100 protein-coding genes, 4 tRNA genes, 1 other RNA gene and 1 pseudogene (2 of these 106 cut by a window edge) are annotated in these 115343 nt (G+C 64.9%); 78 read left to right on the top strand and 28 right to left on the bottom strand.

Going from position 1 to position 115343, the window contains the following annotated elements; genetic code table 11:
- The 3 genes from AC1C2N_RS11500 to rnpB all read left to right on the top strand — a co-directional run.
- Positions 1-305: the end of a Nif3-like dinuclear metal center hexameric protein gene (locus AC1C2N_RS11500; RefSeq protein WP_495434042.1), read on the top strand. Its footprint begins 514 nt before the window's first position; the window shows 305 of its 819 coding nt (coding positions 515-819); the start codon falls outside the window, past its left edge; it ends in the stop codon at positions 303-305.
- Between the two features lie 47 nt (positions 306-352).
- On the top strand, positions 353-1090 hold the full coding sequence (locus AC1C2N_RS11495; RefSeq protein ID WP_495434041.1) for a zinc ribbon domain-containing protein: 738 nt from the start codon (positions 353-355) through the stop codon (positions 1088-1090).
- A gap of 40 nt (positions 1091-1130) precedes the next feature.
- Positions 1131-1494, top strand: an RNA gene (gene rnpB / locus AC1C2N_RS11490) — RNase P RNA component class A.
- A gap of 46 nt (positions 1495-1540) precedes the next feature.
- Here rnpB and ppgK read toward each other — a convergent pair.
- Both ppgK and map read right to left on the bottom strand, forming a co-directional pair.
- On the bottom strand, positions 1541-2311 hold the full coding sequence (gene ppgK / locus AC1C2N_RS11485; protein WP_495434040.1) for a polyphosphate--glucose phosphotransferase: 771 nt from the start codon (positions 2309-2311) through the stop codon (positions 1541-1543).
- Positions 2308-3189: a type I methionyl aminopeptidase gene (map, locus tag AC1C2N_RS11480; RefSeq protein ID WP_495434039.1), complete on the bottom strand. Its 882-nt coding sequence runs from the start codon at positions 3187-3189 to the stop codon at positions 2308-2310. The genes ppgK and map overlap by 4 nt, the downstream gene beginning before the upstream one ends.
- A gap of 35 nt (positions 3190-3224) precedes the next feature.
- Here map and AC1C2N_RS11475 point away from each other — a divergent pair, with 35 nt between their 5' ends.
- On the top strand, positions 3225-3413 hold the full coding sequence (locus tag AC1C2N_RS11475) for an SPOR domain-containing protein (protein ID WP_483404240.1): 189 nt from the start codon (positions 3225-3227) through the stop codon (positions 3411-3413).
- A 35-nt stretch (positions 3414-3448) separates the two neighbouring features.
- Here the strand turns inward: AC1C2N_RS11475 and panB are convergent, their stop codons facing one another.
- Positions 3449-4282 (bottom strand): 3-methyl-2-oxobutanoate hydroxymethyltransferase, encoded by an 834-nt coding sequence (gene panB, locus AC1C2N_RS11470; protein ID WP_483404239.1) that lies wholly within the window; start codon positions 4280-4282, stop codon positions 3449-3451.
- Between the two features lie 112 nt (positions 4283-4394).
- Between panB and AC1C2N_RS11465 the strand changes: the two genes are divergently transcribed.
- The 3 genes from AC1C2N_RS11465 (at position 4395) to AC1C2N_RS11455 (ending at position 10389) form a co-directional block, all read left to right on the top strand.
- Entirely contained in the window at positions 4395-5750 is a 1356-nt protein-coding gene (locus tag AC1C2N_RS11465) for a glutamine synthetase family protein (protein WP_108391109.1), read from the top strand.
- Between the two features lie 24 nt (positions 5751-5774).
- The gene (locus tag AC1C2N_RS11460; protein ID WP_495434038.1) at positions 5775-8768 is read left to right on the top strand and encodes a bifunctional [glutamine synthetase] adenylyltransferase/[glutamine synthetase]-adenylyl-L-tyrosine phosphorylase; all 2994 of its coding nucleotides are present in this window, start codon (positions 5775-5777) and stop codon (positions 8766-8768) included.
- Between the two features lie 256 nt (positions 8769-9024).
- Positions 9025-10389, top strand: coding sequence for an excalibur calcium-binding domain-containing protein (locus AC1C2N_RS11455; protein WP_495434037.1), 1365 nt, complete (start codon positions 9025-9027; stop codon positions 10387-10389).
- Between the two features lie 743 nt (positions 10390-11132).
- Here AC1C2N_RS11455 and glnA read toward each other — a convergent pair.
- Positions 11133-12557 (bottom strand): type I glutamate--ammonia ligase, encoded by a 1425-nt coding sequence (gene glnA / locus AC1C2N_RS11450; protein WP_108391105.1) that lies wholly within the window; start codon positions 12555-12557, stop codon positions 11133-11135.
- A 138-nt stretch (positions 12558-12695) separates the two neighbouring features.
- Here glnA and AC1C2N_RS11445 point away from each other — a divergent pair, with 138 nt between their 5' ends.
- Positions 12696-13124, top strand: coding sequence for an RDD family protein (locus AC1C2N_RS11445; RefSeq protein WP_483404236.1), 429 nt, complete (start codon positions 12696-12698; stop codon positions 13122-13124).
- 21 nt (positions 13125-13145) lie between these two features.
- Here AC1C2N_RS11445 and AC1C2N_RS11440 read toward each other — a convergent pair whose 3' ends face one another.
- Positions 13146-13856: a DUF4191 domain-containing protein gene (locus AC1C2N_RS11440; protein ID WP_483404235.1), complete on the bottom strand. Its 711-nt coding sequence runs from the start codon at positions 13854-13856 to the stop codon at positions 13146-13148.
- Between the two features lie 184 nt (positions 13857-14040).
- Here AC1C2N_RS11440 and AC1C2N_RS11435 point away from each other — a divergent pair, with 184 nt between their 5' ends.
- Positions 14041-15612: a protein kinase family protein gene (locus AC1C2N_RS11435; protein ID WP_495434036.1), complete on the top strand. Its 1572-nt coding sequence runs from the start codon at positions 14041-14043 to the stop codon at positions 15610-15612.
- On the opposite strand, the gene sucB is transcribed toward AC1C2N_RS11435, so the two are convergent.
- From sucB to AC1C2N_RS11420, 3 genes are all read right to left on the bottom strand, one after another.
- Positions 15613-17109, bottom strand: coding sequence for a 2-oxoglutarate dehydrogenase, E2 component, dihydrolipoamide succinyltransferase (sucB, locus tag AC1C2N_RS11430; protein WP_483404233.1), 1497 nt, complete (start codon positions 17107-17109; stop codon positions 15613-15615). It abuts the gene before it with no gap.
- 71 nt (positions 17110-17180) lie between these two features.
- Positions 17181-18554: a dihydrolipoyl dehydrogenase gene (gene lpdA, locus AC1C2N_RS11425; RefSeq protein WP_483404232.1), complete on the bottom strand. Its 1374-nt coding sequence runs from the start codon at positions 18552-18554 to the stop codon at positions 17181-17183.
- Between the two features lie 96 nt (positions 18555-18650).
- Complete coding sequence (locus AC1C2N_RS11420) at positions 18651-20150, bottom strand: leucyl aminopeptidase (RefSeq protein WP_495434035.1); 1500 nt, start codon at positions 20148-20150, stop codon at positions 18651-18653.
- Between the two features lie 115 nt (positions 20151-20265).
- On the opposite strand from AC1C2N_RS11420, the gene AC1C2N_RS11415 reads away from it, so the two are divergent.
- The 5 genes from AC1C2N_RS11415 to AC1C2N_RS11395 all read left to right on the top strand — a co-directional run bounded on the left by AC1C2N_RS11415 (position 20266) and on the right by AC1C2N_RS11395 (position 26070).
- Positions 20266-21207 (top strand): proteasome assembly chaperone family protein, encoded by a 942-nt coding sequence (locus AC1C2N_RS11415; protein ID WP_483404230.1) that lies wholly within the window; start codon positions 20266-20268, stop codon positions 21205-21207.
- A 25-nt stretch (positions 21208-21232) separates the two neighbouring features.
- Entirely contained in the window at positions 21233-22549 is a 1317-nt protein-coding gene (locus AC1C2N_RS11410; protein WP_495434034.1) for an MFS transporter, read from the top strand.
- A 224-nt stretch (positions 22550-22773) separates the two neighbouring features.
- On the top strand, positions 22774-24045 hold the full coding sequence (locus tag AC1C2N_RS11405; RefSeq protein ID WP_495434033.1) for an RNA polymerase sigma factor: 1272 nt from the start codon (positions 22774-22776) through the stop codon (positions 24043-24045).
- A complete protein-coding gene (locus tag AC1C2N_RS11400; RefSeq protein ID WP_495434032.1) occupies positions 24029-25333 on the top strand; it encodes a Mur ligase family protein in 1305 nt (434 codons plus the stop codon). Before AC1C2N_RS11405 ends, AC1C2N_RS11400 begins: the two co-directional genes overlap by 17 nt.
- On the top strand, positions 25330-26070 hold the full coding sequence (locus tag AC1C2N_RS11395; protein ID WP_495434031.1) for a type 1 glutamine amidotransferase: 741 nt from the start codon (positions 25330-25332) through the stop codon (positions 26068-26070). Before AC1C2N_RS11400 ends, AC1C2N_RS11395 begins: the two co-directional genes overlap by 4 nt.
- Positions 26071-26168: 98 nt before the next feature.
- Here the strand turns inward: AC1C2N_RS11395 and AC1C2N_RS11390 are convergent, their stop codons facing one another.
- On the bottom strand, positions 26169-26414 hold the full coding sequence (locus AC1C2N_RS11390) for a DUF7455 domain-containing protein (protein WP_108961943.1): 246 nt from the start codon (positions 26412-26414) through the stop codon (positions 26169-26171).
- A gap of 179 nt (positions 26415-26593) precedes the next feature.
- On the opposite strand from AC1C2N_RS11390, the gene AC1C2N_RS11385 reads away from it, so the two are divergent.
- Positions 26594-28675, top strand: a complete 2082-nt coding sequence (locus AC1C2N_RS11385) for a DNA gyrase/topoisomerase IV subunit B (protein ID WP_495434030.1) — start codon at positions 26594-26596, stop codon at positions 28673-28675.
- A gap of 111 nt (positions 28676-28786) precedes the next feature.
- Here AC1C2N_RS11385 and AC1C2N_RS11380 read toward each other — a convergent pair whose 3' ends face one another.
- Positions 28787-31264: a DNA gyrase/topoisomerase IV subunit A gene (locus tag AC1C2N_RS11380; protein ID WP_495434029.1), complete on the bottom strand. Its 2478-nt coding sequence runs from the start codon at positions 31262-31264 to the stop codon at positions 28787-28789.
- A gap of 89 nt (positions 31265-31353) precedes the next feature.
- Here AC1C2N_RS11380 and AC1C2N_RS11375 point away from each other — a divergent pair, with 89 nt between their 5' ends.
- Positions 31354-32493: an alkaline phosphatase family protein gene (locus AC1C2N_RS11375; protein ID WP_495434028.1), complete on the top strand. Its 1140-nt coding sequence runs from the start codon at positions 31354-31356 to the stop codon at positions 32491-32493.
- Between the two features lie 17 nt (positions 32494-32510).
- On the opposite strand, the gene sepH is transcribed toward AC1C2N_RS11375, so the two are convergent.
- Positions 32511-33545 (bottom strand): septation protein SepH, encoded by a 1035-nt coding sequence (gene sepH / locus AC1C2N_RS11370; protein ID WP_495434027.1) that lies wholly within the window; start codon positions 33543-33545, stop codon positions 32511-32513.
- Positions 33546-33743: 198 nt separating this feature from the next.
- On the opposite strand from sepH, the gene AC1C2N_RS11365 reads away from it, so the two are divergent.
- Positions 33744-34037, top strand: a complete 294-nt coding sequence (locus tag AC1C2N_RS11365; protein WP_121658897.1) for a DUF4193 domain-containing protein — start codon at positions 33744-33746, stop codon at positions 34035-34037.
- On the opposite strand, the gene AC1C2N_RS11360 is transcribed toward AC1C2N_RS11365, so the two are convergent.
- Positions 34034-34495 carry a DUF3093 domain-containing protein gene (locus tag AC1C2N_RS11360; protein WP_495434026.1) on the bottom strand — a complete coding sequence of 154 codons (462 nt, stop codon included), beginning with the start codon at positions 34493-34495 and terminating at the stop codon, positions 34034-34036. The genes AC1C2N_RS11365 and AC1C2N_RS11360 overlap by 4 nt on opposite strands.
- Before the next feature lie 38 nt (positions 34496-34533).
- On the opposite strand from AC1C2N_RS11360, the gene dut reads away from it, so the two are divergent.
- The 5 genes from dut (at position 34534) to dxs (ending at position 41545) form a co-directional block, all read left to right on the top strand.
- Positions 34534-34992, top strand: coding sequence for a dUTP diphosphatase (dut, locus tag AC1C2N_RS11355; protein WP_483404220.1), 459 nt, complete (start codon positions 34534-34536; stop codon positions 34990-34992).
- A complete protein-coding gene (locus AC1C2N_RS11350) occupies positions 34989-35726 on the top strand; it encodes a DUF3710 domain-containing protein (protein WP_483404219.1) in 738 nt (245 codons plus the stop codon). Before dut ends, AC1C2N_RS11350 begins: the two co-directional genes overlap by 4 nt.
- Positions 35726-36502: a DUF3159 domain-containing protein gene (locus AC1C2N_RS11345; RefSeq protein WP_495434025.1), complete on the top strand. Its 777-nt coding sequence runs from the start codon at positions 35726-35728 to the stop codon at positions 36500-36502. The genes AC1C2N_RS11350 and AC1C2N_RS11345 overlap by 1 nt, the downstream gene beginning before the upstream one ends.
- Before the next feature lie 159 nt (positions 36503-36661).
- Complete coding sequence (gene acnA, locus AC1C2N_RS11340) at positions 36662-39472, top strand: aconitate hydratase AcnA (RefSeq protein ID WP_483404217.1); 2811 nt, start codon at positions 36662-36664, stop codon at positions 39470-39472.
- Positions 39473-39598: 126 nt separating this feature from the next.
- Entirely contained in the window at positions 39599-41545 is a 1947-nt protein-coding gene (gene dxs / locus AC1C2N_RS11335) for a 1-deoxy-D-xylulose-5-phosphate synthase (protein ID WP_483404216.1), read from the top strand.
- Positions 41546-41809: 264 nt separating this feature from the next.
- On the opposite strand, the gene AC1C2N_RS11330 is transcribed toward dxs, so the two are convergent.
- From AC1C2N_RS11330 to AC1C2N_RS11315, 4 genes are all read right to left on the bottom strand, one after another.
- Positions 41810-43945: a 3-hydroxyacyl-CoA dehydrogenase NAD-binding domain-containing protein gene (locus tag AC1C2N_RS11330; RefSeq protein WP_495434024.1), complete on the bottom strand. Its 2136-nt coding sequence runs from the start codon at positions 43943-43945 to the stop codon at positions 41810-41812.
- Positions 43946-43950: 5 nt separating this feature from the next.
- Positions 43951-45147, bottom strand: a complete 1197-nt coding sequence (locus AC1C2N_RS11325; RefSeq protein ID WP_108391082.1) for a thiolase family protein — start codon at positions 45145-45147, stop codon at positions 43951-43953.
- 74 nt (positions 45148-45221) lie between these two features.
- Positions 45222-46421, bottom strand: coding sequence for a ribonuclease D (locus AC1C2N_RS11320; protein WP_495434023.1), 1200 nt, complete (start codon positions 46419-46421; stop codon positions 45222-45224).
- Positions 46414-47010 carry a DUF3000 domain-containing protein gene (locus AC1C2N_RS11315; RefSeq protein ID WP_495434022.1) on the bottom strand — a complete coding sequence of 199 codons (597 nt, stop codon included), beginning with the start codon at positions 47008-47010 and terminating at the stop codon, positions 46414-46416. The genes AC1C2N_RS11320 and AC1C2N_RS11315 overlap by 8 nt, the downstream gene beginning before the upstream one ends.
- 25 nt (positions 47011-47035) lie before the next feature.
- On the opposite strand from AC1C2N_RS11315, the gene AC1C2N_RS11310 reads away from it, so the two are divergent.
- Positions 47036-48229, top strand: a complete 1194-nt coding sequence (locus AC1C2N_RS11310; protein ID WP_495434021.1) for an alpha/beta hydrolase family protein — start codon at positions 47036-47038, stop codon at positions 48227-48229.
- Between the two features lie 45 nt (positions 48230-48274).
- On the opposite strand, the gene AC1C2N_RS11305 is transcribed toward AC1C2N_RS11310, so the two are convergent.
- Both AC1C2N_RS11305 and AC1C2N_RS11300 read right to left on the bottom strand, forming a co-directional pair.
- The gene (locus tag AC1C2N_RS11305; protein ID WP_483404211.1) at positions 48275-48712 is read right to left on the bottom strand and encodes a SufE family protein; all 438 of its coding nucleotides are present in this window, start codon (positions 48710-48712) and stop codon (positions 48275-48277) included.
- A 16-nt stretch (positions 48713-48728) separates the two neighbouring features.
- A complete protein-coding gene (locus tag AC1C2N_RS11300; RefSeq protein WP_495434020.1) occupies positions 48729-49625 on the bottom strand; it encodes a sulfurtransferase in 897 nt (298 codons plus the stop codon).
- A 150-nt stretch (positions 49626-49775) separates the two neighbouring features.
- Here AC1C2N_RS11300 and zapE point away from each other — a divergent pair, with 150 nt between their 5' ends.
- The 6 genes from zapE to AC1C2N_RS11270 all read left to right on the top strand — a co-directional run bounded on the left by zapE (position 49776) and on the right by AC1C2N_RS11270 (position 55577).
- On the top strand, positions 49776-50816 hold the full coding sequence (gene zapE / locus AC1C2N_RS11295) for a cell division protein ZapE (RefSeq protein WP_495434019.1): 1041 nt from the start codon (positions 49776-49778) through the stop codon (positions 50814-50816).
- Positions 50817-50982: 166 nt separating this feature from the next.
- Positions 50983-52215, top strand: coding sequence for an ammonium transporter (locus AC1C2N_RS11290; protein ID WP_483404208.1), 1233 nt, complete (start codon positions 50983-50985; stop codon positions 52213-52215).
- Positions 52216-52436: 221 nt separating this feature from the next.
- On the top strand, positions 52437-52979 hold the full coding sequence (locus AC1C2N_RS11285; protein WP_495434018.1) for a type II toxin-antitoxin system PemK/MazF family toxin: 543 nt from the start codon (positions 52437-52439) through the stop codon (positions 52977-52979).
- 62 nt (positions 52980-53041) lie between these two features.
- Complete coding sequence (locus tag AC1C2N_RS11280) at positions 53042-53746, top strand: endonuclease/exonuclease/phosphatase family protein (RefSeq protein WP_483404961.1); 705 nt, start codon at positions 53042-53044, stop codon at positions 53744-53746.
- Between the two features lie 172 nt (positions 53747-53918).
- On the top strand, positions 53919-55061 hold the full coding sequence (locus tag AC1C2N_RS11275) for a ScyD/ScyE family protein (protein ID WP_495434017.1): 1143 nt from the start codon (positions 53919-53921) through the stop codon (positions 55059-55061).
- A gap of 84 nt (positions 55062-55145) precedes the next feature.
- Positions 55146-55577 carry a PPOX class F420-dependent oxidoreductase gene (locus tag AC1C2N_RS11270; protein WP_495434016.1) on the top strand — a complete coding sequence of 144 codons (432 nt, stop codon included), beginning with the start codon at positions 55146-55148 and terminating at the stop codon, positions 55575-55577.
- An 82-nt stretch (positions 55578-55659) separates the two neighbouring features.
- Here the strand turns inward: AC1C2N_RS11270 and AC1C2N_RS11265 are convergent.
- Positions 55660-56103, bottom strand: a pseudogene (locus AC1C2N_RS11265) (phosphotransferase); the annotation flags it as partial.
- Between the two features lie 213 nt (positions 56104-56316).
- A tRNA-Val gene (locus AC1C2N_RS11260) sits at positions 56317-56392 on the bottom strand.
- A 204-nt stretch (positions 56393-56596) separates the two neighbouring features.
- Between AC1C2N_RS11260 and AC1C2N_RS11255 the strand changes: the two genes are divergently transcribed.
- The 3 genes from AC1C2N_RS11255 (at position 56597) to AC1C2N_RS11245 (ending at position 56900) form a co-directional block, all read left to right on the top strand.
- Positions 56597-56668 (top strand) — tRNA-Gly (locus AC1C2N_RS11255).
- A gap of 56 nt (positions 56669-56724) precedes the next feature.
- Positions 56725-56795, top strand: a tRNA-Cys gene (locus tag AC1C2N_RS11250).
- A 33-nt stretch (positions 56796-56828) separates the two neighbouring features.
- Positions 56829-56900, top strand: a tRNA-Val gene (locus AC1C2N_RS11245).
- Positions 56901-57067: 167 nt separating this feature from the next.
- Here AC1C2N_RS11245 and AC1C2N_RS11240 read toward each other — a convergent pair.
- On the bottom strand, positions 57068-58132 hold the full coding sequence (locus tag AC1C2N_RS11240; protein ID WP_495434015.1) for a helix-turn-helix transcriptional regulator: 1065 nt from the start codon (positions 58130-58132) through the stop codon (positions 57068-57070).
- A gap of 86 nt (positions 58133-58218) precedes the next feature.
- On the opposite strand from AC1C2N_RS11240, the gene AC1C2N_RS11235 reads away from it, so the two are divergent.
- Entirely contained in the window at positions 58219-58704 is a 486-nt protein-coding gene (locus AC1C2N_RS11235) for a cupin domain-containing protein (protein WP_495434014.1), read from the top strand.
- A complete protein-coding gene (locus tag AC1C2N_RS11230) occupies positions 58701-59102 on the top strand; it encodes a DUF1304 family protein (RefSeq protein WP_495434013.1) in 402 nt (133 codons plus the stop codon). Before AC1C2N_RS11235 ends, AC1C2N_RS11230 begins: the two co-directional genes overlap by 4 nt.
- 183 nt (positions 59103-59285) lie before the next feature.
- On the opposite strand, the gene AC1C2N_RS11225 is transcribed toward AC1C2N_RS11230, so the two are convergent.
- Positions 59286-60461 (bottom strand): zinc-dependent alcohol dehydrogenase, encoded by a 1176-nt coding sequence (locus AC1C2N_RS11225; protein ID WP_495434012.1) that lies wholly within the window; start codon positions 60459-60461, stop codon positions 59286-59288.
- A 101-nt stretch (positions 60462-60562) separates the two neighbouring features.
- Here AC1C2N_RS11225 and AC1C2N_RS11220 point away from each other — a divergent pair, with 101 nt between their 5' ends.
- Positions 60563-61702, top strand: coding sequence for an AI-2E family transporter (locus tag AC1C2N_RS11220; protein ID WP_483404200.1), 1140 nt, complete (start codon positions 60563-60565; stop codon positions 61700-61702).
- On the opposite strand, the gene AC1C2N_RS11215 is transcribed toward AC1C2N_RS11220, so the two are convergent.
- Both AC1C2N_RS11215 and AC1C2N_RS11210 read right to left on the bottom strand, forming a co-directional pair.
- Positions 61638-62465, bottom strand: a complete 828-nt coding sequence (locus tag AC1C2N_RS11215; RefSeq protein ID WP_495434011.1) for an alpha/beta fold hydrolase — start codon at positions 62463-62465, stop codon at positions 61638-61640. The two genes, AC1C2N_RS11220 and AC1C2N_RS11215, sit on opposite strands and share 65 nt — an antisense overlap.
- On the bottom strand, positions 62462-63166 hold the full coding sequence (locus AC1C2N_RS11210) for a lysoplasmalogenase (protein ID WP_495434010.1): 705 nt from the start codon (positions 63164-63166) through the stop codon (positions 62462-62464). Before AC1C2N_RS11210 ends, AC1C2N_RS11215 begins: the two co-directional genes overlap by 4 nt.
- 166 nt (positions 63167-63332) lie before the next feature.
- Here AC1C2N_RS11210 and thrS point away from each other — a divergent pair, with 166 nt between their 5' ends.
- The 12 genes from thrS (at position 63333) to AC1C2N_RS11150 (ending at position 76126) form a co-directional block, all read left to right on the top strand.
- Positions 63333-65255, top strand: coding sequence for a threonine--tRNA ligase (thrS, locus tag AC1C2N_RS11205; RefSeq protein ID WP_495434224.1), 1923 nt, complete (start codon positions 63333-63335; stop codon positions 65253-65255).
- Positions 65243-65857, top strand: coding sequence for an HIT family protein (locus AC1C2N_RS11200; RefSeq protein ID WP_483404197.1), 615 nt, complete (start codon positions 65243-65245; stop codon positions 65855-65857). Before thrS ends, AC1C2N_RS11200 begins: the two co-directional genes overlap by 13 nt.
- Positions 65858-65915: 58 nt before the next feature.
- Positions 65916-66818 carry a pyridoxal 5'-phosphate synthase lyase subunit PdxS gene (gene pdxS / locus AC1C2N_RS11195; RefSeq protein ID WP_495434009.1) on the top strand — a complete coding sequence of 301 codons (903 nt, stop codon included), beginning with the start codon at positions 65916-65918 and terminating at the stop codon, positions 66816-66818.
- Positions 66808-67407 (top strand): pyridoxal 5'-phosphate synthase glutaminase subunit PdxT, encoded by a 600-nt coding sequence (pdxT, locus tag AC1C2N_RS11190; RefSeq protein WP_483404195.1) that lies wholly within the window; start codon positions 66808-66810, stop codon positions 67405-67407. The genes pdxS and pdxT overlap by 11 nt, the downstream gene beginning before the upstream one ends.
- Before the next feature lie 67 nt (positions 67408-67474).
- Positions 67475-68236, top strand: coding sequence for a YebC/PmpR family DNA-binding transcriptional regulator (locus tag AC1C2N_RS11185; RefSeq protein WP_483404194.1), 762 nt, complete (start codon positions 67475-67477; stop codon positions 68234-68236).
- A gap of 5 nt (positions 68237-68241) precedes the next feature.
- Positions 68242-68823 carry a crossover junction endodeoxyribonuclease RuvC gene (gene ruvC / locus AC1C2N_RS11180; protein WP_483404193.1) on the top strand — a complete coding sequence of 194 codons (582 nt, stop codon included), beginning with the start codon at positions 68242-68244 and terminating at the stop codon, positions 68821-68823.
- A 57-nt stretch (positions 68824-68880) separates the two neighbouring features.
- On the top strand, positions 68881-69513 hold the full coding sequence (gene ruvA / locus AC1C2N_RS11175; protein ID WP_495434008.1) for a Holliday junction branch migration protein RuvA: 633 nt from the start codon (positions 68881-68883) through the stop codon (positions 69511-69513).
- Positions 69510-70535 carry a Holliday junction branch migration DNA helicase RuvB gene (ruvB, locus tag AC1C2N_RS11170; protein WP_495434007.1) on the top strand — a complete coding sequence of 342 codons (1026 nt, stop codon included), beginning with the start codon at positions 69510-69512 and terminating at the stop codon, positions 70533-70535. Before ruvA ends, ruvB begins: the two co-directional genes overlap by 4 nt.
- Before the next feature lie 69 nt (positions 70536-70604).
- Positions 70605-71009, top strand: a complete 405-nt coding sequence (gene yajC, locus AC1C2N_RS11165) for a preprotein translocase subunit YajC (RefSeq protein ID WP_495434006.1) — start codon at positions 70605-70607, stop codon at positions 71007-71009.
- 97 nt (positions 71010-71106) lie between these two features.
- The gene (secD, locus tag AC1C2N_RS11160; RefSeq protein WP_483404189.1) at positions 71107-72828 is read left to right on the top strand and encodes a protein translocase subunit SecD; all 1722 of its coding nucleotides are present in this window, start codon (positions 71107-71109) and stop codon (positions 72826-72828) included.
- Positions 72828-73838, top strand: coding sequence for a protein translocase subunit SecF (secF, locus tag AC1C2N_RS11155; protein ID WP_495434005.1), 1011 nt, complete (start codon positions 72828-72830; stop codon positions 73836-73838). Before secD ends, secF begins: the two co-directional genes overlap by 1 nt.
- A 41-nt stretch (positions 73839-73879) precedes the next feature.
- Positions 73880-76126: a RelA/SpoT family protein gene (locus AC1C2N_RS11150; protein WP_483404187.1), complete on the top strand. Its 2247-nt coding sequence runs from the start codon at positions 73880-73882 to the stop codon at positions 76124-76126.
- On the opposite strand, the gene AC1C2N_RS11145 is transcribed toward AC1C2N_RS11150, so the two are convergent.
- From AC1C2N_RS11145 to AC1C2N_RS11135, 3 genes are all read right to left on the bottom strand, one after another.
- Complete coding sequence (locus AC1C2N_RS11145) at positions 76105-76608, bottom strand: type IV toxin-antitoxin system AbiEi family antitoxin (protein ID WP_495434004.1); 504 nt, start codon at positions 76606-76608, stop codon at positions 76105-76107. The genes AC1C2N_RS11150 and AC1C2N_RS11145 overlap by 22 nt on opposite strands.
- 93 nt (positions 76609-76701) lie before the next feature.
- Positions 76702-77934 carry a DUF349 domain-containing protein gene (locus AC1C2N_RS11140; protein WP_483404185.1) on the bottom strand — a complete coding sequence of 411 codons (1233 nt, stop codon included), beginning with the start codon at positions 77932-77934 and terminating at the stop codon, positions 76702-76704.
- Between the two features lie 101 nt (positions 77935-78035).
- A complete protein-coding gene (locus AC1C2N_RS11135; RefSeq protein ID WP_495434003.1) occupies positions 78036-78839 on the bottom strand; it encodes a peptidylprolyl isomerase in 804 nt (267 codons plus the stop codon).
- Between the two features lie 226 nt (positions 78840-79065).
- Between AC1C2N_RS11135 and AC1C2N_RS11130 the strand changes: the two genes are divergently transcribed.
- The 17 genes from AC1C2N_RS11130 to AC1C2N_RS11050 all read left to right on the top strand — a co-directional run bounded on the left by AC1C2N_RS11130 (position 79066) and on the right by AC1C2N_RS11050 (position 96820).
- On the top strand, positions 79066-80073 hold the full coding sequence (locus AC1C2N_RS11130; RefSeq protein WP_495434002.1) for a FecCD family ABC transporter permease: 1008 nt from the start codon (positions 79066-79068) through the stop codon (positions 80071-80073).
- A 59-nt stretch (positions 80074-80132) separates the two neighbouring features.
- On the top strand, positions 80133-81107 hold the full coding sequence (locus AC1C2N_RS11125) for a FecCD family ABC transporter permease (RefSeq protein ID WP_495434001.1): 975 nt from the start codon (positions 80133-80135) through the stop codon (positions 81105-81107).
- Positions 81108-81180: 73 nt separating this feature from the next.
- A complete protein-coding gene (locus tag AC1C2N_RS11120; protein WP_495434000.1) occupies positions 81181-82200 on the top strand; it encodes an iron-siderophore ABC transporter substrate-binding protein in 1020 nt (339 codons plus the stop codon).
- Between the two features lie 56 nt (positions 82201-82256).
- Positions 82257-83759, top strand: coding sequence for a replication-associated recombination protein A (locus tag AC1C2N_RS11115; RefSeq protein WP_495433999.1), 1503 nt, complete (start codon positions 82257-82259; stop codon positions 83757-83759).
- A 177-nt stretch (positions 83760-83936) separates the two neighbouring features.
- Positions 83937-84566 carry a 30S ribosomal protein S4 gene (rpsD, locus tag AC1C2N_RS11110; RefSeq protein ID WP_108391049.1) on the top strand — a complete coding sequence of 210 codons (630 nt, stop codon included), beginning with the start codon at positions 83937-83939 and terminating at the stop codon, positions 84564-84566.
- 142 nt (positions 84567-84708) lie between these two features.
- On the top strand, positions 84709-84954 hold the full coding sequence (locus AC1C2N_RS11105) for a hypothetical protein (RefSeq protein WP_108391048.1): 246 nt from the start codon (positions 84709-84711) through the stop codon (positions 84952-84954).
- A 42-nt stretch (positions 84955-84996) separates the two neighbouring features.
- Positions 84997-87654: an alanine--tRNA ligase gene (alaS, locus tag AC1C2N_RS11100; RefSeq protein ID WP_495433998.1), complete on the top strand. Its 2658-nt coding sequence runs from the start codon at positions 84997-84999 to the stop codon at positions 87652-87654.
- Between the two features lie 15 nt (positions 87655-87669).
- Positions 87670-88140: a Holliday junction resolvase RuvX gene (ruvX, locus tag AC1C2N_RS11095; RefSeq protein ID WP_483404181.1), complete on the top strand. Its 471-nt coding sequence runs from the start codon at positions 87670-87672 to the stop codon at positions 88138-88140.
- A 3-nt stretch (positions 88141-88143) separates the two neighbouring features.
- Positions 88144-89409 (top strand): endolytic transglycosylase MltG, encoded by a 1266-nt coding sequence (gene mltG / locus AC1C2N_RS11090; RefSeq protein ID WP_495433997.1) that lies wholly within the window; start codon positions 88144-88146, stop codon positions 89407-89409.
- On the top strand, positions 89409-90275 hold the full coding sequence (locus AC1C2N_RS11085; protein ID WP_495433996.1) for a shikimate dehydrogenase family protein: 867 nt from the start codon (positions 89409-89411) through the stop codon (positions 90273-90275). The genes mltG and AC1C2N_RS11085 overlap by 1 nt, the downstream gene beginning before the upstream one ends.
- 94 nt (positions 90276-90369) lie before the next feature.
- Positions 90370-91584 (top strand): chorismate synthase, encoded by a 1215-nt coding sequence (gene aroC / locus AC1C2N_RS11080; RefSeq protein ID WP_495433995.1) that lies wholly within the window; start codon positions 90370-90372, stop codon positions 91582-91584.
- Positions 91581-92096 (top strand): shikimate kinase, encoded by a 516-nt coding sequence (locus tag AC1C2N_RS11075; protein ID WP_483404177.1) that lies wholly within the window; start codon positions 91581-91583, stop codon positions 92094-92096. The genes aroC and AC1C2N_RS11075 overlap by 4 nt, the downstream gene beginning before the upstream one ends.
- On the top strand, positions 92093-93217 hold the full coding sequence (gene aroB, locus AC1C2N_RS11070; RefSeq protein WP_495433994.1) for a 3-dehydroquinate synthase: 1125 nt from the start codon (positions 92093-92095) through the stop codon (positions 93215-93217). Before AC1C2N_RS11075 ends, aroB begins: the two co-directional genes overlap by 4 nt.
- 2 nt (positions 93218-93219) lie before the next feature.
- A complete protein-coding gene (locus AC1C2N_RS11065) occupies positions 93220-93672 on the top strand; it encodes a type II 3-dehydroquinate dehydratase (RefSeq protein WP_495433993.1) in 453 nt (150 codons plus the stop codon).
- Positions 93673-93749: 77 nt separating this feature from the next.
- Positions 93750-94313 (top strand): elongation factor P, encoded by a 564-nt coding sequence (gene efp, locus AC1C2N_RS11060; RefSeq protein WP_108391041.1) that lies wholly within the window; start codon positions 93750-93752, stop codon positions 94311-94313.
- Positions 94313-94726 carry a transcription antitermination factor NusB gene (nusB, locus tag AC1C2N_RS11055; protein ID WP_108961906.1) on the top strand — a complete coding sequence of 138 codons (414 nt, stop codon included), beginning with the start codon at positions 94313-94315 and terminating at the stop codon, positions 94724-94726. Before efp ends, nusB begins: the two co-directional genes overlap by 1 nt.
- 573 nt (positions 94727-95299) lie before the next feature.
- Entirely contained in the window at positions 95300-96820 is a 1521-nt protein-coding gene (locus AC1C2N_RS11050) for an HNH endonuclease signature motif containing protein (protein WP_495433992.1), read from the top strand.
- 382 nt (positions 96821-97202) lie between these two features.
- On the opposite strand, the gene AC1C2N_RS11045 is transcribed toward AC1C2N_RS11050, so the two are convergent.
- On the bottom strand, positions 97203-98543 hold the full coding sequence (locus tag AC1C2N_RS11045) for a glycosyltransferase (RefSeq protein WP_495433991.1): 1341 nt from the start codon (positions 98541-98543) through the stop codon (positions 97203-97205).
- A gap of 334 nt (positions 98544-98877) precedes the next feature.
- On the opposite strand from AC1C2N_RS11045, the gene pyrR reads away from it, so the two are divergent.
- The 14 genes from pyrR to AC1C2N_RS10975 form a co-directional block, all read left to right on the top strand.
- Entirely contained in the window at positions 98878-99417 is a 540-nt protein-coding gene (gene pyrR, locus AC1C2N_RS11040; RefSeq protein WP_495433990.1) for a bifunctional pyr operon transcriptional regulator/uracil phosphoribosyltransferase PyrR, read from the top strand.
- Entirely contained in the window at positions 99417-100367 is a 951-nt protein-coding gene (locus AC1C2N_RS11035; protein ID WP_495433989.1) for an aspartate carbamoyltransferase catalytic subunit, read from the top strand. Before pyrR ends, AC1C2N_RS11035 begins: the two co-directional genes overlap by 1 nt.
- A gap of 2 nt (positions 100368-100369) precedes the next feature.
- Positions 100370-101716 carry a dihydroorotase gene (locus AC1C2N_RS11030; RefSeq protein WP_495433988.1) on the top strand — a complete coding sequence of 449 codons (1347 nt, stop codon included), beginning with the start codon at positions 100370-100372 and terminating at the stop codon, positions 101714-101716.
- Positions 101709-102248, top strand: a complete 540-nt coding sequence (locus tag AC1C2N_RS11025) for a PH-like domain-containing protein (protein ID WP_483404169.1) — start codon at positions 101709-101711, stop codon at positions 102246-102248. The genes AC1C2N_RS11030 and AC1C2N_RS11025 overlap by 8 nt, the downstream gene beginning before the upstream one ends.
- Positions 102245-103414 (top strand): glutamine-hydrolyzing carbamoyl-phosphate synthase small subunit, encoded by a 1170-nt coding sequence (carA, locus tag AC1C2N_RS11020; protein ID WP_483404168.1) that lies wholly within the window; start codon positions 102245-102247, stop codon positions 103412-103414. The genes AC1C2N_RS11025 and carA overlap by 4 nt, the downstream gene beginning before the upstream one ends.
- Positions 103414-106707 (top strand): carbamoyl-phosphate synthase large subunit, encoded by a 3294-nt coding sequence (gene carB / locus AC1C2N_RS11015; RefSeq protein ID WP_495433987.1) that lies wholly within the window; start codon positions 103414-103416, stop codon positions 106705-106707. The genes carA and carB overlap by 1 nt, the downstream gene beginning before the upstream one ends.
- Positions 106704-107546, top strand: coding sequence for an orotidine-5'-phosphate decarboxylase (gene pyrF, locus AC1C2N_RS11010; protein WP_495433986.1), 843 nt, complete (start codon positions 106704-106706; stop codon positions 107544-107546). The genes carB and pyrF overlap by 4 nt, the downstream gene beginning before the upstream one ends.
- Positions 107539-108468 (top strand): guanylate kinase, encoded by a 930-nt coding sequence (gene gmk, locus AC1C2N_RS11005; protein ID WP_495433985.1) that lies wholly within the window; start codon positions 107539-107541, stop codon positions 108466-108468. Before pyrF ends, gmk begins: the two co-directional genes overlap by 8 nt.
- 120 nt (positions 108469-108588) lie before the next feature.
- The gene (gene rpoZ / locus AC1C2N_RS11000; RefSeq protein ID WP_108391030.1) at positions 108589-108846 is read left to right on the top strand and encodes a DNA-directed RNA polymerase subunit omega; all 258 of its coding nucleotides are present in this window, start codon (positions 108589-108591) and stop codon (positions 108844-108846) included.
- A 15-nt stretch (positions 108847-108861) separates the two neighbouring features.
- Positions 108862-110055, top strand: coding sequence for a bifunctional phosphopantothenoylcysteine decarboxylase/phosphopantothenate--cysteine ligase CoaBC (gene coaBC / locus AC1C2N_RS10995; RefSeq protein ID WP_495433984.1), 1194 nt, complete (start codon positions 108862-108864; stop codon positions 110053-110055).
- A gap of 33 nt (positions 110056-110088) precedes the next feature.
- Complete coding sequence (gene metK, locus AC1C2N_RS10990; protein ID WP_495433983.1) at positions 110089-111282, top strand: methionine adenosyltransferase; 1194 nt, start codon at positions 110089-110091, stop codon at positions 111280-111282.
- 2 nt (positions 111283-111284) lie between these two features.
- On the top strand, positions 111285-113465 hold the full coding sequence (locus AC1C2N_RS10985; protein ID WP_495433982.1) for a primosomal protein N' family DNA-binding protein: 2181 nt from the start codon (positions 111285-111287) through the stop codon (positions 113463-113465).
- A 43-nt stretch (positions 113466-113508) separates the two neighbouring features.
- Complete coding sequence (fmt, locus tag AC1C2N_RS10980; RefSeq protein ID WP_495433981.1) at positions 113509-114426, top strand: methionyl-tRNA formyltransferase; 918 nt, start codon at positions 113509-113511, stop codon at positions 114424-114426.
- Between the two features lie 9 nt (positions 114427-114435).
- Positions 114436-115343 carry the 5' portion of an RsmB/NOP family class I SAM-dependent RNA methyltransferase gene (locus tag AC1C2N_RS10975; RefSeq protein WP_495433980.1) on the top strand. It continues 490 nt past the right edge of the window, so only the first 908 of its 1398 coding nucleotides appear in the window; the start codon lies at positions 114436-114438; the stop codon falls past the right edge of the window.

Raw genomic sequence — 115343 nt, 5'->3', positions numbered from 1 at the left:
ACTACGACTCGGAAATCCGGACCGTGGCCCTCTGCGGTGGAGCAGGTGACTCGCTGCTTCGCGAGGATGCTGTGACGAGCGCAGACGTGTACATCACGAGCGACCTTCGCCACCATCCGGCATCCGAAGCGCGTGAGCAGGCCATCGTCGGCGGAGGACCAGCACTCATCGATGTCTCACACTGGGCAAGCGAGTGGCTGTGGCTCGACGTCGCTGCCGCACAACTGGCCGAACGCCTGCCTGACCTCTCCATTGCCGTGAGCGACATCCGCACAGACCCATGGGACTTCGTCGTCACGCAGTGACAGCCAGGCTCAAGACAACTCCAAACCAGAATCACAAGGGACCCGACGTGAAATCCAGCCTCGCAGAGCAGAAGAAACTGCTCGAATTGCACACCATCGATTCCGGGCTCGCCCGCATCGCCCACCGGGAGAAGAGCCTGCCCGAGATCGCCGAGTACACGGCAGTGTCCAGGGAGCGGACGGAACTCAGCGGCCGGATCGCCGCAGAACTCGGTGAGCTCGAGGACGCGAAGACTGAGCTCGGTCGGCTGGAGAGCGACGCTGGTGTGGTCGACGCTCGGATCGCCAGGGACACCGAGCGCATGAACTCGACCTCGAGCACCAAAGACGTGGCCGCGTTCGAGTCTGAACTCGAGTCGCTCTACCGGCGCAAGTCAAACCTCGAGGACATGGAACTCGTCGTGATGGAACGCGTCGAGGTCGCCGAGGCGCAGCTCTCCGCTACTCGCGACCTCGACAGCGACCTCGAGGCGAAGCTCCACGAGATCGGAACGAGGCGCCGTGCCGCGCTCGACGAACTCGCTCAGGAACGCGCGACGCTCACCGCGCAGCGCCACCTCCTCGAGGACTCAGTGGCACCCGACCTTCTCGCTCTCTACGAGAAGCTGCGGTCGAAGACCGGCACCGGCGCCGCCCTGTTCCGTGCCGGGACCTGTGGAGCGTGCACGATGTCGCTCACCGGCAACGAACTCGTCAAGGTGCGCGCCGCCGACATCGACGAGGTTCTCGAGTGCCCGGAGTGCGGCGCCATCATGGTGCGCACCGAGGAGTCGGGTCTCTGGTAGCAGCGATGCTCCCCACCGCCCGGTAAGCTCGAAGTGTGAATGGGTCGGCAAGACGGCCGCGTCACCAGTAATGGTGCCGAGGAACGTCCGGGCTCCACAGAGCAGGGCGGTGGGTAACACCCACCCGGGGTAACCCGCGAGACAGTGCAACAGAAAGTAGACCGCCGGGCGCGCAAGCGCCAGGTAAGGGTGAAACGGTGGTGTAAGAGACCACCAGCGACCGGGGTGACCCGGCCGGCTCGGTAAACCTCGCCCGGAGCAAGGTCAGACAGAGGACTATGGGGCTGCTCGTCCCGTCCTCGGGTAGGCCGCTTGAAGGCTGCGGTAACGCAGTCTCTAGAGAGATGGTCGTCCAGGGCGCAACTGCGCCTGAACAGAACCCGGCGTATCAGCCGGCCCATTCACCTTTGTACGACGGATGCCGCGCAGCGCGCTCAGCCCGGTTCCGGCTCAGCTGAGCGGTGGAATCGTGCGGACCGCGAGCGACGCCGCGCCAAGGATCCCCGCGTTGTTGCGGTGGACGGCCGGGACGATCGGCGCCGTCAGGGTGAGTCGGGGCAGGAACAGCTCGTGGTGTTTTGACACGCCACCGCCCACGATGAAGAGGTCGGGGGAGAAGTACGCCTCCAGCCGGGAGTAGTAGGTCTGGAGCCGCTTCGCCCATTCCTTCCAGGACAGGCCTTCCCGCTCGCGCGCCGAGTTCGAGGCACGCGTCTCAGCGTCGACCCCGTCGATCTCGATATGCCCGAACTCCGCGTTGGGGACGAGAACGCCGTTGTGAAGGACCGCGGTGCCGATACCGGTGCCGAGCGTTGTCATGAGCGCGACACCCTCGATGGCCTTCGCGGCGCCGAACCGGGCCTCGGCGTAACCGGCGGCATCCGCGTCATTGACGAACGTGATGTCCCTGCCGAGGGCATCCTCGAAATAATCCTCGGCCTTGAGTCCGATCCACAGCTTCGAAATGTTCGCCGCCGACAGCGTGACGCCGTGCTTGACGACGGCGGGGAAACAGACACCGACCGGTGCGTCCGGGTCGTGCACCTGGAGCTGGTCGACCAGCTTCACCGTCTGCGCGATGATGTCTTCCGGTGTGCCGCCCGCGGGTGTCGGCACCTTGATCCGCTCGCTCAGCAGGGTGCCTGTCGACAGGTCGACGACGGCCCCCTTGATGCCCGTTCCACCGATGTCGATGCCGACCGCGGTCGTCGGGGCGGTCATGCTGCTGCTCCGGATGGCAGTGTCAGGATGTCCGCACCGGTTTCAGTGACGACCAGGGTGTGCTCGAATTGCGCTGTCATGCTCTTGTCCTTTGTTGTCACTGTCCAGTCATCGGCCCACAGGTCCCACTCGTGGCTGCCGAGGGTGAGCATGGGCTCGATGGTAAAAACCATGCCGACTTCCATCACCGTGTCGTACTGGGGTGCTGAGTCGTAGTGGGGGATGATCAGTCCCGAATGGAATGCGCTCCCCACTCCGTGCCCCGTGAAGTCGCGAATCACGCCGTAGCCGAATCGCTTCGCGTACGACTCGATCGCCCGGCCGATCACGTTGACCTGTCGCCCGGGCGCGATTGCCTTGATGCCCCGCCTGAGGGATTCTTCAGTGCGTTCCACCAGCAGACGGACGTCCTCGGCGGCTGTACCGGCGATGAAGGTCCTGTTGCTGTCGCCGTGCATCCCATCGAGGTACGCGGTGATGTCGATGTTGACGATGTCGCCGTCTTCGAGCACTGTGTTGTCGGGGATGCCGTGGCAGACGACCTCGTTGACCGAACTGCACACCGACTTCGGAAAGCCCCGGTAGCCGAGCGTCGATGGGTACGCACCGTGCTCGATGAGGTAGCGGTGCCCGATCGCGTCGAGTTCATCGGTGGTGATGCCAGGCCGGACGTTCTCGCCAACGAGGGCGATCGCATCCGCAGCGATTCGTCCGGCTGTGCGGATTCGCTCGATCTCCGCTGGTGAATACACGTTGGAGCCCGTGTATTTCGCGGGAGATTTCCGGCCGACATACTCGGGCCGGCGGATCGGCGGCGGCACCTGGCGCTCGGGGGATCTCACACCGGCGATCAGGTGGCCGTTCGGGTCCTTAGGCATAGGATCAAGCTTAGCGATCCAGAGAGGGGCCTCCCGTGGCACAAGATCCATCCACGCAGTTCTGGTACAACCTCAAGACCGGTCAGGTCGAACGGGGATACCAGTCGCCGTCTGTCGACCGCGCCGGACCGTTCGCAACGGAGGCCGAAGCGGCACGAGCCCCTGAACGGCTCCGCGAGAACAGCCGCAAGTGGGCCGAAGAAGAGGCAGCGGAAGACCGCTGAACCGGGGCAGGTACCGTCGGGGACACCCGCCGGCGTTAGTGGTAGCTGTACTCGTCGCCGGGGTAGATGCCGTCGGCCACCTCCGTGCGGAAGGCAGAGACCGCATCGGTCAGCGCGCCGCGCACGTCGGCGTATTTCTTGACGAACGACGGGATGCGCCCCGTGGTAAGCCCGGCGAAGTCGGTCCAGACCAGCAGCTGCCCTGAAACGTGGGGTCCGGCGCCGACACCGATCGTCGGAATATCGAGTTCGGCCGTGACGAGTTCCGCGCTCTCAGCCGGCACCATCTCCAGGACGACGGCAAACGCTCCGGCGTCCTGAACCGACCGCGCGTCGCGCAGGAGCTGCTCAACCGCGTCCCCGCGGCCCTGGATGATGTGGCCGCCAAGCCCGTGCTCGCTCTGCGGTGTGAACCCGATGTGGCCCATGACCGGGATGCCAGCGGACACGATGCGACGGATCTGGTCGTGGCTGCGTTCACCGCCTTCGAGCTTGACGGCCTGCGCTCCGGTTTCCTTCATGAACCGCAACGCGGTCTTGAGGGCGTCCTCCGGACCATTTTCATAGGATCCAAAGGGCATGTCGGCGACGACGAGAGCACGCTTGGCGGCGCCGGCGACGGCTCGGGTGAGCGGGATGAGCTCGTCGACGGTGACGGGAAGCGTCGTGTCGTAGCCGAGCACGTTGTTTCCGGCCGAGTCGCCGACGAGGAGAAAGTCGATGCCCGCCTCGTCGAAGATCCGGGCGGTCAGCATGTCGTAGCTGGTGAGCCCGGTGATCTTGATGCCCTGTTCTTTCGCGCGCTGGAAGTGGCGTGTGCGAACTCGGGCGGGGCTGGACGACGGTGCGCTCTTCATTGGCTCGCTCATGCCCGCCAGTCTATCGATCCGTTGCGTCAATTCAGGTGCCGTACCTGCCAGCACACGGCGCAAGGAACGGATAGCCTATGAGCAGGCAACGCACGACACCTAAGGGGAGTGGATGGATAAGCAGCGCGACTTCGTTCTTCGTACTATCGAGGAGCGGGGAGTCAAGTTCGTCCGGCTGTGGTTCACAGACGTCGTCGGCACGCTGAAGTCGGTGGCCATCGCCCCTGCCGAGGTCGAGGGTGCGTTTGCCGAGGGTCTCGGTTTCGACGGGTCAGCCATTGAGGGCCTGAGCCGTTCGTACGAATCTGACCTGCTCGCTGTCCCTGACCCGACAACGTTCCAGCTTCTGCCCTGGCGCGGCGAGATCGACCCGACCGCCCGGATGTTCTGCGACATCACGACGCCTGACGGTCTTCCGGCGGTGTCTGACCCGCGCAACGTCCTCAAGCGGACCCTGGAGAAGGCAGCCGACAGGGGCTTCACCTTCTACACCCACCCCGAGATCGAGTTCTATCTGCTCAAGTCGGCGAAGCTCGGCAAGGAGGGCCCGGTTCCTGTCGACTCGGCGGGCTACTTCGACAACGTCCCCGGTGGCACGGCACACGACTTCCGTCGCCGCAGCGTCCGGATGCTGGAGGACCTCGGCATTTCCGTCGAGTTCAGCCACCACGAGGCCGGACCCGGTCAGAACGAAATCGACCTGCGATACGCAGATGCGCTCACCACAGCGGACAACATCATGACGTTCCGCACGGTGATCAAAGAGGTCGCCATCGAGCAGGGCGTTTACGCGACGTTCATGCCGAAGCCGCTGTCTGACCAGCCGGGCTCAGGCATGCACACGCACATGTCACTGTTCGAGGGCGACAGCAACGCGTTCTACGAGGCGGGTGCCCAGTACCAGCTCTCCAAGGTCGGCCGGCAGTTCATCGCCGGGTTGCTCCGCCACGCGCCGGAGATCACCGCGGTGACCAACCAGTTCGTCAACTCCTACAAGCGTCTCTGGGGCACCGTCGGTCGTAACGGGCTTGCCGAAGCTCCGAGCTTCGTCACCTGGGGGCACAACAACCGGTCGGCTCTCGTTCGCGTGCCGCTGTACAAGCCCAACAAGGGCGGGAGTGCGCGGGTCGAGTACCGTGCGATCGACTCGGCCGCGAACCCGTACCTCGCGTACTCGCTGCTCCTCGCCGCCGGACTCAAGGGCATCGAGGAAGGTTACGACCTCCCACCCGAAGCGGAGGACAACGTCTGGAGCCTGAGCGATTCTGAGCGCAGGGCTCTGGGTTACTCCGCGTTGCCCGCGAGCCTCGACCACGCCATCCAGTTGATGGAGGAGTCGGAACTCGTCGCGGAGACGCTCGGTGAGCAGGTCTTCAACTATGTTCTGGCCAACAAGCGGCAGGAATGGCACGAGTACCGTGCGCAGGTGACCCCGTACGAGCTCGAGAAGAACCTCGAGATTCTCTAAGCGGTTCGGCGACGGGGACACTCGATGCGACGCGAGCAAACAGCGCTGAGCGAACTCGCTCGGCTCGGCTTCGCCGGGCTGAGCGGGGTCAGGGCGCTTCTCGACGAGCTCGACGGTGTCGTTACCGTCGACGTGGCCGGCCTGCTTCCTCAGTTCGGCCTGGCTGCTGACCCCGACCAGGCGCTCAACTGCCTGGTCAGGCTCGGGCGGATGCACCCGACGGAACTCAACGGCGTCTTTGCGAACCCGGGTCGCACGGAGACGCTGATCAGGCTGCTTGGCGCTTCAGCGGGCCTCGCTGAATTCTTCCAGCGGCATCCCGCCGAGCTCGAACGGATCCCTGACCGGCCGCGCCGGCTCCCGACGCGCGCGGAGCTGACCGAGAGCATGCTCGACTCCGTCGGTGCCCATGACGGGTTTGCCGAGGTCACCGACGATGAGGCGTGGACCCGTCTCCGGGTGCGTTACCGGCGCTGGCTTGCACGGATCGCCGCACACGACCTGCGCGCGGATGACCCGGTCTCGGTGTTCGACTCCATCGCCAAAGCGCTGTCTGATGCGGCATCCGCAGCGTTTGAAGCATCCATCGCCGTCGCCAGGACGCAGGTCACCCAGCCGGGGAACGGCCCGATGCTGTTTTCCGTCGATGAGGTGCGCGCAACGCGGTTCGCGGTGATCGGGATGGGCAAGGCAGGAGCAGGCGAACTCAACTACGTCAGCGATGTCGACGTGATCTTCGTGGCGGAAGGCGACGAGTCCGCCGGGCTGTCGAACCAGCGCGCCATCGATGTAGCCACGCGACTCGCGATGCTGACGATGCGCGGGCTCGGCCAGGCCGGGATCGAGCCCGAGCTCTGGGAGGTGGATCCCAACCTGCGGCCCGAGGGCAAGCAGGGAGCGCTCGTGCGCACCCTCGAGTCCCACCTGGCGTACTACGAGCGGTGGGCGAAGAGCTGGGAGTTCCAGGCGCTGCTCAAGGCGCGGGCGTTCGCTGGTGACGCCGAACTGGGCGAGCAGTATGTCGACGCGATCGCGCCGTTCGTCTGGTCAAGCGCGGGCAGGGAGGGCTTCGTCGACTCGGTGCAGCGGATGCGCGAGAGGGTCACCGAGCACATTCCCGCCGATGAGGTGCACTATCAACTCAAGCTGGGGCCTGGCGGGCTCCGGGATATCGAGTTCACCGTGCAGCTCCTCCAGCTGGTGCACGGCGCTGTTGACGCCGACGTGCGGGAACGTTCGACCCTGCTGGCGCTCGACGCGCTGAGCGCCAACAGTTACATTGGGCGCGAGGAGGCCGCGGCCTTCGCCGCCGACTACCGTTTCCTGCGGGTGCTCGAACACCGGTTGCAGCTTGGCGGCCTTCGCCGCACCCACCTGATGCCCCGTGACAAGGAAGAGCTTCGCGTGCTCGCACGCGCGTCGACGCTCGCGCCCAACGCCGATGCACTCGTCACCCGCTGGGAGAGCACCAAGCACGAGGTGAGGAGCCTCCACGAGCGGCTGTTCTACCGTCCGTTGCTCGCCGCCGTTGCCGCCCTTCCCGACGAGGAAGTTGCGCTGAGCCCCGCACAGGCCGAGGCGCGCCTCGCCGCGATCGGTTTCAGGGATCCGAAGGGGGCGCTGTCGCACATCGCGGCGCTCACCGCCGGCGTGTCCAGGCGCGCGACGATCCAACGTCACCTGCTGCCGGTCATGCTCCGCTGGCTCGCCGAGGGCGCAGACCCTGACTACGGACTCATCGCGTTCCGTCGGCTGAGCGAATCGCTCGGCGGAACACACTGGTTCCTCCGCACCCTCCGGGATTCCTCCGGGGTGGCTGAGCGCCTCACGCGGGTGCTCAGCGGCTCCCGTTACATCGGTGAACTCCTCGACCAGATCCCCGAGGCCGCTGCCTGGCTCGCCGACAACAACGACCTTCACGGCAGGTCGCTCGCGGCTATCGAAGACGAGATGTCGGCGATTCTTGCGAGGCACGACACGGATGCCGCGGCCGCGAAGGCGATTCGCCGCGTTCGTCGCAGGGAGATCCTCCGCCTCGCACTCGGCTCCGTGCTCGGTGTCATCGAACTGCCGGAACTCAGCCGCGGGCTCACCGACATCACCACGGGAACCATCAGGGCGCTGGTGCGACTGATCCGACGCACCGATGGACTCGGCGAAGACAGCCTCGAGTTCGCCGTGATCGGGATGGGCAGGTATGGCGGCGCTGAACTCGGGTTCGGATCCGACGCTGACGTCATGTACGTCTACCGGGCGACGGCCATGGACAACGAGCAGTCACACCGGGCAGCAAACCGAATAGTGGCGGAGCTCAACCGGCTGAGCGAGGATCACCGCTTGCCGCTCGACCTCGACGTCGGGCTCCGCCCCGAGGGAAAGAATGGGGCTGTCACCCGCTCCCTCGACTCCTACCGGGCCTACTACGAGCGGTGGTCGCTCACCTGGGAGGCACAGGCTTTGCTCCGCGCGGACGGCGTCGCGGGTGACGAATCACTGATCACCGACTTCGAGTCGCTGGCGGACGCCATCCGTTATCCAGCTGAGATCTCGGATGCCGCGGTGCGGGAGGTCAAACGCATCAAGGCGAGGGTCGAGAATGAGCGACTGCCGCAGGGTGCTGACCCGTCTCGGCACGTCAAACTGGGGCGCGGGTCGTTGAGCGACGTTGAATGGTTCGTACAGCTGCTCCAGCTCGAGCACGGGGCCGCGATCCCAGGCCTGCGGACGACGAGCACCCTGGGGGCGCTGCAGGTGGCCGTGGAGAACGACCTCGTCACGCCGGAGAGCGCCGAACGCCTTCGGGCAGCGTGGATCTTCGCGTCCCGGCTCAGGTCCGCGATGACGCTGTGGCTGAACCGCACGACCGATGTCCTGCCGAGTGACCGGATGCAGTTGAACGGCATCGCACGGATCCTCGGCTACCCGCCGGCGTCTGCGGCCCGGCTCGAGGAGGATTACCTCGCGGTGACCCGCCGCGCACGCAGCGTCTTCGAGAAGCAGTTCTACGGAACGCCGTAGAGTTTCGCTGCGGGATAGCGAGCTACGTGTGACTTGGCGTACAAGGCTCACGTTTTTAGTTCGGATTTCTTCCACACGCCCGGTGCGGCCCAGGCCGGAGGAACCTCGGAAGTTAGAGTTCTCCTCTGTAGTTGATACCCGCAACGCGCATTCTTTGCCTTGTGCATGAACGCTGGCGCACCCCTGGTCTGGGGCCTTCGAGGGCTAACGGTTTCCCATAGGGTGCTCTCAGCGACAGGCGAAGGAGCCACACCCGATGTTCATCCCAAAACGAATGGCCGCTGTCCTCGCGGCGCCCCTGACGATCCTCGCGATGGCAATTGTCCCCGCTACCTCAGCACAAGCCTTCGCCAGCACTGCGGACAACCTTTTTGGGCAGCTGACGGTTACCGCTCCAGTCACGGCTGGGTACGACCGCGCTCTATTCACGCATTGGATCGACGCTGATGGTAACGGGTGCGACACACGCTCCGAAGTTCTCCAAGCCGAGTCAACCGCTCCGGTGACCTTCAGCAGCGGTTGCACCGTCGCGACCGGCTCCTGGACATCGCCATATGACGGCGCGACCTGGACGAATGCCTCAGACGTCGACATCGACCACATGGTGCCCCTCGGAGAAGCGTGGGCATCGGGCGCGGACACCTGGACGGCCGATCAGCGGCAGGCCTACGCGAACGACCTCGATCTTCGTGGTGCGCTCATCGCCGTGACCGACAATGTAAACCAGTCGAAGGGCGACCGCGACCCGGCGGGCTGGCTACCACCGGCGACCTCCGACACGTGCACCTACGTCGTCGACTGGGTGACGATCAAGTACAAGTGGTCCCTCACGATCGACTCCGCCGAGCACGCGAAGCTCTCCAGCGTCCTGAGCACCGACAACTGCGGCGGAACAGCAGTTGACGCCCCGGCGAAGCGGGAAGTCGGTGGTGGGACTGCCGCGCCGGTCGCAGCAGCCGACGGCGCGACCGCGGTTTATCGATTCTGGTCGCCCAAGTTCAACGGGCACTTCTTCACGACGAGCGTCGCCGAGCGCAACGACGTCATCACCAGGTACCCCGAGATCTGGAACTACGAGGGTGTGAAGTATGGCGCCTACACATCTCAGGTCAGTGGAACGGTTCCCCTCTACCGCTTCTGGTCGCCCGTCTACAACGGCCACTTCTTCACCACCGATGCAGCCGAGCGAGACCAAGTCCTCGCCCGCTATCCGAACGTGTGGTCGTACGAAGGTGTCGCCTATTACGTCTACCCGAACGACGCAAACCTCTTGGATGCGAACGCCGTAGACCGATTCTGGTCGCCGGTCTACTCACACCACTTCTACACCGCCAGCGCCGCCGAAGCCGCAAACGTGAAGGCTCTCTACCCAACGATCTGGTCCTACGAAGGCCAGAGCTTCCAAGTGCCGTCCGCCCTGCCCGCTGAAGCACAGCCCGTACCGACGACGTCCGCACCTTCCCCAACCCCTTCCCCAGCCCCTGCTCCTGCACCCCCGGCGAACGTCTATTACGCCAACTGCGACGCTGTCCGCGCCGCAGGACACGCACCCCTCTACCGCGGGCAACTGGGCTATCGACCAGCCCTCGACAGAGACGGCGATGGAGTTGCCTGCGAGTAGGGGGCCCGCCGTACTGCGCTGGCGATGGGCTCCGGTGCGGCGGCGACCGTCCACGCACGCTCACTTGAGGGCGCGACGCTCCAAAACCGGCGCATCTGGTTCGAAGCGTTGGGGGTCATCGAGGAAGACGACGTATCTATCTACTGAGCTTTCCCGGCGAGCCATCTCTGAGCCGGGTGAGACGGCGGTCCAAACTGCTGCGTCTTGGGAGACGGTCGCAGCTTCGGTCCACGGCCGGCGGGGCTGACATCCGCCTGCTCGGGTTACTGAGGCTCTCCCGCCTCGAGCGGGGTGAAGTCCGGTGTGCTGTTTTCTGCCATGACGACGTCGACCCCTGAGGATACGTTGTTTTTGCGCTCCTTCAGGGTTAGCTGCTTCCCATGTGAAAAGCTCCACATCAATCTTTCTCCAGTAGACCCCACGATCCTAGTAACCGGAACATGCTCGTCTACATCGGTGCTTTGATGGCAATGATGGATGGCCGGGTTCGTACAAATAGAGCGGTTCGAGGAGGATTACCCTCGCCGTGATCCGCCGCGCACGCAGCGTCTTCGAGAAGCAGTTCTACGGGACGCCGTAGGGTTCGCTGCTGCGGGAAAGCGGGATATCCGGCGCCCGCTCGGCCCGAAAGGACTGGAGTTTGGCGAATTATGTCGCCGTTTCTGGCCGAGCAGCTGCCAGTGGGTTAACGAGTGCGGGCCGCCCACCCCGAGAGGTGGACGGCCCGCAGGGGCACACGTGGGTTACACGCCGTAGTAGAGCTCGAACTCGAACGGGTGCGGACGCTGAGCGAGAGGCTTGATCTCGTGCTCGCGCTTGAAGTCGATCCAGGTCTCGATCAGTTCACGCGTGAACACGTTGCCCTGAAGGAGGAACTCGTGGTCTGCCTCGAGCGCCTGAAGGGCACCCTCGAGCGAGGACGGAACCTGTGGGATGCTCTTCGCTTCTTCCGGGGGAAGTTCGTAGAGGTCCTTGTCGACCGGCTCGTGCGGCTCGATGCGGTTCTTGATGCCGTCGAGGCCTGCCATCAGCTGCGCGGCGAACGCGAGGTACGGGTTACCCGATGCGTCTGGCGCGCGGAACTCGATGCGCTTGGCCTTCGGGTTCGTTCCCGTGATGGGGATACGAATCGATGCCGAACGGTTTCCCGCCGAGTAGACGAGGTTGACCGGTGCTTCGAAGCCGGGAACGAGGCGGTGGTAGCTGTTGACCGTCGGGTTCGTGAACGCGAGGACGGCCGGCGCGTGCTTGAGCAGTCCACCGATGTACCAGCGTGCGACATCCGAGAGTCCGCCGTAGCCTGCCTCGTCGTAGAACAACGGGGTGTCGCCGTTCCACAGCGACTGGTGGGTGTGCATTCCCGATCCGTTGTCACCGAAGAGTGGCTTGGGCATGAACGTCGCGGTCTTGCCCCACTGCTGTGCCGTGTTCTTGACGATGTACTTGAACTTGAGGATGTCATCCGCCGAGTGCACCATCGTGTCGAACCGGTAGTTGATCTCACCCTGGCCGGCGGTGCCGACCTCGTGGTGGCTGCGCTCGAGGATCAGGCCAGCGTCGATGAGCTTGAGGCAGATGTCGTCGCGCAGGTCAGCGTGCTGGTCAACGGGGCTGACCGGGAAGTAGCCGCCCTTGTACGGGGTCTTGTTGGCGAGGTTTCCGCCGGGCTCCTCGCGGCCCGAGTTCCAGGCGCCTTCGCTGGAGTCGACGGAGTATGAGCTGGAGTGCTGGTTGATCTCGTAGCGCACGTCGTCGAAGATGTAGAACTCCGCCTCCGGGGCGAAGAACGCGGTGTCGGCGATGCCGGTGGACGCGAGGTACTTCTCGGCCTTCTTCGCGACCTGGCGCGGGTCCTTCGAGTAAATCTCGCCGTTGCGCGGGTTGTAGATGTCGAAGACGATGATGAGCGTGCGCTCAATGCGGAACGGGTCGATGTACGCCGTCGTCACGTCGGGGATGAGCTGCATGTCCGACTCGTGAATGCTGGCGAATCCCCGGATCGATGAGCCGTCAAACAGCTGCCCGACAGTGAAGAATTCCTCGTCTACTGTCGACGCCGGGATGTTGAAGTGCTGCTGCACACCAGGGAGGTCGGTAAACCGAATGTCGACGAACTTGACGTCCGTGTCCTTGATGAACTTGAGCACCTCGGAAGAATCGCTGAACATATGGAAAACTCCAAATAGGGTTGGAACCGAGAAGGATGCAACGTGCAACCTCTTGAAGGGTATGCACCCGGGGTTACCCGACAGTGACACCCATGTTTCTGGCATGTTACACGTCCGAAGCCGACGTAGGATTTAACAATGCCTGCAGACAGCCGCCATCCCGCATCATCCGGCGACATCGCCCCGAGTCGATACCCCGGAGAGCGCCTCGGGCTTCCCGAGAGCGGCCCGCACAGCGTGGCACGACTCGGCAGGAGACTCGGCGCACTCACCGTGGACTGGATCATCGCCATGCTCGTGTCGGCGATGTTCTTCAACGCGGACGCGTGGGCAAACCTGCTGGTTTTCGCGGTATTGCAGATCGTTTTTCTGCCAACGATCGGTGCGAGCATCGGACACCGGGTCTTTGGACTCCGGCTGATCCGGGTGACAGGCGGCTGGGCCGGTGTCTGGCGGCCTATCGTTCGAACCGCGCTGCTCGTCATCGTCGTTCCCGCTCTCGTCTGGGACTCAGACCAGCGCGGGTTCCACGACAAGGTTGCTGGAACGGTCCTCATCCGAGCCTGAGGACCGTTCGCGGCGAGGCGATTACCGCGCGCGCTGCGGCTTGACCTTGAACGGGTCGACGCCCTTCGGGATCGGCAGGCCGTTCGAACTGAGCGACGACAGCCGGTTGACGATGGCGAGCACCTCCGGCTTGGTCAGCGTCGACTTGACCTTGCGAACGGTCCTGGGCAGCTTGTGCAGCGGGACCGAATCAGCGTCTGGTCCGACATAGAAAACGGTGACAGGAACGTTGGGAAGCACGCGCTTCACCTTGCGCTTCTCGTCTTCGACAAGGCGTGTGACGCGCGAGCGCGGGCCTTCGCCGACGAGGACGACTCCACCCCGCCCGACGGCGCGGTAGACCGCGTCCTGGGTTTTCGCATTCGCGTTGACGGGCATTTCGCTACCCTGCCAGCCGCGGGGGAGTGAACTGCGGAAGACGGCGCCAACGGCACCGGGCTGGCCGGAGATCTGACCGTACGCCGCTTTTTCGGCTTTACGGCCGAGGACGATCATTGCGGCGAGGATGCCGGCGAGCACGCCGGCGATGATCCAGAGGACAAGACCGAAGACACTGCCGCCCGAGATGAGGATCGCGAGAACGACGGAAACAGCGATGCTCCCGAAGAACGCGAGGAGGATCCACCAGACGGCGGTCTTGTCGTAGCGGCGGGTCATCTGGAACACCTGCCACATTTGCTTCAAACGGCCTGGTTCCTTCGCAGCCTTAGCTGGCTTTTCTTTGCGTGCCATGGGATCAAGGATACCGGCATCCGGGAGGGTCCGATGTGCCCGGTCGCTCCTGATTTTGCGGGGCCGGGCAACGCCTCGTGCGGGGGTGGTGCACCGGCCCCCTCACACCCGCAGGCTGCGGAGATCCGCTCCACCGGTCGGGCCGGCCCAGTCCGGACCGGCTCGCGGCGGGGAGAATCGGCGGATGAGACCAGCCCTGTTCCGGCGCGGGCCTTCACCACGCCGCACCGCCGGTGCAGCGCCGCGTGCTGTCGCCTCCTCCGACAAGGTGGCCGGTGACGCATCGGGTGCGGACGCGGTCGGGTCAGGCCTCGACAGTGTGCTGTGTGGCTATCGCCTCGTTCGCGTCATCGAACACACCCCAGACGCAACGACGTGGCTCGCGGTGCCCGCCCAGGCAGTCGTACCCGCCGCCGAACCGGACGGCGGGTCAGCGTCCAGTGCGATCGAGCTCACGCGACTCGCCGGTCAGGCTCCATCGGCACTCGCAGCAGCGGCCGCCGGACTCTCACCCTACGTTCACGCTGCGCTCGACGTAGCCACCGATGACACAGGTGCCCTCATCCTCATCGCCGAGCGCACGCAGGGCACGCTCGCCGGGCTACTTGCCGAGCGCAGGACACTGCTGCTGGGGGAGGCGGTCACCATCCTCGCGCCGGTGGCTTCCGGCCTCGCCGCCCTGCACACGGCGGGGATTGCGCACGGCGCTCTCACACCAGACGCTGTCGCATTCACCCCGCACGGCCGCCCCCTCATTACCCGGCTCGGCGTCCGGGGTGCCCACGTACCCGACGACGCGACAGCTGCCACCCGGTGGCGTCAGGATCGCCTGTCCCTCGGTGCAATCCTCCGCTGCGTACTCGACAGGTGTGAGGACTCTGTCGGCGATGCCGTGCCATCGCTCCACCGATGGTTCGACCGGACCGTCGGTGACTCTCCCGACGCCGTGTTCTTCAGCCAGCTGGAGCTGCGGCTCTTCGCCCTCGCTGACCCCCTCCCCGTCGACCTCGACCGGGAAAATACGGCAGCGGATGCCCCGGACCTCCCGGCCGGTCCGCTCACAGGGCTCGGCCGCCCCGAGCCACCCGACGTTCCCGGGAGCGGCGGCTGGCTGTCGGGGATACTCACCGGCACCGGGCTCGACCTGGTGGCCGACCTCGCCGATCGCTTCTCGCCGACGACAGCGATCGTGGAAGTGATCACGGAGAGAACCGCCGGATTGGGAGGCTGGGTCCGGCGAGCCCTCAGCGGGAGGGCGGCCCTGGTCGTCGTCGTGACGGTGGTCACGATTGTGACGGTCTGGGGAGGGTTGAGCGTGCTCCCCGATTCGACAGCGGCCCCGAAGCCGACACACACCGCATCATCGCCACCGGCTGTTGCGCTCAGCGGCGCCGAGCGCACCGCCATCGGCGCCGAGGATCCGGACGCGGCGGTCCGAGCGCTTCTCGGGTTCCGTGCGCGATGCCTCGCGAGCGGCAGCGCCGAGTGCGTAGCGGTCGTCGATGAGTCCGGATCTGCCGCGGAGGCCACCGATCTTCACGCGCTGGAGACGAAAGACACCGCCCCGCTGAGCGCCTTGCCCGCAACCGGCGTTGCCGGACTGCAGATCGAGCTCATCCAGCGCACGGGCAACGCCGTGTTGTTTCGCGTCGGCGGGACGCCCGACACAACAAACCAGCCGGTGCTCGTCCTCGTGATGAAGACGAACACCGGCTGGCTGTTGCGGGACCTTGCGGAGCCCGACGGACTTTCCTGACTAGATGCCGAGGTCGGCCTCGAAAGCGCCTGCTTCCAGACGGTTCTTGACGGCGACGAGGTAGCCGGCAGCATCCGCACCGTCAACGATGCGGTGGTCGTACGACAGGGCGAGGTAGACCATAGAGCGGATCGCGATGGCTTCCTGGCCCGCAGCCTTGACGACGACGGGACGCTTCACGACGATGCCGGTTCCGAGGATCGCGGACTGCGGGAGGAACACAACAGGGGTGTCGAAGAGCGCGCCACGCGAACCGGTGTTGGTCACCGTGAACGTACCACCGGAAAGCTCGTCAGGCTTGAGCTTGTTGGCGCGGGTCCGGTCGGCGAGATCAGCGATCTGCGCGGCGGTCTCGGCGATGTTGAGGTCGGTTGCGCTGCGCACCACCGGGGTGAGGAGGCCGCGCTCGGTCTCAACGGCGATCGAGATGTTCTCGTGGTCGGGGTAGACGATCGAGTCACCGTCGATGGTCGCGTTGACGACCGGGTACGCGGTGAGTGCCTCGGCTGCTGCCTTGACGAAGAACGGAAGGAAGGAGAGCTTGTTGCCTGTCTTCGACAGGAACTCGCCCTTCACCTTGTCGCGGAGCGTCGCGATGTTGGTCACGTCGACCTCGATCACCGTGGTGAGCTGGGCTGAGGTCTGCATCGACTGGACGGCGCGCTCGGCGACGACCTTGCGGAGGCGCGACATCGGCTGCGTGGTGCCACGGAGCGGGGAGATCTCGAGCGGCTTGGCCTTCTCGGCGGCCGGAGCCGCGGATGCTGCCTGGCTGGCCTGCAGAACGTCCTCCTTGCGGATGCGACCGCCGACACCGGTACCGGTGATTGTCGACAGGTCGACACCCTGCTGGTTGGCGAGGCGCCGGACCAGGGGAGTGACGTATCCGCTACCGAGCGATTCGCCGCCGACGGGAGCCTTCGCCGGAGCGGGAGCTGCCGGAGCCGGGGCTGCTGCGGGAGCCGCAGGAGCTGCGGGAGCCGCAGGAGCTGCAGCCGCCGGAGCGGGTGCAGCTGGAGCGGGTGCTGCCGCGGCGGGCGCGGGTTCCGGTGCGGCAGGCGCCGGGGGAGCAGGTGCGTCTGCGGGGGCCTCGGCCGGTGCGGCCTGGGCCTCCTCGGGGACCTCGGTCGACGGCTGGACCGACGGCGCCTCGGCTTCGTTGGACTCCGCCTCCGCGGATTCCGCGGGCTGCTCGGCAGCGGGTTCAGCGGCAGGCTCTGCCTCTGCGGCGGGCTCTGCGTCACCTGCCGGTGCGGATGACCCGTCACCGATCTTGACCAGGGCGGTGCCGACCTCAACCGTTTCGTCTTCCTGCACGAGGATCTCTTCGATCACTCCGGCGACGGGCGACGGGATTTCGGTGTCGACCTTATCTGTCGATACCTCGAGCAGCGGTTCGTCGACCTCAACCCGATCCCCGACGTTCTTCAGCCAGCGGGTGACCGTACCCTCGGTGACACTCTCGCCGAGTGCCGGAAGGCTTACGGATTCTGACATGACCTTGTCTCCTTTGAAACCAATTCTTGCTGTATGAGCTTAGTGACGAACGCGCCCGCGGCGGGCGAGAACTAGAGTGCGTGCAGGGGCTTTCCCGCGAGGGCGAGGAAAGCCTCGCCGAGCGCTTCGCTCTGTGTGGGGTGAGCGTGGATCAGAGGAGCGAGGTCCTCCGGGTACGCTTCCCAGTTCACAGCGAGCTGGCCTTCAGTGATGAGTTCGCCAACCCGGGCACCGATCATGTGGACTCCGACAACGGGGCCGTCGATGACACGAACGACCTTGACGTTTCCGGCGGTTCCGATGATCTCGCTCTTGCCGTTGCCGGCGAGGTTGAAGTCGTACGCCTTGATCTTGTCTGCGCCGTACTGCTCAGCAGCCTTCGCTTCGCTGAGACCGACTGATGCGACCTCAGGGTCGCAGTAGGTGACTTTGGGGATGTTGACGTCGGGGATAAGCACCGGCTTGAGTCCGGCGATCTCCTCGACGGCGAAGATGCCCTGCTGGAAACCGCGGTGTGCAAGCTGGAGGCCGGGGACGATGTCGCCGACGGCGTAGAGGCCCGGGATGTTGGTCTCGAGGCGCTCGTTCGTGATGACGAAGCCACGGTCCATCGTGACGCCGACCTCTTCGTAACCGAGGTTGGCCGTCGACGGGCCACGACCGACAGCGACGAGGAGAAGCTCGGCCTCGATGGTCGTTCCGTTCTCGAGCGTGATGACCACGCCGTTCTCGTCCTGGGTCACACCCTGGAAGCGCACGCCGAGCGAGTAGTTGATGCCGCGCTTGCGGAATGCGCGCTCGAGTCCCTTGCTGATGGACTCGTCTTCATTGGGAACGAGGTGCGGGAGAGCCTCGATGATCGTGACATCCGAACCGAACGACTTCCACACGCTCGCGAATTCGACGCCGATGACGCCTCCGCCGAGTACGGCAACCTTCTTGGGCACGAAGTCGAGTTCGAGTGCGTGTTCGCTCGTGATGACGCGTCCGCCGATGTCGAGACCGGGGAGCGAGCGGCTGTACGATCCCGTGGCGAGGATCACGTTCTTGCCCGTAACCGTCGTGTCGCCAACCTGTACCGTCGTCGGCGACGTCAGCCGGCCTTCACCCTCGATGACCGTAATTCCGCGCGCCTTGATCAGGCCCTGGAGTCCCTTGTACTTCTTCGCGACGATTCCTTCGCGGTACGCGGTGACGCCCGAGATGTCGATGCTGTCGAACGTGGCCTTCACGCCGTACTTCTCCGAGTCACGCGACACGTCGGCAACCTCGGCCGAGTGCAGAAGCGCTTTGGTTGGAATGCAGCCGCGGTGGAGACAGGTGCCACCGAGCTTGTCTTTCTCTACAAGTCCGACGGTAAAGCCGAGCTCGCTAGCGCGCAATGCTGCTGCGTAGCCGCCGCTTCCACCACCGAGAATGACGATGTCAAAATTCTGCTCCGACACTGAGTTGCTCCCTCGTGCATCTGGGTTCATGCGTAAGTCACCGTCCCTGGGTCGGGGTGGTAACGCGATAGGCGTTTTACTGCCCATACGACCTTACTACGGGCGGGAAAAGTCTTCGGCCATCCTGAGCAGCGATCGAACGGCCACTCCGGTCGGCCCTGTCCCGGTGAATCCATACGCGGATTCACCGTTGGTGCCGGAACCGGCGATGTCGAGGTGCGCCCACGGAATGGACGGAGCGTCGGGTGCATCGCTCGTCTTTCCGATGAACTCGCGCAGGAACAGGCCGGCGAGGAGCATTCCGCCCGCCCGGTTTCCGACCTTGGCGTTCACGAGGTCAGCCACATCGGAGCGAAGCAGGCCCCTGAGTTCCTCGGCGAACGGCATCGGCCACATGGTTTCACCTGTGGACTTCGCGGCGTCGAGGACCTGCGCGACAAACGCGTCATCTCCCATGACACCCGAGTACCGGTTGCCCAGTGCCACGACGGCGGCGCCGGTCAGCGTGGCGACGTCGACGATGGCATCCGGCATCTCGGCACTCGCGGCAACGAGACCATCCGCCATGACCAGTCGGCCTTCGGCATCCGTGTTTGTGACCTCGACGGTTGTACCGTTCTTGATCCGCAGAACGTCGCCGGGGCGAATTGCTGTCCCTGACGGCATGTTCTCCGCGATGCACAGCCACGCAGTGACCCGCACGTTGAGGTTCAGCTCGGCTGCCGCGCGAACGACGGCGAGGACCGTTGCCGCGCCGGTCATGTCGTCTTTCATGCCGAGCATGGACGCCGCGGGCTTGAGGCTCAGTCCGCCGGTGTCGAAGGTGATGCCCTTGCCGACGAGTGCGAGGTGGCGAGGAGCGCCTTCCGGAGCGTACGCCAGTTTGACGAGACGCGGCCCGCGGCTTGAGCCCTGGCCGACACCGAGGATGCCGCCGAACCCGTCACGCTTCAGGGCGTCTTCGTCCCACACGGTGACGTCGATGGGCAGGTCGCGAACGGATGCCTCCGCCGCCTTGGCGAGCGTCTCCGGGTACAGATCGTTCGCGGGCGTCGCTGCGAGGTCCTTGACCTCGGCGACAGCGCTGGCGATGACGAGCGCCCGCGTGGTGAGAGCGGCGACCTCGTCACTGCCGGCCAGTGCGTCGTCAGCGACCACGGTCACGCGCGCGACGGGGGTCTTCTGGCTGTCGATGGATGTGCCCTTGTACGCGGTAAAGGAGTACGCGCCGAGCGCAGACCCCTCAAGCACGGCGGCCAGGGCAGCTGCATCGCCGAGGGGGAGGGCGATGGCGACCGACGTCGCGCCAGCGAGCTGCCTGACCGCGGAGCCCGCGGCGAGGCGAAGGGCGTCCGGGGAGATGGTTGCCCCAATACCAATGATCGCGATGGTCGGAAACTCAGCGGTCCCTGGCACGCGAACGAGCTGGTCCACCGCGCCTGTGACGCCAACGGCGCCCAGCGATGCGGAAAGGAATTCGAAACCGTCAGGGGCGTGCAGCCGGGGACTCTTCCCCTCGGCAGTTGCGCCGACGACGAGGACGTCGGCATTCAGATCGGAGGCGGAGCGGGAGACGGAGAGTGCGGGAACGGCCATTGCTTCATGCTAGCCCGTGGCGCCCGAGCGGCAGTTGCCGGCCTGTTCGCTCTGGGCGCGCGTCCACGGTCGCGTCGGGGGAGGTTCGCTCCTCTGCGCCGCTTAGAGTGGATGCATGAGCGTTTCCGGCGATCTGTTCGAGCTGACCCCAACGGCATCCGCTGTGCCCCAGGGGCTTGACCTCGTGATCGCGCTGACCGGGTTCTCCGATGCCGGTGGTGCGGCTGGCCAGTTCAACGAGTACTCCCGCGAGGCGGTGTCGAGCGAACCGATCGCCGTCTTTGACAACGATCTACTGCTCGACTACCGCGCACGGCGGCCGATCATCTATTTCAATGAAGACCGCCTCACCGAGTACTCGCCTCCTGCGCTCCAGCTCTCGCTGGCCGAGGACGACATGCACAGGCCCTTCCTCATGCTGACCGGATACGAGCCCGACTTCCTCTGGGAGCGCTTCGTCCGCGAGGTCATCGCGTTGATCGACCGTTTCGGCGTCGCCCGCACGATGTGGGTTCACGCGATCCCGATGCCGGTTCCGCACACCCGCCCGATCGGAGTCACGGTGAGCGGTACGCGCGAAGACCTGATCGACGCGATGAGTGTATGGCGTCCACACACCCAGGTCCCGGCCAACGTTCTTCACCTGCTCGAGTACCGCCTCACCGAACGCGGGTCGGATGTCGCTGGATTCGCGTTGCTGATTCCGCACTACCTCGCAGACACCGAGTTCCCAGCGGCGGCACTCGCGACGATCGACAGCATCAGCGCGGCGACCGGGCTCATCCTCCCGACCGACGAGCTCAGGGAAGAGGGCAGGGACTTCGTCTCTCGCATCGACGAGCAGGTGCAGGGCAACGAGGAGCTTCAGCGCCTCGTCGGTACCCTGGAGCAGCGCTACGACGCCTACATGGAGAACAACTCCCTGAAGTCGCCATTGATGGACTCGGATGGCGAGCTCCCGAGTGCCGACGAGATCGCGGACGAACTGGAGAAATTCCTGGCCGCACGGAAGGGTCACGACGACGGACCGTCCGGTAGCCAGGACTCACGACCCTGATCGCCGGCTGGCATAGGGTTGACGGGTGAATTCCCGCAGATCCTGGTTCGTCTTCTGGGTTGGTGTCATTGCGTACATCGCCGCGGTCATGCAGCGGTCGACGCTCGGCGTAGCGGGAGTGTCCGCAGTCGAGAGGTTCGATGCGACGGCGTCAGCCCTCAGTACGCTCGCGGTCGTCCAGCTCATCGTTTACGCTGCGCTCCAGGTCCCGATCGGTGTTCTCATCGACAGGCTTGGCCCGCGCATTCTCATCATCTGCGGACTGTCGCTCATGGTTGCCGGGCAGGCCGTCCTGGCCTTTGCCCCGTCGATCGGTGTCGCCGTTCTCGGGCGGGTTCTGGTTGGCGCCGGTGACGCGGCAATTTTCGTCTCGGTGATGCGACTGGTGACGTCGTGGTTCTCCGGGCGGACGGTTCCGCAACTGTCACAGTGGATGGGCAACCTCGGTCAGGCCGGGCAGATCCTCTCGGCGATCCCATTCGCATGGGTTCTTCACGAGGCAGGGTGGACGTCCGCGTTTCTCGCCGCCGCGTCCTTCGTCGCGCTTGCCCTCGTCCTCTCCCTCGCGGTGATTCGTGACCGGCCCGCCAGCTCGACAGAGCAGCCGCGGGTGGCGACGCTCGGCGAGGCGCTCAGGGAACTGCGGGCGAGCTTCACCCGTCCCGGCACCCAGCTGGGCTTCTGGGCCCACTATTCGACGCAGTCATCCGGAACCGTGTTCTCGCTGCTGTGGGGCTACCCGTTCATGGTCTACGCGATGGGACTCGACGAGCCGCTCGCCGCCTCAATGCTTCTCGTTGTCGTGGCATCCGGTGTTGTCATCGGTCCCGTTCTCGGCCTGCTCTCGGCGAGGTTCCCGTACAGGCGAAGCAATCTCGTTCTCGCGATCGTGTTCGTGATCGGCGGGGCGTGGGCGCTCTTCCTGAGCTGGCCGGGTGTGCCTCCGCTCTGGCTGCTCATCCTTCTCCTCGTCGTTCTCGGCGCTGGCGGTCCCGGATCCCTGATCGGATTCGACTTTGCCAGGACCTTCAACCCCGTGCGCGTGCTCGGCGCAGCCAACGGGGTCGTCAATGTCGGAGGGTTCCTCGCCAGCTTCGTCATGATGTTCCTGATCGGCGTGATCCTCGATGTCCAGGCCTCTCCGGGGGCGGGTACCGCAGAGCTGTACAGCATCTCTTCGTTCAAGCTCGCGTTCCTCGTGCAGTACCTCGTAATCGGTTTCGGAGTGGTCATGCTGATCGGTGCTCGCAGGCGGACGCGTCGCAGAATTGTCATGGATGAGGGAATTGAAGTGGGGCCATTGTGGGTTGCAGCTATAGAGAGATTCCGACGCCGCCGCTGAGGTCGCCGCAGGGCGGGCGCCGGGAACAGGACCCATGGCGGGGTAGCTGGTGAAAACGTGGCATAATGCTCATAAGGACCCGTTCAGGTTCCCGAGGCATGCACGTCGTGAAGCGAGCAGTGAAGCGCCCGGACTTGACATGGGTCCTCGTAATGTCCGAAAACAATATGGACCCGCGAGCGAGTTCTGGCGACTCCTTCGCTCGGGGACTGAAAGGTGCTCTTATGGCCACCAAGGCCGCACAAACTTCGGCAGAAGAAGAACAGACGACAGCGACAGCCGCAGCCGTGAAGGCTCCGGCAGCGAAGAAGATGACAGCGGCTGCAGCGGCGAAGGCCGCGAAGGCAGCAGCCACAGACGACGCGCCCGCTAAGGCGCCCGTGAAGCGCGGGGCAAAGAAGAAGACGGCCGACGTCGTCGACGAGGCCGCCGCCGCTCCTGACATCGCCGACGACGATCACGACGACGACGACAGCAAGCCGAGCACGATCGCGACGGAAGCTCTTCCGCAGGGTGCGCTCGTTCTGTCCGCCACCGACGACGAAGACGAACTCCCCGTCTACTCCTCGGCCATCACCGGTGCCACAGCCGACCCGGTCAAGGACTACCTGAAGCAGATCGGAAAGGTCGCGCTTCTCAACGCGGCCGAAGAGGTCGAGCTCGCGATGCGCATCGAGGCGGGCCTGTTCGCCGAGGACAAGCTGTCGCAGATGGATGACGCTGCAAAGCGTACCCAGCTCGGCCGCGAACTGACGTGGGTAGCCAAAGATGGCGCACGGGCGAAGAGTCACCTGCTCGGAGCGAACCTCCGCCTCGTGGTGTCTCTCGCGAAGCGGTACACAGGTCGCGGAATGCAGTTCCTCGACCTCATCCAGGAGGGGAACCTCGGCCTCATCCGTGCGGTCGAAAAGTTCGACTACACCAAGGGCTTCAAGTTCTCGACCTACGCCACCTGGTGGATTCGTCAGGCGATCACCCGCGCGATGGCCGACCAGGCGCGCACCATCCGTATTCCGGTGCACATGGTCGAGGTCATCAATAAGCTCGCCCGCGTCCAGCGGCAGATGCTGCAGGACCTCGGTCGCGAGCCGACGCCTGAAGAGCTCAGCCGCGAACTCGACATGACGCCGGAGAAGGTCATCGAGGTGCAGAAGTACGGTCGCGAACCGATCTCGCTTCACACGCCACTCGGTGAAGACGGAGACAGCGAGTTCGGTGACCTCATCGAGGACACCGAGGCTGTCGTTCCCGCCGACGCGGTCGGCTTCACCATGCTGCAGAAGCAGCTCGAAAGCCTGCTCGACTCACTGAGCGAGCGCGAAGCCGGAGTCATCCGGATGCGCTTCGGCCTCGGTGACGGTATGCCCAAGACCCTCGACCAGATCGGCGACACCTTCGGTGTCACGCGTGAGCGGATCCGCCAGATCGAGTCGAAGACGATGGCCAAACTGCGCCACCCGTCCCGGTCGCAGTCGCTTCGTGACTACCTTGAGTAAACCGACAGGCCTGCACTACGTCCTTCCCATCTTCGCCGGTCGCGTGACGCGCTTTGTCACGCGACTGCGCGGAGGCGGAAGCGCGATGCCCGGCGTCGTGGTGCAGAAGCTTGCCCCGCACATCATGCGGGACGTCGCCTCACAACTGCCCTACGGGGTCGTGTTCGTCCTCGGCTCCAATGGCAAGTCGACAACGACCAACCTGCTTTCCGCGATCATGCGCGAGCACGGCCTCCGCGTCTTCACGAATCCCTCCGGCGCAAACATGCCGCAGGGCATCGCATCGGCGATCCTCGCTGAGACGAGCCTCACCGGTCGCATGGATGCCGACATCGCCATCCTCGAGATCGACGAGGGCTACGGCGTCGCCATTGCGAGGCAGCTGAAGCCTGAAACTGCAGTGATCCTCAATCTGCTCGTCGACCAGATCTACCGCTTCGGTGAGCCGGATAAAGTCGCTCAGATGTTCCGCGGTATCGCCGCGGAAATCGGGTCGTCGATCGTGCTCAACCGCGATGACAACTTCCTGGGCAAGCTCGGCAGCGAACTTGAGGCCGAGGGCCGACTGGCCGTCGACTACTTCGGCGCAACGCCGGAGGTACAGGCTGCCGCTCCACACGGCCAGGTTTCAGCCCGAGACTTTACCGACGCCGCAGCAACGCTCACGCGTCCCGCTGTTGCTGAGGTCGTTCGCGCCGACGGTTACGACGCGCAGATCTCGTTCGCGGGGACTGTGCACGACATCCGGATGCCGTCACGCGGCCTGCACTACGCGGTGGACATCGCAGCGGCATTCACCCTTGCCGCACGCAACCTCGGCGACAAGTTCGACATTCACCGGGCAATTACCGCCGTCCAGACCACGAAGACCGTCTACGGTCGTGGGGAGATCCTGCAGGTCAACGGCGTTGAGGTCGAAATCCTCATGCTCAAGAACCTTGCGAGCCTCCAGCTGAACCTGGACTACCTGCAGGAGACGCCGGACTCCGTGCTGTTCGCCTACGACGAGTCGAGCAAGGACCCGTCCTGGCTCTACGCGGCAGACCTGAGCCGGCTCGACCATGTCGATGTCATCTCCGGGCCGAAGGGTGCCTTCGTGGCACTTCGACTGGCCTACGAGGGCAAGGACTACGGGATCATCGAACCCGACATCACGAAGGCAGTGCAGCGGATGCTCGACGGCCCACGGCCGAAGAGCGGGCGTCACACGTTCTTCCTCGACTATGACCAGATGATGGCGACCCGTCGTTACCTCGGCTACAAGGACCTGGAAGCGGGTGCAGCATGACGATCTCGGTTCTGGAACTCTACCCGGCCCACCTCTCGCTGAACGGTGACGTCGGCAACCGCACTGCGCTTGTCCGGCGGATGCGCCTCGCCGGCCTGGACGTCGCTGAACACGCGTACAACCCGGGTGACGAACTGCCGGAAACCCCCGACATTGTCACCATCGGGACGGGGACATCGAGCGCCCAGCGTTCGCTGGCCTCCGACATCGCTCGACTCGCGCCGCGGCTCGCCGAGTGGTCTGCCCACGGCGTTGTGATCTTCGCCGCCGGGGCGGGTTTCCACCTGCTCAGTGGTTCGGTCCGGTTCGGTGCCGACGAAGTCATTCCGGGCGCTGGCGTTTTCGCCGGCTCGGTGGACTCCTCGCGGCCCCGCACGATCACCGAAGCGTTCGCCGTTGAGAGCGAATTCGGTCTGCTGGTCGGAACGGAGAACCACACGTCGGTCTTCGTCGGCCGTCCTGACCAGAAACCACTCGGCCGTGTGCGGAACGGCGTCGGCAACGGCGATGGTACCGACGGCGCTGTCGTCGGTAACAGCTACGGCACGCACCTGCACGGCCCCGCGCTGGTCCTGAACCCTGCGCTGGCTGATCACCTGATCACGCTCGCGGCGTCACGCGCCGGCGAGGATTACGTGAAGAACGACCAGCACGTCGCGCTCGACAAGACCGTCGAGCTGGCGAGGGCAATTCTCATCAATAAGCTGCCTGCGGCTGTGCAGAAGCCCAGGGACTAACCTGTGAGCCCGCCAGCCGGGTGCACGAAAAAACGCCGCCCGGCTCCGGGCGGCGTTTTTTGTGTGGGTGTGTGTTGATGTGTACGAGACGGCGGCAGTCAGGCGCGCTGGTCTTCGAGAAGCCTCGAAGACTCGTCGTGCCAGCTGTGTGCGATCGCACTGAGCTTTTCCTGGTACTTCTTGCCGTGGTGTGCGCAGAACAGCAGTTCGCCGCTCTTGACGACAACACGAATGTAGGCCTGGGCACCGCAGCTGTCGCAGCGGTCAGCCGCCGTCAGCTTTGGCTCAAGCGTGTCAACGGCGCCGGTCTCTTTTCCGACCGTACCGTTTTCTCCCTCTGACATGAGCTCCTCCTGACCTCGCGTTTTGACCTAAATGCCTTGTAACCCAATGAAACCACGCGAACCCGGGAATCGGCCCACTCGCGCGGGTATTTCGCTGTGCGCGTAGACCGGGGCGGGCGGAGGCGAATGCCTCTCGTGTCTTGGGGCGTTTCCCGTCTTACCGTCTATAGGCTTGTGAGGTGAGTTCTGACTATTCCGCCCGCCATCTGTCTGTCCTCGAGGGTCTCGAGGCCGTACGCAAGCGTCCCGGAATGTATATCGGGTCCACTGACTCGCGCGGTCTCATGCACTGTCTCTGGGAAATCATCGACAACTCCGTCGATGAGGCGCTCGGCGGCCACGGTGACCACATCGATGTTGTGCTGCACGAAGACGGAAGCGTCGAAGTTCGCGACCGCGCCCGCGGCATCCCTGTCGACATCGAACCGAAGACCGGTCTGAGCGGTGTCGAGGTCGTCTTCACGAAGCTTCACGCCGGTGGAAAGTTCGGGTCTGGATCCTACGCCGCGTCTGGTGGACTCCACGGCGTTGGCGCCTCTGTCGTCAACGCGCTGAGCGAACGACTCGACGTCGAGGTCGATCGTGACGGGAAGACATGGGCCATGTCGTTCCACCGCGGCGAGCCGGGAATCTTCGATGATAAAGGCCGCGAGCCGAGCCCGGATGCCCCGTTCACGCCGTTCGAGTTCGGGAGCGAACTGCGGGTGGTCGGCAAGGTCAAGAAGGGCGTGACCGGTTCGCGGGTCCGCTACTGGGCTGACCGGCAGATCTTCACGAAGGGCGCCGCGTTCCAGATGGACGACCTGGTTGCCCGCGCCAGGCAGACCGCGTTCCTCATCCCTGGACTTGCCCTCACCATCGATGACCGGCGTTCGCCCGACGCGGGTTCACACCTCTTCCAGTACGAGGGAGGCATCTCGGAATTCGTCGAGCACCTCGCTACAGACACCCCGGTCACCGATGTCTGGCGACTCCAGGGATCTGGCACGTTCACCGAGACCGTTCCGGTGCTGAACGACAGCGGTGCCATGGTGCCGACCGAACTCGAACGCACCTGTGAAGTGGACATCGCCCTGCGCTGGGGGACCGGGTACGACACGGTCACGAAGAGCTTCGTCAACATCATCGCGACGCCCAAGGGCGGTTCGCACCAGCTCGGGTTCGACCAGGGACTGCTCAAGTTCCTTCGCCAGCAGGTTGAACTCAATTCCCGCAGGCTCAAGGTCGGCAACGACAAGCTCGAGAAGGACGACGTGCTCGCCGGCCTCACGGCCGTGCTGACCGTGCGCCTGCCAGAGCCACAATTCGAGGGGCAGACCAAAGAGGTCCTCGGCACCCCCGCGGCACGCAATATCGTGTCCGCCGTCGTCACGAAGGCTCTCAAGGAACGATTCTCGTCGCCGAAGCGCGACGACAAGGCACAGACCGCACTCGTGCTCGACAAGGTTGTCTCCGAGATGAAGTCCCGGATTTCCGCGCGAGCGCACAAGGAGACCCAGAGGCGCAAGAACGCCCTCGAAAGCTCGACCCTTCCGGCGAAGCTCGTTGACTGCCGGTCAAACGACGTCGCCAACAGCGAACTCCTGATCGTCGAGGGTGACTCGGCGCTCGGCACGGCAAAGAACGCGCGGGACAGCGAGTACCAGGCACTCCTCCCGATCCGGGGCAAGATTCTCAACGTGCAGAAGGCATCCGTGTCTGACATGTTGTCGAACAGCGAGTGCGCCTCGATCATCCAGGTGATCGGTGCAGGCTCCGGGCGCAGCTTCGATCTCTCCGCCGCGCGCTACGGCAAAGTCATCATCATGAGTGACGCCGACGTCGACGGCGCGCACATCCGCACGCTGCTCCTGACGCTGTTCTTCCGGTACATGCGACCCATGATCGCGGAGGGCAGGGTATTCGCTGCCGTCCCGCCGCTCCACAGGGTCATCGTGGTGAACCCCGGCTCAAAGCCGAACGACACGATCTACACCTACTCCGAGCAGGAGTTGCACGCCGTGCTCGCTAACCTCAAGAAGACGAACAAGCGCTACCTCGAACCGATTCAGCGTTATAAGGGCCTCGGCGAGATGGATGCCGACCAGCTGGCGACCACAACGATGGACCGGCGCCACCGGACGCTTCGCCGGGTGCAGGTACCTGACGCCGAGCAGGCGGCACAGGTGTTCGAGTTGCTGATGGGGAACGACGTTGCACCGCGCAAGGAGTTCATCATCGACAGCTCCGACCGGCTCAACCGCGACCGCATCGACGTTTAGCGGAGCGGTTCGCCGAGATCACCCGAAGCGGTCGAGATCATCCGTTGTAGCGGGTGGTCTCGACCGGAACGGGTGTTCTCGGCTACGGCGATCGGCGATCGGCGAGCGGTCTTAGACTGCGATCTCGCTGCCGATGAAGCCGATCACCGAGTCGATCATCGTGCCGGACGCGTCACGCTTCGCGCCGACCTCCGGCAGGGTCCTGGCGGACCCATCGGGTCCCACTGCCATCGCCGGTGTCGGTCCCACCCAGGCCAGGGCGAGGATGTCCTCACCCCTCAGGAACGTGTGGGTGCGAACTCCACCGGTCGCGCGGCCCTTTGCCGGGTACTCGGAGAAAGCCGACACCTTGGCCCTGCCAGGGTCTGTGCCGGGTATCGTCTCGCTGCTGACCGACACTGTTGCCACAGAGATGTCTGCGCCGGGGTCGACGGCGCCGAAGAAGATGATGTGGCTGTCCGCCGGCAGGGTCATGCCCGCCATGCCTCCGGCCGGCCGGCCCTGCGGTCGAACCGCTGACGCCGGGAAGTGAAGCAGTTGCGCCGCTGAACTGACGAAGACCAGATCGGTCGACTCAGGGGCCTGAACGGCTCCGACGACCTCATCCTTGGGCTTGAGGCCGATGACCTCGAAGTCCGGCTTGTTCGGCCAGTCTCCGGGACTCACGCGCTTGACCACGCCCTGCCGGGTGCCGAGAGCTATCGCATCAGTACTCTCAAGCGAGACCAGGGCGAGCACGCGCTCGGCCTTGTTCGGCAATGCCAGGTAGTCACCGATCTTCACTCCAGCCCCCAGCTGCAGCGAGTTGACGGGTACGACGGGCAGGTCGACCGGGCTGAACTTCACCAGGCGGCCGAGTGACGTCACAGCGCCGATTTCAGACCGGGATGTCGTCTCGAGCGTCGACAGGATGGCGTCGTGTTTCGTGCGTCTCCGAACGCGGGCATTTCCGGCGGGCGCCTCGCCCTCGGCACGCTCGGTCAGGTCGATGCGGAGCGCACGGCCTGTCGCTGACAGGTAGACCCTGCAGGGCACGTCGGCCACTTCGAGCTGCGCAGACTGGCGTTTCGCCGCGGCGGTTGCGATGCTGGGCCGCGCCTCCGTGAGGAGGGTGCGGCGCGGCGTGCCGAAGCGCTCCGCGACGTCGGCGAGTTCGACAGACACCTGTTTGCGGATGAGCGCTTCGCTCGAGAGCAGCAGCTCGAGTTCGGCGATCTCGGCCTTGAGCTTGTCGCGTTCGGCCTCGAGCTCGATCCGGGAGAACCGGGTGAGCCTGCGCAGGCGCAGTTCGAGGATGTATTCGGCCTGCAGTTGCGACAGATCGAACACCTCGATGAGGCGCGTGCGGGCCTGGTCGGTGTCATTGCTCGCCCGGATCACCTGGATGACCTCGTCGATGTCGACGATGGCGATGAGCATGCCCTCGACGAGGTGCAACCGCTCACGACGGCGCGCGAGCCGGTAGGAGGAGCGACGTGTGACGACCTCGATCCGGTGATCCACATAGACCTGGAGCAGTTCGCGGAGACCGAGTGTCTGCGGGCCGCCATCGACGAGCGCCACGTTGTTGATGCTGAAGCCGTCTTCGAGCGGTGTGTACCGATAGAGCTGTTCGAGCACTGCCTCGGGGCTGAAGCCGGTCTTGATGCCGACGACGAGGCGGAGGCCGTGTGTGCGGTCGGTGAGGTCGGTGACGTCCGAGATGCCGCTGAGCTTCTTGTTGGTGACGCCGTCCTTGATCTTCTCGATCACGCGCTCGGGACCGACGAGGTACGGCAGTTCGGTGAAGACGAGTCCGGTCTTCCTCGCCGAGAGGCTCTCGACCGAGACTTTGGCGCGAGTCTTGAAACTTCCACGGCCGGTCGCGTATGCGTCTTTGATTCCGGCGAGTCCGACGATGGTGCCGCCGGTGGGGAGGTCAGGGCCCGGCACGAACTCCATCAGTTCGTCGAGGGTCGCGTCGGGGTGGGCGAGCAGGTGCCTGGCTGCGCCGACGACCTCGACAAGGTTGTGCGGCACCATGTTCGTTGCCATACCGACGGCGATACCGCTCGCACCGTTGACGAGCAGGTTCGGGAACGCGGCGGGGAGAACTTCGGGCTGCGTGAGCTGGTTGTCGTAGTTCGGGATGAAGTTGACGACGTCTTCGTCGAGGCCGTCGGTCATGGCGAGTGCGGCGGCGTCGAGGCGGGCCTCCGTGTACCGTGCAGCGGCCGGTCCGTCGTCGAGTGAACCGAAGTTACCGTGACCGTCGATGAGAGGTACGCGCATGGTGAATGGCTGGGCGAGACGCACGAGGGCGTCGTAGATCGCACTGTCGCCATGCGGGTGCAGCTTTCCCATGACTTCACCGGTCACTCGAGCGCTCTTCACGTGCCCGCGCTCCGGGCGGAGCCCCATCTCGGTCATCATGTAAAGAATGCGCCGCTGGACGGGCTTGAGGCCGTCGCGAGCGTCAGGAAGCGCGCGCGAGTAGATCACCGAGTATGCGTACTCGAGGAACGAGCCCTGCATTTCTGTGGAGACGTCGACGTCCTGGATGCGCTCGGTGAAGGACTCGGGAGCTGCGGGGGTTTTCTTCGGGGTCATTCGGCGTTTCTCGGGCAGGAAAAGGGAGGATGGCGGATGCCGGTCGGGCAAGCGAGCCGCGTCGGCGACTCTGTGCCAGACTTGGCCCGATGGCCACAATGCTACCCACCGACAAAGCAGGCGCCCGCAGCCTTGCCGATGTTCTGCCGAATTCCCTCGCCGCGCTCAGGGGGATTCCGAACGAACTATCGCTCCCCGCCGCTGAATCCGTCGTCGTTGTTGTGGTCGACGGGCTCGGGCGGGCACAGCTCCAGGCCCGCGCCGGGCACGCACGCTTCCTGACGTCCACCAAGAGCGACGCCATCGTGAGCGTCTTTCCCTCGACGACAGCGGCCGCACTGGCCACCTTCGCGACGGGTGCGCTCCCCGGTGCACACGGGCTGGTCGGCTACCGCACCCTGGACGCCGCCAACGATCGGCTGGTGAACCAGTTGAACGGCTGGGATGAGCGAATGGTCCCCGAGACCTGGCAGCGCGAACGAACCGTCTTCGAAAAGGCGGGCGATGACGGCATCCGTACCTTCGCGATCGGACAGGCCAAGTACGCAGCGTCAGGATTCACCCGAGCCATCCTGCGTGGCGCGAGTTATGTGTCGGCAAACACCATCGCAGAGCGACGCGCGGCCGCTGTGCGGGTGGCCCGGGATCACCCGGGTTCACTGATCTACCTCTATATCCCGGAGCTCGACAGGGCCTCGCACCAGTACGGGTGGCAATCGGACCAGTGGCTCTCCGTGCTCGAAGCGGTTGACGCCGAGGTCTCAACCCTGAGTTCGGAGCTCCCGGCGCGCACGGGACTGCTCGTGACGGCCGACCACGGGTCAGTTGACGTTCCGCCGTCGTCGCACGTGTTGTTCGACACGACACCAGAGCTGATCGACGGCGTACGGCACGCCGGGGGAGAACCGCGCTGCCTGCACCTGTACCTGGAGCCGGGCGCAACGGCATCCGACCGCGCAACCCTCGCTCGGATCTGGGAAGAGAGCGAGTCTCAGCGCGCCTGGGTCTCCACCCGCGAGGAGCTCGTGGAATCAGGTCTCCTGGGACCGGTCTCCGACGAGGTCCTCCCACGAATCGGAGACGTGGTCGTTGCAGCTCGCAAACGGATCGTGTACTACGACTCCAGGCCGGCCGACCAGTCAGCGCGCAAGATGATCGGCCAGCACGGGTCACTGACCCACGAGGAGCGGTCGATACCGCTGATCAGGCTCGGCGCTTTCACACGCTGACGACGAGCCCGACCTGATCAGTCTTCGTCGGTGCGGGCCCCGAAGACGATCTCGTCCCACGACGGCATGGCCGTGCGGCCACGCTTGCCGCTGCCGCGGGCCGGAGTAACCGGTGTCTCGGCCGGGGCCGGAACAGCCTGCGGCTTGTCGGGGAGAGGGGCGTCAACCCTCGGAGCCTTCGCTGTCTCCAGCTGCGCCTCGTCGGTGTGCGCCGACTCGCGTTCGCCCCTGCGCTTACGCAGGGCCTCGAGGAGGTCAGCGGTCTGGTTTGACTGTGAGCCCGGGTCTTCCGCCCGGTTGATCGCGGCCGCAGCGGCTGCCTTCGAGGATGCCTGCGGGCGCCCGAGCGCGGAGATGTCAATGGTCGGTGACAGGTCAAGGCTCTCATCGGAGCTGTCGCGGAAGTTGAATGCTCCGCTGTCGAACCGGCTGTCATCGGGGCGTGAGTCGTCGCGCTCGACGGCGCGAAGGCGGGGGATGAGGCCCTGCTGCGGGAGCTCGCCCTGCTTCGACAGGGTCACAGCTTCACTGTTCATCGGTGCGAGCGCCTGCTTCTTCGGCTCGAAGCTCCACCGCGCATCGTGGTCGATCTCGCTGGCCGTGAACGACAGCTTCACCACCCAGCCGCCTGACGGCTCCTTCCAGCTGGTCCACCGCTCCTCCGACGCACCCAGTGACTCGAGACGAGCCCTGATGGCGGAGCCAAAGGTGTCGTCGTCGTCCTCGCGCGTCGGGTCGATGGTGGTCAGCACGTGCACGCTCAGCGCGGCGCCGACGATGTGTTCGCGCTCAGCGAGAACCGGACCCTCGAAGCGCTGAACGTACTCGAGGTCGGCGCCGGTGATGTCGGCGACTTCCTCGGCCGACAGTCCTGACCTGATGTGGGCCTGAACCTCACGCGGGCTCGGCTTTGGACCCTGTGTCGGCTCCTTGCGGCTGCGGCGCACATGGGACTGCAAAACCTCGTCGATAACGAGACGAAAACGCTCGCCGCTCTCTGTCGCGGCGATGAGGGCGCCGTCTTCAACGCCAATGACCTTCAAATCGTGCATGATCAACTGCCTCTCAGGCTGTGATTTGTTATCCAAATGGTGTCACGGCATGTGCCATTTACGTGGGAATACAGTGGGCGTGCCGTGGGTTCCACACCGTGTCGCTTCTCAGAGGCCAAAGCCGGTTTGCTATTCGATCCAGATTGATGCAAACTGTGGCCGCCGAAGCGATCGGAAGACAACAAGAAGTGGATGGAAATGGCAACGGATTACGACGCCCCAAGGAAGACCGACGACGATTCAGAGTCGATTGAGGCCCTCAAGGAGCGCGTGCCAGACAAACTGTCAGGATCGGTCGGCGACGAAGATGCCGACAATCCTGGTGGTTTCGATCTGCCGGGCGCCGACCTTTCGGACCTGGACCTGGACGTTGTTGTGCTGCCCCCGCAGGCTGACGAGTTCACCTGCGTTGAGTGCTTCCTCGTGAAGCACCGCTCACAGATCGATCACGAGTCAAAGCTCGGACCGGTTTGCCTGGAGTGTGCAGCCTAAGTCTCGATGGGAACATCTGGCCGTTGTGATCGCAAGATCGCAGCGGCCAGTTTTGTTGGGTGGCGCGACGACAACAACCAGTAGGGGGTCGGGTCAAGCGGGTCGACGATCTGCAGCCGGACAACCCCACGGATGCCGCCACGGATGACGAGGAACGCTCTGACGTCGAGGCGCTGGCCGCGCTCGAGGGTCGCTTCATCACCCTCGAACGCCGTGGCGTCTCCGATCAGCTCAACGGGAATCGACGCGCGCCCCACACTGAGGATGCCGTTTTTCACCTCGATGACCGGTGCACCGTAAATAAAGAGGAGAAGGCAGCCCACGTAAAGGACGACTCCGGTGAGAGCGCCGACAGGGACACTGATCGGGGCAAGCACGAGCAGGCTTGCCGGAAGCACAAGTGCCGTCACCCCGACGATCCACACGGCAGGCCATAAACGTTCTCGATATTCGGCCATGTCTCTTCTCATCCAGACTTCTGCACTACCCTCGACACGTGACCGAAAGCGTAGACGTACTCATTGTCGCCCCGGAACTGCCCAACTACGCCCACCCGGGCGATGCGGGCGCTGATCTCAAGTCTACTGAAGACCTGACCCTCGAGCCGGGGGAACGACGGGTCGTCGGTACCGGCGTATCAATCGCCCTTCCCGACGGCTATGCAGCCTTTGTGGTTCCCCGCTCAGGGCTGGCATCCAAGCACGGCATCACCGTCGTCAATTCACCCGGCACCGTCGACGCCGGATACCGTGGCGAAATCCGTGTGACGCTGCTGAACACCGACAGCAGCGAGCCGTACACGATTAAGGCGGGGGACAGGATCGCACAGATGATCGTCATGCCGGTCTCACAGGCCAGATTCGTGCCGGTCGAGACGCTGCCAGGCAGCCTCCGCGGGGACAGGGGTTTCGGTTCCACCGGCTACGACACGATCCAGACAGGAGCCCAGTCATGAGCAAGAAGAAAAAGAACATCGAAGCGACGGCCAATCCTGACGTCAACGCACAGGACGAGTCAGAGTCGACCGAGGTGGATGTCACCGACGTCGACGACTCCACCCAGTCGGCAGAACTCGCGGAGTCCGAAGCCGCCGAGGAGCCGGACGCGCTCGATATCTCGAAGTCTGCACCCGAGAACCGGGCAAGCGACGGCCCGTTCGACGAGTCAGAGGCCAACCCGGTCAGGCCGTACATCGATCTCGGCGGAGTGAAAATCCTTCCCCGCGACGGCCTCAACCTCCGGCTCGAGGTTGAGGAGAGCACGAAGCGCATTGTCGCGGTCGGACTCGACTACGCAGGTTCAACCCTCCAGATTCAGCCGTTCGCCGCTCCCCGCAGCACCGGACTGTGGCACGAGACGCGGGAACAGATTCAGGAACAGATCGCCAGGCAGGGCGGAACGGTCACGGAGCGCGAAGGTGCTCTCGGTCCGGAACTGCTCGCCGAGGTTCCCGTCGTCGCGAGCGCCGGTGGAGCACCGGGGACGCGAATCGCCCGGTTCGTCGGCGTTGACGGTCCTCGCTGGTTCCTCCGCGGTGTCATCGCCGGCGACGCAGCAACCCAGGATGAGGCTGCGGCCCTCGTCGAGGATCTCTTCCGCAGCGTTGTCGTTGTCCGCGGTTCGGCACCGATGCCTCCGCGCGACCTGATCCCGCTCGTGATGCCGCCGACGGCGGCCCGGACGGACTGATGCCAGGCCTCGACGAGGACGGCGCAACGGCCAGGCAGGCCACGCCCTCCGCCGACCCCGGCAGCGACAGGGCCAGCGCCGACACCGGCGAAACAGCCGCCGTCGTCGGCGCTGCCCTCGCTGACGCCGCGAGGAAAGCAGGGCTTGAGTCGCTGGCGCGTGCCGACCGACCCAACGGGCACGTGCTGCTCGAGGCGATGGGCGGCATCCGGGGGATCATCGAGGCCGTCGTGCCCGGCCTGCTCTTCCTCGTTGTCTACACCGTTTCGAAGAACCTGCCGCTGTCGCTGGGCGTGTCTGTCGGCATAGCGGCCATCCTGACCGTTGCACGTCTGGTCCAGAAGACGCCGGTGGCCAGCGCGGTCGGCGGTCTGATCGGGGCAGTGGCATCCGCTGTCTTCGCGCTCGTCACCAACCGGCCGGAGGACAACTTCGTTCTCGGGTTCGTGACCAATGGCGCGTATGGTGCAGCCCTGCTCATCTCGGTACTCGTCGGGTGGCCGCTCATCGGGCTCGTCGCCGGCTACCTGATGAGCGATTCGACAGCGTGGAAGAAGGATGCCGTCAAGCGACGGACGTTCATCATCCTCACGCTGTGCTGGGCGGGGATGTTCATCGCGAGGCTCGCTGTCCAGCTGCCGCTCTACGCTGCGGGCAACGTTGAATGGCTCGCGGCGACAAAGCTCCTCATGGGATTGCCGCTCTACGCCCCTCTTCTTATCCTGACGTGGCTGGTCGTCCGCGCGTTGTACCGCACCAGTCCCGTTCGCCCCTGATAGAGTTATCTCGACATCAAGATAAATTGATGCAGGTGCTCCCTGAGGCATTGGGCGGTTGTTAGGCAAACCTTGCTAGAAAAACTGGCCAAGGGGAACCCAAGATTGACCCAAGGCAGGCAGCGTGTCAGTGCCTGTGCCAACGAAGGAGAAGGCTACGTGTCTACAGTTAATAGCTTCGGGGCGAAGAACACACTCACAGTCGGCGGTACCGACTACGAGATCTTCCGTCTCGACACCGTCCAGGGCTACGAGAAGCTGCCGTTCAGCCTCAAGGTCCTTCTGGAGAACCTGCTCCGCACCGAAGACGGCAAGAACGTCACGGCTGAGCAGATCCGCACGCTCGGTAACTGGGACCCCTCAGCGGAGCCTGACACCGAGATCCAGTTCACGCCCGCCCGCGTCGTCATGCAGGACTTCACCGGTGTTCCCTGCATCGTCGACCTCGCCACCATGCGTGAGGCCGTCGCCGAGCTCGGTGGCGATCCCACCAAAATCAACCCGCTTGCCCCCGCAGAGCTCGTCATCGACCATTCAGTGATCGCTGACCTCTTCGGCACCGAAGACGCCCTCGAGCGCAACGTCGAGATCGAGTACGAGCGAAACGGTGAGCGCTACCAGTTCCTCCGCTGGGGCCAGACCGCGTTCGAAGACTTCAAGGTTGTGCCGCCGGGAACCGGCATCGTGCACCAGGTCAACATCGAGTACCTCGCCCGCGTGACGTACACCCGCGAGGTCAACGGCGCGCTCCAGGCGTACCCTGACACGCTCGTCGGCACCGACTCGCACACCACGATGGTCAACGGCCTTGGCGTACTGGGCTGGGGCGTCGGCGGAATCGAAGCCGAGGCAGCGATGCTCGGCCAGCCCGTCTCGATGCTCATCCCCAAGGTGGTCGGATTCAAGCTCTCCGGCTCGATCCCCACCGGTGTCACGGCGACAGACGTCGTCCTCACCATTACCCAGCAGCTCCGGAAGCACGGCGTTGTCGGCAAGTTCGTCGAATTCTACGGAGAGGGCGTCGCCGAGGTCCCCCTCGCCAACCGCGCCACCATCGGAAACATGAGCCCCGAGTTCGGTTCGACGGCAGCGATGTTCCCCATCGACGATGTCACCCTCGACTACCTGCGCCTCACCGGCCGCAGCGAAGAGCAGGTCAAGCTTGTCGAGGAGTACTCGAAAGTCCAGGGCCTGTGGCACGACCCGTCGGTCGAGCCGGCCTTCAGCGAGTACCTCGAACTCGACCTGTCGACAGTGGTCCCATCGATCGCGGGTCCGAAGCGCCCGCAGGACCGGATCGAGCTCAGCGCAGCGAAGAACCAGTTCGAGGTCGACCTGAACAACTACGCGGACGTCGAGCACGATCTCGTCGACCTCGAGGTCAGCGAATCGTTCCCCGCGTCAGACCCGCCAGCGAACACGCCGGAGAGCGAGCACAACAACCACGTTCACTCGCACACGAGTTCAGCGCCATCAACGGCGTCGAAGCCAACAAGCGTGACCCTCGACGACGGTTCCACGTTCACCATTGACCACGGTGCCGTCACCATCGCCGCGATCACGTCGTGCACGAACACCTCCAACCCGTCGGTCATGCTCGCAGCAGGTCTGCTCGCCCGCAACGCAGCGAAGAAGGGGCTCACGGCAAAGCCGTGGGTCAAGACGACGCTTGCACCGGGTTCCAAGGTCGTCACCGACTACTACGCCAAGGCGGGACTCACCGACGACCTCGAAGCCCTCGGCTTCTACACCGTCGGCTACGGCTGCACCACGTGCATCGGAAACTCCGGACCGCTCGCAGAGGAAATCTCTGCTGCGATCAACGAGAGCGACCTCGCCGTGACCGCAGTGCTCTCGGGTAACCGCAACTTCGAAGGCCGGATCAACCCGGACGTGAAGATGAACTACCTGGCGAGCCCGCCACTCGTGATCGCGTACGCCCTCGCCGGGTCGATGAACTTCGACTTCGAAACGGATGCCCTCGGCAAGGACACCGAAGGAAACGACGTGTTCCTCAAGGACATCTGGCCCGACTCCGCCGAGGTCCAGAAGACGATCGACAGCTCAATCGACACCGAGATGTTCACGCACGAGTACGCGTCGGTCTTCGAGGGTGATGAGCGCTGGCGTTCACTTCCGACCCCGGCAGGAAGCACGTTCGACTGGAACCCCGAGTCGACCTACGTCCGGAAGCCACCGTACTTCGACGGCATGACGATGGAGACCACCCCGGTCACCGACATCACCGGCGCCCGTGTGCTCGCCAAGCTCGGCGACTCGGTCACGACCGATCACATCAGCCCGGCCGGATCGATCAAGGCGGACAGCCCTGCCGGCCGTTACCTGACCGAGCACGGGATTTCCCGCAAGGACTTCAACTCGTACGGTTCCCGTCGTGGAAACCACGAGGTGATGATTCGCGGAACCTTCGCGAACATCCGCCTGAAGAACCAGCTGCTCGACGGCGTCGAGGGTGGATACACCCGCGACTTCACCCAAGCAGACGCGCCAGAGTCGTTCATCTACGACGCGTCGCAGCACTACCAGGAAGCCGGCATCCCGCTGGTCATCCTCGGTGGCAAGGAATACGGCTCCGGTTCCTCTCGCGACTGGGCGGCAAAGGGTACGAGCCTGCTCGGCGTCAAGGCCGTCATCACCGAGAGCTTCGAGCGCATTCACCGCTCGAACCTCATCGGAATGGGCGTTGTCCCGCTGCAGTTCCCCGTTGGCGAGAGCTGGGAGAGCCTGGGCCTCGACGGTACCGAGTCGATCAGCATCATCGGTCTGGATGCGCTGAACAACGGCACGACCCCGAAGACGGTGCACGTCGTCGCCGAGCCCACCGCGCACTCGCCCGAGGGCAAGCAGCCGGTTGAGTTCGACGCTGTGGTCCGCATCGATACGCCGGGTGAAGCTGACTACTACCGCAACGGTGGAATCCTTCAGTACGTGCTGCGGAGCCTCGTCTAAGCACACAGATTGACCCATTCTCGACGCCGCCCCTGAGTGATTCCAACCGGAAACGCTCAGGGGCGGCGCGTAGAGTGGAACGGCCGGGGCACACCTCCCGGTCAGGATGGTAGTGAGGGAGTTCGAATGGGTCTTCTTGAGTCGATACGGGGTCCGCGTGACCTTGACGCCCTCTCGAAGGATCAGCTGAACCAACTGGCTGCTGAGATCCGCACTTTCCTGGTGAGCGAGGTCTCCCGAACCGGCGGACACCTCGGCCCCAACCTTGGCGTCGTCGAGCTGACGCTCGCAATACACCGCGTCTTCGATTCGCCCTCGGACGCCATCGTCTTTGACACGGGGCACCAGTCCTACGTGCACAAGTTGCTCACCGGGCGTCAGGACTTCGAGAACCTGCGGGAACGCGGCGGACTCGCCGGGTATCCCCAGCGCAGTGAATCTCCGCACGACATCGTCGAGAGTTCCCACGCGTCGAGTTCCCTGAGCTGGGCTGACGGCATCTCCCGTGCGTTCGAAATGACCGGGCAGACCGAGAGAAGCGTCGTCGCCGTTGTCGGCGACGGTGCGCTGACCGGCGGAATGACCTGGGAAGCGCTCAACAACATCAGCGACGACAACACCCGTCGCCTTGTTATCGTCGTCAACGACAACGGCCGGTCGTACGCCCCCACGATCGGCGGAATGGCGCGGTTCCTCAACACGGTGCGCACGCGGAGGACCTACAAGGATCTCTACATCACCAGCCAGCGTATGTTCGACCGGCTCGGCGGCCCGGGTCGCGCCTTCTACCGCGGTGTCCGCGGTGGCACCCACGGCTTCCTGAGCCGCTTCAGCAACAACGAGGCGCTCTACTCGAACCTCGACATCAAGTACATCGGTCCCGTCGACGGTCACGACCTCAACGCCATGCAGGAAGCCCTCGCGCAGGCCAAGAACTACGGCACTCCGGTGATTGTTCACGCCATCACCCAGAAAGGCAAGGGATTCGCGCCCGCCGTCGATGACGAAGCCGACCAGTTCCATGCGGTCGGGAAGATCGATCCCCTCACCGGTGAATCGATGTCGTCGAGCAGCGCCGAAACCTGGACGGGCGTCTTCAGTGACACGCTCGTCGAACTGGCCGAGCAGAACGACAGGATCGTCGGGGTCACGGCAGCGATGCTGCGTCCAACCGGGCTGCACAAACTCGCCGAGCGTTTCCCTGACCGGGTTCACGACGTCGGGATCGCCGAGCAGCACGCCGCCACGAGCGCCGCAGGCCTCGCATTCGGTGGCCTTCACCCCGTCGTTGCGATCTACGCCACCTTCATCAACCGCGCGTTCGACCAGATCCTCATGGACATCGCGCTCCACAAGGCCGGGGTCACGTTCGTGCTTGACCGGGCCGGAGTGACGGGGCCTGACGGCCCCTCGCACCACGGGATCTGGGACCTGGCAATCCTCCAGCTCGTCCCTGGCATCCGGTTGGCGGCGCCGCGCGATGCCGAGCGGCTGCGCGAAGAACTGGCCGAGGCCATCGGAGTGGACGATGCGCCGACGGTGATCAGGTTCCCGAAGGGCAGTGTGCAGGAGCCGATACCGGCGGTCCGCCGCACCGAAGACAACGTTGACGTGCTCTACGAGAGCCACAAACCGGATGTGCTCATCGTCACGGTCGGCCCGATGGCCGAGATCGGGCTCGATGTCGCACGTCGCCTCGAAGCACAGGGCATCGGTGCGACGGTGATCGACCCCCGCTGGGTGGTTCCGGTTCCGACGAGTGTCATCGAATTTGCGCGGGATCACCGCCTCGTCATCACGATCGAGGACGGAATCCGCGTCGGGGGAGTAGGCACCCGCATCCGCCAGGACCTGCGGAGCGCCGGAGTCGATACGGCCGTCGACGAGCTCGGCCTGCCCGACACGTTCATCGACCACGCAACGCGCGAGCAGATCATGGTCGACGCGGGCCTCACCGGCCAGCAGATCGCGCGTGACGTTGTCGCGCAGGTCCTCGGCAGCCGGATTCCGGTGGCGCGGCCAGAGCCTTCCGGTATCAGCGAACCGTCCGAACACTCGAGCGAACAGGCGTAGGCGTTCGCTCGTCCTCCCAGCATGAGCGCTGCAGTTCCTGCGTTGCGCTGCAGAAGTTTATGTAGCGCCGGTCGAGTTTGTGCAGCGCTCGGGGTAGCGCGGGAGTGAACGGTTGCCGCTTCTTCCGTGCGCGTGACCGCATCCGTAGGCTGGTGGGAGGCCGGCTCCCGCTGTCAGCACATCGGGTTCGGCACCACGCGGCCGTGTGCCGGCACGAAAAACGCCCGGCCGTATGGCCGGGCGTTTCGCGTTGAACCGGGTGATCTAGCGGATGCCGCGAATCTCGGGATCGTGGAACGTTCCGCCGAAGACACGCTGGCTGGCACCGGTTCGGTCGAGGTACGGAGTGATTCCGCCCATCTGGAACGGCCAGCCCGCGCCGAGAATCATGCAGAGATCGATGTCTTCCGGTCCTTCGACGACGTGGTCCTCGAGCATCCGGTGGATCTCATCAGCGAGGCCGTCCTCGAGACGACGCAGGATGGCATCCGCCTGAAGGGGCTCTTTGCCTCCAGAGACGATCTTGAGGGCGCCCTTGTCGAATCCCTTAACCTTGCCCTTCGAGTCCTTCTCGAGCAGCGTGCCGTACTCGGCCAGCTTGTGGAGGTTCTCGCTCCGGTAGAACCGGTCGGGGAACGCCTCGTGGTGGGTGTCGAGCACGTGAGCGCCCACCTTGAGTCCGACGAGGTCGAGCAGTTGCGACGGCGGCATCGGCAGCCCCAGGGGAGCGAGCGCCTCGTCAACCGTCGCGAAGCTCGTACCGGAGTCCACGGCATACATGGCCTCACCGAGCACCTTAGCGAGCACGCGGTTGACGACGAACCCCGGGGTGTCGCGGGTGATGACCGCGTTCTTCCGAAGCGCCTTCGCGGTCGCCATGGCCGTCGCGAGCGTCTCGTCCGTGGTTTTTGGCGTCTTGACGACCTCGATCAGCGGCATCACGGCCACCGGGTTGAAGAAGTGGAAGCCGACGAGGCGTTCGGGGTGCGCGAGCTTTGCACCAATCTGCTCGACAGACAGCGACGAGGTGTTGGTGGCGAGGATCGCGGTTTCCGAAATGTACTGCTCGACATCGGCGAAGACATCCTGCTTCACACCGAGCTCTTCGAAGACAGCTTCAATGACCCAGTCACAGTCGGCGAAGTCGCTCTTGTTCGTCGTTCCTGACACGAGGGCATTGAGCCGGTTGGCCTCATCGGGAGAGATGCGGCCCTTGGCGAGAAGGGAAGCTATCTCGCCGCGGATGTAATCGAGCCCCTTGTCCACACGCCCCTGGTCGAGGTCGGTGATAACGACGGGGACCTGAAGGCGACGCACGAAGAGCAGGGCGAACTGGCTGGCCATGAGACCGGCACCGATGACACCGACCTTGGTGACCTTCTGGGCGAGGGCCTTGTCCGGGGCACCGGCGGGCCGCTTGGCGCGCTTCTGCACGAGGTTGAAGGCGTAGTTGCTCGCCTGGAACTGATCGCCGGTGGCGAGATCCGCGAGGGCCTCATCTTCACGCGCGAACCCCTCTGCACGGGTTCCGCTCTTCGCTGCCTTGAGCAGGTCGAGAGCGACGTACGGGGACTTCGGCACCGTGCCGATCTTCGACTCGAGCATCTTCCTGGCGATGCCGACCGCTGCGTCCCACTTGACGAGCCGTTCAACCTTGCCGGGCTGGTTCTTCCTGGTCACCTTGACGGTGCCGTCGAGGACGCCGCCAGCCCAGCGCAGAGAGTCCTCGAGGAAAGTCGCGGCGGGGAAGATGGCATCGGCGATACCGAGCTCGAAGGCATCCTGAGCCTTGAGCATGCGGTTCGTCTTCAGCGGGTTCTCGACGACGACCTTGAGCGCGTTCTCGATACCGATGAGGTTCGGCAGCAGGTATGCCCCACCCCAGCCGGGGATCAGACCGAGGAACACCTCGGGGAGTGCGATGGCCGGTGCCGATGCGTCGACGGTGCGGTAGTTCGCGTTGAGCCCGATTTCGAGGCCACCGCCGAGAGCGAGTCCGTTGATGAACACGAACGACGGCACACCGAGCGAGTCGAGCTTGCCGAAGGTGAAGTGCCCGAGCTGGCCGAGGAGCAACGCGGACTCACGAGAGTCGACCTCGCTCACCTTGCTGAGGTCTGCGCCCGCGGCAAGAATGAACGGCTTGCCCGTGATCGCCACGGCGTGAATCTCACCGCGGCGGGCCCGCTCCTTCTGCTCGTCGAGCACCCGGCCGAGCTCCATGAGGGTGATCGGGCCGAGCGTATTCGGGCGGGTGTGGTCGCGGCCGTTGTCCAGGGTGATCAGTGCGATCACCCGACCGCCCGGGAGGGTGACGTCCTGGACGAAGGAATGGGTGACGACCTCATCGGCGCTCAGCGCGACGAGAGGGGAAAAGTCGATTGTGGAGTAATCGGTCATCGCGGTTACTTCTTTCCCTTCCAGTTCGGGTTCTCCCAGATGACGCTGCCACCCTGGCCAAGCCCGACGCACATCGCCGTCAGGCCGTAACGCACATCGGGACGCTCGGCGAACTGCGCTGCCAGCTGGTTCATGAGCCGGACACCGGATGCCGCGAGAGGGTGGCCGACGGCGATAGCGCCGCCCCACTGGTTGACGCGGGGATCGTCGTCATCGATGCCGAAGTGGTCGAGGAGAGCGAGTACCTGGATGGCAAATGCCTCGTTGAGCTCGAACAGGCCGATGTCGTCGATCGTCAGCCCGGCTTTCCTCAGTGCCTTCTCGGTGGACGGCACGGGACCGAGGCCCATGATCTCCGGCTCAACGCCCGCGAAGGCGAAGCTCACCATGCGCATTTTGGGCTTCAGGCGGAACTCCTTGACAGCGGATCCACCGGCGAGGAGGCTCACCGTCGCGCCGTCGGTGAGCGGTGATGCGGTTCCTGCTGTGACGCGGCCGTGCGGGCGGAACGGCGTCTTGAGGTTAGCCAGCCCCTCCATGGTGGTCTCGGGTCGCGCACCCTCGTCGCGTGTTGCCAGGCCCCAGCCCGACTCGCTGCGGATGGCGACGGGAATGAGGTCCGGCTGGATCTTGCCGGCCTCGTATGCGGCCTGGAGCTTGTGCTGGCTGCGCATGCCGAAGCGGTCAGCACGCTCCTTGGTCAGGTGCGGGAAGCGGTCATGGATACGCTCGGCCGTCTTCCCCATGTCGAGTGCATCCGCTGAGACCAGCTTCTCGGTCATGAACCGAGGGTTCGGGTCGGCGTCAGCCCCGAGCGGGTGCCGGCCCATGTGCTCGACTCCACCGGCGATGGCGAAGTCGTACGCACCAAACCCGATGGCGCTGCCAACCTGGGTTACTGCAGTCATTGCACCGGCACACATACGGTCGATCGCGTAGCCGGGAACCGACTGCGGCAGCCCCGCGAGAAGTGCCGTCGTGCGGCCGAGGGTCAAGCCCTGGTCACCCTGCTGGGTGGTCGCGGCAATGGCGACCTCGTCGATTCTGTCTTTGGGAACGTCGGGGTTGCGTTCGAGCAACCCGATCATCGCCTTGACGACCAGGTCGTCTGCACGGGTGTTCCAGTACATTCCTTTTTGTCCGGCGCGACCAAAGGGGGTCCGCACTCCATCAACAAAAAAGACGTCAGCTATTTCGGCCACTTTGCCTCCCAATTATCGGATTCGGATTCGATCCTAGAAGCGGCCAAAATCTCCGCCGCATCCTTTGACCCTTCCTACGACTCGCTTTTCTGCGGTTCGGATGCCGTTTGGTTACCTTCTACAAAGGCAAGGGCGATCGTCTGTGCAGTAGCTTCAATTTGCCACTCGCGAGCGCCGAGTTCGCGAAGGGCGTCGCCCACCGCCCCAGCGTCAAGAGGTACCGGGGGAGTCCACGCGAGTCGGCGGAGCATCTCGGGGGTGAGGACGTTCTCGAGCGGGATCGAGAGCGACTCCGCGACGAGGGCGAGAGCTGTTCGCGCGGCTTTGAGCCTCGCGTCAGCTTCGGGGTTCCGCTCGGACCAGCTGCGGGCAGGAGGGAGGACATCACTCGACGCGGGCCTGAGCGGCGGGAGGTCGTCAGTGGTGAGGCCGCGCTCGAGAGCGGCCCACCACACCGGAAGTTCGGTGCGGCTCGCGCGACCCTTGAAATCACGCATGGCGGCGAGGGCTGCGCTCGAGCGAGGCTGTGCCTTGACCACCGCGACGAGTGAGGCATCCGGGACCAGACGGCCGGGAGCTACGTCGCGTTCGCGCGCGAGGGTGTCCCGCGCCGTCCACAGCTCACGCGCGACGGCGAGGCTCCTGGCGCCGCGGACGCCGTGCAGGCCTGACAACCGGCGCCACGGATCCTGGCGAACGAGCTTCGGCTGGCGAAGCCTCGTCGCCTCGAACTCCTGTGCCGCGATCTCCTGCTTCCCTGACTCGGTCAGCATGGCATCGAGCTTGTCGCGCACGTCGACCAGAAGTTCGACGTCGAGGGCCGCGTACTCGAGCCAGGATTCGGGGAGCGGCCGGGTCGACCAATCGGCGGCGGAGTGCTCCTTCGCAAGGTGAATGCCGAGAAGTTCTTCGACGACGGAGCCGAGGCCGACGCGATCGAGACCGAGAAGCCGACTCGCGAGCTCGGTGTCGAAGATCCGGCTGGGGTCGAGACCGACCTCTCGGAGGCAGGCCAGATCCTGGCTTGCCGCGTGGATGATCCACTCTTCGTCGCGAATGGCGTCGTTGAGTGCGTCGAACCTGCCGATCGCGGGCGGGTCGAAGAGGAACACGCCGGCTCCACGGCGGAAGATCTGGATCAGGTACGCGCGCTGGGAGTAGCGGTAACCGCTCGCTCGCTCCGCGTCGACGGCGATGGGGCCGTGACCCGCTTCGATCTTCGTGATTGCGTCGAGGTACTCGTCCTCGCTATCGATGACGTGACGGTCAGTCACGTGCCGTCCTGCGGCTAGACAACAGGGTTACACCTTCGGTTGTTGGCGGAAGCCCGGCGAGCGTGCACAGCAGCTCGCCCCAGCCTTCCACGTGGGAGGACACATCGTCTTCGAGCGGCGTCCAGGACGCCCTCAACTCTATCTGGGCGCCGTCGGGCTGGAGGCTAAGTTCGCCGAACCCGGTCGACAGAATCTTTGTGGCCGTTCCTGACGCCGAGGCGTACCGGGCGCCCCTGGCGTTGAGGGCATCCACGAGCCAGGACCACGCCACATCGGCGAGGAAAGGATCAAGCCCGATTTCCGTTTCGAGGGGGGCCTGGGCAAAGCAGACGACCCTGAACGGGCCGCCCCACGCCTCAGGCTCTTCCGGGTCGTAGAGCAGGATGAACCGTCCGGTGCCAAGCTCGGAATCGGCACCGTGCCTGGTGGGGGTGACATCCGCCGCGAGGGCGACAGCGAACGGCGCCAGGTTGCCGGGGGCAGGAATTTCGTGCACGCTGAGTTCTGAGCGCGCCTGGGCGCCGCGCACCGATTCGAGTGCACGGGCGAACGCCGCCGGAACTTCGGCGCCTGTGAGTCTGTCTGCCACGATTGCAGACTAGAGTTACTTGCCAATGAATCGTCACAGCCACGCCGTCGAGCCGGCCACCCGTCCGCGACGAGCGGCACTGAAAATCTCGCTCACTGTCGGCGGGTTCATCGCGACAGCCGCAACGGCATCCGTTCTCCTGGTATCGGCCGTCGCGAGGCGCGTGGTGACCCCAGCGACGAAGCGAGCGCAGGAGACGGTAGTCACGTCCCTTGATCCCGGTGCGGCGACCATCACCCTCGTCCGCAATCCGGATACCGACCTGCCGGGCAGGTATGGCCTGTGGCTCGGGCCGGCCGGGCGTTATCTGAAGCTCGGCCCGATCCTGACGCAGGACGCATCCACCGTCACCCGCGCGCTGCTCAATGACAGAGAAGAACTCGACGACCTGCCGACGTCGGGACCCGCGACTTTCAGTGGCTGGTATTACTCCCGCCCGGACGAGCTCGGACTCCCGTGGAGCGAGGAGATTATTCAGACCGAGGTCGGACCGGCACCCGCCTGGCTGTTTCCCGCCGATCCGGACTCTGATCGCTGGGTCATCGCCGTGCACGGCAGGGGCACGACTCGCAGCGAGTGCCTTCGCGCTGTGCCGGTGCTGCACGAGTCAGGGTGCACGGCGCTGCTCATCTCCTACCGCAACGACGGGGATGCGCCCAGGAGCAGCGACGGGCTTTACGGGCTCGGCGATACCGAATGGCAGGACGTCGAGGCCGCTCTCGAGTTCGCTGCGACGCACGGCGCGAAAACCGTCGTCCTCATGGGCTGGTCGATGGGCGGGGTCATCTCGCTCCAGGCATCCCTCAGGGCAGACCGAGCCGACCTCATCTCCGGGCTGATCCTCGAGTCGGCCGTTGTCGACTGGGGCAGCGTGCTCGACTACCAGGCTGACGCCGGGCGCATCCCGGTCGCGGTTCGGCGAGCAGCGATCGCGGCGATCAGTAACGACTGGGGCAGAGCGCTGACCGGCCAGCACTCCGCCCTCAACTTTCCCGCGCTCAATATGGTCGACAGGGCGGATGAACTCACCACGCCGATGCTCGTGCTGCACAGCGACGACGACGGCTTCGTCCCGGCGGACGGTGCGCGACGGCTCGCCGAGAAGCGCTCGGACCTTGCTACCTTCGTACCGTTCTCTACCGCTCGGCACACGAAGCTCTGGAACTTCGACGCCGATCGGTGGAACCAGTCCATCAGGGAATGGCTCGCCGAGCACTGATCCGCGCCGAGCACTGATCCGCGCGGCAACTCCAGTCTTGTGCTCCTAAGCGGCGACCCGCTCCGACAACTGGCGTTTGATGCGCCGCAGCATTCCGTTCATCCCGTTGAGGCGAAGCGGTGACACGATCCGGGTGAGGCCGAGCATCTGGGGGAAGTCGTCCGGAATCGCGAGGACCTCGTCCGGGCTCAGTCCCTCGATGGCCTGCGCAAGAATACTGGCGAATCCCCGCGTCGTCGGTGACTCACGTGGTGCGGTCGCGTGCAGGTGGACGGCACCGTCAGTGACGTCCACAAAGATGTAGACGGGAGACTGGCACTCGATGACCCGTTCGAGCAGGTCCTCGTGATCGGCATAGTGCGGAGGCAGCTCCGGGAGTTCCTGCGAGAACTCGAGCAGGAGCTGCAGGCGCGATTTCTCGTCGAGTTCGAGGAAGTCGTCGCGAATCTCGGCGAGCTGGGCGGGGAGCGTAATCTCGGTCATCGGTTCGATTCTGCCATCAGAGCCTGTCACCCGGCTCTGAACCGACGGCGATGGGTACGCGAACGGCGCTGCCCCACTCGGTCCACGAACCGTCGTAGTTGCGAACGTCCGAGAAGCCGAGCAGGTGGTGCAGCACGAACCAGGTGTGGCTCGAGCGCTCACCGATCCGGCAGTACGCGACAACCGAGTCCCCATCGGACAGGCCGGCACCGTCCTTGTAGACGGCGGTCAACTCGGCGAGCGGCTTGAACGTGCCGTCCGGCGCCACGGCCTGGCCCCATGGCACGTTCTTCGCGGTCGGGATGTGACCGGCCCTGAGTGCGCCCTCTTCCGGGTACGCGGGAGCGGTCGTCCGCTGGCCGCTGTACTCCTCAGGCGACCTGACATCGATCAGGGGATTGCCGAGGTGGGCGAGGACGTCATCTTTATACGCCCGGATCACCGAGTCATCGCGCTCGACGATCGGGTATTCAACGGGCTCTCTTGTGGTGGCATCCGTCGTGAAGTCTCGCCCCTCAGCGATCCACTTGTCGCGCCCGCCATCGAGGAGTCGGACGTCGTTGTGCCCGAACAGGGTGAACACCCACAGCGTGTACGCGGCCCACCAGTTGTTCTTGTCACCGTAGATGACGACCGTGTCATCCCTGGCGATGCCTTTGGCTGACATCAGTTCGGCGAACCCTTCACCGTTGATGTAGTCGCGCTGCACCGGGTCGTTGAGGTCTGTGTGCCAGTCGATCTTGACCGAACCGGGAATGTGGCCGGTCTCGTACAGAAGCACGTCCTCATCCGATTCGACGACGACGAGTCCTGGCTGGCCGAGGCGTTCCTGAAGCCACGCGGTCGAGACCAGGCGTTCCGGGTGCGCGTATTCGGCGAACTTTTCGGTCGATGAGTCGCGTTCGACAGACATGGGCTACCTCCGGAGGTTGTATCTCGCGAGCGTTCCGTGGGCGGCACGCGGGGGATTAGGCTGGAAACTCCGCTTGATGAGCGGAATCACGCACGATTGCGGCTGAAGTCATACCCCGCCGTAAGACTTCGACACACGAGGTATTCTCCCATGACAAACCTTTCGTCCTCCGTCCGCGTCAGCATCGCGGATCGCAATCCCGAGACCACAGGGGCTGAGATTGCGGCGAGTCTGACGCCGCCACCCCAGTTCGCGGATGCCAGCTTCGAGAGCTACCGCCCGGATGCCGCGTTTGCATCACAGCAGGAGGCTGTCGACCTGCTCGGCGCGTTCGCCGGCAGCTGGGGCGCCGCGAAGTCATCCGGCGGGTTCTTCGGCCGGAAGAAGAAGGCGCCGGATGTGAAGCCAGGCGTGTACCTCGACGGTGGTTTCGGCGTCGGTAAGACGCACCTCCTTGCGGCGCTCTGGCACGCGGCTCCCGGCCCGCGCAAGTATTTCGGCACGTTCATCGAGTACACGGCGCTCGTCGGTGCCCTTGGCTACGCCAATGCGGTCGAATCCCTTCGCGGCTCGACGCTCATCTGCATCGACGAGTTCGAACTCGACGACCCGGGCGACACGATGATGATGACGCGACTGCTCACCGAGCTCGTGGCATCCGGAACACGGATCGCCGCCACCTCGAACACCCCGCCGAACGCGCTCGGCGAGGGGCGCTTCGCCGCCGCTGACTTCCTGCGCGAGATCCACGCGATGTCCGACCACTTCACCACGCTCAGGATCGACGGGGAGGACTACCGCAGACGGTCCATCGAGGGTCACGCGGCGGCCGTCGACAGCAACGAGTATGAGTCACGACTCACCGCGGCGATGGAATCCGGAAAGACGGTCTCAGACGACAGCTTCGACACGGTGATCGGTCATCTCGCCGGCGTGCACCCGTCGCGGTACATCAAGCTCATCTCCGGTCTCGATGAGATCGGGTTGCGGGACGTCCACGAACTCCAGTCGCAGACGGAGGCCCTTCGCCTCGTCGCCTTCATCGACCGGGTCTATGACGCACAGATCCCGATCCACGCGACGGGTGTTCCCCTTGATGAGGTGTTCGGGGGAGACATGCTCTCCGGTGGCTACCGCAAGAAGTACCTGCGTTCCATGTCGCGGATGATCGCACTGACGAGAGGTTCGTAGGGGCGCGTAACACGGGTTTTACACAGGCAGGACCTCCGTAACAGTCCCGAAACATCGAATGCACCGCGTCCGAAACCTCCGGAGCGCAAGCTGAACCCACACCGACAAGCGCCCAGCGCGTCAGTCTCGGTCAGCCCGATGCACTCGAGAGAACTAAGGACACGATATGGACACCGGCAGCATTGCCTGGGGGATCACCGCGACAGCACTCGTACTGGTGATGACCCCCGGCGTCGCATTCTTCTACGGCGGCCTCGTCAAAGCGAAGAGCGTCATCAGCATGATGATGATGAGCTTTGGGGCGCTCGGCCTGATCAGCGTGCTGTGGATCCTCTACGGATTCAACATGAGCGCTGTGGCAAACCCCACCGATTTTGCCGGCAACCCCTTCGCCGACTTTGGACTCACCGCCCTCGCGCAGGGCGAGTCGGGCAACACTGACCTGGTTGGCGCCGCATACGGTGCGACCTTCGCCATCATCACTATCGCGCTCATCTCCGGAGCCATCGCAGACCGCGCAAAGTTCGGTGCCTGGATGATTTTCGCCGGCATCTTCGCGACTATCGGGTACTTCCCGATCGCCGCGTGGGTCTGGGGCGGTGGCTGGATTATGAACCTCGGCACAACGCTCTTCGGTGAAGACGCAGGAATCGGGGTCATCGACTACGCGGGTGGAACGGCTGTTCACATCAACGCTGGTGCTGCGGCGCTCGCACTCGCCCTCGTTCTCGGCAAGCGTGTCGGTTTCCAGAAGGGAATCCAGAAGCCGCACAACGTTCCCCTCACTCTCCTCGGTGCATCGATCCTCTGGTTCGGCTGGTTCGGGTTCAACGCCGGTGCCGAGTGGCTGAACGGTCTCGAGAACGTCGGACTGATCGTGATCAACACCCTCGGTGCGACCGCAGCGGCCATCATCGGCTGGCTCATCGTCGAGAAGCTCAAGGACGGCAAGGCAACGAGCGTCGGAGCTGCATCGGGAGCCGTCGCCGGCCTCGTCGCCATCACACCGGCCTGTGCGAACCTCACGCCGGGCTGGGCCCTCCTCCTCGGTGTCATCACCGGTGCCGTGTGTGCCCTCGCCATCGAACTGAAGTTCAAGTTCGGATTCGATGACTCGCTCGATGTTGTTGGCATCCACCTCGTCGGTGGTCTCGTGGGAACCCTGTACCTCGGCTTCTTCGCTACCAACACCGGCCTGTTCCTCGGTGGCGGCTTCGAGCAGCTGATCGTCCAGGCGATCGCAGCATTCGCGGTCCTCGCCTACTCGTTCATCGTGGCACTCGCCATCGGCTTCGCGATCCAGAAGACGCTGGGCTTCCGGGTGAAGAACGAAGACGAAATCGCAGGCGTCGACACGAGCGTTCACGGCGAAGAGGGCTACGCCCTCGAAGTGGTCTGACGCTCGAAGTGGTCTGACGCGCAGAGCGTCCATGACAGAACGGGGTGTCGCCTGACGGCGGCATCCCGTTCTGCTGTGCTGAGACGAATCTGTGGATGCCCAGGCGTGCGGATGCCCAGCGTGCGGATCGTGCGGACGTGCGGCCGTTCAGACGTGCGGGTGATTAGGATGGTCGGTCGGCGGCGCTGGATGGCGCCGGATCACGTCGGGAAGAGAGTGCCATGAGTTCATTCGGGAGCGTTCTTCGCTCGCTGGTCGGCTCGCTGAAACGGCAAACGGCGAAAGTGGCGGGGTCGGATGCCCGATCGACCCCGGTGCAGCGGCAGCAGCGCGGCCTGGACGAGCAGGGCAGGTCCGGCGAGTTCGCCACCGTCGAGGTGGACCCAACGTCGATCGGCAGGGTGCGGATGACCTACGTGCCGTCAACCGACGGGGATCCGGACCCCGGCGAGATCGTGTGGACGTGGGTGCCGTACGAGGAACGCGACGGCAGAGGAAAGGACCGCCCGGTGCTGATCGTCGCCGAAGAGCGGGCGGGCACTCGCCTTGCCGTGCAGCTCACCTCAAAACCCCACGACGGTTCACGCGACTTCGTGTCCATCGGGAGCGGGCCGTGGGACCAGCAAGGCCGGCCCAGCTGGGTCAACGTCGGACGGGTGTTCCGCGTATCCCCGGCCGGAATGCGACGAGAGGCATCCGCCATCGACAAGAGTTCCTACGTCGGCGTTGCGGCCGCTCTCAGGGACCGCTACGGCTGGCACTAAATCCACATCCTGCCTTACTACAATTTGTGCAATAGCACTTTCGCCATACCGGGGGACAGCTCATCAGAATCGTCAGTTATAACCTTCGCAAGCACGCCGCCAGCGCAGAGCTCGTCGACATCGAACGCCTCTATGACGTCGACGTGCTTTGCCTTCAGGAAGCGGATGCGGTTCTTCTGCCCGAGAAGGTGGGGCACCTGCGCCTCGCCGACGCGACAAAGGCGAATCGGCTCGGCCTCGCCATTTATGCGAACGAAGACCGATTCACCATCGGGGATACGACGGCGTTCGAGCTCAAGAAGTCGATGCACGACAAGTTGTTTTCACCGGCGAACGAGCGACTGATCGCGTCACGCCTCTACGACAGGGAGGCCGAGCGCGAGATCCTGGTTGCGTCGTTCCACGCTGCACCGCTGACCGCCCCCAACTCGTTGCGGCGGAAGCAGATTTCCACGGCTCACCGGGAGCTTGGCTCGCTGGCCGCTGGCATCCCCACCGTGATGGTCGGAGATTTCAACTACCCGATCTTCAAGAACAACCTGCGTCGCCGGATCCAGGAAATGGGGTACGAGCTCTCGCTCAGCAACGCCAGGACGTACTCCAGGTACAAGATTTTCCGCGGGCATTTCGACTTCGTGACCTCCGTCAACATGGGCATCGACGATGTGAAGACACTGCCGCGCGGCGCTTCCGACCACCGCCCGATTCTCGTGACGACCAGTTACGTTTCTGCCGATGCGGAGCCTCGACAACTGTCGGGATCGTGAGTACGCTTCGCAAATGTGAGAGTGCTTCATGATGGACTCGCAATGATGCGTTAGTCTCTCTGCCCCGAACTCCTGCCCCAGACTCCTGCCCAGCGCCGAAACCCAGCGATGACCTCGTGGCTTCTCTGTTTTGTTTCCAAGCAAAGGGAGTATCGAAGTGAGATTATTGAGAGTGACCGCGGCGACTGCTGCCGCGGCCCTTGCCACCGTGGCGATTGCCTCCCCGGCAACCGCCCTCTCAGCGCCACCGGTCAGTGTTTCCCAAACCACACTTGCGACGGGGCTGACAACGCCGCTTTCACTCGAGGTCGACAGCACCGGGGTGGCCTATGTCACGCAGAACTTCGCTGGCGTACTGACGCGAGTGAACCCCGACAAATCGACCTCGACCGTCGCAAGCGCCCCCGGGTTGGAGATCAGCGCGGTGTCGAGCCGGGGCGGGACGATTTATTACGCCCAGCTCGAGCCACAGACCCACTCGAGTGCGTATCTCATGAGCGTGACCGGCCAGGGTGCGCCGGTTCAGGTTGCTGACCTCTTCGCCCACGAGAATGAGACGAATCCAGACCAGTCGAACAGTTACGGCTTCGTCGATCTTCCGCAGTCCTGCCTCGACCAGTTCGACCCGGCAGGGCCAGCTGGTCCGCCCGCGTACACGGGAATCGTCGATACGCACCCGTACGCTTCGGCCGCCACGGCCGACGGTGTGTACGTCGCGGATGCCGGGGCAAACGCCATTCTCAGGGTGGGCTACGACGGTTCGGTCTCGACGGTCGCGGTTCTTCCCGCTACCGCTCCCGTCGTCGTCACCGCCGAGATTGCAGGGCAGTTCGGATTCCCTGCCTGCTCCGTTGGCGGTTCATACAGGTTCGAGGGTGTTCCCACCGACGTTGAGGTCGGGCCTGACGGCTGGTTGTACGTGACGTCGCTCCCCGGCGGACCTGAGGACGCGAGTCTGGGTATGCGCGGTTCCGTCATCAAGGTGAATCCGGCATCCGGGCAGATCGTGACGGTTGCAACCGGATTCGTGGGCACCACCGGCCTCGCGGTGTCGCAGAGCACCGGGGTGATCCTCGTGACTGAGTTGTTCGGTGGGCCGCGTGGAACCGGCCAGGTTTCGCTCGTGTTGCCGTGGGGCGGAAGGCCGGTCGCGGCATTGCCTGTCGCGGCGCCAGCGGCTATCGAAATCGTCGGCACCAGCATCTATGTGACGCGTGATGCACTGGCGATGGATAATTCGAATCCTCCGATGTCCCTCGGCAAGCTCACGAGGGTGACGGTGACCAGCCCGCTGCTGAACAAGTACCTGGGCTGACACTTTTGTGTCGGTCGCTCGGGCCGGTGTCGAACCTGTTGGGGTCGGCACCGGCCCGGGTTCATCGGGCTAGGCTCGTCACCCATGAGCAACACGCACTCCGCTGGCCCGCCGGTAACCAACGACTTGTCAGCTGAGCCCTATGTACTGCTGACGACCTTCCGGTCAACGGGTGCGCCTGTTTCGACGCCTGTGTGGGTGGTTGAGGGTCTCGGTGGCCTGCTCGTGACCACCTCAGGCGAATCCGGCAAAGTGAAACGAATCCGCAACAACCCGTCGGTACACCTTCTGCCGTGCGACGTACGGGGGAGCGTTCGGCCAGGAGCCACGGCGGTCACCGGGACGGCCAGCGTCCTCGAGGACGCCGAGAGCCGCGCGGTGATCGACGCGGCGCTTGAGCGGAAGTACGGCGCGCGATACAGGGCCATCCGGGCAGCGGGAAAACTTCGACGGTCGGTGGCGGACAAATCGGTGGTCCTGCGCATCATCCCCACCGCGGAGCCTTCTCGCGACTAGGAAAAGTCGGCGATGACCTGCTCGACGGTGCGGACTGCACTCGAGACGAAGGCCGGGTTCGAGGTTCGGTAGTAAGGAATGATCATCGCCGCCTGATGGAGGGCGAATCCGCGCGCGCGGTCCAGTGTTTGTTGGTCGACATGAGAGCCGCTCTGAACGCCGCGCGGCCGGTCGAGCCGAAGACGGTCCACGCGGCAATCACATGGGCTGCCGGATCTCCGGCGCCAGCGCCACCCCGGTCGATGACCGCCGTAATCCGCCCGTCGCGTACGAGCAGGTTTGGTCGCAACAGGTCGGTGTGAATCCACACGGGAGTGCCGTCCCACACCGGTGCCGTCAGCGCATGACTCCACGCCGTCAGTGCCTTTCCTGCGTCGATGAGGTCACTCGATGCGGTGAGGGCCTCCCGAGTCATCGCATCGAGCTCGGCGAGGGGCCTCCGTCCCGCGCTGGGCGCATCAGCGACGTCGATGCGACGCAGGTGGATGAGGAAGTCCGCGAGGGCCCTGGCGGCGGCCTCGTCCTCAACGGAATCGTCGGTGTATGGCGAACCGTTGAATCACTCGTAGACCGCCCAGATCGACGGATAGCTCCCGGTGGGCTTTCCCAGGAAGACCGGCACAGGGATGCTCAGGGGACGCGAGAGGCGAGGGTGGGGAGCCCCGGGCAGCGGACACACGGTCCGGAGCAGGAAAACGGCGTAAAACGAAAAAAGGCCCGCGGAATCCGCGAGCCTTGGTGGTGGGCGATACCGGACTCGAACCGATGACCTCTTCCGTGTGAAGGAAGCGCGCTACCAACTGCGCCAATCGCCCGTAATGAACTCGCAAGAAGTTCACAACGCCGTCTTATGTTAGCCGACCGAGAGGCGTCTCGCAGACCATTTGGCCGTGGCATCCGTTCTGACAACGACACGAAAAAGACCCGAGCGACTCGATTTGGTTTCTCGGGGAAACATCAAGTAGAGTCTTCAACGCACGCAGAAATGCGAGTAGCAAAGCCGGAGAGATACCGGCAATGCGGATGTGGCGCAGTGGTAGCGCATCACCTTGCCAAGGTGAGGGTCGCGAGTTCGAATCTCGTCATCCGCTCGAGTGTTTGGGGTCAGTCTTTCGACTGACCACGGCATGTGGGCAACCCCACACGCGGTGGCGTGGCCGAGAGGCGAGGCAGCGGCCTGCAAAGCCGTCCACACGGGTTCGAATCCCGTCGCCACCTCACCACTCGAATGAAGTAAAATTGAATGACCTTGAGCGATTGGCGCAGCGGTAGCGCGCTTCCCTGACACGGAAGAGGTCGCTGGTTCGATCCCAGTATCGCTCACCCAGAAGAAGCCCGGACAGAAATGTCCGGGCTTCTGTCGTTAACCCGGGGATCGAGCCAGCGCCCTCTGAACCGCATGCGCCGCGGTTCAGCTGGTTCGATCCCAGTATCGCTCACACAGAAGAAGCCCGGACAGAAATGTCCGGGCTTCTGTCGTTAACCCGGGACTATTTCTGCAGGAGTTCCTCGTCTGCCGATTCCTGCCGCGGCCGAAGCCGGGCCACGAGTTCGCCACGACTGCGAACACCGGTCTTGAGAAATATTGACTTGAGGTGATCCTGCACCGTGTTTTGGGAGACAAGCAGTCGACGCGCGATGACCGCGGTGGGATGCCCGGACATCACCTCACGACACACCTCGCACTCCCGCGGAGACAGTCCGTAAGCGACGAGAAGGATCGAGGTGAGCTGCTCACCACCTGCTGGCGCGATCGAGATGGCCACGTCGTCGGTGTCGTCGCCGACGAGCAGGCTGGATTGCAGGAGCGCCCAGCCGCCGTGGCCGTCACGCACAGTGGCACGGAAGGCACCGGTTGTCGTGCCCCTCGCGCCCAGCGCCATGATCCGCATCATCAGCATGAACCGGCCGGGTTCGCCCTCGTTGACCTGGGCCTCCCAGAGTTTCGCCTCCGGGGTCGCCGAACGAAGCTCACCGCTGGCGTCAAGAAGCACGATTGCCGGCGCAACACCGGGTCCGCTTCCGGCCAGCTCTGAGCGCACGGCTGACCGGGTCGCTCCGGCGATCACCGGCGCGAGCGCGGCGAGGTATTCCAGTTCACGGTTCGTGAAGTCCATGCCGGCACGCACGAGGCCGGCCCCGCCCCAGCAGGCGCCACCGCAGTCGAACAGCACCCGGACCTCTTCCTTCACCCCCAGCGGGCGCCAGACGTTGCGGTAGCGTGCGCTCGCGCCGTGTTCACGCAGGGGGAGGTCGGACATCCGCGTGAGCGCCTCTTTGCGCTTCGCCATCGAGGCGAAGGTGTGTGGTTCGCTCCCGGAGTACTCGGCGTCGGCAAGCAACGGTTCGAACCGGGCAGGAACCCGCGTCTCGCCGCTCGTCATCGTGCTGATCACGAGCGTTTCGGGATCGATCGTCGCCCAGCAGGTCAGCTCAGCCTTCACATCACGACCGATAATGCGGATCGCCTCGGCGTGCAGGTCACTCACGCTCAGCCCCGCTGTGGCCAGCGCTGTGATGTCCCGACGGGCGCGGTAGGCACGTTCCTCCCACATGCGCCCAGTATCGCACCTGGGCGCTGGCCCGTCATTCCCCGTTTTCTGGGATGGTCGGCGGCTCGAGGGCTTCCTAGCGTTGCGGCATGAACTCCTTACCGCAATTCACCGACGCGGGCGATGGTGCCCGGCTGTACGCCCCAGACGCCACCCTTACCGTCAAGGTGGACAGTCGTCACACCGAAGACGCCTACGAGCTCTTCGAGATCGATGCGCCCCACGGCGCGTCGACGTCCTCAGACCGCAACGCTCCGACCCCGCTGCACCGCACGGGGTGGGGCAAGACGTACTACATGCTCTCGGGCAGAATCCTGGTTCAGATCGAACAGCAGGGTTATGAACTCGGCCCGGGAGCATCCGTCGCCATCCCACCCGGCGCTTTGCACACATTCACCGTGCTGACTCCGACGGCGCGGTTCCTCGTCTTCGCCCTCACCGGCGGGATGGGCCGGTTCCACGCCGACCTCGACGCCTCGGTGCCCCACGACCGGCCGCTCGAGGAATCAATGGCTGACGTCCTCGCCGTCCTTGGCCGGCACGCCGTCTCCATGGAAACGGAGGCTGTGACATGACAATCGTGGTGTGGGTGTTCGCGCTACTCGCTGCGGGCATCCACATCCTTGTCTTCGCCTGGGAGTCAGTGCTGTTCACCCGGCCCGGCGTTCACCAGAAGGTGTTTGCCGTCGCCACGACGGATGTTCCCGCCGTGCACCTGTGGGCATTCTGTGTCGGCTTCTACAACCTCTTCCTCGCCCTTGGCCTTATCACCGGGGTCGTTCTGTGGGCAACGGGAAGTGTGACCGTCGGAATTACACTCGTCGTCTACATCTGCCTGTTCATGGTGCTGAGCGGGCTCGCGCTTTTCGCTGCGGACAGGATGGCGCTCGGCCGCGAGCGCGGCAAAGGCATCGGGGGAGCGATCTCCGAGACCGTGCCACCGCTCGTGGCACTCGTGGCTCTGCTCTTCTAGAGGGTTGCGGTGACCCGCGCGACCGGCATCCGGAGGAAGGCGACGTCGGCATCCGTGTGTCCTGCTGTGCGTTCCGCGAGCGACCATTTGGCCACGGCCACTCCTAGTGCGAAAGCATCAGTTCCGGTCGAGAACACCAGGCGGAACTGATGTGCTCGACCGGAAGTGATGCGTTCGGCGGGGTTACGGCTTCAGCACCACCTTGATGCAGCCGTTTTCCTTCTTCTGGAACATCTCGTACATCTCCGGTGCCTTGTCGAGGGGAACCCGGTGCGTCACGAGGTCTTCGACACCGAGCGGATCGGAGGGGTCCTCGACGAGCGGGATCAACTCGTCGCGCCAGTGCTGCACATTGCACTGGCCCATCCGGATCCCGACCTGCTTGTCGAAGAGGGTCTTCATCGGGAACGGGTCAGCCTCTCCCGCGTAGACGCCGCTGAGCGACACAGTGCCGCCGCGGCGGACGGAATCGAACGACGCGTAGAGCGCCGCCGTCCGGTCGAGGCCGACGGTGTCCATCAGCTTCTTGGCGATTCCATCGGGCAGGAGGCCGACTGCGCCCTGGGCGAAAGCAGCGCCGGGGCTGCCGTGCGCCTCCATGCCGACGGCTTCAACTACGCTGTCGGCGCCCCGGCCGTCGGTTGCGTCACGCAGGCGCTCGACCACGTCATCGGTGAGGTCGAAGGTCTCGACGCCGTAGCGCTCCGCCATCGCGCGCCGCTCGGGAACCGGCTCGACCGCGAGCACGCGGTGGCCGAGGTATTTGCCGATACGTGCAGCGAACTGACCGACGGGCCCGAGGCCCATCACCGTCAGGATGCCGTCATCGGGCAGGTTCGCGTACTTCACTCCCTGCCAGGCCGTTGGCAGAATGTCGCTCAGGAAGAGGTAGCGGTCGTCGGGCAGATCGTGTCCGACCTTCGTGGCGTTGAAGTCCGCGAGCGGTACACGCAGGCGCTCGGCCTGCCCTCCCGGCACTGAACCGTAGAGCTCGGTGTAACCGTAGAGGGATGCGCCGGTGCCCTGGTCGGTGTTCTGCGTTGTCTCGCACTGCGAGTGGAGCCCGCGGGAGCACATGTAGCAGTGGCCGCAGGCGATGACGAACGGAATGACCACGCGGTCACCGGGGGAGAGGCGAGTGACAGCCGAGCCCACTTCTTCAACGACGCCCATGGTCTCGTGTCCGAGAACGTCGCCCTTGTGCAGGAATGGTCCGAACGTTTCGTAGAGGTGCAGATCCGAGCCGCAGATCGCGGCGGATGTGACGCGGATGACGACATCCGTCGGTTCCTGAATCACGGGATCGGGGACTGTTTCAACGGAAACTGAACGTTTTGCTTGCCAGGTAAGTGCCTTCATCCCTCCTTTGTACGCGCCGCCGAGCAGCCGAGTCCATACCTTGACGACAGGTCCCACCGCAAGTACCGTACGCGGGTGTGCGCACTAACTAGGCTGGGGCCATGAGCACAGACATCGATGGCGAACGACCCTCCCTCCGCACGCTGTGGACCGACCGGCTGGGGACTGTCGGAGTCAGGAGCATCCAGATCCTCGCGATCATTGCTCTCGCAGCCGTCGTCGTCCTCGGCATGATGCAGCTCAAGCTCGTGGTCATCCCCTTGCTGATCGCAATCGTCATTGCCGCGGCTGCTGCACCCGTGATCAGCTGGCTGCGTCGCTTCATGCCTCCCATTCTCGCCGCGTGGGTCGCGTTGCTCAGCGGCATCCTGATTTTCGGCGGCGTGGTCACGCTCATCGTCTTCGCCGTGAGGAACCAGTGGGGCGAACTCGCCGACTCAGCGGTCGAGGGCATCGAACGCCTTTATGACTACCTGCTCACCGGGCCTCTCCCGATTGATCAGAAACAGATCGAAGAGGCACGGGATGCCGTCATCGATTTCGTCACGAGCGCCCAGTTCGGCTCAGGAGCGCTCGCTGGCGTTTCCGCCGCGGCGAACATCATCACCGGGGCTGTGCTCGTTCTGGTGATCCTGTTCTTCTTCCTCAAGGACGGCGACACGATCTGGGAGTTCTTCCTCCGTCCGTTCAAGGGAGCGGCCCTCGACCGCGGACACCGCATCGGCCACACCGCGGTTCGCGTGCTCGGCGGTTACGTTCGTGGAACAGCGATCATCGCGTTCGTCGACGCGTTCTTCATCGGGCTCGGCCTCGTCATCCTCGGGGTGCCGCTTGCACTCCCGCTCGCCGTGATCGTCTTCGTCGCGAGTTTCGTGCCGCTCGTCGGAGCGACCGTCGCGAGCGTTCTTGCCGCTCTCGTCGCTCTCGTCGGAACCGACAACGGCCCGGTGATCGCCCTCATCGTGATCGCCATCGCCGTCGGCGTGAACCAGCTCGAGGGCAACTTCCTGCAGCCCGTCGTGATGGCTCAGTCGCTCAAGCTGCACCCGCTCGTCATCCTCGTCGCCCTGACCGCAGGCACCATCGTCGCCGGCATCATCGGAGCGGTTCTCGCTGTCCCGATCGCTGCGGTGACGTGGGCCATCATCAAGGTGTGGCGGGACCCCCGCCCGGTGCCTATCGCTCCGCAGCCTCGTCCTCGAAAGCGCTGGGGTAAGCAGGCTGCACTTCCTGCTGAGTGAGCCGGGAGTCGCCCGAGATCAACAGGCGTATCTCCGCGGCAACGGCTGCGGACTGAGTGTGCTGCACGACGTGGCCTCCACCGGGTACCGAGACAACGCGCGTAAAGCGCCCCTGGCGTCCCAGTGAATCGACCCAGCCCTGGGGGGCGACCGGATCCTGGTCTCCCCGAATGATCAGCACCGGCGCCTGGACGCGAGGCAGGTGCTCCTCGGTGCGATACGCGAGCATGGCAGGCAGTTCAGTGAAGAACCAGCGGATGCCACTCCGCAGGTAGTCGGAGAACACAATCCAGTTGGCTCCCGGGGTCTCGTGGAAGGTGTCGCGAAAAAGACGCATACCCTGCCGCCACGCGCTCCTGGCGCGCTCGTCGACGACCGGCCCGATCAGCGTCACGCCTGAAACCGGGTGACGCAGTGCGGCGTCGACGACGATCTCCGCGCCCATCGAGTGACCCACGAGCACGGGGGAGACCAGGCCGGCATGGGTGAAGTAGTCGGCGAGGAGCGTGCCGAAATCTTCCACAGCGAGTTGGCGGCGCGGCCGTCGATTCGGGCCGAAGCCGGGCAGGTCGACCGAGATGACGGTCGCTGACCCCGAGAGGTCCTCGGCGAGCCGGGTGAAGTATCTCGACGAGGTCCCGATGCCGTGCACGAGGACGACGACGTTCTCGCCGGCCGCGGCGGATTGGGCCTCGCGACGTCGAACGCGCATCGTCAGGTCGTCCCGCGTGAAGTGTTCAACGGCCTCGTCGTTGCGCGTCATGCGGATACCTTTCCGGAGTCACGGTTCACGAACCGGGATGTCCCCGCCCGCCAGGATTCGACGAGTCCCCAGGAGATCAGGGCCTGACCCGCGATGTACGTCAGCATGATCAGGAAGCCGGGCTGCCACAGGTTCGCATCGGGAACGAATCGGTTGATGGCCAGTACGGAGTCGGACAGCAGGAAGAGTGTCGCGCCGACGATGACTTTCGGTGCGCACCGGGTCGCCGTGATGGCCATGCCCGCGATGATCAGGCCGTAACCGACGACCGGAACCAGCAGCGCGCCGAGATGGGGAACCAGAACGATCATCAGTGCCACCAGCCAGGCAACGTAGACCGGGCTCCACACTCGCGGCCTTCCGGTCCCGGTGGAACCGGCAAAGATCACGATGTAGGCGACGTGCGCCAGGAGGAACGCGGAGAGGCCAATGACGAACGCGGTACTGGAATCCCACAGCAGTGCGACGTCACCGGCGCAGCTCAGGGCGAGCGCCGCGAGCAGCAGCCAGGCCCCGCGGCCGAACCTGAGCACCCCGGCGCACAGAACGGCAACAGCGAGAGCGGGCATGAGGAACGGCTTGGTTCCATCGGCGAGCGGCTGCAGGCCGGCGATCAGTGCGACGAGGTGAACGATGCTTAGGGCGACGAACGCCCCGACCGCTGCAATCGTCCGGCGGGTTGGCGTGGCAGGCACTGGCATTCACTCCGATTCGGGTTGGATGGCTTCACTCTAGAGCGAATCACGACCCTCCGCCGCGCGCGGCTAGCGGTCTCGGCGGCGCTAAAGTTGAAGGGTCTTACTACTCAGAGGAGCAAACCACGTGTCTGACGGATTCGAGAGATTCACCGATCGGTCTGTTGTCGCCATGCGCGTCAACGGCGAGCTGAAGGATCTCGCGACCACAATCACCGACACCGATGAGGTTGAAGCGGTCACCATCGACTCGCCTGACGGCCTCAGCATCCTCCGGCACTCGGCCGCGCACGTTCTTGCGCAGGCGGTGCAGAAGGTGAACCCCGACGCCAGGCTGGGTATCGGCCCGCCCGTGACCGACGGCTTCTACTACGACTTCGATGTGCGCGACTCGTTCACGCCCGAAGACCTGAAGGCGCTCTCGAAGGAGATGGACCGCATCATTCGGCAGGGCCAGCGTTTCGTTCGCCGGGTCGTGACCGACGCCGAGGCACGGGAAGAGCTGGCGAACGAGCCGTACAAGCTCGAACTGATCGGCCTCAAGGGTGGAGCAGGCGATGACCAGAACGACGAGAACGTCGAGGTCGGGGGAGCAGAGCTCACCATCTACGACAACGTCAACCCGAAGACGGGGGAGACCGAGTGGAAAGATCTCTGCCGCGGCCCGCACCTGCCGAACACCCGCATGATCGGCAACGGCTACGCCCTGACCCGGGTTGCCGCCGCATACTGGCGCGGTTCGGAGAAGAACCCGCAGCTGCAGCGCATCTACGGGACGGCATGGCCGACGAAGGACGAGCTGCGTGCCTACCAGTCGCGGCTCGAAGAGGCCGCCAAGCGCGACCACCGCAAGCTCGGCGCCGAGCTCGACCTGTTCAGCTTCCCGGATGAGATCGGTTCGGGCCTCGCCGTATTCCACCCCAAGGGCGGGATCATCAGGTCTGAGATCGAGAACTACCTGCGCGAGCAGCTGATCCAGAACGACTACGAGCTGGTCAATACCCCGCACATCACCAAGGCGCACCTGTTCGAGACCAGCCAGCACCTCAACTGGTACCGCGACGGCATGTTCCCGCCCATGCACCTTGACGAAGAGACGGATGCCGACGGCAACGTCACGAGGCAGGGCCAGGACTACTACCTGAAGCCCATGAACTGCCCGATGCACAACCTGATCTTCCGTTCGCGTGGCCGCAGCTACCGTGAGCTCCCGCTCCGTCTCGCCGAGTTCGGGACCGTGTACCGCTACGAGAAGAGCGGAACGCTCTCGGGCCTGACCCGCGTGCGCGGCCTCACCCAGGACGACGCCCACATCTATGTCACGCAGGACCAGATCAAGGATGAGGTGGGTCGCCAGCTTCAGTTCGTTCTCGAGACCCTCCGCGGCTACGGTCTCGACGACTTCTACCTCGAACTCTCCACGAAGGACCCGGAGAAGTTCGTCGGTGAGGACGACGTCTGGGAGACAGCAACACAGACTCTGCGCGAAGTCGCCATCGACTCGGGCCTCGAGCTCGTCGACGATCCAGGCGGAGCCGCGTTCTACGGCCCGAAGATCTCCGTGCAGGCGCGCGACGCCATCGGCCGCACCTGGCAGCTCTCGACGGTGCAGCTCGACTTCAACCAGCCCGAGCTGTTCGAACTCGAGTACACGGCCGCAGACGGAACACGCCAGCGACCTGCGATGATCCACCGCGCGCTCCTCGGCTCGGTCGAGCGGTTCTTCGCCATCCTGCTCGAGCACTACGCCGGTGCGTTCCCGGTGTGGTTGAGCCCGATCCAGGTCATCGGCATCCCTGTGGCAGACGAGTACGCACCGTACCTCGATGAGATCGCCGCCAGGCTCAAGAGGCGCGGCGTCCGCGTGCAGGTCGACCACAGCGACGACCGTATGCCGAAGAAGATCCGCACCCACACCAAGGCCAAGATCCCGTTCCAGCTCATCGCTGGAGAGGACGACCGTGCCGCAGGTGCTGTGAGCTTCAGGTTCCGTGACGGAACGCAGCAGAACGGCATTCCCGTCGATGACGCAATCGAGAAAATCGTCTCAGCGATCGCGTCACACGAGCAGGTCTCCACGGCATGGCTCGACTAGGTCTCGACGACTACGCCGATCAGGAACCGACAGCGGGTAACCCGTTGATCGGACCTGGCGCAACAGTGGAGTCCGCCGCGCACCTTGCCGGGGTGCCCGACGAGTTCCAGCGCCTGTGGACACCGCACCGTCTTGTCTATATCCAGAACGGGCAGCAGCCCGACGAACACGAGTGCCCGTTTTGCCACGCGCCGACGCTGTCAGACGAAGATGGCCTCATCGTCGCGAGGGGCACACACGCGTTCGTCCTGCTGAACCTGTTCCCGTACAACAGTGGGCATCTCCTTGTCTGTCCCTACCGTCACATTTCGACGTACGATTTGGCTACGCCGGAAGAAGTCGCTGAGATTGGAGAACTGACACAGACAGCGATGCGGGTAGTCAGGACTGTTTCCCGCAACGACGGCTTCAACATTGGAATGAATCAGGGTGTTGTTGCCGGGGCCGGCATTGCCGGTCATCTGCACCAGCACGTCGTCCCGCGGTGGGCGCAGGACGCCAACTTCCTGCCGATCATCGCCAAGACGAAGGCCCTTCCGCAGTTGCTCGGCGACGTGCGCAAAGCCATCGCCGACGCCTGGCCGGCAACAACGACAGGCTGACACTGCCGGAACAAGCAACCCGGTTTCCCCGTACCAGAGCGAACTAGGATTGAGCACTATGACGAACAGCACCAGCACCGGTGAACAGGGCTCAAATCACGTCAAGCGCGGCCTCGCAGAAATGCTGAAGGGTGGCGTCATCATGGACGTCGTCACACCGGAACAGGCACGCATTGCTGAAGACGCCGGCGCCGTCGCCGTGATGGCGCTCGAGCGGGTTCCCGCTGACATCCGTTCACAGGGCGGCGTTGCACGCATGAGCGACCCCGACCTCATCGAGGCGATCATCGCTGAGGTGTCCATTCCCGTGATGGCGAAGGCGCGCATCGGCCACTTCGTCGAGGCCCAGGTGCTCCAGGCGCTCAACGTCGACTACATCGATGAGTCCGAGGTGCTGAGTCCGGCTGATTACGTCAATCACATCGACAAGTGGGACTTCAACGTTCCGTTCGTGTGTGGTGCAACCAACCTCGGTGAGGCGCTTCGCCGCATCAACGAGGGTGCGGCGATGATCCGTTCGAAGGGTGAGGCCGGAACCGGCGACGTTTCAGAGGCAACCAAACACATCCGCAAGATCAAGAGTGAGATTGCGCAGCTGACGTCGATGTCGAAGGACGAACTGTACGTCGCAGCCAAGGAACTGCAGGCTCCGTACGAACTCGTTGCCGAGATCGCAGAGACCGGCAAGCTGCCCGTTGTTTTGTTCACAGCGGGCGGTGTGGCGACACCAGCGGACGCTGCGATGATGATGCAACTCGGTGCAGACGGTGTCTTCGTCGGCTCGGGAATCTTTAAGTCGGGCAACCCCGAGAAGCGCGCTGCCGCCGTTGTGAAGGCGACAACTTTCTACGACGACCCGACGGTCATCGCCGAGGTCTCGCGTGGACTCGGTGAGGCCATGGTCGGCATCAACGTTTCCGACCTCGCGGCACCTCACCGCCTCGCTGAGCGTGGCTGGTAGCCCCGCTCCGACGGTAGGCGTCCTCGCCCTCCAGGGCGATTTCCGCGAACACGCGAACGTTCTCCGCGGTCTGGGTGCCGATGTCTCACTCGTCCGGAGGCCAGAGGAACTCAGCGCTGTCGACGGGCTCGTGATCCCCGGCGGAGAGTCCAGCGTCATGGACAAGCTGTCGCGCGCGTTCGGTCTTGCTGAGCCCCTGAAAGAAGCCATTCGCGCCGGGCTGCCGGTCTATGGCACGTGCGCGGGCCTCATCATGCTGGCGGATTCCATCGTCGACGGTATCCGGGGCCAGCAGTCGCTCGGCGGACTCGACGTCGCAGTGCGCAGGAACGCGTTCGGATCGCAGACCGAGTCGTTCGAGACCGATCTTGACATTCCCGCCATCGGTGCACATCCGCTTCACGCCGTGTTCATCCGGGCACCGGTGGTCGAGTCAGTGGGGCCCCTGGCTACCCCTCTTGGCGCCCTCGCCGACGGACGGGTCGTCGCCGTCGAGCAGGGCAACCTGCTCGGCACCTCGTTCCACCCCGAAGTGACGGGTGACACGCGCTTTCACGAATACTTTCTCGCCAAGATCCGCGCCGCATAATCGAAATCCAGCGCCAAACGCCCGGGTGATTTAGAATGGTGCGGTTACAGAACCAGTAAGGGAGCACATGTCCGGTCACTCCAAGTGGGCAACGACGAAGCACAAGAAGGCGATCACCGACTCGCGCCGTGCCAAATCGTTCGCAAAGCTCATCAAGAATATTGAAGTCGCCGCGAAGATGGGCGGCGCGGATCTCTCCGGTAACCCGACCCTGGTTGACGCGATCCAGAAGGCCAAGAAGACTTCGGTCCCCAACGACAACATCGATCGCGCCGTCAAGCGCGGCGCCGGTCTCTCCGGAGACGCCGTCGACTACACCACGATCATGTACGAGGGCTACGCACAGAACGGCGTCGCGTTGCTGATCGAGTGTCTCACCGACAACAAGAACCGCGCGGCGGCTGACGTTCGTACCCTGATGAGCCGCAACGGCGGCACGATGGGTGACCCGGGAAGCGTCGCGTATAACTTTGCCCGCAAGGGCATCATCGTGGTTCCCGCGGCAAACACCACAGAGGATGACATTCTCGCTGCGGTTCTCGACGCGGGTGCCGAAGAGGTCGTCAACGAGGGCGAGACCTTCGAGATCATCACCGACCCGTCAGATCTGGTGGCGACGCGAACTGCCCTGCAGGACGCGGGGATCGACTACGACTCCGCGGATGCCGCATTCGTCCCGAATCTCAAGGTCGAGGTCGATGCTGAAACAGCCCGAAAGATCTTCAAACTGATCGACGCGCTCGAAGACTCTGACGACGTGCAGAACATCTACAGCAACTACGACCTCACTCCTGAGGTACAGGCCGAACTCCAGTCAGAAGACGACTAAGAGCGATGACCCTTCGGGTGCTCGGCATCGATCCCGGCCTCACCCGCTGCGGAATCGGTGTGGTCGATGTCGAGCCAAACCGTAAGGCCGTGCTCGTGCACTACTCCGTGGTGCGCAGCGATATCCTGGCCGAAATCGACCAGCGACTCCTCGTGATCGGGCGGGGGATCGACGCCGCGCTCGACGAGTTCGCGCCGAACGCTGTCGCTGTCGAGCGGGTCTTCGCGCAGCACAACTTGCGCACCGTGATGGGGACGGCGCAGGTATCCGGCCTGGCGCTGCACGCCGCGGCACGACGCGGGCTTCAGGTTGGGCTGCACACGCCGTCAGAGGTGAAGGCCGCGATCACCGGGTACGGTAGCGCGGACAAGAAGCAGGTACAGACGATGGTTGCCCGTGTTCTGAGCCTCGCTGAGCCGCCCCAGCCCGCTGATGCCGCCGACGCGCTTGCCCTGGCGATTTGCCACGCCTGGCGCGGCGGCCTGCGCGCTCCGTCGACCGCGGCAGGCGCGTCAGGCGCCGCCGCTCTCACGCCAGCCCAGGCGGCGTGGGCGCGGGCAGAGAAGACAGCCAGGGGTCGCGCGTAAACCAGCGAGGCGCGTGGCGGTGCCCGCTGTGTCGGACGCCCACCGTAGGCTTGTCGCGTGATCTCAAGTCTGCGCGGAACCGTGCTGTCTGCCGTCGGCAGCAGCGTCATCATCGACGTCGGGGGCATCGGCTATGCCGTGCAGGTTACGCCCGAGCACTCGCTCGCTCTACGTGCCGGCGACCAGGCGCTGATCCACACGAGCCTCATCGTCCGTGAGGACTCGCTGTCGCTGTTCGGCTTCGAGACCACCGAGCAGCTCCACGTCTTTGAGCTGCTCACCGGCGTCACCGGGGTTGGGCCCAAGTCCGCGCTCGGCGTGCTGTCTGCCCTCGGGCCAGGACAGATCGCCGCGGCCGTTGCCGCCGAAGATGACGCCGCGTTCCGCAAGGTTTCCGGCATCGGCCCCAAGACCGCCAAGCTCATCGTTCTCTCCCTCACGGGCAAGCTCATCGTGACAACGCCGCCGGAGGCACCGGTGGCTGTTCCCGCGGCAGGAGACAGTGTCGTCGTCGCCCTCGTCGGGCTCGGCTGGAACGAACGAACCGCCGTACAGGTGGTCAGTGACGTGCTCAGCGCGAACCCGGATGTCGCGTCCGCCCCGGTGCAGACGATCCTCCGACTCGCACTGGCCCAGCTCGGCCCTGCCCAGCACAGCACGTCAGCACGGCCGTCAGGGGCCCGCCCGTGAGCGACCTCGACATCACAACTCCAGAGCCGATCTCCGAGGCAGAGCTCGTCTTCGAGGGCGCGTTGCGTCCGAAGAGCCTCGACGAGTTTGTCGGCCAGACGAAGGTCCGCGGCCAACTGCAGCTCCTGCTCCAGGCGGCGGCGATCCAGGGGCGTACCGCCGACCACATCCTCCTGGCCGGCCCGCCAGGCCTCGGTAAGACCACACTCGCCATGATTGTCGCGCACGAGAGCAACAAGCCGCTCCGGATGTCGAGCGGCCCGGCGATCCAGCATGCCGGCGACCTGGCCGCTGTGCTCTCGAGCCTCGTGCCCGGTGAGGTCTTGTTCATCGATGAGATCCACCGCATGGCGCGGTCGGCCGAGGAGATGCTGTACCTCGCGATGGAAGATTTCCGGATCGACATCATGGTTGGCAAGGGTGCTGGGGCGACCAGCGTGCCGCTCGATCTGGCCCCGTTCACGCTCGTCGGCGCCACCACACGATCAGGGATGCTGCCGAATCCTCTCCGTGACAGGTTCGGATTCACGGCCCACCTCGAGTTCTATGACGAGCCGGAGCTCGAACAGGTCCTGTTCCGTGCCGCGGACATGCTCACCTTCAGCATCGACCGCAGGGGGCTCGCCGAGATCGCCGGGCGGTGCAGGGGCACCCCGCGTATCGCGAACCGACTGCTTCGCCGGGTGCGCGACTACGTCCTGGTGCACGGGGGCGACGCCGACCTCTCTGCGGTGAGGGCCGCGCTCGCCCTCTACGACGTCGACGAACTCGGCCTCGACCGCCTCGACCGCGCTGTCATGGAGATTATGCTCACCCGCTTCGGCGGAGGTCCGGTCGGACTCAACACCCTCGCCGTGTCCGTCGGCGAAGAGGCGGAGACCATCGAAAGCGTCGTTGAGCCGTTCCTCGTGCGGATCGGCCTCATAACGCGCACCCCGCGCGGCCGCGTCGCCACCCAGCAGGCCTTCGAGCACTTCGGGATTCAGCATCCTCAGGGTTCTTTACTGCCCGGTGTTCTATAATTCAAGCTGGCCTGTCGGCCATATTTCCCTCCCATGCGGCCGTGATGCTGCGAAAGGTCTTTACCTCTTATGGATCCATTAACCATCGGAATGCTGGTCATCCTGGCCGTCCTCATCTTCTTCATGTTCCGCAACGGACAGAAGCGCAAGCAGGACCAGGAAGCATTGCTCTCGAAGGTTGTGCCGGGTGCCGAAGTCATGACCACGTTCGGGCTCTTCGGGACCATCCTCGAAATGGATGAAGACACCAACAAGGTGCTCCTCGAATCCACCCCGGGAACCGTCCTCACGGTTCACCGTCAGGCCATCGCGAAGGTTGTCGAAGACGAGCCGGTTATCGCAGATGACACTCTTATCGCAGAGACAGAAGACGCAGCGGTCGCGCCGTCCTTCGACACTGAAATCGGCCAGCGCACGGAATTCGATGCGTCCACAGACGTCACCGATTCACGTGATAAGAAGGCTGACCAGTAGTCTCACTGAGCAGGTAGTCACCGCACAGGTAAACCAGAAGCGTCTCGTGCCGCCATCAGTGGCGGTGCGAGACGGCCAGAGAAAGCTGAGTACGTAGTTGGCACAGTCGAAGTCGACGCCCATCCGTAGAGCGAGTCGCTCACTGATCTGGCTTGGCGTTATCACCCTTGCACTCTTCGGCATCCTCGCCGGAGGTGTCGTCTGGGGTAACGCCTCCTGGGGACCCAAGCTCGCGCTTGACCTCGAAGGTGGAACGCAGATCATTCTGCAGCCCAACGTCGAGGAGGGAGAGTCGGTCTCCGCGGAGCAGCTCAACCAGGCCGTCTCGATCATCAGGCAGCGCGTGGACGCGTCTGGTGTCTCCGAGGCTGAGATCAACACCGAGGGAAACAACGTCGTCGTTTCCATCCCCGGTGAAGCAGACGAAGAGACCCGCAACCGGATCGAGGCATCGGCGAAGCTCGAGTTCCGCCCGGTCCTCGTCGCAAGCGGCCCCACAAACACTTTCGTCGGCGAGGACGGCGTTGAGACGCCTTACCCAACGCCCGATCCAGCGCTTCCCGACACTCCGGCGACGGAACCGACCAACGCGAGTGATCTCGCGCAGATCACCGAAAAGCTGCAGGCCGAGTTCCAGGCCTTCGACTGCGCGCAACCCGTCGAAGCCGGGGTTGTGCAGCCGGCTGACAAGCCCATCATCGCGTGTGAGGTCGACGGCAGCGTCAAGTACATCCTCGGTCCCGTCGAGGTCGAGGGATCGACGATCGAAGACGCCACGAACGGCATGCAGACCACCCAGACCGGTGCAACCACCGGCCAGTGGGTCGTCAACCTGGAGTTCGACGGCAAAGGCACCGAGCAGTTCGCGGACGTGACGCAGCGGCTCACCGCCCTGCAGAGCCCCCAGAACCAGTTCGCCATCGTGCTCGACAACCAGGTCATCTCGGCTCCGCAGACCAACAGCGTCATCACCGACGGCAACGCGGAGATCTCGGGTAACTTCACCCAGGAGTCGTCGAAGTCGCTCGCAGACCAGCTCAAGTACGGCGCTCTTCCCATCAGCTTCACCGTGTTGAGTTCAGAGGCCATCTCGGCCACTCTCGGTGCCGCTCAGTTGCAGATCGGCATCATCGCCGGGCTCATCGGCCTCGTCCTGGTCGCCATCTACACGCTCTTCCAGTACCGGCTGCTCGGCTTCGTGACGATCGCCTCTCTCGTCGTCGCCGGTGTCCTCACCTACCTCGTGATCGCGATCCTGTCCTGGCGCAACGGTTACCGGCTTTCACTCGCCGGTGTCGCCGGACTCATCGTGGCCATCGGATTCACCGCGGACTCGTTCATCGTCTACTTCGAGAGAATCCGGGATGAGCTTCGCGACGGACGAGGGCTCGAGTCCGCTGTCGAGGCGGGATGGAAGCGCGCCAAGCGCACCATCTATGCATCGAAGGGTGTCAACCTCCTCGCCGCCGTTGTGTTGTACGCGGTTGCCGTCGGAAACGTGAAGGGATTCGCGTTCACCCTCGGGATCACGACGATCATCGACGTCCTCGTCGTTCTGCTGTTCACACACCCGGCCCTGCAGGTCCTGGCGCAGACGCGGTTCTTCTCGAGCGGTCACCCGCTCTCCGGACTCGATCCGAACGCCCTCGGCGCTGTGTACCGGGGCAGGGCACAGTTCCGTGCGCCGCAGCCCGGCGTCGCAGGCAAGTCAACGAAGTCCAGCCGTGAGGCAGCGAAACGGCAAACAATCGCAGAACGCAAGCAGGCTGAGCTCGTCGCCGCGGGCGCCGGCAAGAAGTCTGAGGAGAAGAATTCCTAATGCCCAGCCTCACCACATTCGGTAACGACCTGTTCACAGGGAAGCGTTCGTTCAACTTCGTCGGTAACCGCAAGGTATGGTTCAGCGTCGCGATTGTGCTCGTCCTCGCGTCGATACTCGTCCCGATCGTCAAGGGCGGCTTCAACCTCAGCATCGAGTTCACCGGTGGATCGCAGTTCACCATCAACTCGGTTGAGAGCACAGATCAGAACAAGGCGACGGATGCCGTCGAGAGCGTCGTTCCTGACGCCGCGTCGAAGGTCACAACGGTCGGTGACTCTGCCATTCGTGTGCAGACGAACCAGCTGACGTCGGCGGACACAAACGACGTCACGACCGCACTCGCGAAGGCGTTCGACGTCCCCGAGTCTGAAGTCACGACATCCTTCATCGGTGCGTCGTGGGGACAGGACGTCACACGACAGGCGATCACGGGACTCGTCATCTTCCTCGCGCTGGCGTTCATCACCATGGCGCTGTACTTCCGCACCTGGAAGATGTCCGCGGCCGCGATGATCGCGCTCCTCGATGTTCTCGTCATCACTCTCGGTGTGTACGCGCTCAGTGGCTTCGAGATCAGCCCGGCCGCCGTGATCGGCTTCCTCACGATCCTCGGGTACTCGCTCTATGACACTGTCGTGGTCTTCGACAAGATTCGGGAGAACACCACGGAGGACGGCGAGAATGCACCACGGACGTTCGCTGAATCGGTGAACCTCGCGGTCAACCAGACGCTCGTTCGGTCGATCAACACCTCGGTCGTCGCCGCGCTTCCGGTTGCGTCAATCCTCCTCATCGGTGACTTCCTCCTCGGTGCTGAAACGCTGCGCGACATCTCCCTGTCGCTCTTCGTCGGCATCCTCGTGGCCACGTACTCCACGATCTTCGTCGCGGCGCCACTGTATGCGCTGTTCAGGCAGAATGAGCCGGAGATCAAAAAGCGCGACACCCGAGTGCTCGCCGGTCGCTCACGCGCGGTCGCCGAGCCCGCTGTCGCTGCGGCGCGCTAGACCGCCACGGTACGGGATAATAGAGGTTCGGAGGTGACGCCATGACAGAGACCCAGTCGTCAAGCGCGTCCCTCCGACGGCTCGTCCCTCGGATCTTTTCGAAGGCGCAGCCAGCCGGCGCTGTCGATCGTCTTGTGCGCACGGCACGGCTGCACCACCCCAAGGCCGACATCACGGTCATCGAGCGGGCCTATACCGTCGCGGAGCGCGCCCACCGCGGGCAGAAGCGCCAGAGCGGTGAGCCATACATCACCCATCCTGTCGCGGTCGCCCAGATTCTCGCCGACCTGGGGATCGGACCGAAGACCCTCGCAGCGGCTCTCCTGCACGACACGGTCGAGGATACCGACTACGGCCTCGACGAGCTTCGCGCAGAATTCGGCGACGAAGTCGCCATGCTCGTCGACGGCGTCACCAAGCTGGACAAGGTCAAGTACGGCGAAAGCGCCCAGGCGGAGACCGTCCGCAAGATGATCGTTGCGATGTCCAAGGACATCCGCGTTCTCGTGATCAAGCTCGCCGACCGCCTGCACAATGCGCGTACCTGGGGCTTCGTTCCCGCCGAGAAGGCCGCCAAGAAGGCGACGGAGACGCTCGAGATCTACGCTCCGCTCGCGCACAGGCTCGGAATCCAGACCATCAAGTGGGAACTGGAAGACCTCTCGTTCGCCGTGCTGTACCCCAAGCTGTACGCCGAGATCGAAAGCCTGGTCAGGCAGCGTACCCCGCAGCGGGAAGAACTCGTCCAGACGGTCATCGACTCGGTCAACGAAGACCTCAAGGCCGCGAAGATCCGTGGCAAGGTCGTCGGCAGGCCCAAGCAGTACTACTCGATCTACCAGAAGATGATCGTGCGCGGTCGTGACTTCGACGAGATCTACGACCTCGTCGGCATCCGGGTTCTCGTCAATTCTGTTCGCGACTGTTATGCGGTGCTCGGCGCGATCCACGCGCGGTGGACTCCGATCCCCGGGCGGTTCAAGGACTACATAGCGACCCCGAAGTACAACCTCTACCAGTCACTGCACACGACAGTGATCGGCCCGCAGGGCAAGAGCGTCGAGATCCAGATCCGAACGCACGAAATGCACCAGCACGCCGAGTACGGTGTCGCAGCGCACTGGAAGTACAAAGAGAACGTCAACGGCGGCAAGGGTGCGTCGAAGACGACAGAGAACGACATGGTGTGGCTCGCGCACATCTCGGACTGGCAGGCGGAGACCAGTGACCCAGGCGAGTTCCTCGACTCGCTCCGGTTCGAGATCGGCGCCAAAGAGGTCTACGTCTTCACACCGAAGGGTCGCGTCATCGGCCTTCCCGCCGGGGCGACACCCGTTGACTTCGCTTACGCCGTGCACACCGAGATCGGCCACCGCACGATGGGTGCGAAGGTCAACGGCAGGCTCGTTCCGCTCGAATCAGAGCTCAACAGCGGCGATGTTGTCGAGGTCTTCACGTCGAAGAACCCGGACTCAGGTCCCAGCCAGGACTGGCTGAGCTTCGTCAAGAGCACGCGGGCGCGCAACAAGATCCGTCAGTGGTTCACCAAGGAACGTCGCGACGAAGCCATTGAGCAGGGTAAGGATGCCATCGCACGCGCGATGCGCAAACAGAACCTGCCGCTGCAGAAACTGATGAGCCAGGACACCTTCGCCGAGGTGTCGGCCCAGATGCGGTACGAGGACGTCTCCGCGCTGTACGCCGCGGTCGGTGAGGGGCACGTCTCGACCCAGTCCGTGCTCGAAAAGGTCGCTGCCCTCCTTCAGGGAGACACCGAGGCTGAGCAGGCCACGATCGACTTCCCGGTTCGCGGTCGCACCCGCACGATGACGCACAGCGACTCCGGAGTTTTGGTTCGGGGTGCGCCCGACATTCTCGTGAAGCTCTCGAAGTGCTGCACGCCCGTTCCCGGCGACGATATCGTCGGTTTCGTGACCCGCGGTTCGGGCGTTTCTGTACACAGGAGCGACTGCCACAACGTTCAGGAGCTGCTCAAGGAGCCTGAGCGCATGATCGACGTCGAGTGGGCACCGAGCTCCAAGAGCCTGTTCCTCGTCCACATTCAGGTCGAGGCTCTTGATCGCGCCGGCCTGCTGAGCGATGTCACGCGAGTACTCAGTGAGCACCACGTCAACATCCTCTCCGCCACCGTATCGACATCGAACAACCGTCTGGCCATCTCTCGCTTTGTCTTTGAAATGGGGGATACCACCCACCTGGAGCGTGTCCTCAACGCGGTGAGGCGCATCGACGCGGTTTACGACGTCTACCGCGTCAACGGCGGCTGATCCGCGCGGACTGCCGCTCCGGTGAGCACCTCGAGGCGGGCGATGGCCGCAACGGATTCCGGGGAGCAGGGGCGTTTCCGTTCCAGATCGCGAGCGGTGCGCGCGGGCGTTGTCACCCTCAGCCCCGCTATCCGCGTCTCGTCGGAGTCCGAGAGGCGCAGCTCCCGTTGGTGGAACCGGGGCGGAAGCCGGAGCGTTGCGCGTTCGTCTGCCCGAACGCACACCTCGTGCTGCCAGGGCGGGTCGTCGATGGCGCCGTATACCCAGGCCGCGCTCCAGCCCATTGCCACGAGGTGCCTGGCAGCAGGAAGCCGTGGCAGCTCACTCGCGAGCGTGCTCGCACGCAACTCTCGGCGATCGGGCTCGTCGACGCAGATGAAAACGTCGTCGAACCTCATCAGGTCGCCATCGCGCGCTGCAGCGTAAAGCTCGGCAACGGGCAGGAACCCGGTGCTGAGGACCGAGGGCAGAAACCGGGGCATGGTCCAAGGGTGAACCGCTCTGACCGACGAGAAACGGCGGGAGCAAATCTGTGAAGAATTCGCTCCCGCCGTTTGGCTGTGGACGACGCGTGGTCAGGACAGGGCGTTGAGCCACACCTTGCGCGCCTCGAGTGCCTCTGTCGCAGCCTCGATCTTGGCTTTGTCTCCGGTGGCCTTCGCCTCGTCGAGTTCGGCTTCGAGTTTGGCGATCGCTGCGTTGAGCTGACCGGCGAGTCCTTCGGTGCGGGCCTTGGTCTCCGGGTTGTTCTTCGTCCAGTGGTCCTCGTCGAGCTTCTTGAGGTGGTTCTCCACCTTGCGAAGCCGGTCCTCCACTGTGCGAACCTGATCGCGGGGGACCTTTCCGATCTCGTCCCAGCGTCGCTGGATCGAGGCGAGCGCGGACCGAAGCTTGTCCCGGTCGGTCTCGGCGAGCAGCGGCTCAGCCTCCTCAAGGAGGGCGAGCTTGGCCTCAAGGTTCTCCGAGAACTGGGCGTTGTCGATGGCGTCGACCTCGGACTTCGCGGCGTAGATCGCGTCACCGGCAGCCTTGAACCGAGCCCAGAGCGCGTCGTCGTGACGCTTTCCTGCGCGGCCTGACTTCTTCCACTCCTCGAGCAGCGCTCGGTATCCGGGGATGCCGTCTGCACCCTTGGGGATCAGAGCCTCAGCCTGGTCGATGAGTTCCTGCTTGCGGGACTTCGCGTCGCGGTGCACCGAGTCAAGTTCGGCGAAGAACGCCCTGCGGTTCTGCTCGATCGTCGACTTGGCGGTACGGAATCGCTTCCAGAGTTCGTTCGCCTCGCCCTTCGGCAGCTTCGGGCCCTCCTGCTGGTGTGTCTGCCACTGGCCGAAGAGGGCGGTGATCTGCTCGGTGGTCTGCTTCCACTGTGCCTTGGCCGGGTCCTGCGCTGCGAGCTTTTCTGCCTCGTCGACGATAGCCGTTCGAACGGCGATCGCCTCGGCAACGGCGGCGCGGGCTTCTTCGCTCTGCTGCTCGGTGAGTTCGCCCACCGTCGAGTCGAGTGCAGCGACGCGGGCCTTGAGGCTCGCCAGGTCGCCGACGGCGTTCGCGTTCTCCAGGTTGGAGGCGAGGTGTGAGACGGCCTTGGCGACGTCCGCGGCCGGGGCGCCACGCTTAACGCGCTGCTCGAGGAGCGTCACCTGGCCGGCCAGCTCCGTGAACTTACGGGTGAAGTAGGCAAGTGCCTCTTCCGGGGTGCCATCGGGGAATTGCCCGACCTCACGCCAGTTATCGTCGCCCTCGCGCACGAAAACGGCGCCGGACTCGTCAACGCGACCCCATGGTTGCTGCTCAGAATTAGACACGTGCCTCACCTTGCTTGGTTGTCGCGCAACTGCGCGACCGGAAACTCTGGTCCAGCCTATTACGTTGACCCCTCCCGGCGGGGGAAGGTCACAGACACCGGCTACTGAACCGTAACGTTCTCGATGGTGACGGGGATGGCTGGTGTGCCGTCGGTCAGCCCGTCAGTGATTCCGGCATCGACGACATCCGCCCTGAGTTCGTCGAGTCCGCTGGTCACCTTTCCGAGCACCGTGTACCCGCCAGCCTCGTCTGCTCCGAGCGTGGTGTCTTCGTAAACGATGAAGAACTGGCTACCCATGCTGTAGCCGTTGTTTGACTGTCGGGCCATCGCGAGCGTGCCCGCAGGGTAGACGTTGTCTGCCGGGGCATTTTCGACGGGTCCGTAGCTGTAACCAGGGCCGCCCGATCCCGTGCCCTCAGGGTCGCCGCACTGGAGGACGAAGAGGCCTTCGTTTGTGAGGCGGTGACAGCTGATGCCGTCGTAGAAGCCGTTCTGCGAGAGAGAGACGAACGACGAGACCGCCTGCGGTGCGGCCGCGCCGTCGACCTCAATGCCGAGCGGAATGCCATTGATGGTCATCGATCCGGTCCAGACTCTGCCCTCGGCGAGGCCGGCGTCTGGCACGTCTCCGGTGTTCGTACCGGCCGGGGCGGTCTCCGACGGTGCCGTTTCAGTCGGTGCCGGTGTCGAGGTCGCGCTCGGCGCGCCTGGGCCGTTGGAGAAGTACACGACCTGGCCGGCCGTCACCGCAGCCGCGACGACCACGAGCGCGATGCCGGCGATCCAGTTGTCGCGCACCCGGCGCTTGACGCGGTACTCGTGCAGCGTCCGACGGGCTTTATAGGCCTTGAGACGTTCACGATTCTCGCGTGCCAGGCGCTCTTCGGTCTTGCTGGGTGCCACGTGGATCCTCCATCGGATGGGCGCTCGTGCGCCGGTTCTCAAGGCCAGCACCCCGGGTGCCGTCTTCGATGAACTTTACGGTTACTGACTGGTCGTGACCAAATGCCCGGGGAGAGGCGCGCTCCAGCTAGTTAGGTTAGGCATGCCATACTAAGCGGATGCGCACTCCAGGCCCGGTTCCCGTTCTGGGCCGGTCATGACGGCGGTGGTCACTCGAGCGGCACCCGTGAGGCGGCCCGAGGCCCGGCGACGGTGGGGACTCGCCGTCGCCGCCGCGCTGCTTCTCGTCGTTGTCGTACTCAGTCTCTGCCTCGGGACGCGTGCGACCCCGCTCGACAGCGTCGTTGGCGCACTGTTCTCTCCAGAACCGGGCAACAACGACCACGTGGTGATCCGTGAGCTACGGGTCCCGCGCACGGTGATCGGGCTCGTCGTTGGTGCGGCGCTCGCGCTCGCGGGAACCCTGATGCAGGGACTGACCCGCAATCCGCTTGCTGATCCCGGCCTGCTCGGTGTCAACGCTGGGGCTTCGCTATCTGTCGTCATCGCCATCTGGCTTTTCGGTGTCACTCATCCATCCGGCTACATCTGGTTTGCGTTCATCGGGGCCGCCGCCGCCGCGGCGCTCGTGTTCGCGATAAGTATTCTCGCCGGCGCCGGTTCCACCCCGGTGACGCTCGCACTCGCGGGGACCGCGCTCACCGCCGGCATCACCTCGATCATCACTCTTGTCCTCATCACAGACATCAACACGCTCAGCAATTACCGATTCTGGTCTGTCGGCTCCCTCGTCAATCGTGACCTCGACACTGTCGCCGCGCTCCTCCCTTTTCTCGGTGCCGGCGCCATCCTCGCCCTCTCCCTGGGCAGGACACTCAACGTGCTCTCGCTCGGGGACGACGTCGCGAGAGGGCTCGGCCACGGCGTCGGTTTCTCACGCGCGGTTGCCGGTGTCGCGATCGTGCTGCTCTGCGGAGCGGCGACAGCGCTCGCAGGTCCGATCGTTTTCGTCGGGCTCGTTATCCCTCACCTGGTCCGGCCGGTCACAGGTCCGGACTATCGCTGGATCCTCGCGTACGCCGCGGTCCTCGGTCCGGTCCTGCTCCTGGCCGCCGACATCGTCGGGCGGCTGATCAGCTACCCGGGTGAAATCGAAGCGGGGCTGCTCGTGGCGGTGGTCGGCGCCCCCGTGCTCATCATCCTGGTCCGGCGATCGAGAATGAGCGGATTGTGAGCGAAAGAATACCTCGGGTCGCACCCGCGCCGGGCCGGCGTCGGCCGCAACCTGGTCCGGTGGTCGCCGGTCTCGCGGTCCTCGTTGCCGTGGCTGCGGCCACGAGCCTGGCTGTTGGTGCGTACACTCTCCCGATCCCTGACCTGTTGCTCACCCTGGCCGGGCAGGGCACTGGCGGTGACACTGTCATCGTCTTCCGGCTGCGCCTGCCCCGTGTGGTCCTCGGAATCCTCGCGGGGATCGCGTTCGGCGTTGCGGGCGCTTTGTTCCAGACCTTGCTGCGAAACGACCTCGCGAGTCCGGACATCATCGGGATCTCCGGGGGCGCGAGTGTCTCAGCTGTAGGTGCGATCATGCTGTTCGGTGCGAGCGGCGCGGTGGTTGCCGCGAGTGCGTTCACCGGTGCACTTCTCGTGGCCGCGGTCATCTACCTGCTGGCCTGGCGCGGCGGCGTCAGTGGGTATCGATTCGTTCTCATCGGGGTCGGCGTTGCATTCCTCGGCCAGTCTGCACTCGGCTACCTCCTGACCCGCGGCGAAGTCCGTGACGCGTCCCAGGCACTGGTGTGGATGGTGGGCGGCGTCGGGGGAGCGACCTGGTCTGAGATCGTTGTGCTTGCCGTCGTGCTGGCCGCTTTGCTGCCCCTCGTCGGCGTCTTTGGGAAGCGCCTGCGCGTCCTGCAGCTCGGTGACGAGACGGCTGCGGCCCTCGGCATCGGGGTGGAACGCACGCGGCTGCTCATTCTGGGCGTCGCGGTCGCACTGTGCGCAGTCGCTACCGCCTTTGTGGGACCCATCGCCTTCGTCGCGTTCGTCTCGGCCCCCGTCGCCAAGCGGATCACCCGCGACGGCTCACTCGCGGTCGTGTCGAGTGCCCTCGTTGGCGCCGCACTCGTACTCGGTGCCGACTTCCTTGCCCAGCACGCCGTTCCCGGCGACGTGCAGGTCCCGGCAGGCGTCATCACCGGTGTACTCGGTGCGCCCTATTTGCTGGCGCTGCTGGCCACAGCGAACCGGCGTCGATCGACACGGTAGGAATAGAGCCACATGATCGAGGTCGATGAGGATAGGCTTACCTAAGTTCTTGTCCTGACCCACTGGAGTTCCTGTGTTCACTCGATCCCGAATGGCGTTGCTTGCGACCGCAGCCGCCAGCGTCCTTGCCCTGAGCGGCTGTGCACCAGCCGCAGACACCGAAGAGCCCGCGGCCCAAGGCGAGACGGGTTCGTTCCCCGTCGCGATCGAGCACGCGTTCGGTGAGACCGAGATCGAGGCGGAGCCGGAGCGCGTCGTCACCCTCGGTTGGGGATCGACGGATGCCGCAGTCGCCCTCGGCGTCGTGCCGGTCGGAATGGAAGCACAGAGCTACGGCGGCGATGAGAACGGGGTCCTCCCGTGGGTCGCCGAAGCACTCGAAGAACTCGACGCCGAGGCACCCGCCATGATCCCTTCGTCGACGGAGGAGCCGGCGTACGAGCAGATCGCCGAGCAGGCGCCAGACCTGATTCTCGCGGTGTACTCGGGAATCACCGAGGAGCAGTACAACCTCCTCAGCGAGATCGCACCGACCGTTGCCTACCCGGACGCGCCATGGGCCACCCCGTGGACCGAGGTCGTCACGACCGTCGGGACGGCGCTTGGCAAGACCGTCGAGGCAGACCGTGTGCTGGAGGACATCGCTGCCGTGACAGCGGAGCAGGCCGAAGCGCACCCGGAACTCGCGGGCAAAACCGTCGCCGCCGTTGCTGACTTCGCCGGCACGTTCTACGTCTACAAGGGTGAGGACGCTCGAGCCGATTTCCTGTTCGACCTCGGCATGACCGACGCCCCTGCCGTCAACGAACTCGCCAACGGCGATTCGAGCTTCTCCTACCAGCTGAGCTACGAAGAGCTCGACAAGCTCGACAGCGACATCCTCGTGCTCTACTCCGACACGAACCAGGCCGAGGAAGCGTTCCTGTCGACCAGCCACGCGCAGACCATCCCCGCCGTCGCAAACGGCACGGTGGCATCCGTCGTCGGCGTTGAACTCGTGGCAGCGGTCTCACCGCCAACCGCGCTCTCGCTGACCTGGGGCATCGAGGACTACGTCGAGATCCTCGCGGCGGCGGCTGCAGCGGTCAAGTAACCTCGCGAGCCGCACCCGCAGCGGAAGTTGTCAGCGGGTGCGGCTAGCCTTGCATCATGGCAAACACGACAGCGGCACTGCACTCGGGCAGTGTCCCGCTCGCGGTGCGCATGCGACCCAAGAGTCTCGACGAGGTCGCCGGACAACGGCACCTTCTGAAGCCGGGGTCGCCGCTCGTCAGTCTCGCGCACGGCAAGTCCGGTGACAAAGGCAGCGTTTCGGTGATCCTCTGGGGCCCACCCGGTACCGGCAAGACAACGATCGCCCAGTCCATCGCCCACAGTTCTGGTCGTCGTTTCGTCGAACTCTCCGCCGTCTCGGCCGGAGTTCGTGACGTCCGCCAGGTCATGGACGAAGCGATGACGAGTCGCGATCTCTACGGGCTGTCCACCGTGCTCTTTCTCGACGAGATCCACCGCTTCAGCAAAGCGCAGCAAGACGCCCTCCTCCCCGGGGTCGAAAACGGCTGGGTGATCCTCGTCGCAGCGACCACCGAGAACCCGTCGTTCTCGGTGATTTCGCCCCTGCTCTCCCGTTCACTCCTGCTCACCCTCGAGCAACTGAGCGACGATGACCTCCGTGTTGTTCTCGACCGGGCGATCGAAGACAAGCGCGGACTCGGTGGCCGGTTCGACGTCACCGCCGACGCCCGCGACACCATCATCAGGCTTGCGTCCGGCGATGCCCGCCGTGCGCTGACGGCCCTCGAAGCGGCATCCGTCAGCGCTGATTCGCTGTCGATCGAAACGGATGCTGCCGGTATCCGCAACGAGGACGGCACCCACAACGAAGACGGCACCGACAACGAGGACGGTACCGACAACGAGGACGGGACCGTCGATCGCGCCTCGAGCGCTGACGACGACGATGACGATGACGAAGGTGCGGGCGGGGCTCCCGTCGCTGAGGCGCAACGCCCGGTAATCACCGCTGACGTCGTTGCCAACGCGGTCGACCGTGCACTGCTGCGCTACGACAGGAACGGCGACGAGCACTACGACGTCATCAGCGCGTTCATCAAGTCGATCCGCGGATCAGACGTCGACGCGGCGCTGCACTACCTGGCCAGGATGATCGAAGCGGGGGAGGACCCCCGGTTCATCTCCCGCCGAATCATCGTGAGTGCCTCAGAAGACATCGGGCTCGCCGATCCCAATGCCCTGGTGATTGCCGTGGCCGCGGCAGACGCTGTGCAGTTCATCGGGATGCCAGAGGGACGCATTCCTCTCGCCGAAGCGGTCGTCTACCTCGCAACGGCCGCGAAGTCGAACGCCTCGTACAACGCCATCAACAGCGCGATCGCTGATGTGCGCGCGGGCAACTTTGGCCGGGTGCCCAAGCCGATGCGCGACGCCCACTATGCCGGCGCCAAACGGCTCGGGCACGGCAAGGGATACAAGTACCCGCACGACACCGACATCGGGGTGGTCGAACAGCAATACCTTCCCGACGAGCTCCGCGGGGTGCGGTACTACCAGCCGACCCAGCACGGCAACGAACGAGATGTGTCGTCTCGCCTCGCCAAGCTGATGCGCATCGTGCGGGGCGGGCGCGGCTGACCCGGTGCCGTGTTAGGCTTATTGCTGGCCTAGGCCCGATTTATTTGTATGGCTGCACTGAATCGGGTTGACGGACATGTTCTTTAGCCGAACTGTTCCGGCTCACCCCTCTAACTTTCCGGTTCGCATTCGTGCGCGCCGGCATCACATCGTCAGAGATTCCATCGAAAGGAACCCGTGTCTACCAAGTCACGTACCCGTAGCAAGACCCGCCTGTCGCGGTCACTGGGCATCGCCCTGACCCCGAAGGCAGCCAAGTACCTCGAGAAGCGTCCTTACGCTCCGGGCGAGCACGGCCGCACCAAGCGCAAGACCGACTCCGACTACGCTGTGCGTCTTCGCGAGAAGCAGCGTCTGCGTGCCCAGTACGGCATCCGCGAGAAGCAGCTGAAGATTGCCTTCGAAGAGGCTCGTCGCGTCAAGGGCCTGACGGGTGAAAACCTCGTCGAGATCCTCGAGACGCGTCTCGACGCTCTCCTCGTGCGCTCGGCCATCGCCCGCACCACCGCTCAGGCCCGTCAGATGGTTGTGCACCGTCACATCCTCGTCGACGGCCAGATCGTTGACCGTCCCTCCTTCCGCGTGAAGCCGGGACAGCTCATCCACGTCAAGGCACGCAGCGAGGGCACCGAGCCCTTCCAGGTTGCAGCAGCAGGCGGACACGTTGATGTCCTCCCGAAGCTTCCTCCGTACCTCGAGGTCGAGCTCGACAAGTTGCAGGCACGCCTCGTGCGCGCTCCGCAGCGTGCAGAGGTCCCCGTGACCTGTGAAGTCCAGCTCGTCGTTGAGTACTACGCAGCACGCTAAACACAGCATTACCGACGGGGTCGCGGCTTACGCCGCGGCCCCGTTTTTCTTGTCGCCGAGCCATAAAGCGGCCGGTCAGGCATAACCGGTAGGATGAAATTCTGGTTGGAAGCATCCGTCCCACACCCCAGGAGGAGCCCCTGTGAAGAATATTTTCTGGCTACTTACCGGCATTGCCGCCGGTTTTTTCGTCGCGCACGAGATCAACAAGACCCAGAAGGGCAAGGAGTTCTTCTCGGACCTCGATGGAAAGCTCCGCGAGTTCAGCGACACAGTCGCCGACGCGTACAGAGAACGTGAAGCTGAACTGCGGGAGAAGATCGACGAACTAGCGAAGGACGCCGAGGACGCAATCGGCGACCTTGGCGCCGGCTCTTCTCAGAAATAAATCTCGCTCTGCCCCCGCAGAGACCTCTCTCCGAACGGACCCATGAAGACCGCTGACATCCGCTCGCGCTGGCTCGATTTTTTCGCCGAGCGCGGCCACACCGTAGTTCCATCCGCGTCGCTGGTATCAGACGACCCGTCCCTGCTGTTCACCGTCGCGGGAATGGTGCCGTTCGTGCCGTACCTGAGCGGACTGGTCCCCGCACCATACCCGCGCGCGACCAGCGTGCAGAAGTGCATCAGGACCAACGACATCGAAGAGGTCGGCAAGACGCCTCGCCACGGGACGTTCTTCCAGATGAACGGAAACTTCTCGTTCGGCGACTACTTCAAGGAAGGCGCGATCGGGTACGCCTGGGAGCTGCTGACCTCGCCTGAGAGCGCCGGCGGCTACGGATTCGATGAGAAAGATCTCTGGGTCACGGTCTACAAGGACGACGACGAGGCCATCCGTCTCTGGAAGTCCATTGCCGGGCTTCCCGACGACCGCATCCAGCGACTCGACATGGACACGAACTACTGGTCGACGGGTCAGCCCGGTCCTGCCGGTCCCTGCTCCGAGATCTTCTTCGACCGGGGACCTTCCTACGGTCGAGACGGTGGTCCGGAGACCGACGACGACAGGTATGTGGAGATCTGGAACCTCGTCTTCATGCAGTACCTCCGTGGCGAGGGCCGCGGCAAGAACGACTTCGAGATTCTCGGCGACCTGCCGAAGAAGAACATCGACACCGGCATGGGCCTCGAGCGCGTCGCCTTCCTCAAGCAGGGTGTCGAGAACATGTACGAGATCGACCAGGTCCGCCCTGTGCTCGACCGCGCTGCCGAACTGTCCGGGCGCCGCTACGGTGCAGACCACACGGACGACGTTCGCATGCGGATCATCGCTGACCACGTTCGCTCGTCGCTCATGCTCCTCAGCGACGGTGTCACGCCGTCCAACGAGGGCAGGGGCTACATCCTGCGTCGACTCATGCGGAGGACCGTCCGTTCGATGCGACTGCTCGGTGTGGATACAGCCACCTTCCCCGAACTGTTCGCTGCGTCCCGCGACGCGATGAAAGCCGCATACCCCGAGGTAGAGCACGACTACAGCCGCATCTCCCAGTCGGCATACGGCGAGGAAGAGACCTTCCTGCGCACTCTCGCCGGCGGAACGACGATCCTCGACCTTGCCGTCGAGAAGACCAGGAAGGACAACGCCCAGAAGCTCCCGGGCGACACCGCATTCCTCCTGCACGACACCTACGGTTTCCCGATCGACCTCACCCTCGAGATCGCTGAGGAAGCCGGCTTGAGCGTCGACCGCACGGCGTTCGATGCCCTCATGGCCAACCAGCGTGCACTCGCGAAGGCGGATGCCAAGGCCAAGAAGACAGCGTTGGCTGACCTCAGCGTCTACAGCGCGTTCCGGGCTTTCGGCGAGACGACCTTCACCGGGTACACCGACCTCACCACCGAGTCGAAGATCCTCGGCCTCATCGTGAACGGCCAGTCCGTCTCGAAGGCGTCGGCGGGCGACATCGCCGAAGTGATCCTCGCCGAGACCTCGCTGTACGCAGAGTCCGGCGGGCAGGAAGCCGACCAGGGCCTCATCGTCGGCCCAGGCTATGAACTCGAGGTGCTCGACGTTCAGAAGCCGATCAAGGGACTCATCAGCCACAAGGTGCAGGTCGCCAAGGGTGAAGTCGGCGTCGGTGACAGCGCAACGAGCGTTGTCGACCGCGAATACCGCAGGGGCGCCAGGCAGGCACACTCCGGTACCCACATCATCCACGCCGCGCTTCGCCAGGTCCTCGGCCCTAACGCTCACCAGTCCGGCTCGTACAACAAGGCCGGCTATCTGCGTCTCGACTTCTCCTGGAACGCAGGCCTCTCGGCTGAGACACGGAGTGAGATCGAGGAAGTCTCGAACAACGCGATCCGCGACAACCTCGAGGTCGTCACGCGTGAACTGCCGCTCGACGAAGCCAAAGCGCTCGGCGCCATGGCCCTGTTCGGTGAGAAGTACGGCAATGTCGTTCGCGTCGTCGACATCGGCGGGCCGTGGTCCCGCGAACTCTGTGCGGGCACTCACGTGTCGACCAGTGCGGAGATCGGCATGATCAACCTCGTCAGTGAATCGAGCGTTGGCTCGACGAACCGCCGTGTTGAGTCCCTCGTCGGCCTCGAGGCGTTCCGTGACCTCGCTGCCGAACGTGCCATCGTGAACGAGCTCACCTCATCGCTCAAGACGCCACGCGAGCAACTCCCGGAGCGCATTGCCGACCTGGTCGCAAACCTCAAACAGGCCGAGAAGAAAATTCAGGCGTTTGAAGCGCGGGCGCTCACCGAGCGTGTCCCAGCACTCGTCGCCACGAAGCACACCGCCGGTACGTACACCCTGGTCGCTGAGAACGTCGGAGTGTTGAACTCCGCGGACGACCTGCGTCTTCTCGTCACGACAGTGCGCGAGCGGCTCGGGTCAGTGCCGAGCATCACCGCTCTCGCCGCGACCGTCAAGGACCGACCGATCGTCATCGTCGCGACCAACGCCGAGGCACGCGCTGCCGGGGCAAAGGCCGGCGTGCTCGCCAGGACCGCCGCTGGCGTCCTCGGTGGAGGCGGAGGCGGCAAGGACGACATGGCACAGGGTGGCGGTACTGACGCAGCAATGATCCCCGGCGCACTCGCCGCGATAACAGACGCTGCGACGAGGTAGCCGGTGACGGATGCCATGCGTGCGGGAGTCCGCCTCGGTATCGATGTCGGGAAAGTCCGCATCGGTGTCGCCCGTTCCGATTACCACGGAATGCTGGCGACACCGATCGAGACCGTCCAGCGGTCGACCGACAGCGGTGAAGACGTGAAGAGAATCATCGCGATCGCCGACGAGCTCGACCCGATCGAACTCGTTGTCGGCCTTCCGCTGGCGCTCTCCGGATCGCACACAGCATCAACGGACGATGCGGTCGCCTTCGCAGGAAAGCTCGCGAAGGCATCCGCTGTTCCCGTCCGACTGGTCGACGAGCGGCTGTCCACGGTTTCCGCCCACTCGGCGCTTCGCACCTCGGGCAAGAAATCAAGCAGATCACGTAATATTGTCGATCAAGTTGCTGCGGTCATCATTCTGCAGCACGCCCTCGACGCGGAGCGCGGCAGTTCACACCCTCCTGGTTCCCTCGTCAACCCGAGTGAAGGATCCTAGGCCGTGACAACCGAGCGACCCAAAGGCACCAGCGATTTTGACGCCATTCTCGCGTCGAAAGCGCCAGAAGCCCCGGCTTCGAGTACACCGCCGTCGTCACGACGCGAGGCCAGGGAACAGGCTGAGCGCGCCGCGATAGCGTCCACGCGTTCTGAACGACGGTCTGCCTCGTCAACCGAGTCCGCGTATCCGCCGCGAGAGAAACGCAGCCGCAAGGGACTCATCGCGGCAATTGTCACGCTCGCGCTGCTCGCCGGTGTTGCCGGGGGTGGCCTGTACGCCTGGAACACCTTCGAACCGCAGATCCGCTCGGTCATGGGCTGGGAAGAGCCCATTGACTTCGAGGGCGTCGGCAGCGGTGAGGTCATGGTCTCCATCGCGGAGGGCGACACCGGCCAGGACATCGCGAAGACCCTCAAGGCGCGTGGCGTGACCAAGACCGTCGACGCCTTCTACGAAACTCTGATCGAGGAGAAGCCTGAGCCTGTCTTCCACCCCGGTGTTTACCAGCTGAAGAAGCAAATGAGCGCGAAGGCTGCGCTTGACGCTCTCCTAGACCCGGCCAATAAGGTCGAGCGGACCGTTCTCGTGCGCGAGGGCGATACCGGAGCCACGATTCTCGAGGAGCTGTCCGCGAGCACAGAGATTCCTCTCGCTGAGTTCGAGGCTGCCGTCGCCGATCCCACGGTCTTCGGCATCCCGGCAACCGCGCCATCGATCGAGGGCTGGCTCTTTCCTGCCATGTACACCTTCGACCCTGACCTCTCCGCGCAGGAGGTGATCCAGGTACTCGTTGACCGGACGATCACCGCGCTCGACGCTGCGGGCGTCCCGGTCGAGGAACGGGAACGCATCCTGACCATCGCCTCCGTTGTCCAGCGCGAAGCGCGCCTGGAGGAAGACTTCTACAAAGTCAGCCGGGTCATTCAGAACCGGCTCGCGGTCGACATGAAGCTCGAGATGGACTCGACCGCGCAGTATGGCGACACGACGAAGACCGACTCGGTCTGGTCGACGCAGGAGGCGCTCGAATCGCAGAACCCGTGGAACACCTACCAGATGACGGGGCTGCCGATCGGACCGATCGCGAGCCCGGGTGATACCGCCATCGCCGCTGCCATGGCGCCGGCCGAGGGGTCCTGGCTCTTCTTCGTCACCGTCAATCTCGACACAGGCGAGACGGTGTTCACGAACACCGTCGATGAGCACGGTGCCGCCGTCAAGCAGCTCCGTGCCTGGTGCGCGGAGAACCCGGACAAGGGCTGCTGATGCCGGAACGGCTCGCGGTATTCGGGTCGCCCATCGCGCATTCGAAGTCGCCTTCGCTGCACCGGACGGCCTACGAGCTTCTCGGGCTGGACTGGGAGTACGGCTCACGCGACGTTCCGGTAACGGAGTTCGCCGCTACCGTCGCCGGTCCGGATGCCGGATGGCGCGGACTCTCGCTGACCATGCCGCTCAAACAGGCAGCATTCGAATTTGCCGACACTCGAGACGCGATGGCCACGCTGACCGGCGCTGTCAACACACTCCGGTTCGTGGGTGATGGCGGGGCGAGAACCTCGTTCGGGTACAACACCGATGTTTCGGGCATTACGCGCGCACTGGCATCCGTCGGCATCGCGGAGGCACCACACGTCCACATTCTGGGTGGCGGCGCCACAGCGGCCAGTGCTGTTGTCGCGGCTGCCGAGCTTGGTGCGCTCTCGGTGACCATCCTGGCCAGGAACCCGGCCAAGTCCCGGCCGCTGATCGACCTCGGCAAGCGGGCCGGCCTCGCCGTGGACATTCGCACGTTCGGCGAGCTCGACGACGTGCCACGTCCCGAGCTCGTCGTGAGCACCCTGCCTGGCCGGACGCCGCTGCCGGTGAACTACCCGACCCAGGTGCTCTCGTCGTCGGCGCTGCTCGACGTCGCGTACGATCCGTGGCCGAGTGAACTCGCGTCCCGGTGGGCGGATGCCGGGGGCGTCGTCGCGAATGGATTGTCCATGCTCGCGCATCAGGCGCTCATCCAGGTGCGGATCTTCGTCTCGAACGACCCGTTCCAGCCCCTCGACAGGGAGGACGCGGTGCTCACCGCAATGCTCGAGTCCGTTGGTCTCGACGCGCACGGCATCCCGATCGCCGCCTGACCAGCACGCCCGACGAGTACGCCTGACGGCCGTAGGGGAGACGCAGACCGTCACAGGGTCAGGCCGACCTCGGGCGCTGTGGAAGGATAGAGCCATGCTTCGTTGGCTCACAGCCGGAGAGTCTCACGGCCCGGAACTCATTGCAATCGTCGAGGGTCTTCCCGCCGGCGTCCCTGTCTCGCTCGATTCCATTCGCGCTGACCTTGCTCGGCGGAAACTCGGCTATGGCCGTGGTTCACGGATGAAGTTCGAGGAGGACGAGCTCAACATCTCCGGCGGTGTTCGCCACGGATTCAGCCTCGGCAGTCCCGTCGCCCTGCGCATCGGCAACACGGAATGGCCCAAATGGGTCGAGGTGATGAACCCGGAACCCGTACCGGAGACCGAGAAGTCCCGCGGCAGGAGCGCCCCGCTCACGCGTCCCCGCCCGGGGCACGCGGATCTCGTCGGCATGCAGAAGTACAACTTCGACGAAGCGCGTCCGATCCTCGAACGCGCCAGCGCCAGGGAAACCGCGGCACGCGTTGCCCTCGGTGCCGTCGCGCGGGGCTTTCTCGCCGAACTCGGCATCACCCTGGTCAGCCACACGCTCTCGATCGGACCTGTGCGCGTTCCCGAGAACGCCGCACTTCCCACTCCCGCTGACGTGGGCACGCTCGATGCCGATCCACTGCGCTGCTTCGACGCGGCAACATCCGAACTGATGGTCGCCGAGGTCGACGCAGCGAAGAAGGACGGCGACACGCTCGGCGGAGTCGTCGAGGTACTCGCATACGGCCTGCCGCCCGGACTCGGTTCTCACGTGCACTGGGACCGTCGCCTCGATGGACAGCTCGCCCAGGCGCTAATGGGCATCCAGGCGATCAAAGGTGTCGAGGTCGGCGACGGCTTCCTCACCACAACGCGTCGCGGCTCCGAGGCGCACGATGAGCTCTTCTCGATCGACGGCCAGATCGTACGCTCGAGTGACAAGGCCGGCGGCACCGAGGGCGGCATGAGCACCGGAACCGTTCTCCGCGTCCGCGCCGGAATGAAGCCCATCGCCACAGTCCCGCACTCGCTTCGGACGGTCGACGTCGCGACAGGCGAAGCCGCCGGTGCGCACCACCAGCGCTCGGATGTCTGTGCGGTGCCCGCCGCTGGCGTCGTCGCTGAGGCAATGGTCGCCCTCGTGCTGGCCAACAGCGTCCTCGAGAAGTTCGGGGGAGACTCGGTCGAAGAGACCCGTCGCAACCTCCAGTCCTACCTCGCTGCTATTCCAGCGGGGCTTCGCACCGCCACCGCGTCCACCCAGGATCACCTGGCGTGAGCGACGATCACCGCCCCCTTTACCCGCTCGTCTTCATTGGGCCAATGGGAGCGGGAAAGACCCGCATCGGTCGCCGGGTGGCAAAAGCACTCGAGGTACCCTTTCTTGACACTGACAAGATCATCGTCGCCGAGCACGGACCGATAGCGGCCATCTTCGAATCCAGGGGCGAGGCTGCCTTCCGCGCGCTGGAGAAGGATGCCGTCGCTGCCGCGCTGGCCGAACACGCCGTCGTGTCCCTCGGGGGTGGCGCCGTTCTGGATCCGGAGACGCGGGCAGCGCTTGCCGACAAGACGGTCGTCCTGCTGACCGTGTCAGCGGATGCCGTCGCCGCACGCATCAAGACCGACAAACGGCCGCTGCTGGCAAACGGGACTGCGGACTGGCAGCGTATCTACGACGAACGGCGCGCGATCTACGACGAACTCGCCACGATCACCTTCGACACCTCCACCCAGCCGATCGAGAGAATCGCTGCAGACATCGCCACATGGGCGAAAGGACGAGCATGACAGACCACATCGGTACGACAGGCAATCGGGGCGCCACCGGAGATGACCACGGGATCACCACGATCGAGGTGACGGGAACAGACGGCTACGCGATTCACGTCGGCCGCGGCATCCTCGATCGCATTGCTGTCGCCCTCGGTGACGGCGTGCAGAAGGTCCTGCTCGTCCACCCACCGACTCTCGCCGCGAAGGCCGAGCAGCTGCGTGAGTCACTGGCCGACCGGTACCAGGTGCTGCTGGCCGAGATTCCGGATGCCGAAACCGGCAAACGTGTCGAGGTTGCGGCGTTCTGCTGGCAGATCATGGGCCAGGCCGACTTCACGAGAACCGATGCCGTGATTGGTTTCGGCGGGGGAGCGACCACCGACCTCGCCGGGTTTGTGGCCGCAACCTGGCTGCGCGGCGTTCGACTTGTGCAGGTGCCGACGACAGTGGCCGGAATGGTGGATGCTGCCATCGGCGGTAAGACGGGGATCAACACCAACGAGGGCAAGAACCTCGTTGGCGCTTTCTACGCTCCCGCCGGAGTGGTCGTCGACTTCGACCTGCTCGACACGCTGCCGAAGAACGAGATCCTCGCCGGGTTCGCGGAGATCGTGAAGTGCGGTTTCATCGCGGAACCGGAGATCCTCGACATCATCGAAGCGGACGTGGATCGGGTGACCGACCCGACCACCGCGGAGTTCCGGCGCGTCGTCGAGCTGTCCATCGCGCTCAAGGCCCGCGTCGTCAGCGAGGACTTCAAGGAGGGCGGGGTCCGCGAGATCCTCAACTACGGACACACTCTCGGCCACGCCATCGAGCACGCCGAGCGGTACCAGTGGCGTCACGGCGCGGCCGTCGCCGTCGGGATGATGTTCGCCGCCGAGCTCTCACGGCTGGCCGGACGGCTACCGGACGCGGTCGCCGACCGGCACCGCAGCATCCTCGACTCGCTGTCGCTGCCGACCGAATACCCGGTAGGGCGCTGGAGCACGCTCCTCGCGACGATGCAGCGTGACAAGAAGGCCCGAGCCGGCATGCTCCGGTTCATCGTCCTCGATGACATCGCCAAACCGACCGTGCTCGCAGGACCGGAGACAGCGCTGCTCTTCGCGGCGTACCAGGAGATAGGTTCATAGCCATGACTCGTGTGCTCGTGCTCAACGGCCCCAACCTCGGCAGGCTCGGTTCGCGCGAGCCCGATGTCTACGGCAGTGGCAACCTCGACGACCTTTGGACGCTGCTCCAGGCATCCGCCCCGGAAGGCGTCTCGATCGATCTCCGCCAGACCAACGATGAGGGTGAGCTCATCGGCTGGCTCTACGAGGCAACTGACGGTTCCGTTCCCGTGATCCTGAATCCGGCAGCGTTCACCCATTACAGCTACGCGCTTCGGGATGCCGCCGCGCTCGTCACGAAGGCGGGTATTCCGCTGGTCGAGGTCCACATCTCGAACCCGCACGCGCGGGAGACCTTCCGGCACTCGAGCGTGATCTCGGGTGTTGCGACCGGCGTGATCGCTGGTTTCGGGTTCGATTCGTACCGCCTGGCTCTCGATGCCGTACTCCGCCTGACAGCGGCTGGGACCGAGTAAACAGGCTCCTGCGGTAAACTCGTCACATCGGTCGCCTCAGACCCCACTTTTCTCCCACTGAACGGAACCCCCTCTTCATGGCATCTACCGCCGACATCAAGAACGGAATTGTCCTCAACATTGACGGACAGCTCTGGAACGTCATCGAGTTCCAGCACGTCAAGCCCGGCAAGGGTGGCGCATTCGTGCGCACCAAGCTGAAGAACGTCGTGTCGGGCAAGACCGTCGACCGCACGTACAACGCTGGTGCGAAGATCGACATCGAGAACGTCGACCGCCGCGACTTCACCTACCTCTACAACGACGGTGAAGCCTTCGTGTTCATGGACACCGCTGACTACGACCAGCTGACGGTACCGGCATCCGTTGTCGGAGACGCCGCCAACTTCATGCTCGAGAACCAGGCCGTGACCGTTGCACTCAACAACGGCAACCCACTGTATGTCGAACTGCCGGCATCCGTCGTTCTCGAGATCACCTACACCGAGCCGGGCCTCCAGGGCGACCGCTCGACCGGTGGCACGAAGCCCGCAACCGTTGAGACCGGATACGAGATCCAGGTGCCGTTGTTCCTCGAGCAGGGCACCAAGGTCAAGGTCGACACCCGCACGGGCGACTACATGGGACGCGTCAACGACTAGTGAGCGCCCGTAGCAAGGCCCGTAAACGGGCCATCGACATCCTGTACGGCGCAGACCTTCGGGACATGGCGTTGAGCGAGGCCCTCACCGTTGAAGCGAAGCGTGCCGCGAGCGAGCCCGACCGTGAAGCGAGCTGGCTCTACGCGCGCGACATCGTCGACGGCATCGCCGACAACGCCGAGGAGATCGACGAGCAGATCGAGACGTACGCCCAGGGCTGGTCCCTCGCGCGGATGCCGGCTGTTGATCGTGCGATCCTGCGCATCGGTGTGTGGGAGATCATGTTCAACTCCGAGGTGCCTGCCGCGGTTGCCATCGACGAGGCTGTCGAATCGGCCAAGACGCTGTCGACCGACGACTCGCCCGGATTTGTCAACGGACTGCTCGGGAAGATCGCCCAGGCCAACGGCTAGGACTTCTTTCGTCGAAACGCCCGTCATCGGATGCCGATGGCGGGCGTTTTTCGTGCGCCCTGGCGTTCGGGGTGGGTTTGACGTGGTCGGTAGCTTGTATCGTCACCATTTCCGGTGTGGTCGACGGATGCCTGCAAGCCCCGTGCGTGGTGCCCTCGGGGCTCGGTTTCAATGTCAGTGGTTGGGTGTGTAGTTAAGTCATGAACATCCCGGCCAGTAGCCCGATCCGCCACCATTCTGGTGTGGCGTTCGGATGCCTGCGATGGCCCGGGCCCGATGCCCTCGGTGCCCGGTTTCAATGTCAGTGGTTGGGTGTGTACTGAAGTCATGAAAATCCCGGTCAGCAGCCCGTTCCGCCAACATTCTGGCGTGGCGTTCGGATGCCTGCGAAGGCCCGGGCGCGATGCCCTTCGCGCCCGGTTTCAATGTCAGTGGTTGAGTGTGTACTGAAGTCATGAACATCCCGGTCAGCAGCCCGATTCGTCACCGTTCTGGTGTGGCGGACTCCGGTCTGGCCGGGCGTCATGTCCTCGCCTTGACTGGTGGGGGTGTGCGGGTGTCATGAGCCTCGCGGTGAGCGACTTTCCGCCGGCATCGGTGCCGGAGGGTGAGAGTGCGCTCACCGGACTGCTCACGCATCTGGGGCAGGTCGTCGGCGTTCTTGACCTGGATCACCTCGATCGGTTGACCGGGGAACAGCTGTTGACGCAGCTGGGGCAGGTCGCCGGGGTGGTGCGTGCCGGTGAGGCGGTCCTCGCGGCGTTGAGTGCCGAGGTCGCGGACCGGTCCGACCCCGCGCGCGGCAGCGAAGGTTTGGCGGTGAAGCATAACTACCAGCGTCCGTCGCATCTGATCGAGGTGATCACCGGGGTGTCGTCTGCTGCCGCGTCACGGTTGATCCGGGTGGGCCAGCGGACCTGCCGGAGGCTCACTGATGCTGGGTTCCCGTTGCCGCCGTTGTTTCCGGTGGTCGGGGAGGCGTTCCGGCAGGGTTTGATCGGGGTGGAGACCGCCGAAGCGATCACCCGGGAACTCTCTTTGGCCGCGCCCCGTGCCGAGGTGGAACACCTCGCGATTGCCGAGCGCACTCTCGTCAGTGAGGCGGTCGGTGCCGGCTGGCGCGACGGCTTACCCATGTCGGCGGATTTTGTGGGGATTCAGGCTCGGCAGTGGCGTGACCGGTTGGACGAAGACGGGATCGAACCCCTGACCGACAAAGCGTTCCAGAAACGCGATTTCTGGATCGCGCGTGCTGCGAAGGACGGGTTGGTGAAGTTCGGTGGGCAGGTCACCGTCGATGTGGGAGCGAAACTCCACGCGTTACTCGATGCGGTGTTGAGTCCGAAGACCGCGGACCGGTACGGCCCCACGGCCACTGATGCTGGCGAGGGAACTGGCGGTGGTGCCGGTGGCACCGGAACCGATGACGCGGGGGCCTTCGGATCCGGCGCGTCGCCAACCGTGACCGGCGCCAACCCAGCCACCGGTGACGCGGCGCAAGTCGCCGACGAGAGCCCTGTGGAGCACGAGGAACCCATCCGGGCCCGGCGGACCGCGGGGCAGCAACGCGCTGACGTGTTCGCGGCGATGATCGACGCCCTTGCCCGCTCCGGGGACGCACCATCAGTGACCGGCGCAGCACCGACCGTCGTCGTGACGGTCAACGCGGACGTGATCGATTCCAAGTCCGGTACCGGACAGATCGTGGGAGTGAACGCCCCGGTGGCGGCGTCAACAATCAGCCAGATTCTCTGTGACGCGAGCATCATCCCGGTATTCATCGACCCCGACGGCACGGTCGTCGCCCTCGGCAACGACCAACGCGGGTTCAACCGGACCCAACGAATGGGCATGATCGCCCGCGACGGACCCACCTGCGCGATGCCGGACTGTCAGATCCCGGCCACCGGCTGCGAAGCCCACCACATCATCCCGCACTCCGAAGGTGGGCCCACCCATATTGATAACGGTGCACTGTTCTGCTGGTTCCATCATCGGATGGTCGACACCGGAGTCTTCACCGTCACGATGGTGAACGGCAAACCCAAGGTCACCATCGCCGAATGGATCCGTCGCAAACCATACTTCCGCTGAACTGGGCAACAGTACTACCGCTCAACTGCCAAACCCTGCTTCTGCCGAGCACGATGGCGGACTCCGGTGGACAGCCAGGCGCCGCCCAGCAGGGCGAGGGAGGACAGCGCGGGGAACATTACTCAGGAGGCGCGGGAGGTCGTACGGAGAAGGCAGCGTTCGGCACCGAATGGCGTGCGACACCGAATGGCGTGCGACACGGGGAGACGGCCCGCCACCTGCTCGGAACAAATCGCTCGGGTCAGTGGCCAGGGTCGTGTCTTCGGACGCCCGTCACCGCTCGCGCGGCGGCCAGGGTCGTGTCTTCGAGCGCCCGTCACCGCTCGCGCGGTGGCGGGCGTTTTTCGTGCGGGTTTTCAGCCGAGGCTCGCGTGCACTGGTCTCATCGAATCAACGCTTCACAGCGATCGACGACGTCCGCCTGGCCGCGCGATCGGTTGAGCTCGCGTGCGAGTCGATGAGCAGAATTCCGGAAGGCGGGGTCGGTGGCGACCCGCCGGTACGCGGCGGCGATCGCCGTCGCCGATGGGGTGCCGGTGCGGAGGTCGATGCCTACGCCGCTGTATGCCACGCGTGCGGCGATCTCGGGCTTGTCGATGTCTCCGCCTGCCACGATCAGCGGAACTCCGTAGCGCAGTGCGGCAAGGACGCCGCCCCAGCCACCGTTGGTAATAACGACGCTCGTCAGCGGAAGCAGTTCGTCGTAATCGAGGACGCTGGCGACGCGGGCGTTGTGCGGCACCGGGAAGGCGGGAGCCGTTTCGACGGCGGACCCGGTGGCTGCGACGACGAGCACCGGGGCATCCGCGAGTGCAACCATCGCCGGGTGCAGAAGGTCGGCCGGGTCGACATTCAGAGTGCCCTGGGTCACGTGCACAACGGGGACCGTGGCGGAGAGGACGTCAGGCCACCAGGCGGGGCTCTCTGGTGTTGCCGGGGGAGTCGTGCGGATGGCGCCGATGTAGTGGGTGGTCGGCGGCAGGTCGGTGCGGGGATAGTCGAGGGACGCTGTTCCGGTGACGCAGGTGAGTGTGGGTGAGACCCATGCGGTGTCGAATCGCGTTGCCGTTGGCGGGAGCCCGACCCGTTGCCTGGTGTCGTTCCACGCCCGGTGCAGGCCTCGTGTCAGGAGCCGGGCCGCATGCCGGAGGACGGCATCCCTGAGCCGTCCGATTCGGCCACGCCCGGGGTGGAGGGCGAACCCGGCAGGGGGAAGGTCCCGGCTCGGGGTGGTGAGCGGGACGAGGGAGAGCGTTGCCCACGGTGCTGGTGTGGTTTCGGCGATGAGTGCGGCACCACAGCTGAGGCTGTCGGCGAGGATGAGGTCCCACGGCTCTGTTCGCCAGGCGCGGGTCAGGTCGCTGTGCTGGGCGGCGCCGGTGCGGATGAAGAGGTGCTCGAGGTTGGCGATCGTCTGCCGTGGGCCCTTGCGTCCGACCAGCTGGGGAAACGTGGCAGCCAGGTTGTGTTCGTCGAAGTCGGGTGCATCCTGCCAGGCCACGACTGTGGCGCCGACGGAGGCGAACCGGTCGGCCCAAGCGGCGCCGGTGTACACCCGCACTGCGTGGCCACGGGCCAGGAACTCGCTGACGACGGCGAGCATCGGCGCGACGTGTCCTGCGAACGGCATGACCGCGACCAGAATCCGTGCCACGATGCCTCCCGGGGTCGACGCGGGCACCACCTGATGCCCATTATGCACGGCGAACGGGCGATTGGGCATGGGGCGGTGTCCGGGAATGGCGGGGCGTGCGCACCCGGGTGTGCAGTCCCACGAGCGAGCGCATCACTTGTGGTCGAGCGCATCAGTTACGCGGGATGTTCTCGACCGCAACTGATGCGTTCGCAGAGCGTGGTGGTGTTACGGGAGGAAAAAGCGGGGGTGCGGCGCCCCACAGGCAGCGGCCGCTCCGTTTCGCCTCCCGAGACGCCGCGGTACACGATGGGGAGCACGCGCCGGCCCGGCGTCACAAACGAGATCAGAGCCCGGCGACTGCTAGAGTGAAAAATAATTGACAACCTTTAACGCCGTCCGAGAGACGGAGAAGGGAGTCGGCATGAGTGCGCGCGTCGTACTTCAGCAGGCTGACATCGCCCGAGCGTTGACCCGGATCTCCCACGAGATCCTTGAGTCCAATCGAGGCGCAGACAACCTCGTCCTCCTCGGCATTCCGACCCGCGGGGTCATTCTCGCCGACCGCATCGCCACTCTGATCTCGGAGATCGCCGGCACGCCGATCGACGCAGGGTCCCTCGACGTGACCATGTATCGCGACGACCTCGCAAAACACCCCACCCGCACTCCGGCACCAACGCACATCCCCGCATCCGGGATCGATGGCAAGACCGTGGTGCTCGTCGATGACGTCCTGTACTCGGGTCGCACCATCCGCGCCGCTCTCGACGCCATCGGCGACATCGGCAGGCCCCGCGCCGTCCGCCTGGCCACCCTCATCGACCGTGGGCACCGTGAGCTGCCCATCCGCCCCGACTTCGTCGGCAAGAACCTGCCGAGCGCGCAAACCGAACGCATCAACGTGCGCCTTGCCGAACTCGATGGCGCCGACCTGGTCTCGATCGATGGGATGGAGTCCTGATGCGCCACCTCCTCTCGACGCGGGACTTCAGCCGCGACACAGCCATCGAACTGCTCGACGTTGCCGAAGACATGGCCGACACCCAACTGCGCGAGGTCAAGAAGCTCCCGACCCTCCGCGGCAAAACCGTCGTCAACCTCTTCTTCGAAGACTCCACCCGAACCCGCATCTCGTTCGAGGCTGCCGCCAAACGCCTGAGCGCGGACGTCATCAACTTCAGCGCCAAAGGGTCGAGCGTCTCGAAGGGGGAGAGCCTCAAAGACACAGCACAAACGCTTCAGGCCATGGGGGCGGATGCCGTCGTCATCCGTCACCCCGCATCCGGCGCACCGCAAACCCTGGCCACCAGCGGATGGATCGACGCTGGAATCCTGAACGCGGGCGACGGGACACACGAGCACCCGACGCAGGCGCTCCTCGACGCGTACACGATCCGGAAGCGCGTCCATGACGCAGCCTCGCGAGGGAAAGACCTCGACGGACTCACGGTCACGATCGTCGGCGACGTGCTCCACTCCCGCGTCGCCCGGTCGAATGTCTGGCTGCTCACGACGCTCGGCGCCACCGTCAGCATCGTGTCACCGCCCACCCTCGTGCCGGTGAACACCTCGGGCTGGCCGGTGACCGTTGGCTACGACCTCGACGAGGCCATCGCCTCAGAGCCCGACGTCATCATCATGCTCCGCATCCAGGCCGAGCGGATGCGAAACGCGTTTTTCCCCAACAGCCGGGAGTATTCGAGGCGGTGGGGCCTCGACGATGGACGATTGCACCAGCTTCGGGCGACTACCATTGTCATGCACCCCGGACCGATGAACCGGGGTCTGGAAATCTCCGCTGCAGCAGCTGACTCGCCCCAGTCCACGGTTCGCGAACAGGTGGCGAACGGAGTTTCCGTGCGGATGGCCGCACTTTACCTGCTGCTGTCGGGCGATCGGGAGGACGCATAACCATGACTACAGAGACCTACGTCCTCCGCCAGGCGACCCTCGCAGACGGCAGCACCACAGACATCCGCATCGCCAACGGCATCATCGCCGAACTCGGTGGATCCCTCTCCGCCGACGGCGCCTCCGTTGTTGACGCGGACGGACTGCTCGCGCTCCCTGGCCTCGTCGACCTGCACACCCACCTCCGTGAACCCGGCTACGAGCAGAGCGAAACCGTGCTCACCGGTACGCAGGCCGCAGCCGCCGGTGGATTCACCGCCGTCTTCGCCATGGCGAACACCTCACCCGTCGCAGATACCGCCGGTGTCGTCGAGCAGGAACTGGCCCTCGGGCAGGAAGCCGGCTACGCGACGGTCCAGCCGATCGGCGCCGTCACCGTCGGGCTGGCGGGCGAACAGCTCGCCGAACTCGGCGCGATGGCAGCATCCCGTGCCCAGGTGCGGGTGTTCTCTGACGACGGCTTCTGCGTCTCCGATCCGCTGCTGATGCGCCGCGCCCTCGAGTACGTCAAGTCATTCGACGGCGTCATCGCGCAACACGCCCAGGACCCCAGGCTCACCGTCGGCGCCCAGATGAACGAGGGCGCCGTGTCGGGCGAACTGGGATTGCAGGGCTGGCCTGCGGTCGCCGAAGAATCGATCATCGCCCGTGACGTCCTGCTCGCCGAACACGTCGGGTCACGGCTCCACATCTGTCACGTATCGACCGCGGGGAGCGTCGACGTCATCCGCTGGGCCAAAGCGCGCGGCATTTCCGTGACGGCGGAAGTCACCCCGCACCACCTCCTCCTCACCGAAGAGCTCGTCCGCAGCTATGACGCCAGGTACAAGGTCAACCCGCCGCTTCGCCGCCAGGAAGACGTCCTCGCGCTCCGTGAGGCCCTTGGCGACGGCACCATCGACATCGTCGCAACGGACCACGCACCGCACCCGACCGAGCACAAGGACTGCGAGTGGGATGCCGCCGCGAACGGCATGGTCGGCCTCGAGTCCGCTCTCAGCGTTGTGCAGGCATCCGTTGTCGATACCGGCCTGTTGAACTGGTCAGATGTCGCGCGGGTCCTCTCATCGGCTCCCGCCCGGATCGGACGCATCACGCGGCACGGCCAGGGCATCGCCGTCGGTGCGCCAGCCCAGGTGCTGCTCTACGACCCCCAGACGTCGCGCACCTTCAGCACCGGCGACCTCCGCGGCAAGGGCATGAACTCGCCCTACCTCGACCTGGCCCTGCCCGGTCGCGTCGTTGCGACCTTCCACGACGGCTACCCAACGGTCCTCGACGGGGCTCTGCGCCCGGTCGATGAGATCGCGCGCCAGGCGCTCACCGGACGGGCGGGCGCGAATGCCTGACCGGCTCCTTCCCGCAGCCCTCGTTCTCGGACTCCTCGCGATCCTGCTCGCCGGCATGTGGCTCGCGTGGCGCGCCAGGGCTCGACGCGACAGCGGCGTCTCCGCGAGTGCACCTCTTCCCACCGGTGGTATCCACCCGCTGCTGACGACAGACGTCCTCTACGTGGCGACGACCAGGGCCGGCCAGCCGCTCGAACGACTGGCGATCAGCGGCCTGGCCTTCAGGGCCCGCGCCGAACTCATCGTGGCTGAGGAGGGAGTCGTGCTGTCCGTCCCAGGCCAGGAGCCGATCTTCCTGCCAGCCGACAGCATCCGCTCGTCCCAGCCAGCCACCTGGACCATCGACCGGGTCGTCGAATCCGACGGACTCGTCAGCATCACCTGGCGTACAGGCGACACGGATGCCGACAGCTACGTTCGCGTCATCGATCCGACCAAGCACGCCCCAGTACTCGACGCACTGGCGTCACTGAACTCGACGGGTCCGGCATCGTCCGGTCCCGCACCGTCAACCGAGAGTGAGAAACCATGAGCAATTCACGATTTGGCTCAGCAGAACCCGCCGTCCTCGTTCTGGAAGACGGCTCCCGCTACGTCGGTCGCGCATACGGCGCGACGGGCAAGACACTGGGCGAGGTTGTCTTCTCGACGGGTATGACCGGGTACCAGGAGACCCTCACCGACCCGTCGTACGCGGGCCAGATTGTGCTCATGACGGCCCCGCACATCGGCAACACGGGAATGAACGCCGAAGACATGGAGTCGTCCCGCGTCTGGGTCGCCGGCTACGTCGTGCGCGACCCATCCCGCATGGTGTCGAACTTCCGGTCGGAGCACAGCCTCGACAGCGAGCTCTCACGCGACGGCATCGTCGGCATCAGCGACATCGACACCCGCGCCGTCACTCGGCGCATTCGGTCAAGCGGCTCGATGCGCGCCGGGATCTTCTCCGGCGCCGACTTCAACCTCTCGGAGGGCGACCAGCTCGACCAGGTCCGCCAGGGTCCAGAGATGAAGGGCCGCAACCTCTCCGGCGACGTGTCGACGATCGACCCGTACGAGGTTCCCGCCCAGGGCGAGCGCATCGGCCGGGTGGCGGTCCTCGACCTCGGCATCAAGAAGTCGACGGTCAACTACCTGTCCGAGCGCGGCTTCGATGTCATGGTGCTCCCGCAGAACGTCACTGCAGACCACGTCCTGAGCCTCAAACCGGACGCCCTGTTCTTCTCTAACGGCCCGGGTGACCCGGCCGCGAGTGACGCACACGTCACCCTGCTCCGCGAGGTCCTCCGCGAGAACGTGCCGTACTTCGGGATCTGCTTCGGTAACCAGCTGCTCGGTCGGGCACTCGGCTTCGATACCTACAAGCTCCCGTTCGGCCACCGCGGCATCAACCAGCCGGTGCTCGACAAGTCCACGGGCCGGGTTGAGATCACCTCGCAGAACCACGGCTTCGCCGTCGACCTGCCGATCGAGGGCGACCACCAGTCACCCGAGGGATTCGGTCGCGTCGAAGTGAGCCACTACAGCCTCAACGACCAGGTGGTCGAGGGACTTGCCTGCCTCGACATCCCCGCGTTCAGCGTCCAGTACCACCCGGAATCGGCTGCAGGCCCGCACGACGCCAACCACCTCTTCGATCGCTTCCGCGACCTCGTGATCGCGAACAACCACACCTCAGCAGGAGACGACAACTAATGCCAAAACGCGACGACATCCAGAGCGTCCTCGTCATCGGTTCGGGCCCGATTGTCATCGGCCAGGCCGTCGAGTTCGATTACTCGGGAACCCAGGCCTGCCGCGTGCTCCGGGAAGAAGGCGTCCGCGTCATCCTGGTGAACTCCAACCCGGCGACGATCATGACCGACCCCGACTTCGCCGACGCGACGTATATCGAGCCGATCACCTGGCAGGTCATCGAGACCATCATCGCCAAGGAACGCCCGGATGCCATCCTGCCGACCCTCGGCGGCCAGACGGCGCTCAATGCGGCCATCCAGCTGCACGAGAACGGGATCCTCGAGAAGTACGACGTCGAGCTGATCGGTGCCAACTTCGAGGCGATCAACAAGGGTGAAGACCGCCAGATCTTCAAGCAGCTCGTGCTCGACGCCGGCGCAGACGTTGCACGGTCGCACATCGCGCACACCGTCGAAGAGGCTGTCGGTTTCGCCGAGGACCTGGGCTACCCGCTCGTCGTCCGCCCCTCGTTCACCATGGGTGGACTCGGATCGGGTTTTGCCTACAACGAGACCGAACTCCGCCGCATCGTCGGCGACGGCCTGCACCAGAGCCCCACCACCGAGGTCCTCCTCGAGGAGTCCATCCTTGGCTGGAAGGAATACGAACTCGAACTCATGCGCGACACCGCGGACAACACCGTCGTCGTCTGCTCGATCGAGAACGTCGACCCCGTCGGCGTCCACACCGGCGACTCGATCACCGTCGCACCGGCGCTCACCCTCACCGACCGTGAGTACCAGAAGCTCCGTGACATCGGCATCGACATCATCCGCGCTGTCGGGGTCGACACCGGTGGCTGCAACATCCAGTTCGCGATCGACCCGGCTGACGGCCGCATCATCGTCATCGAGATGAACCCCCGCGTCTCCCGGTCGAGCGCTCTCGCCTCGAAGGCAACGGGCTTCCCCATCGCCAAGATCGCCGCGAAGCTCGCCATCGGCTACCGCCTCGACGAGATTCCGAACGACATCACCAAGGTGACGCCGGCGAGCTTCGAGCCGACCCTCGACTATGTCGTCGTCAAGGTTCCCCGGTTCGCGTTCGAGAAATTCCCCGCGGCGGATGCCACGCTCACGACAACGATGAAGTCCGTCGGTGAGGCCATGGCGATTGGCCGGAACTTCTCGACGGCGCTGCAGAAGGCGCTGCGTTCGCTCGAGAAGCGCGGATCGAGCTTTCACTGGGGCGAGGAGCTCCGTTCGGTCGAGGAACTCATCGAGATTGCCAAGGTGCCAACAGACGGACGCATCGTCGTCGTGCAGCAGGCCCTCCGCCTCGGCGCGACGCCCGAGCAGCTCTTCGAGGCCACCAAGATCGACCCGTGGTTCCTCGACCAGATCTCCCTGATCAACGAGGTCGCGGATTACATCCGCGACGCTTCGGTGCTCGACACCGAGGTCCTCGTCACGGCGAAGAACCACGGCTTCTCCGACGTTCAGATCGGCCAGCTCCGCGGTTTCGGTGAGGCCCAGGTCCGCGAGGTCCGCCACATCCTCGACGTTCGCCCCGTCTACAAGACGGTCGACACCTGCGCCGGCGAATTCCCCGCGCTGACGCCGTACCACTACTCGAGCTACGACACCGAGACCGAGGTCGCTCCGTCAGACCGCCGGAAGGTCGTCATTCTCGGCTCAGGCCCGAACCGGATCGGCCAGGGTGTCGAGTTCGACTACTCCTGTGTCCACGCGTCGTTCGCGCTCAGTGAAGCGGGCTTCGAGACGATCATGATCAACTGCAACCCGGAGACCGTGTCGACCGACTACGACACCAGCGACCGGTTGTACTTCGAACCGCTGACCCTCGAAGACGTCCTCGAGGTCATTGACGCCGAGAGCAAGTCGGGCGAACTCGTCGGTGTGGTCGTCCAGCTCGGCGGACAGACCGCGCTTGGCCTCGCCACGGGCCTCAAGGCCGCTGGCGTGCCGATCCTCGGCACCACACCTGAAGCGATCGACCTGGCCGAGGAACGCGGCGCGTTCTCACAGATCCTCGCGGATGCCGGACTGCTCGCTCCGAAGAACGGCACAGCGACCGAGATCACCGGTGCGATCACCATCGCGGAGGAAATCGGCTACCCCGTTCTGGTTCGCCCCAGTTTCGTCCTCGGCGGCCGCGGCATGGAAATCGTCTACGACACGGCATCCCTCGAGGACTACTTCCTGCGGATGGCCGACCAGGGCATCATCGGACCCCAGCACCCGCTGCTCGTCGACCGGTTCCTCGACGACGCCATCGAGATCGATGTCGACGCGATCTACGACGGGACCGAGCTGTACATCGGCGGCGTCATGGAGCACATCGAAGAGGCCGGTATCCACTCGGGTGACTCGAGCTGCACCCTGCCTCCCATCTCGCTCGGCCGCGCACAGATCGACAGGGTCCGCGATGCGACCCTCGCCATCGCGCAGGGGATCGGCGTGCAGGGACTGATCAACGTCCAGTTCGCCATCGGCGCCGGCATCCTCTACGTCCTCGAGGCCAACCCACGGGCGTCCCGCACCGTTCCGTTCGTCTCGAAGGCACTCGGCATCCCGCTCGCCAAGGCCGCGTCGCTCGTCATGACCGGGTCGACCGTCGCCGAGCTCAAGGCATCCGGCCTGCTTCCCCCGGTCGACGGGTCACGGATCCCGATCGACTCCCCGGTGTCGGTGAAGGAAGCCGTGCTGCCGTTCAAGCGGTTCCGCACGGCTGACGGCCGCATCGTCGACTCGATCCTCGGCCCGGAGATGCGATCGACCGGTGAGGTCATGGGAATCGACAAGGACTTCCCCCGCGCGTTCGCCAAGAGCCAGACCGCCGCATACGGCGGAATTCCGCTCTCGGGCACCGTGTTCGTCTCGGTCTCCGACCGCGACAAGCGCTCGATCGTGCTGCCGATCCTCCGGTTCCAGGAACTCGGCTACGAGATCCTGGCCACCGAGGGAACCGCGGAGATCCTCAACCGCAACGGCATCTCGGCGCGTACGGTTCGCAAGTACTCCGAGGGCGACGAATCGACACTCGGCGAACCGTCGATCGTCGAGCTGATCAACCGCCACGAGGTGGACATCGTCATCAACACCCCGTCCGGCCGCAGTGGTCGTGCCGATGGCTACGAGATCCGTGCCGCCGCGGTTGCCGAAGACAAGCCGCTCTTCACGACGATTGCCGAGCTGACCGCCGCTGTCGCCTCCATCGAGGCCGTCCGCAACGGCTTCGACGTCCGCTCACTGCAGGAGTACGCCCAGGACAGGGCGTCTCGCGCATGACGGCATCCTTCGGGGAACGACTTGAGCGCGTCTTCAGCGAACGCGGTCGCCTTTGTGTCGGCATCGACCCGCACGCCTGGCTCCTCAGGGACTGGGGGCTCGCCGACACGGCAGCCGGCGCGCGCGAGTTTGGCCTCCGGGTCCTCGACGCCGTCGAGGGCAATGCCGGAATCGTGAAACCGCAGGTGGCCTTCTTCGAGCGGTTCGGGTCCGCCGGATATGCCGCGCTCGAAGAGGTCCTCGCCGCCGCTCGTTCACGCGGCCTCCTGGTCATCGCCGATGCCAAGCGGGGGGATGTCGGTTCGAGCGTCGAGGCGTACGGGCAGGCCTGGCTTACGCCCGGTTCGCCGCTCGAGGCCGATGCGCTCACCGTGAGCGCATACCAGGGCGTCGGCTCACTTGCCGCGCCAGCTGCCCTCGCCGAATCGACCGGCAAGGGCCTGTTCGTGCTGGCTGCGACGTCCAACCCCGAAGGAATGGCGCTGCAGCAGGCACGGATGCCGGCGGGCGAGACGGTCGCGCGATCGATCGTCGACGAGGTCAACGTCTGGAACGCCGAGCACGCCAGCGGCGCTCTCGGATCCATCGGCGTGGTCATCGGAGCCACACTCCAACTCGCCGACTTCGACCTGGAACTCGCGCCGCTGCCGGCACCGCCGGTGCTCGCTCCCGGCTTCGGCCACCAGGGCGCAGAAGCCGAGGCCATGCGGTCAATCTACGGTGCACTCACGAGTGGTGTCATCGTCTCCGAATCACGAAGCGTGCTCGGCGCGGGTCCCGATGGGATCCGACGCGCCGTCACCTCCCGAGCAGAAACAGTGAGGCAGGCCAGTGCCTGAGCAGACAGTCCGAACCCCACCGGAGGTCGACCGCGTTGCGGCGTCCCGCGCCGCTGTCGAGGCTCGACGCGCTCGAGCAGAGCTTAAGAATCGGGTGTCCTCCGGCGCCATATCGGCGCTGACCGTGCTCGACGACGCCTTTGCCGACCCCGATGGTGTTGCCGGTCGCATGCGCGTGACCGATTTCCTGCTGAGCGTGCCCGCGATCGGGCGTACCAAGCTGACCAGGATCCTCGATGACCTGAAGATTTCGCCGGCCAAGCGGCTCGGCGGCCTCGGCCCCAACCAGCGCACCCGGCTCCACGACTTCATCGCAGACCGGGAATCCAGGAACCGCCAGCACAAGCGTTCACGACTGATCGTGCTCGCAGGGCCGACCGCGGTCGGTAAGGGAACCGTCGCCAGTTACATCCGTGAGAACCATCCGGATGTCCTCCTCTCGGTATCCGCGACGACCAGGAAGCCGCGACCGGGCGAGGTCGAGGGCGTCAACTACTTCTTCGTCGACGACGCCGAGTTTGACCGGCTGATCGAGAACAACGAACTGCTCGAGCACGCCACGGTTCACAACGCCTCGAGGTACGGTACCCCACGCGGTCCGATCGACGAGGCCCTCGCCCGTGGCGACAGTGTCCTGCTTGAGATCGACATCCAGGGCGCACGCCAGGTTCGGGCCGCAATGCCCGAGGCCACCCTCGTGTTCCTGCTTCCGCCCAGCTGGGACGAACTGGTCCGGCGGCTGGTCGGAAGGGGCACAGAAGATGCTGAGGAACGCGAGCGCAGACTGGAGACCGCGCGGCACGAATTGGCCGCACAGGACGAGTTCGATTACCGCGTCGTGAACGGCACAGTGGCTGACGCAGCCCAGGAGGTCGTAGACTTGATTAAGACTCGCGGCGCACGACCCCGACGCGCTGTGTAAAAACAGCGCCGAACCGGGCGAATGCACAGCATCAGGCTGTGCACTCGCTGTAGCGATGCAGCCGCCAAAAGACCTTTCTTCCGCAAAATCCGCGACGCACGAGGAGTGTGAACTTCAGTTATGGCTGAAAAACCCAAGGGAATTATTGACCCGCCCATCGACGACCTGCTCAGCAAGGTCGACTCGAAATACGCTCTCGTCATTTTCGCGTCGAAGCGCGCCCGCCAGATCAACGACTACTACGCTGACCTTCATGAAGGCAGCCTGTTCGACAACGTGGGTCCGCTCGTCGACTCGCAGGTCGAGGACAAGCCGCTCTCCGTTGCACTCCACGAGATCAACGAAGACAAGCTCGTTCTGCGTCCCATCGCCGAATAGTCTCTGCAGTACCCGATGACAGGCTCATTGAACGTTGTTGTCGGCATAACGGGTGGCATCGCCGCATATAAAGCGGTCGGTGTCATCCGTTTACTCGTTAAGCAGGGCCACAGCGTCCAGGTCGTCGCCACCGCCGGTGCCCTGAAGTTCGTCGGACGCCCGACGCTCGAGGCCATCTCACGCAACCCGGTGCACACCGAGCTCTACGAGGGCGTCGCCGAGGTGCGGCACGTCGCCATCGGCCAGGCTGCCGACCTGATCGTGATCGCCCCGGCGACCGCGAACACCATCGCCAAACTCGCGGTCGGCCTTGCGGACGACCTGCTCGGGAACACGGTGCTCGCGAGCACAGCACCGGTCGTCATCGCCCCGGCCATGCACACCGAGATGTGGCAGAACCCGGCGACGGTCGCCAACATCCACACGCTGCGCTCCCGTGGCGTAACGGTCGTCGGCCCCGCCTCCGGCCAGCTCACGGGCACCGACTCCGGCCCGGGCCGGATGGAGGAGCCGGAGATCATCGTCGCTGCCGCGCTCGAGGTGGTCTCGCCTCCCGTGCGCGACCTCACGGGAAAACGTGTCGTCATCACCGCCGGCGGCACTCGGGAACCCCTCGATCCCGTTCGCTACATCGGCAACCGGTCGAGCGGCAAGCAGGGCGTTGCCCTCGCGGAGGCAGCGGTGAGTCGCGGAGCGTCAGTGACTCTCATCGCCGCGCACCTCGACGTGCCAGCGCCGGCCGGTGTCGACGTCATCGATGCGCCGACAGCAGCGGATGTCGCGCGTGCGGTCACGGATGCCGCAGAGACAGCGGACATCACGATCATGGCCGCTGCAATCGCCGACTACCGTTCAGCCGAGGTCAGGCACGAGAAGATCAAGAAGGAATCGACGGGCGACGAACTCACCCTCACGCTCGTCAAAAATCCCGATATTCTGGCCGGCCTCTCCGCCTCAAGGCCTCGGGGCATCGTCGTGGGTTTTGCAGCCGAAACCGCGAATTCCGAGGACGAACTGATTGAGCTTGGACGCGCCAAGCTCGCCCGAAAGGGCTGCGATTTTCTCGTCCTCAACCGGGTCAGCTGGTCCGAGGGATTCTCCACCGACCGTAACAGTGTCGTGATGCTGTCACGGGGCGGAGATATAGTGATGAAGGCCTCAGGCGAGAAACTCGACGTTGCTCACAGCATCCTGAACTCGCTCGTTTAGCCCCGCACTCACCCTGTCCCACTTGGAGTTGGTATGACGCAACTGCGCCTGTTTACCTCGGAATCTGTGACCGAAGGGCATCCAGACAAAGTATGCGACCAAATCTCAGACAGCATCCTCGATGCAATGCTCGAACAAGACCCGCAGAGCCGCGTCGCCGTTGAGACCCTCGTCACCACCGGCCTCGTCCACGTAGCGGGCGAGGTCACCACCGAGGCCTACGTCGAGATTCCCGCACTGATCCGCGAGCTCGTCACCAACATCGGCTACGACCACTCCGACGTCGGGTTCGACGGCAAGTCCTGCGGAGTGTCCGTGTCGATCGGCCAGCAGTCGCCCGACATCGCCCAGGGCGTCGACTCGGCATTCGAGGCACGCGAGCAGTCCAGCTCCGACGCGCTCGACGCACAGGGCGCAGGCGACCAGGGCATCATGTTCGGCTACGCCACCACCGAGACACCGCAGCTCATGCCCGTTCCCGGCTGGATCGCGCACCGATTGGCCGAGCGCCTCGCAGAGGTCCGGAAGTCGGGCGAGCTCGACTACCTGCGCCCCGACGGCAAGACCCAGGCGACCATCGGGTACGACGGGATCACGCCCCGCACGGTCGAGACCATCGTGCTCTCGACCCAGCACCAGGACGGCATCGATGTCGAGCAGCTCCGTGCCGACGTCGCCGAGCTCGTCATCAAGCCTGTTCTCGACTCGGTCGACCTGGATTCCGACAACGTCAACTTTCTCATCAACCCGACCGGGCGCTTCGTTATCGGTGGCCCACAGGGCGACGCGGGACTGACCGGTCGCAAGATCATCATCGACACCTACGGCGGAGCCGCACGGCACGGCGGGGGAGCGTTCAGCGGAAAGGACCCGTCGAAGGTCGACCGTTCCGCTGCGTACGCGATGCGCTGGGTGGCGAAGAACGCCGTCGCTGCCGGTTTCGCCGACAAGCTTGAGGTGCAGGTCGCATACGCGATCGGCAAGGCGGCTCCGGTCGGCCTCTATGTCGAGACGTTTGGAACGGCCAAGGTCTCCGAAGAGACCATTGTCGACGCCATCCGCGAAGTCTTCGACCTCCGTCCAGCCGCCATCGTTTCTTCGCTCGACCTCCTCCGTCCGATCTACGCTGCGACTGCGGCATACGGACACTTCGGCCGTGAACTCCCCGACTTCACCTGGGAGCGCCTCGACCGGGTCGCCGAGCTGCAGAGCGCGGCCGGGCTGTAACCATGAGCGCACCGGCCGACAGCGCGCCGGTGAGCCCAGCGCCGGGTCACGTCGCCCGAGTCGCCATCGACTCGCCTCTTCCGCAACTGGATCACCTCTTCGACTACAGCATCCCGCCTGAGCTCGCCGAGACGGCGGTGCCCGGTGTCCGGGTCGCGGTGCCGTTCCGCTCGGCCGGCCGACTGTCGCGAGGGTACATTGTCGACGTCGTGGCGAAGGCAGACGGCTTCGACGGAACGCTCAGCCCGCTCGATTCCGTCGTCTCGCCCGTCCCGGTTCTCACGCCGGAACTGTGGACCCTGGCACGCCGGCTCGCGGACAGGGCGGCGGGTTCAGCGACAGATATCCTGCGACTCGCCATTCCGCCGCGCCAGGTTCGGGTGGAGAAGACCTGGGTCGCCGAACAGGCGGAACAGGAAGCAACGGGCGGCGCTGCCGACCAGCACGCCGATCAGCACGCCGATCAGCACGCCGATTCGATGACGGATGCTCCGGCCAACGGTGCTCCCGCCACTGATGCTCCGGCCACTGATACTCCGGCCACCGACGTTCCGGCCACTGACGTTCCCGCCACTGATGCTCCGGCGAACGAGCACGAGCCCGTCTCCGGGCCCCGGCACCCGCTGCCGATTCACGACTACCCGGAGTCCCTCGGCGACGCCATCGACGCGGGGAGCCGGATCGCGCTTGCCGCGATCCCGACGGTGACCGATCTCGGGACCGCCTGGGTAGGTCGCTGGGCCCTCACCATCGCCGAACTCAGCGCACGGGTCGTCGCCAACGGCTCGTCGGTCATTGTCGCGCTCCCTGACTACCGCGACCAGGACCAGCTCCAGGCCGCGCTCGAACGGATCATCCCGCCGGAACAACTCACGAGGGTTGACGCCAGGCAGTCCAACGCCGAGCGATACCGTTCGTTCCTCGACTGCCTCACCGCCCAGCCTCGCGTGATCATCGGCAACCGGTCGGCCGTGTACGCCCCCGCTGCCCGTCTCGGGCTGATCGTGGTGTGGGACGACGGAGATCCGCTGCACGCGGAGCCACTGGCGCCGTACGTACATGCGCGCGACGCTGCCCTCGTGCGCCAGGAGGAATCCGGCGCTGCACTCGTCTTTGCCGGGCACACTCGGAGCACTGACGTGCAGCGGCTGGTGGAGATCGGCTTTGTCACCCCGGTCGGGCCAAGCCGCGTGTACACGCCACGGGTCATGCTCACGGCCACCTCGAACGAAGCGGAGCCAGGAGCCGTGACCGCGCGCATCCCCTCAATGGCGTGGCGGCAGGCCAAGGAGGCGATCCAGACCGGACCCGTGCTCGTCCAGGTAGCCAGGCCGGGCTACGCGCCGGTCATCGCCTGCGCCAGATGTTCACAGGCCGCGCGCTGCACGGCGTGCCACGGGCCGCTCGGTATCCCTCGTGCAGGTGCACTGCCCGCGTGCACGCTGTGCGGTGCGATCGCGGGCAACTGGGCGTGCGACAACTGTGAAGGCACGAAGCTCAGGCTCGTCACCCGCGGGACAGGACGCACCGCCGAGGAACTCGGACGCGCGTTCCCCGGCGTTCGCGTTGTGGTGTCAGACGGCGAACGGCAGGTCACCGGGGTTTCCGGATCACCGGCCCTCGTCGTCGCAACGCGGGGTGCGGAGCCGGTTGCCGACGGCGGCTATGCTGCCGTCCTGTTGCTCGACGGCGATCGGATGCTCGCTGCCGAATCGCTGCGCATCGCCGAGGACTGCCTGCGCTGGTGGTCCAACGCCGCTGCCCTGTCTGCGCCGGGCGCCCCGGTGATCCTCACCGGGGTCGCCGGCACCCTCGCCACGGCCGTCGCGACCTGGAACCAGCCGGCGTTCGCGTCGGCCGAACTCGCCGACAGGCGAACTCTCCGATTCCCGCCGGCGGTGCGCGTGGCATCCGTGACGGGAGACGACACGGCGGTTCGGGATGCCGTCGCGGCCGTGACCTCGCTTGTCCCGGCTGATGTGCTCGGGCCCGTGCCGACCTCGGACGGCGTGCGCACCATTCTGCGGCTCGACTACGGCAAGGCGCAGGCCGCCGCCCGCGAGCTCAGGGCTGCGGTGGTGAAGAACGCGACGACGAGGCGCAAGCCGCCGGCGGGCAAGGCCGCGTACCGGCAGATGCCTACACTGAGAGTACGATTCGACGACCCGGAGATCCTGTCATGAGCCTTTCCCGCCCCTCCGCCTCCGCCTCCGCGCACTTTTCCGCATGAGGCTGATCTTCGCCGGCACGCCCTCCGTCGCTGTTTCCAGCCTCAGTGCCCTGATCGACAGCGAACACGATGTCGTCGCTGTGCTGACGCGGGAGGATGCCCCGCTCGGCCGAAAGCGCGTTCTCACCCCGTCGCCCGTTGCCCTGGTGGCCGAGGAACACTCGATTCCCGTTCTCAAGGCCAACCGCCTCACCGATGCCGTGACCGAGCGCGTCCGAGCCCTCGACGCTGACCTCGGCGTGATCGTCGCGTACGGGGGACTGTTGCGGGAGCCGTTGCTCTCGACGCCGAGACTCGGCTGGATCAACCTGCACTTCTCTCTGCTGCCGGCGTGGCGCGGAGCAGCACCCGTCCAGCGATCCCTCATCGCCGGTGACACCGTCACCGGCGCGAGCGTCTTCCAGCTCGTGCCAGAGCTCGACGCCGGCGACATCTTCGGCACCGTTGATCACCCGATAGCTCCCGACGCCACGGCGGCAGACCTCCTCTCCGAACTCGCCGTCACCGGGAGCGAACTGCTCGCCCGGGTCGTCGACGACATCGCCGGTGGCCGCGCCAGTGCGGTCCCGCAGACCGGTCAGGTGACCCTCGCGCCCAAACTGAGAATCGAGGATGGCCGGCTCGACTGGACTCACGACGCCGAAACGCTCTACAACCGATTCCGGGGTGTCACGCCCGAACCCGGCGCGCACACGACGATCGGCGGTGCGAGGTTCAAAATCCTCGGCATGACGCCTCGCCCGGACGTCACACTTCCTCCCGGCGTACTCGCCCTCTCCGAACGGGAGGTACTCATCGGCACCGGGTCGACGGCACTGCAGCTCGACACGGTCCAGCCGGCCGGAAAGTCGGCGATGCGCGCGGCCGACTGGTGGCGGGGACTCGGGCCCGATCCCCAGATCGTGGCAGAGTAGAACCACACAATGAATGCCGCACCCGAATCCCCAGCCTCAATCCAGCCAGCACGCCGCGTCGCGTTCGACGTCATCAACGCGGTCAGCCGCGACGACGCGTACGCCAACCTCCTGCTGCCGACCCTCATCAAACGACAGGCTCTCGGCACAGCGGATGCCGGGCTGGCGACCGAACTGACGTACGGCACGCTCCGGATGCGCGGGTACTACGATCGCGTGATCGAGCTTGCCGCCAACCGTCCGGTCGCGCAGATCGACGAGGACATCCTCGATGTCCTCAGGCTCGGTGCACACCAACTGCTCGCCACTCGCGTCGCGCCGCACGCGGCGGTGAACGAGTCGGTCGCCCTCGCCAGGAGCGTCGGGTCACGATCGGCGGTCGGGTTCACGAATGGCGTGCTCCGCACCATCTCCCGGTCATCGGCCGACGAGTGGCGCGAGCGGGTGCTCGCGACCACGAAGACCAACGATGAGAGGCTCGCTGCCGAGTTCGCCCACCCGGCGTGGATTGTGCGCGCGTTCCGTCAGGCACTCGCTGCCGAGGGCAGGAGCGACGAGCTCGAACAGTTGCTCGCCGCAGACAACGTGGCGCCAAGGGTGAACCTCATTGCGCTTCCCGGTCTCGCACAAATCCCCGACGGTGCGGAGCCCGACACGTTCTCCCCGTTCGGTTTCGTCCTCGACGGCGGCGACCCGGATACCGCCATCCGCTCCGAAGCCGGTCGGATTCGGGTACAGGACGAAGGCTCGCAAATCGCCGCACTCGCGCTCAGCAGGGCGATGCCGGTCACGGAGGGGGAGCTGTGGCTCGACCTCTGTGCTGGACCGGGTGGCAAGACCGCCCTGCTCGGCGCCGAAGCCGCCATCGGCGGAGCGCGCCTGACGGCGAACGAGGTCGTCCCGGCGCGTGCGGAGCT

The sequence above is a fragment of the Mycetocola sp. Y791 genome (assembly GCF_059445325.1).
The sequence above is the reverse complement of the archived record's forward strand: the minus strand, read 5'-3'. Positions and strand labels throughout refer to the sequence as shown.

Bases quoted from the DNA above. Each gene is read 5' to 3' on its own strand.
- ppgK (WP_495434040.1), bottom strand. From the start codon at position 2,311: ATGACCGCCCCGACGACCGCGGTCGGCATCGACATCGGTGGAACGGGC.
- map (WP_495434039.1), bottom strand. From the start codon at position 3,189: ATGCCTAAGGACCCGAACGGCCACCTGATCGCCGGTGTGAGATCCCCC.
- panB (WP_483404239.1), bottom strand. From the start codon at position 4,282: ATGAGCGAGCCAATGAAGAGCGCACCGTCGTCCAGCCCCGCCCGAGTT.
- AC1C2N_RS11465 (WP_108391109.1), top strand. From the start codon at position 4,395: ATGGATAAGCAGCGCGACTTCGTTCTTCGTACTATCGAGGAGCGGGGA.
- AC1C2N_RS11460 (WP_495434038.1), top strand. From the start codon at position 5,775: ATGCGACGCGAGCAAACAGCGCTGAGCGAACTCGCTCGGCTCGGCTTC.
- AC1C2N_RS11455 (WP_495434037.1), top strand. From the start codon at position 9,025: ATGTTCATCCCAAAACGAATGGCCGCTGTCCTCGCGGCGCCCCTGACG.
- glnA (WP_108391105.1), bottom strand. From the start codon at position 12,557: ATGTTCAGCGATTCTTCCGAGGTGCTCAAGTTCATCAAGGACACGGAC.
- AC1C2N_RS11445 (WP_483404236.1), top strand. From the start codon at position 12,696: ATGCCTGCAGACAGCCGCCATCCCGCATCATCCGGCGACATCGCCCCG.
- AC1C2N_RS11440 (WP_483404235.1), bottom strand. From the start codon at position 13,856: ATGGCACGCAAAGAAAAGCCAGCTAAGGCTGCGAAGGAACCAGGCCGT.
- AC1C2N_RS11435 (WP_495434036.1), top strand. From the start codon at position 14,041: ATGAGACCAGCCCTGTTCCGGCGCGGGCCTTCACCACGCCGCACCGCC.
- sucB (WP_483404233.1), bottom strand. From the start codon at position 17,109: ATGTCAGAATCCGTAAGCCTTCCGGCACTCGGCGAGAGTGTCACCGAG.
- AC1C2N_RS11420 (WP_495434035.1), bottom strand. From the start codon at position 20,150: ATGGCCGTTCCCGCACTCTCCGTCTCCCGCTCCGCCTCCGATCTGAAT.
- AC1C2N_RS11415 (WP_483404230.1), top strand. From the start codon at position 20,266: ATGAGCGTTTCCGGCGATCTGTTCGAGCTGACCCCAACGGCATCCGCT.
- AC1C2N_RS11405 (WP_495434033.1), top strand. From the start codon at position 22,774: ATGGCCACCAAGGCCGCACAAACTTCGGCAGAAGAAGAACAGACGACA.
- AC1C2N_RS11395 (WP_495434031.1), top strand. From the start codon at position 25,330: ATGACGATCTCGGTTCTGGAACTCTACCCGGCCCACCTCTCGCTGAAC.
- AC1C2N_RS11390 (WP_108961943.1), bottom strand. From the start codon at position 26,414: ATGTCAGAGGGAGAAAACGGTACGGTCGGAAAAGAGACCGGCGCCGTT.
- AC1C2N_RS11380 (WP_495434029.1), bottom strand. From the start codon at position 31,264: ATGACCCCGAAGAAAACCCCCGCAGCTCCCGAGTCCTTCACCGAGCGC.
- AC1C2N_RS11375 (WP_495434028.1), top strand. From the start codon at position 31,354: ATGGCCACAATGCTACCCACCGACAAAGCAGGCGCCCGCAGCCTTGCC.
- sepH (WP_495434027.1), bottom strand. From the start codon at position 33,545: ATGCACGATTTGAAGGTCATTGGCGTTGAAGACGGCGCCCTCATCGCC.
- AC1C2N_RS11365 (WP_121658897.1), top strand. From the start codon at position 33,744: ATGGCAACGGATTACGACGCCCCAAGGAAGACCGACGACGATTCAGAG.
- AC1C2N_RS11360 (WP_495434026.1), bottom strand. From the start codon at position 34,495: ATGGCCGAATATCGAGAACGTTTATGGCCTGCCGTGTGGATCGTCGGG.
- AC1C2N_RS11350 (WP_483404219.1), top strand. From the start codon at position 34,989: ATGAGCAAGAAGAAAAAGAACATCGAAGCGACGGCCAATCCTGACGTC.
- AC1C2N_RS11345 (WP_495434025.1), top strand. From the start codon at position 35,726: ATGCCAGGCCTCGACGAGGACGGCGCAACGGCCAGGCAGGCCACGCCC.
- dxs (WP_483404216.1), top strand. From the start codon at position 39,599: ATGGGTCTTCTTGAGTCGATACGGGGTCCGCGTGACCTTGACGCCCTC.
- AC1C2N_RS11330 (WP_495434024.1), bottom strand. From the start codon at position 43,945: ATGACCGATTACTCCACAATCGACTTTTCCCCTCTCGTCGCGCTGAGC.
- AC1C2N_RS11310 (WP_495434021.1), top strand. From the start codon at position 47,036: ATGAATCGTCACAGCCACGCCGTCGAGCCGGCCACCCGTCCGCGACGA.
- AC1C2N_RS11305 (WP_483404211.1), bottom strand. From the start codon at position 48,712: ATGACCGAGATTACGCTCCCCGCCCAGCTCGCCGAGATTCGCGACGAC.
- AC1C2N_RS11300 (WP_495434020.1), bottom strand. From the start codon at position 49,625: ATGTCTGTCGAACGCGACTCATCGACCGAAAAGTTCGCCGAATACGCG.
- zapE (WP_495434019.1), top strand. From the start codon at position 49,776: ATGACAAACCTTTCGTCCTCCGTCCGCGTCAGCATCGCGGATCGCAAT.
- AC1C2N_RS11290 (WP_483404208.1), top strand. From the start codon at position 50,983: ATGGACACCGGCAGCATTGCCTGGGGGATCACCGCGACAGCACTCGTA.
- AC1C2N_RS11285 (WP_495434018.1), top strand. From the start codon at position 52,437: ATGAGTTCATTCGGGAGCGTTCTTCGCTCGCTGGTCGGCTCGCTGAAA.
- AC1C2N_RS11270 (WP_495434016.1), top strand. From the start codon at position 55,146: ATGAGCAACACGCACTCCGCTGGCCCGCCGGTAACCAACGACTTGTCA.
- AC1C2N_RS11240 (WP_495434015.1), bottom strand. From the start codon at position 58,132: ATGTGGGAGGAACGTGCCTACCGCGCCCGTCGGGACATCACAGCGCTG.
- AC1C2N_RS11235 (WP_495434014.1), top strand. From the start codon at position 58,219: ATGAACTCCTTACCGCAATTCACCGACGCGGGCGATGGTGCCCGGCTG.
- AC1C2N_RS11230 (WP_495434013.1), top strand. From the start codon at position 58,701: ATGACAATCGTGGTGTGGGTGTTCGCGCTACTCGCTGCGGGCATCCAC.
- AC1C2N_RS11225 (WP_495434012.1), bottom strand. From the start codon at position 60,461: ATGAAGGCACTTACCTGGCAAGCAAAACGTTCAGTTTCCGTTGAAACA.
- AC1C2N_RS11220 (WP_483404200.1), top strand. From the start codon at position 60,563: ATGAGCACAGACATCGATGGCGAACGACCCTCCCTCCGCACGCTGTGG.
- AC1C2N_RS11215 (WP_495434011.1), bottom strand. From the start codon at position 62,465: ATGACGCGCAACGACGAGGCCGTTGAACACTTCACGCGGGACGACCTG.
- AC1C2N_RS11210 (WP_495434010.1), bottom strand. From the start codon at position 63,166: ATGCCAGTGCCTGCCACGCCAACCCGCCGGACGATTGCAGCGGTCGGG.
- thrS (WP_495434224.1), top strand. From the start codon at position 63,333: ATGCGCGTCAACGGCGAGCTGAAGGATCTCGCGACCACAATCACCGAC.
- AC1C2N_RS11200 (WP_483404197.1), top strand. From the start codon at position 65,243: ATGGCTCGACTAGGTCTCGACGACTACGCCGATCAGGAACCGACAGCG.
- pdxS (WP_495434009.1), top strand. From the start codon at position 65,916: ATGACGAACAGCACCAGCACCGGTGAACAGGGCTCAAATCACGTCAAG.
- AC1C2N_RS11185 (WP_483404194.1), top strand. From the start codon at position 67,475: ATGTCCGGTCACTCCAAGTGGGCAACGACGAAGCACAAGAAGGCGATC.
- ruvC (WP_483404193.1), top strand. From the start codon at position 68,242: ATGACCCTTCGGGTGCTCGGCATCGATCCCGGCCTCACCCGCTGCGGA.
- yajC (WP_495434006.1), top strand. From the start codon at position 70,605: ATGGATCCATTAACCATCGGAATGCTGGTCATCCTGGCCGTCCTCATC.
- secF (WP_495434005.1), top strand. From the start codon at position 72,828: ATGCCCAGCCTCACCACATTCGGTAACGACCTGTTCACAGGGAAGCGT.
- AC1C2N_RS11150 (WP_483404187.1), top strand. From the start codon at position 73,880: ATGACAGAGACCCAGTCGTCAAGCGCGTCCCTCCGACGGCTCGTCCCT.
- AC1C2N_RS11145 (WP_495434004.1), bottom strand. From the start codon at position 76,608: ATGCCCCGGTTTCTGCCCTCGGTCCTCAGCACCGGGTTCCTGCCCGTT.
- AC1C2N_RS11115 (WP_495433999.1), top strand. From the start codon at position 82,257: ATGGCAAACACGACAGCGGCACTGCACTCGGGCAGTGTCCCGCTCGCG.
- alaS (WP_495433998.1), top strand. From the start codon at position 84,997: ATGAAGACCGCTGACATCCGCTCGCGCTGGCTCGATTTTTTCGCCGAG.
- ruvX (WP_483404181.1), top strand. From the start codon at position 87,670: ATGCGTGCGGGAGTCCGCCTCGGTATCGATGTCGGGAAAGTCCGCATC.
- AC1C2N_RS11085 (WP_495433996.1), top strand. From the start codon at position 89,409: ATGCCGGAACGGCTCGCGGTATTCGGGTCGCCCATCGCGCATTCGAAG.
- aroC (WP_495433995.1), top strand. From the start codon at position 90,370: ATGCTTCGTTGGCTCACAGCCGGAGAGTCTCACGGCCCGGAACTCATT.
- aroB (WP_495433994.1), top strand. From the start codon at position 92,093: ATGACAGACCACATCGGTACGACAGGCAATCGGGGCGCCACCGGAGAT.
- AC1C2N_RS11065 (WP_495433993.1), top strand. From the start codon at position 93,220: ATGACTCGTGTGCTCGTGCTCAACGGCCCCAACCTCGGCAGGCTCGGT.
- efp (WP_108391041.1), top strand. From the start codon at position 93,750: ATGGCATCTACCGCCGACATCAAGAACGGAATTGTCCTCAACATTGAC.
- AC1C2N_RS11045 (WP_495433991.1), bottom strand. From the start codon at position 98,543: ATGCCCAATCGCCCGTTCGCCGTGCATAATGGGCATCAGGTGGTGCCC.
- pyrR (WP_495433990.1), top strand. From the start codon at position 98,878: ATGAGTGCGCGCGTCGTACTTCAGCAGGCTGACATCGCCCGAGCGTTG.
- AC1C2N_RS11035 (WP_495433989.1), top strand. From the start codon at position 99,417: ATGCGCCACCTCCTCTCGACGCGGGACTTCAGCCGCGACACAGCCATC.
- AC1C2N_RS11030 (WP_495433988.1), top strand. From the start codon at position 100,370: ATGACTACAGAGACCTACGTCCTCCGCCAGGCGACCCTCGCAGACGGC.
- AC1C2N_RS11025 (WP_483404169.1), top strand. From the start codon at position 101,709: ATGCCTGACCGGCTCCTTCCCGCAGCCCTCGTTCTCGGACTCCTCGCG.
- carA (WP_483404168.1), top strand. From the start codon at position 102,245: ATGAGCAATTCACGATTTGGCTCAGCAGAACCCGCCGTCCTCGTTCTG.
- carB (WP_495433987.1), top strand. From the start codon at position 103,414: ATGCCAAAACGCGACGACATCCAGAGCGTCCTCGTCATCGGTTCGGGC.
- pyrF (WP_495433986.1), top strand. From the start codon at position 106,704: ATGACGGCATCCTTCGGGGAACGACTTGAGCGCGTCTTCAGCGAACGC.
- rpoZ (WP_108391030.1), top strand. From the start codon at position 108,589: ATGGCTGAAAAACCCAAGGGAATTATTGACCCGCCCATCGACGACCTG.
- coaBC (WP_495433984.1), top strand. From the start codon at position 108,862: ATGACAGGCTCATTGAACGTTGTTGTCGGCATAACGGGTGGCATCGCC.
- metK (WP_495433983.1), top strand. From the start codon at position 110,089: ATGACGCAACTGCGCCTGTTTACCTCGGAATCTGTGACCGAAGGGCAT.
- AC1C2N_RS10985 (WP_495433982.1), top strand. From the start codon at position 111,285: ATGAGCGCACCGGCCGACAGCGCGCCGGTGAGCCCAGCGCCGGGTCAC.
- fmt (WP_495433981.1), top strand. From the start codon at position 113,509: ATGAGGCTGATCTTCGCCGGCACGCCCTCCGTCGCTGTTTCCAGCCTC.